The organism is Streptomyces sp. NPDC104381 (genome assembly GCF_055583745.1).
Map to the genome: position 1 here is coordinate 3,519 of NZ_JBVJNK010000003.1, position 113,277 is coordinate 116,795.

The 113,277-nt window shown below is 71.6% G+C and carries 97 protein-coding genes, 3 pseudogenes and 1 riboswitch (1 of these 101 cut by a window edge); of the genes and pseudogenes, 51 read left to right on the forward strand and 49 right to left on the reverse strand.

Annotation, left to right across the window (positions count from 1 at the left end; genetic code table 11):
* The first annotated feature begins 181 nt into the window (after positions 1-181).
* The 8 genes from ACZ607_RS09560 (at position 182) to ACZ607_RS09595 (ending at position 6,967) form a co-directional block, all read left to right on the forward strand.
* Entirely contained in the window at positions 182-1,102 is a 921-nt protein-coding gene (locus ACZ607_RS09560; RefSeq protein WP_469733472.1) for a DUF881 domain-containing protein, read from the forward strand.
* Positions 1,099-1,431 carry a small basic family protein gene (locus ACZ607_RS09565; protein ID WP_003970459.1) on the forward strand — a complete coding sequence of 111 codons (333 nt, stop codon included), beginning with the start codon at positions 1,099-1,101 and terminating at the stop codon, positions 1,429-1,431. The genes ACZ607_RS09560 and ACZ607_RS09565 overlap by 4 nt, the downstream gene beginning before the upstream one ends.
* A gap of 5 nt (positions 1,432-1,436) precedes the next feature.
* On the forward strand, positions 1,437-2,303 hold the full coding sequence (locus tag ACZ607_RS09570) for a DUF881 domain-containing protein (protein ID WP_469733473.1): 867 nt from the start codon (positions 1,437-1,439) through the stop codon (positions 2,301-2,303).
* Between the two features lie 190 nt (positions 2,304-2,493).
* Positions 2,494-3,276 carry an FHA domain-containing protein gene (locus tag ACZ607_RS09575; RefSeq protein WP_469733475.1) on the forward strand — a complete coding sequence of 261 codons (783 nt, stop codon included), beginning with the start codon at positions 2,494-2,496 and terminating at the stop codon, positions 3,274-3,276.
* Positions 3,277-3,320: 44 nt separating this feature from the next.
* On the forward strand, positions 3,321-4,064 hold the full coding sequence (ftsR, locus tag ACZ607_RS09580) for a transcriptional regulator FtsR (RefSeq protein WP_469733477.1): 744 nt from the start codon (positions 3,321-3,323) through the stop codon (positions 4,062-4,064).
* A gap of 53 nt (positions 4,065-4,117) precedes the next feature.
* On the forward strand, positions 4,118-4,591 hold the full coding sequence (locus ACZ607_RS09585) for a bifunctional nuclease family protein (protein ID WP_006123076.1): 474 nt from the start codon (positions 4,118-4,120) through the stop codon (positions 4,589-4,591).
* A gap of 240 nt (positions 4,592-4,831) precedes the next feature.
* Positions 4,832-5,377 carry a MerR family transcriptional regulator gene (locus ACZ607_RS09590; protein ID WP_443294153.1) on the forward strand — a complete coding sequence of 182 codons (546 nt, stop codon included), beginning with the start codon at positions 4,832-4,834 and terminating at the stop codon, positions 5,375-5,377.
* A 72-nt stretch (positions 5,378-5,449) separates the two neighbouring features.
* The gene (locus tag ACZ607_RS09595; RefSeq protein WP_469733478.1) at positions 5,450-6,967 is read left to right on the forward strand and encodes a DNA polymerase IV; all 1,518 of its coding nucleotides are present in this window, start codon (positions 5,450-5,452) and stop codon (positions 6,965-6,967) included.
* Here the strand turns inward: ACZ607_RS09595 and ACZ607_RS09600 are convergent.
* Complete coding sequence (locus tag ACZ607_RS09600) at positions 6,883-7,260, reverse strand: PRC-barrel domain-containing protein (protein ID WP_469733480.1); 378 nt, start codon at positions 7,258-7,260, stop codon at positions 6,883-6,885. The genes ACZ607_RS09595 and ACZ607_RS09600 overlap by 85 nt on opposite strands.
* Before the next feature lie 133 nt (positions 7,261-7,393).
* Positions 7,394-7,489, forward strand: a riboswitch (glycine riboswitch).
* 193 nt (positions 7,490-7,682) lie between these two features.
* On the opposite strand from ACZ607_RS09600, the gene gcvP reads away from it, so the two are divergent.
* On the forward strand, positions 7,683-10,568 hold the full coding sequence (gcvP, locus tag ACZ607_RS09605) for an aminomethyl-transferring glycine dehydrogenase (protein WP_469733482.1): 2,886 nt from the start codon (positions 7,683-7,685) through the stop codon (positions 10,566-10,568).
* A gap of 71 nt (positions 10,569-10,639) precedes the next feature.
* Here the strand turns inward: gcvP and ACZ607_RS09610 are convergent, their stop codons facing one another.
* On the reverse strand, positions 10,640-10,846 hold the full coding sequence (locus ACZ607_RS09610; protein ID WP_099172167.1) for a DUF5999 family protein: 207 nt from the start codon (positions 10,844-10,846) through the stop codon (positions 10,640-10,642).
* Positions 10,847-11,133: 287 nt separating this feature from the next.
* A complete protein-coding gene (locus ACZ607_RS09615) occupies positions 11,134-11,748 on the reverse strand; it encodes a hypothetical protein (protein WP_469733483.1) in 615 nt (204 codons plus the stop codon).
* A gap of 492 nt (positions 11,749-12,240) precedes the next feature.
* On the opposite strand from ACZ607_RS09615, the gene ACZ607_RS09620 reads away from it, so the two are divergent.
* On the forward strand, positions 12,241-13,746 hold the full coding sequence (locus tag ACZ607_RS09620) for a glutamate-cysteine ligase family protein (protein ID WP_469733484.1): 1,506 nt from the start codon (positions 12,241-12,243) through the stop codon (positions 13,744-13,746).
* Between the two features lie 74 nt (positions 13,747-13,820).
* Positions 13,821-14,621, forward strand: a complete 801-nt coding sequence (locus ACZ607_RS09625; protein WP_469733486.1) for a CPBP family intramembrane glutamic endopeptidase — start codon at positions 13,821-13,823, stop codon at positions 14,619-14,621.
* 24 nt (positions 14,622-14,645) lie between these two features.
* Here the strand turns inward: ACZ607_RS09625 and ACZ607_RS09630 are convergent, their stop codons facing one another.
* Both ACZ607_RS09630 and ACZ607_RS09635 read right to left on the reverse strand, forming a co-directional pair.
* On the reverse strand, positions 14,646-15,467 hold the full coding sequence (locus ACZ607_RS09630) for a PhzF family phenazine biosynthesis protein (protein WP_469733488.1): 822 nt from the start codon (positions 15,465-15,467) through the stop codon (positions 14,646-14,648).
* A 96-nt stretch (positions 15,468-15,563) separates the two neighbouring features.
* A complete protein-coding gene (locus tag ACZ607_RS09635) occupies positions 15,564-16,223 on the reverse strand; it encodes a class I SAM-dependent DNA methyltransferase (protein ID WP_469733490.1) in 660 nt (219 codons plus the stop codon).
* A 164-nt stretch (positions 16,224-16,387) separates the two neighbouring features.
* On the opposite strand from ACZ607_RS09635, the gene ACZ607_RS09640 reads away from it, so the two are divergent.
* From ACZ607_RS09640 to ACZ607_RS09655, 4 genes are all read left to right on the forward strand, one after another.
* Positions 16,388-16,987: a PadR family transcriptional regulator gene (locus tag ACZ607_RS09640; protein WP_469733492.1), complete on the forward strand. Its 600-nt coding sequence runs from the start codon at positions 16,388-16,390 to the stop codon at positions 16,985-16,987.
* A 234-nt stretch (positions 16,988-17,221) separates the two neighbouring features.
* Positions 17,222-17,764 carry a peptidase gene (locus tag ACZ607_RS09645; protein WP_469733494.1) on the forward strand — a complete coding sequence of 181 codons (543 nt, stop codon included), beginning with the start codon at positions 17,222-17,224 and terminating at the stop codon, positions 17,762-17,764.
* 67 nt (positions 17,765-17,831) lie between these two features.
* Entirely contained in the window at positions 17,832-18,866 is a 1,035-nt protein-coding gene (locus ACZ607_RS09650) for an EamA family transporter (protein ID WP_469733496.1), read from the forward strand.
* Between the two features lie 154 nt (positions 18,867-19,020).
* Positions 19,021-19,977, forward strand: a complete 957-nt coding sequence (locus tag ACZ607_RS09655) for a DMT family transporter (RefSeq protein WP_469733498.1) — start codon at positions 19,021-19,023, stop codon at positions 19,975-19,977.
* Between the two features lie 15 nt (positions 19,978-19,992).
* Here ACZ607_RS09655 and ACZ607_RS09660 read toward each other — a convergent pair whose 3' ends face one another.
* Positions 19,993-20,688, reverse strand: coding sequence for a pyridoxamine 5'-phosphate oxidase family protein (locus ACZ607_RS09660; RefSeq protein ID WP_469733500.1), 696 nt, complete (start codon positions 20,686-20,688; stop codon positions 19,993-19,995).
* 35 nt (positions 20,689-20,723) lie between these two features.
* Between ACZ607_RS09660 and ACZ607_RS09665 the strand changes: the two genes are divergently transcribed.
* On the forward strand, positions 20,724-22,055 hold the full coding sequence (locus ACZ607_RS09665) for an aminotransferase class I/II-fold pyridoxal phosphate-dependent enzyme (protein ID WP_469733502.1): 1,332 nt from the start codon (positions 20,724-20,726) through the stop codon (positions 22,053-22,055).
* Here the strand turns inward: ACZ607_RS09665 and ACZ607_RS09670 are convergent.
* On the reverse strand, positions 22,042-23,046 hold the full coding sequence (locus ACZ607_RS09670) for a DMT family transporter (RefSeq protein WP_469733504.1): 1,005 nt from the start codon (positions 23,044-23,046) through the stop codon (positions 22,042-22,044). The genes ACZ607_RS09665 and ACZ607_RS09670 overlap by 14 nt on opposite strands.
* A 74-nt stretch (positions 23,047-23,120) precedes the next feature.
* Here ACZ607_RS09670 and ACZ607_RS09675 point away from each other — a divergent pair, with 74 nt between their 5' ends.
* Positions 23,121-24,035, forward strand: a complete 915-nt coding sequence (locus ACZ607_RS09675; RefSeq protein ID WP_469733506.1) for a LysR family transcriptional regulator — start codon at positions 23,121-23,123, stop codon at positions 24,033-24,035.
* Between the two features lie 21 nt (positions 24,036-24,056).
* Here ACZ607_RS09675 and ACZ607_RS09680 read toward each other — a convergent pair whose 3' ends face one another.
* The 8 genes from ACZ607_RS09680 to ACZ607_RS09715 form a co-directional block, all read right to left on the reverse strand.
* Positions 24,057-24,506, reverse strand: a complete 450-nt coding sequence (locus tag ACZ607_RS09680; protein WP_469733508.1) for a Rieske (2Fe-2S) protein — start codon at positions 24,504-24,506, stop codon at positions 24,057-24,059.
* Positions 24,507-24,660: 154 nt separating this feature from the next.
* Positions 24,661-25,866, reverse strand: a complete 1,206-nt coding sequence (locus ACZ607_RS09685) for a cytochrome P450 family protein (RefSeq protein WP_469734899.1) — start codon at positions 25,864-25,866, stop codon at positions 24,661-24,663.
* A gap of 272 nt (positions 25,867-26,138) precedes the next feature.
* Positions 26,139-27,350: a S8 family peptidase gene (locus tag ACZ607_RS09690; RefSeq protein ID WP_469733510.1), complete on the reverse strand. Its 1,212-nt coding sequence runs from the start codon at positions 27,348-27,350 to the stop codon at positions 26,139-26,141.
* 260 nt (positions 27,351-27,610) lie between these two features.
* On the reverse strand, positions 27,611-28,654 hold the full coding sequence (locus ACZ607_RS09695; RefSeq protein WP_469733512.1) for a LacI family DNA-binding transcriptional regulator: 1,044 nt from the start codon (positions 28,652-28,654) through the stop codon (positions 27,611-27,613).
* Positions 28,655-28,730: 76 nt separating this feature from the next.
* Positions 28,731-30,485, reverse strand: a complete 1,755-nt coding sequence (locus tag ACZ607_RS09700) for a glycoside hydrolase family 43 protein (protein ID WP_469733514.1) — start codon at positions 30,483-30,485, stop codon at positions 28,731-28,733.
* A 35-nt stretch (positions 30,486-30,520) separates the two neighbouring features.
* The gene (locus ACZ607_RS09705) at positions 30,521-31,432 is read right to left on the reverse strand and encodes a carbohydrate ABC transporter permease (RefSeq protein WP_469733516.1); all 912 of its coding nucleotides are present in this window, start codon (positions 31,430-31,432) and stop codon (positions 30,521-30,523) included.
* A gap of 30 nt (positions 31,433-31,462) precedes the next feature.
* Positions 31,463-32,413, reverse strand: a complete 951-nt coding sequence (locus ACZ607_RS09710; RefSeq protein WP_469733518.1) for a carbohydrate ABC transporter permease — start codon at positions 32,411-32,413, stop codon at positions 31,463-31,465.
* 148 nt (positions 32,414-32,561) lie between these two features.
* Positions 32,562-33,842 (reverse strand): extracellular solute-binding protein, encoded by a 1,281-nt coding sequence (locus ACZ607_RS09715; protein WP_469733520.1) that lies wholly within the window; start codon positions 33,840-33,842, stop codon positions 32,562-32,564.
* 350 nt (positions 33,843-34,192) lie between these two features.
* On the opposite strand from ACZ607_RS09715, the gene ACZ607_RS09720 reads away from it, so the two are divergent.
* Complete coding sequence (locus ACZ607_RS09720; protein WP_469733522.1) at positions 34,193-35,800, forward strand: glycoside hydrolase family 26 protein; 1,608 nt, start codon at positions 34,193-34,195, stop codon at positions 35,798-35,800.
* Between the two features lie 89 nt (positions 35,801-35,889).
* Positions 35,890-37,164 carry a glycoside hydrolase family 26 protein gene (locus ACZ607_RS09725; protein ID WP_469733524.1) on the forward strand — a complete coding sequence of 425 codons (1,275 nt, stop codon included), beginning with the start codon at positions 35,890-35,892 and terminating at the stop codon, positions 37,162-37,164.
* A gap of 25 nt (positions 37,165-37,189) precedes the next feature.
* On the opposite strand, the gene ACZ607_RS09730 is transcribed toward ACZ607_RS09725, so the two are convergent.
* Complete coding sequence (locus ACZ607_RS09730; protein ID WP_469733526.1) at positions 37,190-37,642, reverse strand: ATP-binding protein; 453 nt, start codon at positions 37,640-37,642, stop codon at positions 37,190-37,192.
* Positions 37,643-38,417: 775 nt separating this feature from the next.
* Here ACZ607_RS09730 and ACZ607_RS09735 point away from each other — a divergent pair.
* The gene (locus ACZ607_RS09735; protein WP_469733528.1) at positions 38,418-39,209 is read left to right on the forward strand and encodes an inositol monophosphatase family protein; all 792 of its coding nucleotides are present in this window, start codon (positions 38,418-38,420) and stop codon (positions 39,207-39,209) included.
* A gap of 121 nt (positions 39,210-39,330) precedes the next feature.
* On the opposite strand, the gene ACZ607_RS09740 is transcribed toward ACZ607_RS09735, so the two are convergent.
* Positions 39,331-40,758: a serine hydrolase domain-containing protein gene (locus ACZ607_RS09740; RefSeq protein ID WP_469733530.1), complete on the reverse strand. Its 1,428-nt coding sequence runs from the start codon at positions 40,756-40,758 to the stop codon at positions 39,331-39,333.
* A 108-nt stretch (positions 40,759-40,866) separates the two neighbouring features.
* On the opposite strand from ACZ607_RS09740, the pseudogene ACZ607_RS09745 reads away from it, so the two are divergent.
* Positions 40,867-40,995, forward strand: a pseudogene (locus ACZ607_RS09745) (hypothetical protein); the annotation flags it as partial.
* Here the strand turns inward: ACZ607_RS09745 and ACZ607_RS09750 are convergent.
* The 6 genes from ACZ607_RS09750 to ACZ607_RS09775 all read right to left on the reverse strand — a co-directional run bounded on the left by ACZ607_RS09750 (position 40,982) and on the right by ACZ607_RS09775 (position 56,457).
* Positions 40,982-41,782: an ABC transporter permease gene (locus tag ACZ607_RS09750; protein WP_469733532.1), complete on the reverse strand. Its 801-nt coding sequence runs from the start codon at positions 41,780-41,782 to the stop codon at positions 40,982-40,984. The pseudogene ACZ607_RS09745 and the gene ACZ607_RS09750 overlap by 14 nt on opposite strands.
* The gene (locus tag ACZ607_RS09755; protein WP_469733534.1) at positions 41,779-42,789 is read right to left on the reverse strand and encodes an ATP-binding cassette domain-containing protein; all 1,011 of its coding nucleotides are present in this window, start codon (positions 42,787-42,789) and stop codon (positions 41,779-41,781) included. The genes ACZ607_RS09750 and ACZ607_RS09755 overlap by 4 nt, the downstream gene beginning before the upstream one ends.
* A 68-nt stretch (positions 42,790-42,857) precedes the next feature.
* Entirely contained in the window at positions 42,858-43,064 is a 207-nt protein-coding gene (locus tag ACZ607_RS09760) for an MbtH family protein (RefSeq protein ID WP_469733536.1), read from the reverse strand.
* Positions 43,061-53,461, reverse strand: a complete 10,401-nt coding sequence (locus ACZ607_RS09765) for an amino acid adenylation domain-containing protein (RefSeq protein ID WP_469733538.1) — start codon at positions 53,459-53,461, stop codon at positions 43,061-43,063. The genes ACZ607_RS09760 and ACZ607_RS09765 overlap by 4 nt, the downstream gene beginning before the upstream one ends.
* Positions 53,462-54,386: 925 nt before the next feature.
* Entirely contained in the window at positions 54,387-55,040 is a 654-nt protein-coding gene (locus ACZ607_RS09770; RefSeq protein ID WP_469733540.1) for a fasciclin domain-containing protein, read from the reverse strand.
* An 841-nt stretch (positions 55,041-55,881) separates the two neighbouring features.
* Positions 55,882-56,457: a TetR/AcrR family transcriptional regulator C-terminal domain-containing protein gene (locus ACZ607_RS09775; RefSeq protein ID WP_469734900.1), complete on the reverse strand. Its 576-nt coding sequence runs from the start codon at positions 56,455-56,457 to the stop codon at positions 55,882-55,884.
* A gap of 82 nt (positions 56,458-56,539) precedes the next feature.
* Between ACZ607_RS09775 and ACZ607_RS09780 the strand changes: the two genes are divergently transcribed.
* Complete coding sequence (locus ACZ607_RS09780; protein ID WP_469733542.1) at positions 56,540-57,787, forward strand: FAD-dependent monooxygenase; 1,248 nt, start codon at positions 56,540-56,542, stop codon at positions 57,785-57,787.
* 192 nt (positions 57,788-57,979) lie between these two features.
* Here ACZ607_RS09780 and ACZ607_RS09785 read toward each other — a convergent pair.
* Positions 57,980-58,282 (reverse strand): annotated as a pseudogene (locus ACZ607_RS09785) (transposase); the annotation flags it as partial.
* Positions 58,283-58,395: 113 nt separating this feature from the next.
* Here ACZ607_RS09785 and ACZ607_RS09790 point away from each other — a divergent pair.
* A complete protein-coding gene (locus ACZ607_RS09790) occupies positions 58,396-59,238 on the forward strand; it encodes a phosphotransferase (protein ID WP_469733544.1) in 843 nt (280 codons plus the stop codon).
* Positions 59,239-59,394: 156 nt separating this feature from the next.
* Here the strand turns inward: ACZ607_RS09790 and ACZ607_RS09795 are convergent, their stop codons facing one another.
* Entirely contained in the window at positions 59,395-59,943 is a 549-nt protein-coding gene (locus ACZ607_RS09795) for a GNAT family N-acetyltransferase (RefSeq protein ID WP_469733546.1), read from the reverse strand.
* 438 nt (positions 59,944-60,381) lie between these two features.
* On the opposite strand from ACZ607_RS09795, the gene ACZ607_RS09800 reads away from it, so the two are divergent.
* Positions 60,382-61,017, forward strand: coding sequence for an SMI1/KNR4 family protein (locus tag ACZ607_RS09800; RefSeq protein ID WP_469733548.1), 636 nt, complete (start codon positions 60,382-60,384; stop codon positions 61,015-61,017).
* Between the two features lie 186 nt (positions 61,018-61,203).
* On the opposite strand, the gene ACZ607_RS09805 is transcribed toward ACZ607_RS09800, so the two are convergent.
* Complete coding sequence (locus ACZ607_RS09805; RefSeq protein ID WP_469733550.1) at positions 61,204-62,076, reverse strand: alpha/beta fold hydrolase; 873 nt, start codon at positions 62,074-62,076, stop codon at positions 61,204-61,206.
* A gap of 105 nt (positions 62,077-62,181) precedes the next feature.
* On the opposite strand from ACZ607_RS09805, the gene ACZ607_RS09810 reads away from it, so the two are divergent.
* Complete coding sequence (locus ACZ607_RS09810; RefSeq protein ID WP_469733552.1) at positions 62,182-62,661, forward strand: CGNR zinc finger domain-containing protein; 480 nt, start codon at positions 62,182-62,184, stop codon at positions 62,659-62,661.
* 96 nt (positions 62,662-62,757) lie between these two features.
* Here ACZ607_RS09810 and ACZ607_RS09815 read toward each other — a convergent pair whose 3' ends face one another.
* On the reverse strand, positions 62,758-63,183 hold the full coding sequence (locus tag ACZ607_RS09815; protein WP_469733554.1) for a DUF4267 domain-containing protein: 426 nt from the start codon (positions 63,181-63,183) through the stop codon (positions 62,758-62,760).
* Positions 63,184-63,234: 51 nt separating this feature from the next.
* Positions 63,235-63,681 carry an anthrone oxygenase family protein gene (locus ACZ607_RS09820; RefSeq protein WP_469733556.1) on the reverse strand — a complete coding sequence of 149 codons (447 nt, stop codon included), beginning with the start codon at positions 63,679-63,681 and terminating at the stop codon, positions 63,235-63,237.
* 90 nt (positions 63,682-63,771) lie between these two features.
* Between ACZ607_RS09820 and ACZ607_RS09825 the strand changes: the two genes are divergently transcribed.
* On the forward strand, positions 63,772-64,350 hold the full coding sequence (locus tag ACZ607_RS09825) for a TetR/AcrR family transcriptional regulator (RefSeq protein WP_469733558.1): 579 nt from the start codon (positions 63,772-63,774) through the stop codon (positions 64,348-64,350).
* A 102-nt stretch (positions 64,351-64,452) separates the two neighbouring features.
* Here ACZ607_RS09825 and ACZ607_RS09830 read toward each other — a convergent pair whose 3' ends face one another.
* Positions 64,453-65,076, reverse strand: coding sequence for a TetR/AcrR family transcriptional regulator (locus ACZ607_RS09830; RefSeq protein WP_469733560.1), 624 nt, complete (start codon positions 65,074-65,076; stop codon positions 64,453-64,455).
* A 122-nt stretch (positions 65,077-65,198) separates the two neighbouring features.
* Here ACZ607_RS09830 and ACZ607_RS09835 point away from each other — a divergent pair, with 122 nt between their 5' ends.
* From ACZ607_RS09835 to ACZ607_RS09870, 8 genes are all read left to right on the forward strand, one after another.
* On the forward strand, positions 65,199-66,650 hold the full coding sequence (locus ACZ607_RS09835; protein WP_469733562.1) for an amidase: 1,452 nt from the start codon (positions 65,199-65,201) through the stop codon (positions 66,648-66,650).
* Positions 66,651-66,960: 310 nt separating this feature from the next.
* Positions 66,961-67,845: a HipA family kinase gene (locus tag ACZ607_RS09840; protein WP_469733564.1), complete on the forward strand. Its 885-nt coding sequence runs from the start codon at positions 66,961-66,963 to the stop codon at positions 67,843-67,845.
* Positions 67,842-68,225 carry a DUF3037 domain-containing protein gene (locus tag ACZ607_RS09845; protein WP_469733566.1) on the forward strand — a complete coding sequence of 128 codons (384 nt, stop codon included), beginning with the start codon at positions 67,842-67,844 and terminating at the stop codon, positions 68,223-68,225. The genes ACZ607_RS09840 and ACZ607_RS09845 overlap by 4 nt, the downstream gene beginning before the upstream one ends.
* Before the next feature lie 202 nt (positions 68,226-68,427).
* Positions 68,428-69,189 carry a 3-oxoacyl-ACP reductase FabG gene (gene fabG, locus ACZ607_RS09850; protein ID WP_014157515.1) on the forward strand — a complete coding sequence of 254 codons (762 nt, stop codon included), beginning with the start codon at positions 68,428-68,430 and terminating at the stop codon, positions 69,187-69,189.
* 22 nt (positions 69,190-69,211) lie between these two features.
* Positions 69,212-69,967: an SDR family oxidoreductase gene (locus ACZ607_RS09855; protein WP_469733568.1), complete on the forward strand. Its 756-nt coding sequence runs from the start codon at positions 69,212-69,214 to the stop codon at positions 69,965-69,967.
* 119 nt (positions 69,968-70,086) lie between these two features.
* Entirely contained in the window at positions 70,087-71,667 is a 1,581-nt protein-coding gene (locus tag ACZ607_RS09860) for an ABC transporter substrate-binding protein (protein WP_469733570.1), read from the forward strand.
* 90 nt (positions 71,668-71,757) lie between these two features.
* Complete coding sequence (locus tag ACZ607_RS09865) at positions 71,758-72,477, forward strand: uracil-DNA glycosylase (protein ID WP_469733572.1); 720 nt, start codon at positions 71,758-71,760, stop codon at positions 72,475-72,477.
* A gap of 74 nt (positions 72,478-72,551) precedes the next feature.
* Positions 72,552-73,040, forward strand: coding sequence for a hypothetical protein (locus ACZ607_RS09870; RefSeq protein ID WP_469733574.1), 489 nt, complete (start codon positions 72,552-72,554; stop codon positions 73,038-73,040).
* A 55-nt stretch (positions 73,041-73,095) separates the two neighbouring features.
* Here ACZ607_RS09870 and ACZ607_RS09875 read toward each other — a convergent pair whose 3' ends face one another.
* A complete protein-coding gene (locus ACZ607_RS09875; protein ID WP_469733576.1) occupies positions 73,096-73,809 on the reverse strand; it encodes a TetR/AcrR family transcriptional regulator in 714 nt (237 codons plus the stop codon).
* A 93-nt stretch (positions 73,810-73,902) separates the two neighbouring features.
* Here ACZ607_RS09875 and ACZ607_RS09880 point away from each other — a divergent pair, with 93 nt between their 5' ends.
* Positions 73,903-75,114 carry an FAD-dependent monooxygenase gene (locus ACZ607_RS09880; RefSeq protein WP_469733578.1) on the forward strand — a complete coding sequence of 404 codons (1,212 nt, stop codon included), beginning with the start codon at positions 73,903-73,905 and terminating at the stop codon, positions 75,112-75,114.
* Positions 75,115-75,147: 33 nt separating this feature from the next.
* Positions 75,148-76,053, forward strand: a complete 906-nt coding sequence (locus tag ACZ607_RS09885; protein WP_469733580.1) for a Gfo/Idh/MocA family protein — start codon at positions 75,148-75,150, stop codon at positions 76,051-76,053.
* On the opposite strand, the gene lnt is transcribed toward ACZ607_RS09885, so the two are convergent.
* The 3 genes and pseudogenes from lnt to ACZ607_RS09900 form a co-directional block, all read right to left on the reverse strand.
* Positions 75,977-77,605, reverse strand: coding sequence for an apolipoprotein N-acyltransferase (lnt, locus tag ACZ607_RS09890; RefSeq protein ID WP_469733582.1), 1,629 nt, complete (start codon positions 77,603-77,605; stop codon positions 75,977-75,979). The two genes, ACZ607_RS09885 and lnt, sit on opposite strands and share 77 nt — an antisense overlap.
* Before the next feature lie 184 nt (positions 77,606-77,789).
* Positions 77,790-78,260: a nuclear transport factor 2 family protein gene (locus ACZ607_RS09895; protein WP_469733584.1), complete on the reverse strand. Its 471-nt coding sequence runs from the start codon at positions 78,258-78,260 to the stop codon at positions 77,790-77,792.
* Positions 78,261-78,335: 75 nt separating this feature from the next.
* A pseudogene (locus tag ACZ607_RS09900) lies at positions 78,336-79,199 on the reverse strand (universal stress protein).
* A gap of 281 nt (positions 79,200-79,480) precedes the next feature.
* Between ACZ607_RS09900 and ACZ607_RS09905 the strand changes: the two are divergent.
* The gene (locus ACZ607_RS09905) at positions 79,481-83,623 is read left to right on the forward strand and encodes a molybdopterin-dependent oxidoreductase (protein ID WP_469733586.1); all 4,143 of its coding nucleotides are present in this window, start codon (positions 79,481-79,483) and stop codon (positions 83,621-83,623) included.
* A 19-nt stretch (positions 83,624-83,642) separates the two neighbouring features.
* Here ACZ607_RS09905 and ACZ607_RS09910 read toward each other — a convergent pair whose 3' ends face one another.
* The 3 genes from ACZ607_RS09910 to ACZ607_RS09920 all read right to left on the reverse strand — a co-directional run bounded on the left by ACZ607_RS09910 (position 83,643) and on the right by ACZ607_RS09920 (position 86,451).
* The gene (locus ACZ607_RS09910) at positions 83,643-84,566 is read right to left on the reverse strand and encodes a TIGR03564 family F420-dependent LLM class oxidoreductase (protein ID WP_469733588.1); all 924 of its coding nucleotides are present in this window, start codon (positions 84,564-84,566) and stop codon (positions 83,643-83,645) included.
* A gap of 106 nt (positions 84,567-84,672) precedes the next feature.
* Positions 84,673-85,545 (reverse strand): undecaprenyl-diphosphate phosphatase, encoded by an 873-nt coding sequence (locus ACZ607_RS09915; RefSeq protein ID WP_469733590.1) that lies wholly within the window; start codon positions 85,543-85,545, stop codon positions 84,673-84,675.
* A 171-nt stretch (positions 85,546-85,716) separates the two neighbouring features.
* On the reverse strand, positions 85,717-86,451 hold the full coding sequence (locus ACZ607_RS09920) for a TVP38/TMEM64 family protein (protein ID WP_469733592.1): 735 nt from the start codon (positions 86,449-86,451) through the stop codon (positions 85,717-85,719).
* A gap of 49 nt (positions 86,452-86,500) precedes the next feature.
* Here ACZ607_RS09920 and ACZ607_RS09925 point away from each other — a divergent pair, with 49 nt between their 5' ends.
* From ACZ607_RS09925 to ACZ607_RS09940, 4 genes are all read left to right on the forward strand, one after another.
* Complete coding sequence (locus ACZ607_RS09925) at positions 86,501-87,217, forward strand: DNA alkylation repair protein (protein WP_469733594.1); 717 nt, start codon at positions 86,501-86,503, stop codon at positions 87,215-87,217.
* 301 nt (positions 87,218-87,518) lie between these two features.
* Positions 87,519-88,688, forward strand: a complete 1,170-nt coding sequence (gene tuf / locus ACZ607_RS09930; protein ID WP_469733596.1) for an elongation factor Tu — start codon at positions 87,519-87,521, stop codon at positions 88,686-88,688.
* A 71-nt stretch (positions 88,689-88,759) separates the two neighbouring features.
* Positions 88,760-89,611 carry a patatin-like phospholipase family protein gene (locus tag ACZ607_RS09935; protein ID WP_469733598.1) on the forward strand — a complete coding sequence of 284 codons (852 nt, stop codon included), beginning with the start codon at positions 88,760-88,762 and terminating at the stop codon, positions 89,609-89,611.
* Positions 89,612-89,651: 40 nt separating this feature from the next.
* Positions 89,652-90,497 carry a spermidine synthase gene (locus ACZ607_RS09940; protein ID WP_469733600.1) on the forward strand — a complete coding sequence of 282 codons (846 nt, stop codon included), beginning with the start codon at positions 89,652-89,654 and terminating at the stop codon, positions 90,495-90,497.
* Here the strand turns inward: ACZ607_RS09940 and ACZ607_RS09945 are convergent.
* Positions 90,459-91,769 carry an MFS transporter gene (locus tag ACZ607_RS09945; protein ID WP_469733602.1) on the reverse strand — a complete coding sequence of 437 codons (1,311 nt, stop codon included), beginning with the start codon at positions 91,767-91,769 and terminating at the stop codon, positions 90,459-90,461. The two genes, ACZ607_RS09940 and ACZ607_RS09945, sit on opposite strands and share 39 nt — an antisense overlap.
* A gap of 67 nt (positions 91,770-91,836) precedes the next feature.
* The gene (locus ACZ607_RS09950; protein WP_469733604.1) at positions 91,837-92,868 is read right to left on the reverse strand and encodes a DUF8017 domain-containing protein; all 1,032 of its coding nucleotides are present in this window, start codon (positions 92,866-92,868) and stop codon (positions 91,837-91,839) included.
* A 109-nt stretch (positions 92,869-92,977) separates the two neighbouring features.
* Between ACZ607_RS09950 and ACZ607_RS09955 the strand changes: the two genes are divergently transcribed.
* Both ACZ607_RS09955 and ACZ607_RS09960 read left to right on the forward strand, forming a co-directional pair.
* On the forward strand, positions 92,978-93,415 hold the full coding sequence (locus tag ACZ607_RS09955; RefSeq protein ID WP_469734901.1) for a DUF4442 domain-containing protein: 438 nt from the start codon (positions 92,978-92,980) through the stop codon (positions 93,413-93,415).
* Positions 93,416-93,543: 128 nt separating this feature from the next.
* Positions 93,544-94,206: a DedA family protein gene (locus tag ACZ607_RS09960; protein ID WP_469733606.1), complete on the forward strand. Its 663-nt coding sequence runs from the start codon at positions 93,544-93,546 to the stop codon at positions 94,204-94,206.
* 90 nt (positions 94,207-94,296) lie between these two features.
* Here the strand turns inward: ACZ607_RS09960 and ACZ607_RS09965 are convergent, their stop codons facing one another.
* Positions 94,297-94,830: a gamma carbonic anhydrase family protein gene (locus ACZ607_RS09965; RefSeq protein WP_469733608.1), complete on the reverse strand. Its 534-nt coding sequence runs from the start codon at positions 94,828-94,830 to the stop codon at positions 94,297-94,299.
* Positions 94,831-94,973: 143 nt separating this feature from the next.
* On the opposite strand from ACZ607_RS09965, the gene ACZ607_RS09970 reads away from it, so the two are divergent.
* A complete protein-coding gene (locus tag ACZ607_RS09970; protein ID WP_469733610.1) occupies positions 94,974-95,726 on the forward strand; it encodes an acyltransferase in 753 nt (250 codons plus the stop codon).
* A 39-nt stretch (positions 95,727-95,765) separates the two neighbouring features.
* Here the strand turns inward: ACZ607_RS09970 and ACZ607_RS09975 are convergent, their stop codons facing one another.
* The gene (locus ACZ607_RS09975; RefSeq protein WP_469733612.1) at positions 95,766-96,632 is read right to left on the reverse strand and encodes an EamA family transporter; all 867 of its coding nucleotides are present in this window, start codon (positions 96,630-96,632) and stop codon (positions 95,766-95,768) included.
* Positions 96,633-96,725: 93 nt separating this feature from the next.
* Between ACZ607_RS09975 and ACZ607_RS09980 the strand changes: the two genes are divergently transcribed.
* Together ACZ607_RS09980 and ACZ607_RS09985 are read left to right on the forward strand one after the other, a co-directional pair.
* Positions 96,726-97,310, forward strand: coding sequence for a helix-turn-helix domain-containing protein (locus ACZ607_RS09980; protein WP_469733614.1), 585 nt, complete (start codon positions 96,726-96,728; stop codon positions 97,308-97,310).
* Positions 97,311-97,341: 31 nt separating this feature from the next.
* On the forward strand, positions 97,342-97,896 hold the full coding sequence (locus ACZ607_RS09985; protein ID WP_469733616.1) for a YbaK/EbsC family protein: 555 nt from the start codon (positions 97,342-97,344) through the stop codon (positions 97,894-97,896).
* 28 nt (positions 97,897-97,924) lie between these two features.
* Here ACZ607_RS09985 and ACZ607_RS09990 read toward each other — a convergent pair whose 3' ends face one another.
* Entirely contained in the window at positions 97,925-98,734 is an 810-nt protein-coding gene (locus tag ACZ607_RS09990; RefSeq protein ID WP_469733618.1) for an AAC(3) family N-acetyltransferase, read from the reverse strand.
* Between the two features lie 50 nt (positions 98,735-98,784).
* Positions 98,785-99,201, reverse strand: coding sequence for a CoA-binding protein (locus tag ACZ607_RS09995; RefSeq protein WP_469733620.1), 417 nt, complete (start codon positions 99,199-99,201; stop codon positions 98,785-98,787).
* 82 nt (positions 99,202-99,283) lie between these two features.
* On the opposite strand from ACZ607_RS09995, the gene ACZ607_RS10000 reads away from it, so the two are divergent.
* The 3 genes from ACZ607_RS10000 (at position 99,284) to ACZ607_RS10010 (ending at position 104,277) form a co-directional block, all read left to right on the forward strand.
* Entirely contained in the window at positions 99,284-99,919 is a 636-nt protein-coding gene (locus tag ACZ607_RS10000; RefSeq protein ID WP_469733622.1) for a YigZ family protein, read from the forward strand.
* 108 nt (positions 99,920-100,027) lie between these two features.
* On the forward strand, positions 100,028-101,194 hold the full coding sequence (locus ACZ607_RS10005) for an exonuclease SbcCD subunit D (protein ID WP_469733624.1): 1,167 nt from the start codon (positions 100,028-100,030) through the stop codon (positions 101,192-101,194).
* The gene (locus ACZ607_RS10010; RefSeq protein ID WP_469733626.1) at positions 101,191-104,277 is read left to right on the forward strand and encodes an AAA family ATPase; all 3,087 of its coding nucleotides are present in this window, start codon (positions 101,191-101,193) and stop codon (positions 104,275-104,277) included. The genes ACZ607_RS10005 and ACZ607_RS10010 overlap by 4 nt, the downstream gene beginning before the upstream one ends.
* Here ACZ607_RS10010 and ACZ607_RS10015 read toward each other — a convergent pair.
* Positions 104,267-104,713 carry an Lrp/AsnC family transcriptional regulator gene (locus ACZ607_RS10015; RefSeq protein ID WP_469733628.1) on the reverse strand — a complete coding sequence of 149 codons (447 nt, stop codon included), beginning with the start codon at positions 104,711-104,713 and terminating at the stop codon, positions 104,267-104,269. The genes ACZ607_RS10010 and ACZ607_RS10015 overlap by 11 nt on opposite strands.
* 93 nt (positions 104,714-104,806) lie before the next feature.
* Here ACZ607_RS10015 and ACZ607_RS10020 point away from each other — a divergent pair, with 93 nt between their 5' ends.
* The gene (locus tag ACZ607_RS10020) at positions 104,807-105,292 is read left to right on the forward strand and encodes a rhodanese-like domain-containing protein (protein WP_469733630.1); all 486 of its coding nucleotides are present in this window, start codon (positions 104,807-104,809) and stop codon (positions 105,290-105,292) included.
* A gap of 53 nt (positions 105,293-105,345) precedes the next feature.
* Here the strand turns inward: ACZ607_RS10020 and ACZ607_RS10025 are convergent, their stop codons facing one another.
* The 3 genes from ACZ607_RS10025 to ACZ607_RS10035 form a co-directional block, all read right to left on the reverse strand.
* Positions 105,346-106,215: an ATP-grasp domain-containing protein gene (locus ACZ607_RS10025; protein ID WP_469733632.1), complete on the reverse strand. Its 870-nt coding sequence runs from the start codon at positions 106,213-106,215 to the stop codon at positions 105,346-105,348.
* A 95-nt stretch (positions 106,216-106,310) separates the two neighbouring features.
* Positions 106,311-107,999, reverse strand: a complete 1,689-nt coding sequence (locus ACZ607_RS10030; protein WP_469733634.1) for a DUF885 domain-containing protein — start codon at positions 107,997-107,999, stop codon at positions 106,311-106,313.
* A gap of 70 nt (positions 108,000-108,069) precedes the next feature.
* The gene (locus ACZ607_RS10035; RefSeq protein WP_469733636.1) at positions 108,070-108,597 is read right to left on the reverse strand and encodes an Lrp/AsnC family transcriptional regulator; all 528 of its coding nucleotides are present in this window, start codon (positions 108,595-108,597) and stop codon (positions 108,070-108,072) included.
* A gap of 59 nt (positions 108,598-108,656) precedes the next feature.
* Between ACZ607_RS10035 and ACZ607_RS10040 the strand changes: the two genes are divergently transcribed.
* Positions 108,657-109,925 (forward strand): trans-sulfuration enzyme family protein, encoded by a 1,269-nt coding sequence (locus tag ACZ607_RS10040; protein WP_469733638.1) that lies wholly within the window; start codon positions 108,657-108,659, stop codon positions 109,923-109,925.
* Here ACZ607_RS10040 and ACZ607_RS10045 read toward each other — a convergent pair.
* The 3 genes from ACZ607_RS10045 to pdxR all read right to left on the reverse strand — a co-directional run.
* Positions 109,843-111,231, reverse strand: a complete 1,389-nt coding sequence (locus ACZ607_RS10045) for a GNAT family N-acetyltransferase (protein ID WP_469734902.1) — start codon at positions 111,229-111,231, stop codon at positions 109,843-109,845. The genes ACZ607_RS10040 and ACZ607_RS10045 overlap by 83 nt on opposite strands.
* 107 nt (positions 111,232-111,338) lie before the next feature.
* The gene (locus tag ACZ607_RS10050) at positions 111,339-112,919 is read right to left on the reverse strand and encodes an alkaline phosphatase D family protein (protein WP_469733640.1); all 1,581 of its coding nucleotides are present in this window, start codon (positions 112,917-112,919) and stop codon (positions 111,339-111,341) included.
* A gap of 202 nt (positions 112,920-113,121) precedes the next feature.
* Positions 113,122-113,277: the 3' portion of a MocR-like pyridoxine biosynthesis transcription factor PdxR gene (gene pdxR / locus ACZ607_RS10055; protein WP_469733642.1), read on the reverse strand. 1,368 nt of this gene lie beyond the right edge of the window; the window shows 156 of its 1,524 coding nt (coding positions 1,369-1,524); the start codon falls outside the window, past its right edge; its stop codon occupies positions 113,122-113,124.

Below are 113,277 nucleotides of genomic sequence, written 5' to 3' on the forward strand. Positions count from 1 at the left end.
GGGGCGCCCCCCCCCCCCCCCCCCCCGCCCCCCCCGCCCGCGCCGGGTGGGCGGGGGGGCGCCCCGCCGCCCGGCGCTCCCCCGCGCCCGCGGTCTCCCCGCCCCGCGCCCCCCCCCGCCGCCCCCCCACGACGGTGGGGCCATTCGGCGGCAGCAGGCATGACGTGCGACGATGTGCGGCATGTCGCAGCCGCCCCCCGATCGGAGTAGCGCCCCTCCGCGTCCTCGCCCCGACGCGTCGATGTCGCTGCTGACCACCGTGATGGAACACAGCCTCGACGAGGGGTACGCCGAAGCGTCGGCGCGTCGGCGGGCAGAGGGCGGCGAGGGGATGCCGCGCACCCTCAAGGCGAAGCTGGGTCTCGCCGCCGGCTTGGTGCTCGCGGCCCTCGTGGTCACGCTCGGTGCCGCCGAGGCCCAGGTCGCGGCTCCGGTGGTGGCCAAGGAGCGCGAGGAGCTCATCGATCGGGTGAACGCCGAGACGTCCACGGCGGACACGCTGGAGGCGGACGTCGACACGCTGCGCAAGGACGTCGGCGAGCGACAGCGCAAGGCACTCCAGGAGCACGGCGGGGACCAGGGCGGCCTGGTGGCGCTGCTGTCCGGTGCCACCGCCGTCGAAGGCCCCGGCATCAAGCTGGTCGTGGACGACGCCGAGGACACCGACCAGGGCGGTGGCGGCCCCCGTGAGTCCACCGGCTTCGCCGACACCGGGCGCGTACGTGACCGGGACATGCAGCGCGTGGTGAACGGCCTGTGGCAGTCGGGCGCCGAGGCGGTCGCCATCAACGGGCAGCGGCTGACGGCCCTCTCGGCGATCCGCGCGGCGGGCGACGCCATACTGGTCGACAACAGGCCGCTCGTGCCGCCGTACACGGTGCTGGCGGTGGGGGACGGCAAGAAGCTCGCCGATGCCTTCCGGGACAGTGCGGACGGCCAGTATCTTCAGGCGCTGCACGAGAGCTTCGACATCCGCACCAGCATCTCCGAGCAGGAGAAGGTGCGCCTTCCGGCCGCGCCCAGCCTGATCGTACGTACAGCAGAGCCTCAGGCCGCAGACACGGGCAGTGGTGCGGCAGACACAGGGAAGGGCACATCGTGATCGCCGTACTGGGCCTCGTCGTGGGAGTCGTGGTCGGACTGTTGGTCCGGCCCGAAGTGCCGGCGGTGGTCGAGCCCTACCTGCCGATCGCCGTGGTGGCCGCGCTCGACGCCGTCTTCGGCGGTCTGCGGGCCATGCTCGACGGAATCTTCGTGGACAAGGTCTTCGTGGTGTCGTTCCTGTCGAACGTCGTCGTGGCCGCGCTGATCGTCTTCCTCGGCGACAAACTGGGCGTCGGCGCCCAGCTCTCCACCGGTGTGGTGGTCGTGCTCGGCATCCGGATCTTCTCCAACGCCGCGGCCATCCGCCGGCACGTCTTCCGGGCGTGAGGCCGATGAACCACGGACGGAATCCGGACGACGCACAGCAGCCGGGCAACGAGCCGGGGCCCGGCGCCGGGCGCTCCTCCGGCCCGCTGCCGGCCGAGACGCCCCCTCCAGGCGCCACGACGCCCCCGCCGGCCCGGCCCGAGGACGAGGAGGTCTCCGGCCGTCAGCGGCTGCGGGCGGGCCTCTGGCCGCCGCGGGTGAGCAGGGCCCAACTGATCGTCGCGCTCCTCCTGTTCGTGCTGGGCCTTGGCCTGGCGATCCAGGTCAGGTCGAACAGCGACAACAGCGCCCTGCGCGGGGCCCGCCAGGAGGACCTGGTCCGCATCCTCGACGAGCTGGACAACCGCACCCAGCGCCTGGAGGACGAGAAGCAGCGCCTCGACGACCAGCGCACGGAACTGGAGAACAGCTCCGACCAGGCGGAGGAGGCCCGTAAGCAGACGCTCGAGAAGGAGCGGCAGCTCGGTATCCTGGCGGGCACCGTCGCCGCGCACGGCCCCGGCATCACCCTGACCATCAGTGACCCGGCGGGTGCGGTCGAGCCGGACATGCTGTTGGACACCATCCAGGAGCTGCGTGCGGCCGGCGCCGAGGCGATCGAGATCGACGGTGTACGGGTCGTGGCGAACACATACTTCTCTGGTGACGGGGGAGAGTTGAGAGTCGACGGCCGGAAGATCGAGGCTCCTTACGAGTTCAAGGTCATCGGCAAGCCGCAGGACCTGGAGCCGGCGCTGAACATCCCCGGGGGCGTGGTGCAGACGCTCGAGAAGGAGCAGGCCACGGCGGAGGTGACGCGTGCCGACGACATCGTCGTGGACGCCTTGCGACCGGCGAAGCAGCCTGATTACGCTCGGTCGTCCTCCCGGTGAGGGGGCGCCGCGTGGGGCTCTCAGGAGAGAGGCGTCAGGTTGCGGGGGGTCGGCGCAACGGATCGGTGACGCGTGGTGGAAACTGTCGGGTGGATACGGACGTTGTGAAGATGTCCGGGTCGGCAGGTGTGTTCATTCAGGGTTCGTCCTGCCCCACGGGCGGGTCTATTTCGGTCAAGGGGAAACGCCCGTGAAGTTGTTTGCGAAGTTGTTCGGAAAGAGCGCCCGCGAGGACAGCAACAGCGCTGCCCGCCACCGCGCTCCACGTCAGGGTGCCGAGGAGCAGGGCTCGGAGCGCCCGCTCTTCCGTGACGAGGTCGAAGGAGCCGCCGGCGGGTCCGGCGCGTCGTCCGTTGACCCCGGTGGTGCGGGACGCATAGGTTTCGGGGAATCACCGACCTCGAGTACGGGTGGAGGGTTCGCCCCCGCTCCGGAGGGCTCCGCCATGCCGGTTTGTACGAGGTGCGGGCATCGCAATGCCGAGGCCAGCCGTTTCTGTTCCAACTGCGGCGCGCCGCTGAGGGGCGGAGTGCCCGAGCGCGCCTCCGAGACGACGTCGACGATCTCGATCTCCGGTATCGAGGCGTACGAGGCCGAGGCGACGGGCCAGACGGCCGTTCCCTCGCTCTCACCGGAGGCCCAGGCGGCGGTCGACGCCCTGCCGGCGGGTTCCGCGCTGCTGGTGGTGCGACGCGGCCCGAACTCGGGCAGCCGCTTCCTGCTCGACGGCGACCTCACGACGGCCGGCCGTCACCCGCAGAGCGACATCTTCCTCGACGACGTGACCGTGTCGCGGCGTCATGTGGAGTTCCGCAGGGGTCCGGACGGTAGTTTCACCGTGGGCGACGTCGGCAGCCTCAACGGCACCTACGTCAACCGCGAGCGCATCGATTCCGTCGCGCTGACCAACGGCGACGAAGTCCAGATCGGGAAGTACCGGCTGGTCTTCTACGCCAGCCAGCGGGGCGTGTGACCCTCCCCCGGACTCCGTCCGGGGGAACACCCCCAGGAAGGCCCATGCTTCGAACACCGACAGGCGGTGCCGGCCACGGCACCGCCGCCGCGGGCGAGCGCGCGATGAGCATCGGCACGGTGCTTCTGCAGCTGCGCGACGAATTTCCCGAGGTCACCATCTCCAAGATCCGTTTCCTGGAGACGGAAGGGCTCATCGAGCCCCAGCGGACCCCGTCGGGCTACCGGAAGTTCGGTCCGGCCGACGTCGAGCGGCTGGCGCAGGTCCTGCGCATGCAGCGGGACCACTACCTGCCGCTCAAGGTCATCCGTGAGCACCTGGAGGCCCTGGCCCGTGGCGAGCAGGTGGCGCTGCCCTCAGGTGGCGGTCAGGGCGACCCCGGCGACCTCCTGCGGGACCAGGACCCGGGGCAGGCCACCGCCACCCGTATCGGACGTGCGGAGCTCCTGGCGGCCACCGAGGCCACCGAGGAGCAGCTCGACGAGTGGGAGTCGTACGGGCTGATCGTGCCCGCCGCGGGCGGGAGCTACGACGCCGAGGCGGTGACCGTGGCGCGGCTGGTGGCGGATCTGGGCAGATTCGGTCTGGAACCCCGGCATCTGAGGGCCGTCAAGGCGGCCGCGGACCGCGAGGCCGGACTCGTCGAACAGGTGGTCGCCCCCCTGCGCCGGCACCGGAATCCGCAGACCAGAGCCCATGCGGAGGCCACCGCGAGGGAGCTCGCGGACCTCTCCGTGCGACTCCACGCCTCCCTCGTGCAGACCGCCCTGAAGGCCACCTTCCACTGAGGTCGGAGGAGCCCGACTATCCAAACATGGCGGGCACGTCCTAGGGTTGCTGTGTGAACGAGCTCGACGTTGTGGGTGTCCGGGTGGAAATGCCCTCCAACCAACCGATCGTGCTCCTGCGTGAAGTGGGAGGCGACCGGTATCTCCCTATCTGGATCGGCCCTGGGGAAGCGACCGCGATCGCCTTCGCCCAGCAGGGCATGGCTCCGGCCAGGCCGCTGACCCATGATCTCTTCAAGGACGTGCTCGAGGCCGTGGGCCAGGAGCTCACCGAGGTCCGCATCACGGACCTCCGGGAAGGGGTCTTCTACGCGGAGCTGGTCTTCGCCAGCGGGGTCGAGGTGAGCGCGCGGCCGTCCGACGCCATAGCGCTCGCCCTGCGCACCGGTACGCCGATCTACGGCAGTGACGGGGTGCTGGACGACGCGGGAATCGCCATCCCCGACGAGCAGGAGGACGAGGTGGAGAAGTTCCGCGAGTTCCTCGACCAGATCTCGCCGGAGGACTTCGGGACCAACAGCCAGTAGACCGTCCGCGGTGGTGGCCTCAGCGCATCCGGCAAGCCGTTCCCGGAAATCAGTCACGGGAAACCACCCTCAGGGTGATTATCACTCGGCGTGCCGAGTGTGGCGATCGTTGACGCACCCCTGGTGACTGCCTACCTTCGAGGTGGCAGGTCAAGGACGGAGGTCGGCGTGAGAAGCAGCGGCGACGGTACGGCTGAGGGTGGGCCGTACCGGCAGCACGGGAGCGCGGCCGACCACTCCATCAGGCAGCCGGTTCAGCCGGCAGTGGTGGCAGCGGACGGTGTGGCAGTGGCAGGGGACATCGGCTATCGGGGGCCCACAGCGTGCGCGGCGGCCGGGATCACCTACCGACAGCTCGACTACTGGGCGCGTACGGGGCTCGTGGAGCCGAGCGTGCGTCCGGCGTACGGGTCGGGGACGCAGCGTCTCTACAGTTTCCGTGACGTGGTCCTCCTCAAGATCGTCAAGCGATTCCTGGACACGGGGGTCGCTCTGCAGAACATCCGGACCACCGTGCAGCACCTCAGAGCCCGTGGATTCACGGATCTGGAGCGGATGACCCTGATGAGTGACGGCGCGACGGTCTATGAGTGCTCCTCGCCCGACGAGGTCGTCAGTCTGCTCCAGGGCGGCCAGGGCGTCTTCGGCATCGCCGTCGGCGTGGTCTGGCGGGACGTGGACGTGGCGCTGTCGCAGCTCCACGGGGAGCGTGTCGACACCGGTGAGACGCTCATCGGCCACAACCCCGCCGACGAGCTGGCACGGCGGCGCAATCGCGCGGGCTGATCCACCGGGGCACGGCGCGACGCGTGTGCGGGGTGGGGCGGTTGTCAGTGGCGTAGGGCAGCATCGGTCCTTGTGAGAGCCGCGCCCACCATCCTGCATCTGGACATGGATGCCTTCTACGCCTCTGCGGAGCAGGCGGCGAAGCCGAGCCTGCGCGGCAAACCGGTGGTGGTGGGCGGCCTGGGGATGCGCGGCGTGGTCGCCACCGCGTCGTACGAGGCGCGGCTTCTCGGCGTGCATTCGGCGATGCCGATGGCACAGGCGCGGCGGCTCGCGCCCAACGCGGCGTATCTCGTCCCGCGGTTCGCGCTCTACCGGTCGGTGAGCGACCAGGTGATGGAGCTGCTGGGACGGCTGTCCCCCCTCGTCGAGCCGCTCAGCCTCGACGAGGCGTTCGTCGACCTCGAGGCCGGCGGCGTCGCCGACGACTCGGTGTCCGCGCGGGCGATCGGCGGGCAGCTGCGCACCGTGATCAGGGCCGTCACCGGACTCAGCGGTTCCGTCGGTCTGGCGGGTTCCAAGATGCTGGCGAAGATCGCCTCCGAGGAGGCGAAACCGGACGGGCTGATGCTGATCGAGCCCGGCACCGAGCGGGAGCTCCTGGCTCCCATGTCCGTGCGGATCCTCCCGGGGGTGGGGCCCGCGACCGGCGACCATCTCCGGCGGGCCGGAATGACCCTCGTCAGTCACCTGGCGGAGGCGGGCGAGGCTGAGCTGGTGCGGCTCCTCGGAAGGGCGCACGGCGTCGCCCTGCACCGCATGGCACAGGGCTTCGACGACCGTCCCGTCGTCGCCGAGCGGGACGCCAAGTCCGTGTCGGTCGAGGACACCTTCGACGTGGACCTGCACGACCGGGTGCGCGTCAGGACGGAGGTGGAGCGGCTCGCGGACCGCTGTGTGCAGCGGCTGAGGGGCGCCGGCCGGTCCGGGCGGACCGTCGTCCTCAAGGTGCGCCGCTACGACTTCTCCACGCTCACCAGGTCCGAGACGCTGCGGGGGCCCACCGACGACCCCACGGTCGTCAGGGAGGCCGCTGCGCGGCTTCTGGAGGCCGTGGACACGACGGGCGGGGTCCGGCTGCTCGGGGTCGGCGTCACGGGGCTGGCGGACTTCACACAGGAGGACCTCTTCGCGCAGGCCGCCGACGCCGAGCAAGCGGCGGCCGAGCTGGCGGCGGCGGAGCACGCGGCTGTGGAGCACGCCGCCGGGGAGGCCGGCGACGGCGCCGGGGGACCGGCGGACGAGCGGGACCGCACCGTGGAGGAGCGGGCCGTGGAGGACGCCCGGGAGAGCGAGGAGCAGTTGGCCGCGCGGCGCTGGCCGGCCGGGCACGACGTACGCCACGACGTCCACGGCCACGGCTGGGTGCAGGGCAGCGGTGTCGGCCGGGTCACCGTGCGCTTCGAGGAGCCCTGGACGCCGCCCGGCCGGGTGCGGACCTTCCGCATCGACGATCCGGAGCTCCAGCCGGCCGAGCCGCTGCGGCTGGTGCGGGATCCCGTGGACTACTCCTCGTGGCCGGCGAGCCTGCCGAAGTCCCTGTCGGCGGCGGGGCCGGGAGAGGGGGAGGGGGAGGCGTCCAGTCCGTAATGCCGGTAGAGCTGCAGTTCCTGTTCGGGGGAGAGGTGGCGGCCCACGCCGAAGTCCGGAGCGTCCTTGATGAGGGCCCGCTCGAAGGGGATGACGAGGGCGCCGTCGACGACCTCGCTCGGCTCCAGCGGGACGAAGGCGTCCCTGGTGAAGAGACCGGTGCGTACGGCGGCCCACTCGGGGACCCCGGTGGCGTCGTCGAGATAGACCTCGTCCACCGTTCCGATCTTGGCACCTTGACGGTCGAAGGCCTTGCGGCCGATCAGGCTGCGCGGATCGATGTCGGTCTGCACGGTGCCTCCCACTGGTCACGACGGCATCAGGTGGTCGCGGCTGCTCCACAGGCTCTACGAAAGGCCAGATCCGGGCAGTCGGCCACTCGAGACGGCCCGCCCCGGCCCCGCTGGTAGGCTGGAACACGGCTGCTGACCCTGTGCGGGAGAGTCCTCCGGAGCGATCCGGAGGCGCCGAAGGAGCAACTCCTCCCCGGAATCTCTCAGGCCCCCGTACCGCACGGACGAGGTCACTCTGGAAAGCAGGGCGGGATCCGTGCGGCACACGCCGTGGCGGGCACCACCCTCACCGACGGTGAAAGCCGGTACGCCCCCGGGCGCCCCGGTGAAGCTCTCAGGTCGAGATGACAGATGGGGAGGCCGTTCGGGCAGCCACGCCGTGGCGCCCCTCGCAGGTCGTCACAGACCAGGAGGCCTCCATCATGACCCCCCGTCGCACTCCGCTCTCCCAGCTGGAGCAGGGCATTCCCTTCGAGCAGCGCCACATCGGGCCCGATGCCGAGGCGCAGGCGAAGATGCTCGCCCAGGTCGGCTACGGCTCCCTCGACGAGCTCACCGCCGCCGCGGTGCCCGACGTGATCAGGAGTGCCGAGGCGCTGAACCTGCCCGAGGCGCGCACCGAGGCCGAGGTGCTTGCCGAGCTGCGCAGCCTCGCCGACCGCAACCAGGTGCTCGCACCGATGATCGGGCTCGGCTACTACGGCACGTTCACCCCGCCGGTGATCCTGCGCAACGTCATGGAGAACCCCGCCTGGTACACGGCCTACACGCCGTACCAGCCGGAGATCTCCCAGGGCCGGCTCGAGGCCCTCCTGAACTTCCAGACGATGGTCGCCGACCTCACCGGCCTGCCCACCTCCGGCGCCTCGCTCCTCGACGAGGGCACGGCCGCCGCCGAGGCCATGGCCCTGGCCCGGCGGGTCGGAAAGGTCAAGGGCGGCGTCTTCCTGGTCGACGCCGACACCCTGCCGCAGACCATCGCCGTCATCGAGACCCGGGCCGAGCCGACCGGTGTGGAGGTCGTCGTCGCCGACCTCACCGACGGCATCCCCGCGGAGATCGCCGAGCGCGGGGTCTTCGGCGTGCTGCTCCAGTACCCGGGCGCCTCCGGCGCCGTGCGCGAGATCAAGCCCGTCATCGAGCAGGCCCACGGACTGGGCGCGATCGTCTCCGTCGCCGCCGACCTGCTGGCCCTGACGCTGCTCACCTCGCCGGGCGAGCTGGGCGCGGACATCGCCGTGGGCACCACCCAGCGCTTCGGCGTCCCGATGGGCTTCGGCGGACCGCACGCCGGCTTCATGGCCGTACGCGAGAAGTTCGCCCGCAGCCTGCCCGGCCGCCTGGTCGGCGTCTCCGTCGACGCGGACGGGGACAAGGCCTACCGGCTGGCGCTGCAGACCCGTGAGCAGCACATCCGCCGCGAGAAGGCCACGAGCAACATCTGCACCGCCCAGGTGCTGCTCGCCGTCATGGCCGGCATGTACGCCGTCTACCACGGCCCCGAGGGGCTGCGGACGATCGCCCGGCGCACCCACCGGTTCGCCGCCATCCTGGCCGAGGGCCTGCGGGCCGGCGGTAGCGAGGTCGTGCACGACGCGTACTTCGACACCCTGACCGTCCGGGTGCCGGGCGGGGCGGCCGGCGTGGTCGCCGACGCGCGTGAGCGCGGGGTGAACCTCCGTCTCGTCGACGCCGACCACGTCTCCGTCGCCTGCGACGAGACCACCACCCGCACCCGCATCGCCTCCGTCTGGGCGGCCTTCGGGACCAGCGGCGACATCGAGGCGCTCGACGCCGGGACGGCCGACGCGCTCCCCGCGGGGCTGCTCCGCAGCGACGCCGTCCTCACCCACCCGGTCTTCCACCAGCACCGTTCCGAGACCGCGATGCTGCGCTACCTCCGCAAGCTCGCGGACAAGGACTACGCGCTGGACCGCGGCATGATCCCGCTCGGCTCCTGCACCATGAAGCTCAACGCGACCGCCGAGATGGAGTCGATCACCTGGCCCGAGTTCGGCGCGCTGCACCCCTTCGCGCCGGCCGAGCAGGCGCAGGGCTTCCTCACGCTCATCCGTGAGCTGGAGGAGCGCCTCGCCGAGGTCACCGGCTACGACGCCGTGTCCATCCAGCCCAACGCCGGCTCCCAGGGTGAGTTCGCGGGCCTGCTGGCCGTGCGGGCGTACCACCGGGCCAACGGGGACGACCAGCGCACCGTCTGCCTGATCCCGTCCTCCGCGCACGGCACCAACGCCGCGAGCGCCGTGATGGCCGGCATGAAGGTCGTCGTGGTGAAGACCGCCGACGACGGCGAGGTCGACATAGAGGATCTCCGGGCCAAGATCGCGGCGCACCGCGAGGAGCTCGCCGTCCTCATGATCACCTACCCGTCCACGCACGGTGTCTTCGAGGAGCACGTCGCCGACATCTGCGGGGAGGTGCACGACGCCGGCGGCCAGGTCTACGTGGACGGCGCCAACCTCAACGCGCTGGTCGGTCTCGCCAAGCCGGGCCACTTCGGCGGCGACGTCTCCCACCTGAACCTGCACAAGACCTTCTGCATCCCGCACGGCGGCGGCGGCCCGGGTGTCGGCCCGGTCGGGGTGCGCGCCCACCTGGCGCCGTACCTCCCCAACCACCCGCTCCAGCCCGCCGCGGGCCCGGAGACGGGCGTCGGTCCGATCTCGGCCGCTCCGTGGGGCTCCGCCGGCATCCTGCCGATCTCATGGGCGTACGTACGTCTCATGGGGGGCGAGGGGCTCAAGCGTGCGACGCAGGTCGCCGTACTCGCGGCCAACTACATCGCCAAGCGCCTCGAACCGCACTTCCCGGTCCTCTACAACGGCCCGGCCGGTCTGGTCGCGCACGAGTGCATCGTGGACCTGCGGCCCATCTCCAAGGCGACCGGGGTGAGCATCGACGACATCGCCAAGCGGCTGATCGACTACGGCTTCCACTCGCCGACCATGTCCTTCCCGGTGGCCGGGACGCTGATGATCGAGCCGACGGAGAGCGAGGACCTGGCCGAGCTCGACCGGTTCTGCGACACGATGATCGCCATTCGCGGCGAGATCGACAAGGTCGCCTCCGGTGAGTGGAGCGCGGACGACAACCCGCTGCGCAACGCCCCGCACACGGCCGCCGCGCTGGGTGGCGAGTGGGCCCACGGCTACACCCGTGAAGAGGCGGTCTTCCCGGCCGGTGTCACGCCGGCGGAGAAGTACTGGCCGCCGGTGCGCCGGATCGACGGTGCGTTCGGTGACCGCAACCTGGTCTGCTCCTGCCCGCCGCTGGACGCGTACGACCAGTAGGCGGCCGGGCACGCGTCGGGGCCGGTGCGGAGACTTCTCCGGGCCGGCCCCCGTGTTTCCCCGCCCCGCGGTCAGGCGGCCTTCATCACCTGGCCGCTCCTCAGCGGGCGGTGCGGAGCGATGATCTGCCCGTCCGGGAGCAGTTCGCCGGTGTCCTCGAAGAGCAGGACGCCGTTGCACAACAGGCTCCAGCCCTGTTCCGGGTGGTGGGCCATCAGGCGCGCGGCCTCCCGGTCGTTGGAGTCGGCGGTCGGGCAGGGTGGCTGATGCTGGCACATGGGTGGGTTCTTTCGCTGCGTCGATTCGAGTGTCCTGCGGCTGGACGAGGTGTTCATGGCCGCCCCCGTATCAAGTCGGTCCGGTCCCAGTGTTGCCCTACGGGCGTCTTCCCGCAGGGATTTCGCGGCAGCTGCTGTTCTCCTCCCATGACGCGTCACCCGGCCGGACGGTTCGATCCAACTGGGCTGTCCGTTCGGATGGTTCGGGGTGACCTGACCGGACTAGTCCGGACGGGTACGGGCGCGCCCCCGCCGAGCGGCTCGGCGGGGGCGCGTGGAGCGAGAGGTCAGGCGGGCGACCCGAGGAGTCCGGGGAGCTCGGGCAGGTTCGGCAGGGGCGCCGGGGTGACACGGAGCGTCATGACCGGGAGCAGGTCCGCGACCCGGTGCGGACGGTGGGCCGTGATCCCCGGGGGAGCGGGCGCCAGGGGCACCAGCACATCGGTCGGGGCGAGTACGCCGCCGCCGGCGTCGTCCTCGGTGTCGTGGTGCAGCCACAGGGTGAACATGTACAGCTCGGGTACCGACAGCAGCCGCGGCTGGTAGTGAGTCGTCGTCGACTCCGCCTGGCGTACGGCGAGTTCGGTGGAGACGATGTACGGGCCCTCGAAGAAGTGCGAGAAGGTCCAGCCGTCGGCGGTGAGCATGGTGTCCGCGGCGGCGACGGCGCGCTCACCGCTGCGGATCAGGAAGCGCCAGCCGGCGAGGCGGGTGCGCGGTGCCGCCTCGGTCGGCACGATCCGGTCCAGCACGTGGACCGGAAGCGGGAGTTCGGGGCTCAGCGATCCCTGGACGGACCGGAGAGCGGGCGTATGGGCCTCGCGGACGGCGGTCGGAGAACCGAGTGCCGCGAGAACGCTGCGCAGGGCGGGCGCGGGAGCCGGGGAAACATGCAGCGGCATGGTGGGTCGCCTCTCACTTCGGAGACACGGTGGTGCGTGGGCGGGTGCAGACGGCGCTGTCGGCGTGCGGGGCCAGAGGAAGGCCGGTGACGGGGCGGACGGGCCGATGCGTCAACTCTCTGCCTCGTCCGCAGAGTTTATACGACAAATGTTCACACGGTGTTTCGGCTACTCGTCCCGCATATTGCCTGCAAGGAGGATTTCGGCCTTTGAATTGTGCCGTTTCTGTGGATTCCGGTCGCCCTCGACCGGTACCGCCAGGTGCTTTCCCGGCGTGGCGGTAGGCTGAAACTCATCGGTGTTTCCACCGTGCAACCCGACCGGGCACCCTGCATATGCCGCATGCCTTCGGAATGTGCCTCCGGCTCCGGTCACCAGACTAGTGGGTGCCGGTCTGCCGTGGGGACGTTACGGATCATCTCGGCGGGGCATTATCGATCGTGATACGAGCGGCCTGTGCCGCGGGCCGCCCACTCGAGGAGGGACCCTTCGATGGGCGAGAAGGTCGTGGCGGGTGCCTTTGCCGCCTCCGATCGGCAGGCGTACCGCGAGAAGCTCACCCGGTGCCTGACGGGACTGGAGAGGCTCCTGTCGGAGCGGAGGTTCGATCGGCCCAGGAATCTCATGGGGCTGGAGATCGAGCTGAATCTCGCGGGGCCGGACGGCATGCCGAGGATGCGGAATGCGGAGGTGCTCCAGCGCATCGCCAGCCGGGATTTCCAGACGGAACTGGGGATGTTCAACCTGGAAGTAAATATTCTTCCCCACCGGCTGAGCGGCCGGGTTTTCGATCAGCTGGCCGAGGAGTTGCGCACGGGGCTCGCCTATGCGCACCGGAAGGCCGCGGAGGTCGATGCCGGGATCGTGATGATCGGCATCCTGCCGACCCTCGGCCGGGACGACGTGGTTTCGGCGAACCTGTCGGACGTCGACCGCTACACGCTTCTGAACGACCAAATGGCGGCGGCGCGCGGCGAGGAATTCGTCCTCGATATCGAGGGCGTCGAGCGATTGGTCTCGACCTCTGCCTCGATCGCCCCCGAATCGGCGTGCACCTCGGTCCAGTTGCACCTGCAGGTGACCCCGGACCGTTTCGCCGACGTCTGGAACGCGGCGCAGGCCATCGCCTCCGTACAGATCGCCCTCGGGGCCAACTCGCCCTTCCTGTTCGGCAAGGAGCTGTGGCGCGAGTCGAGGCCGCCGTTGTTCCAGCAGGCCACGGACGTGCGGCCGCCCGAGCTGCGGAACCAGGGGGTGCGCCCCAGGACGTGGTTCGGGGAGCGCTGGATCGGTTCGGCGTACGAGCTCTTCGAGGAGAACGTGCGCTACTACCCGCCCCTGCTGCCGATCTGCGACGAGGAGGATCCGCTGCGGGTCCTCGACGCGGGGGGCGTGCCGAACCTGGCCGAACTCGTCCTGCACAACGGCACGGTCTACCGGTGGAACCGCCCGGTGTACGGGCTGGCCGACGGCGTGCCCCATCTGAGGGTGGAGAACCGGGTCCTGCCCGCCGGCCCCACGGTCATCGACGTCATCGCCAACGCCGCCTTCTACTACGGGCTGGTGCGCGCGCTCGCCGACGAGTCCCGGCCGGTGTGGACCAGGCTGCCCTTCGACGCGGCGGCCGAGAACTTCGACGCCGCGTGCCGCCACGGGATCGACGCCGAGCTGCTCTGGCCGCGCCCCGGACGCTCCGGCGGTGTGGCGAAGGTGCCCGCCGTCAAGCTCGTACGGGACGAACTGCTGCCGCTCGCGGCCGCCGGGCTGGACGCCTGGAACATCGAGCCCTCGGACCGTGACCGCTACCTCGGCGTCATCGAGGAGCGCTGCCGGCTCCGCGCCAACGGCGCCTCCTGGCAGGTCGACACCTACCACCGCGCCCTGGAGGCGGGGCTCGAACGGGAGGGCGCGCTCGCGGCGACCACCCGGCGCTACGGCGAGCTGATGCAGGTGGGTGAACCGGTGCACACCTGGCCCATCGGATTCCCCGCCCCCTGAGGAGGACGCCGCCCGGTGTCCCGCCGCACCGGCCCCGTCGGGCAAGCTATGACGACGCATGGCTGACGACAGGAGTGCAGGTGGAGGCGGGGCGCGTGGCTGAATCCATTCCTCATGAGCAGGTGTCCCGGCGGATCCTCCGCTCGGAGACGCTGCTCGTGCTGGCCCTCTCGCTCGGGGCCAGCGGGGTCTCCGCCCTGATCAGCTTCATCGGGTCGCTGACGAAGCCGGGCGGCCTCAAGGACCAGGCGGCGACGCTGAACGGTTCGTACGCCCCGGGGCGGCCGTGGCTGGACCTGGCCTGGCAGCTGTTCGGCATCGCCACGGCCCTGGTGCCGGTGGCGCTCGTGGCCCACCTGCTGATCCGGGAGAAGGCCGGTCTGCGGACCCTCGGCCTCGACCGCACCAGGCCCGGGACGGACCTGGGCCGGGGCACGCTGGTCGCGGCGGGGATCGGCAGCGCGGGGCTGGCGTTCTACCTGGTGGCCCGGACCGCGGGATTCAACCTCACGGTGGTCCCGGAGTCGCTGCCCGACGTGTGGTGGAAGTTTCCCGTACTGATCCTCTCCGCGGTGCAGAACTCCCTCGTGGAGGAGGTCATCGTCGTCGGCTATCTGCTGCGACGGCTGGGACAGCTGGGATGGACGCCGATGGCCGCCCTGGTGGCGAGCTCCGTGCTGCGCGGCTCGTACCACCTGTACCAGGGGATCGGCGGCTTCATCGGGAACATGGTGATGGGCGTCGTCTTCGTGCTGCTGTACAGGCGGTGGGGGCGGGTCGGGCCGCTGGTCGTGGCGCACGCCCTGCTCGACATCGGGGCGTTCGTCGGATACGCGCTGCTCGCGGGGAAGGTGGGCTGGCTGCCCACCCCGTGACCCGGCGGCCCGGCCACGCCGCGCTCAGAGTCCGGTGAGCAGCTCCCCGTCGATCACGGTGACGGCACTGCCGGTCAGGAGCGTGCGCTCACCGCGCAGCGACGTGCGCACCAGGCCCGAGCGGGCGGAGGCCTGGAGGCCGACGAGGTCGTCACGGCCGAACCTGGCCGACCAGAAGGGCGCCAGAGCGGTGTGGGCGCTGCCGGTCACCGGGTCCTCGTCGATGCCCACTCCGGGGAAGAACCCGCGCGACACGAAGTCGTACGCGCTCGTGGGGTCCTCGGCCGCGGCCGTGACGATGACGCCTCGCCGGGAGCAGGAGATCAGCGCGCGGAAGTCCGGCTCCAGGGCCCGTACGGTCGCCTCGTCGGCCAGCTCCACCAGAAGGTCCCCGACGTGTTCCCCCGTGTCGTGGAGGGAGAGCGGTGACGCACCGAGCGCCTCGTCCAGTCCGGGCGGGGCGGTCACGGGTGACAGCGGCGCCGTCGGGAAGTCCAGCGTCAGGGTGCCGTCGTCCTGGACGGTGGTGCGCAGGACACCGGAACGGGTCGCGTGGCGCACCGTACCGCTCGCGGCTCCGGACGTGTGCAGCACATGGGCGGTGGCGAGCGTCGCGTGCCCGCAGAGATCGACCTCGGCGGCGGGGGTGAACCAGCGCAGCGCCCAGTCCGCCTCACCGCCCGGTGGCAGCGGATGGGCGAAGGCGGTCTCCGGGAGGTTGACCTCGGAGGCGATCCGCTGGAGGCGGTCCGTCCCGGGGAAGGACCGGGAGTCCAGGAGCACGACTCCGGCGGGGTTGCCGGCGAAGGGCCGGTCGGTGAACGCGTCGACGATGCGGATCTTCATGAGCCGACCGTAGACAGGGCTGTTCCGCGCGGTCCAAGGCCAATTACGGATACGCGGCTCGGCGCCGCCCGGCTCGTACGCCTGCTTCTGCAACGCTCACGGTGCTTCGGGCTTCCGGGCGAAGAAGGTGCCTACCGCCCTCTTCGCTCCTTCGCCGGGTTCCTCCAGGAGGCGTGCGGTGACGACGAGTCCGGCCTCGCCCAGGAGGGCGGCGATCCGGTCGGGCGGCAGCAGATGGGACGCCCAGGACACGGGGTGGCCGCCGTACGCCTGCGTCGGGCGCAGGACCTCGCCGTTCCCCACGTGGCCGGCCAGCATCAGGTGACCACCGGGTGCGAGCGCGCGCGTGAACCGGGTGAACACCGTGGGCAGCATCTCCGGCGGCGTGTGGTGGGTCGAGTAGTAGGCGAGGATCCCGCTGAGCCTGCCGTCCCCGACCGGCGGCGCGGTCATCGAGCCCACGGCGAAGTCCAGGGCCGGGTGGGCCTGCCGGGCCAGCTCGATCATCTTCGGGGACAGGTCGACACCGAGGACGGACAGTCCCAGCCCCGCCAGATGCGCCGTGACCTTGCCGGGCCCGCATCCCATGTCCGCGACCGGCCCGCGCCCCGACGTACGGACCACCTCGGCGAACGTACCGAGCATCGCGCGTGACAGCGGGTCGAGCTCCGCGGGGGACCTGACGAGTGCCGCGTAGTCGGCGGCGACGGTGTCGTACGACGCGCGGATCGCCGCGAGGCAGGAGGGCTCGGTCATGCGGGCGACCCTAAGCCACCGCGCCGCGGCCCCGAGGGCGGGTGGCCCCTCCGTGCGCCCGCTCACCTGGGGTGTTGCCAGGCGATAGCTTCCGATATATCGTTGAGGCATCGCGACCGTTCAAAGAAGAGTCGCGTGACAACGATGCAGAGAGGAGCGCAGTCATGCGTTCACATGGAGACGACCACGGATGCGGCCCCGGGCGCCGAGGCGCCGGCAGGGGAGACTTCGGAGGCGGCCGTGCCGCGTTCGGCCCGTTCGGACCGCCCTTCGGCGGCGGGCCCTTCGGAGGCGGACGCGGCGGCCGCGGAGGCGGCCGGGGGAGGGCCAGGCGCGGCGACGTACGCGCGTCCATCCTCGCCCTGCTCAAGGACCGCCCGATGCACGGTTACGAGATGATCCAGGAGATCGGCGAGCGCAGTGGAGGGGCCTGGAAGCCCAGCCCCGGCTCGGTGTACCCCACCCTCCAGCTGCTGGAGGACGAGGGCCTGATCACCAGCGCCAGTGAGGGTGGCAAGAAGCTCTTCACCCTCACCGACCAGGGGCGCGGCGAGGCCGAGTCCGGCCCCGAGGCGCCCTGGGAGGAAGCGGGGCGCGGTGTCGACTGGGAGGGCGTGAACGAGATCCGGCAGGCCGGCTTCGGTCTGATGGAGGCGTTCGGCCAGGTCTGGAAGACCGGCTCGGCCGACCAGCGGCAGAAGGCCCTCGCGGTGATCAACGACACTCGTAAGAAGCTGTACCTGATCCTCGCCGACGAGGACTGACCGGTGCCGTACGCACAGGCCGAGCCCGTGCCGTACGACAGACGGAGAAGGGCCCCTCGCGGGGCCCTTCTTCTTTCCCCGGTGCGAGCGGCGGCGGCCTCCGCCCTTCCGTGCGTCAGGGTGCGATGTCATCCCCAGGGATGAGGGGCGGCCCGGTGGTCCCCGCCTTTCGCGGGATGGCGGATGGGCCGCGCCGGGGATGTTTTCGCTTTCCGGGACTGATGGGGTGGAGAGGTGCACATCCGGACGTCAGAGATCCCCGAACAAGCCGCACCGGACCATCCGTGGGCCGGTGCCGGGCCGAGTCCCGCGATGACCGCCGTGGTGACGGGTGCGCGCAGGCGCGCGGTGCGGGACGGCGACCGCCACGTCGACACGGCCCACCTCCTGCACTCCCTCGTCGAGTCCGACCCGGAGGTCCGGGACGCCTTCGACGGTGGGCCGCAGCTCGCCCGGGTGCTCGGATACCTCGTGCAGCGCAGCATCGGCTACGGCCTCCGCTGGCAGGGGACGCAGGAGGACTCGGGCGCTTTCCCGGCCGTACGGGAACCGGCGGGCGAAGGGTGGTCGCCGTCGGCGGAGGCGGCCATGGACCGTGCCCTCCACCGCGCGCTCCTGCGCGGTGCGCGCCACGCCGACGGCCTCGATCTGCTGGCGGCGCTGATCGCGGATCCCCGGTGCCGCGCGGTCGAGGTGCTGGAGCGGGCCGGAGTCGCCGTCGACGCGCTGCGCGGCCGCGTGGCGGACCCGAGGGCCACCGGAGACCCGCAGGGGTGATCACGAACACGCGGCGGTCAGGTGTGACAGGGGTGACGCTGCTGACGCCTGCTGCCATGATGTGCCGATGCACGCGACTCAGGGGAGAAGTGCGGGTCTGGGCCTGGCCCTTGCCTCGGCCTTCGCATTCGGTGGTTCAGGGGTGGCGGCCAAGCCGCTGATCGAGGCGGGGCTCGACCCGCTGCACGTGGTGTGGCTGCGGGTGACCGGCGCCGCGCTCATCATGCTGCCGGTCGCCTGGCGGCACCGGCGGCTGGTGCGGGAACGGCCCGTCCTGCTGGCCGGTTTCGGACTCTTCGCCGTGGCCGGGGTGCAGGCCTTCTACTTCGCCTCGCTCTCCCGCATCCCCGTCGGTGTCGCCCTCCTCATCGAGTACCTGGCGCCCGCGCTCGTCCTCGGCTGGGTGCGGTTCGTGCAGCGCAGGCCCGTCACCCGTGCCGCCATGGTCGGGGTCGTGCTGGCGGTCGGCGGACTCGCCTGCGTCGTCGAGGTGTGGGCGGGGCTCAGCTTCGACGCGTTCGGCCTGCTGCTCGCCCTCGGTGCGGCGTGCTGCCAGGTGGGCTACTTCGTCCTGTCGGACCAGGGCTCCGGCCACGGCAACACGGCGGAAGCCGAACCTCCGCACCCCGTGGGCGTGATCGCGTACGGACTGCTGGCGGGCGCTGCCGTACTCACCGTGGTGGCCGGCCCCTGGGCCATGGACTGGGGCGTACTCGGCGGGAGCGCGGAGATGGACGGGCACGACGTCCCCGCCTGGCTGCTGCTCGGCTGGATCGTGCTGCTGGCGACCGTGCTGGCCTATGCCACGGGCGTCGTGTCGGTACGGCTGCTCTCTCCCCAGGTCGCGGGAGTCGTCGCCTGCCTCGAGGCGGTCATCGCGACCGTGCTCGCCTGGGTGCTGCTGGGTGAGCACCTCTCCGCGCCCCAGCTCGTGGGCGGCGGGGTCGTGCTCCTCGGCGCCCTGATCGCGCAGTCGTCCGCGCCCAGGCCGCCGTCGGGTCCCGTGGCGTCCGGCCCGGGTGTGGCGGTCGCGGAGACGGCGGAGGCGCACGGGACGGCGGGCCCCGGAAGCGAGTTGTTCCGGCCGCCGTCCACGCCGTAAGGTGCCGATCATGCCGCAGACCGTACTTCCGCCTCCCGCCGCCTAGCGCGAGGCGGCACTCCGGACGAAGACCGGGCTCGGGTACGCCCCGAGCGGTTCGTCGCTGCCCGCGCGCGGAGCCGAGCGACCACCACCCCTTCTTCTGGAGAGTCACGTGTCCCACCCTGTTTCCGGCCTGCCCGTCGGGCGGAGCCTTGTCTACCTCGTCGTCGCGGGCCTTGCCTGGGGTACGGCGGGCGCCGCCGCCTCCCTGCTCTTCCGCATCAGCGATCTCGGGCCTCTCGCCCTGTCGTTCTGGCGCTGCGCCGGCGGGCTCGTCCTGCTGGCCGGGGCGCTCGCGCTGCGTCCCCGGCGCCCCCGTACCACCGTCGAGCCGCGCCGCCGGCGGCTGTTGCGCGTCCTGGGGACCGGCATCGGACTCACCGTCTTCCAGAGCGCGTACTTCGCGGCGGTCGAAGCGACCGGGCTGGCCGTCGGGACCGTCGTCACGCTGGGCGCGGGGCCCGTCCTCATCGCGGTCGGCGCCCGGCTGACCATGGGGGAGCGGCTGGGGGTCGGCGGGCTCGCGGCCGTGGCCGGTGCGCTCGTCGGCCTCGCCGTGCTGGTGCTCGGCGGCGAGCCGGCCGAAGTGCGGCCCGCCGGACTGTTCCTGGCCGTCCTGTCCGCCGCCGGCTACGCGGCGATCACCCTGCTGACCCGGTGGCTCGGCCGGGACGGCACCGCGGGCGACTCCCTCTCCACCAGCGCGTGGGCCTTCGGGATCGGCGCTCTGGGGCTGCTGCCCATGGCGGCGGCCGAGGGCCTCGTCCCGCACACCGTCGAGACCGGCCACGTGCTGTGGCTGCTCGTCTACGTGGCGGCGGTGCCGACCGCGCTCGCCTACGCGCTGTACTTCGCGGGCGCCGCGGTGGTCCGCTCGGCGACCGTCTCCGTGATCATGCTCCTCGAACCGGTGAGCGCCGCGGTCATCGCGGTGACCGTCCTGCGGGAGCGGCTCACCGCGGCCACGGTCGTCGGCACGCTGATCCTGCTGACCGCCGTGGCGGGGCTGGCGCTCGCCGAGACGCGCGGCGCGGCGGCAGCCCGTCGCCGGGCCGCCGTGCCGGCCTGATCCGAGGGGGCCGCGTCAGAGTGCGGTGAGGTAGTCCGGCACCTGGACCGAGGGGTCCAGGTCGTCGGACGGCACCGGCGGCGCGTAGGCGGGCGCCACCGGCACCACACCCGCCCAGTACGGCAGTGAGAGGTCCTCGGGGTCGTCGTTCGGGCCGCCGGTGCGGATCTTGGCGGAGACCTCGTCCAGGTCCAGGCGGATGACCGCCGTCGCGGCGAGCTCCTTCGCGTCGGCGGGCCGGGAGTCCTTCGACCGGCCCGGCACGACCTGGTCGACGATCGCGTCGAGGGCGATGCGGCGTTCCTCCGGGTCGGTGACCGTCGTGGCGATGCCGTGGACCACCACGGAGCGGTAGTTCATCGAGTGGTGGAAGGCGGAACGGGCGAGCACCAGCCCGTCCACATGCGTCACGGTCAGGCAGACGGCGAGGCCGGGATCCGAGGCGCGCGTGCTGCGCAGCGGGCGCGATCCGGTCGAGCCGTGCACGTACAGCCGCCGGCCGACCCGGCCGAAGAGCGTCGGGAGGACGACCGGTGCGCCGTCACGGACGAAGCCCAGGTGACAGAGGTAGGCGGCGTCGAGTATCGAGTGGACCGTGGCACGGTCGTAGGAGGCGCGGTCCTTGGCGCGGGTCGGGACCGTGCGCTCCGTCGGCGCGTAGGCGGCGGCCTCGGGGAGGCCGGTGCTGTCGGGCGTGGCGGTGTCCGGCATTGCGTACTCCATTGCACTAGTGCATAATCATGTTTGTGCTAGGAGAGTATCGGATCAGTGGGCGGCGTGCATCCGACATCGCCGCGAGCGTGGAGCGGGGTGTCGCCTCGGGCGATCTCGCGCCGGGTCATGTACTGCCGCCCATGCGGGAGTTGGCGGTGTCCCTGGGGGTCAATCCGAATACGGTGGCGGCCGCCTACCGGACCCTTCGCGAGCGCGGAGTCATCGAGACCGCCGGCCGGCGGGGGAGCCGGGTCCGGCCGAGGCCGGCGAGCACGGCGCGTGGGTCGCTCCGGGTGGAGGCCCCGCCCGGCGTGCGGGACCTGGGTGACGGCAACCCGGACCCCGCCCTGCTGCCGGGCCTCGGGGAGGCGCTGGCCTCGGCGGCCGAGGCGTACGCCCGCGAGCCCCGCCTCTACGGGGACGCGGCCGTGGTCCCCCGGCTCGCCGGGCTCGCGCGGGCCGGCCTGGACGGTGACGGTGTTCCCGCGGGACCGGTGGCCGTCGCCTCGGGGTCCCTCGACGCGATCGAGCGTGTCCTCACCGCACACCTCAGGCCCGGTGACGCCGTGGCCGTCGAGGACCCGGGGTGGGGCGCGCTGCTCGACCTCGTCCCGGCGCTCGGGATGCACGTCGTCCCGGTGGCCCTGGACGAGGAGGGGCCGCTGCCGGGAGAGGTGGAGCGCGCCCTGGGGGCGGGCGCCGCCGCCCTGGTGGTCACCGACCGGGCGCAGAACCCGACCGGTGCGACGATCGGCGGCCGACGGGCCGCGGAGCTGCGATCCGTGCTCGCCGGGCACCCCGAGGTGCTCCTGATCGAGGACGACCACGGCCACGCCATCGTCGACCTGCCCGTGCACCCCCTCGCGGGCGTGACGGAGCGCTGGGCCTTCGTGCGGTCCGTCTCCAAGGCGTACGGACCCGACCTGCGGCTCGCCGTGCTCACCGGCGACGGGCTCACCGTGGACCGGGTGACCGGACGCCAGCGGCTGGGCCCCGGCTGGGTCAGCGGGCTGCTCCAGTGGACCGTCGCGCATCTGTGGGAGACGGGCGCCGTCGACACCGCGGCGGTCTCCCGCGCCTACGGGGAGCGCCGGGACGCGCTCGTACGGGCCCTGGGTGAGCGGGGGATCACGGCGTACGGGCGGACCGGGATGAACGTATGGGTGCCCGTGGGCGACGAGACCGGTGCGGTGACCAGGCTGCTGCACTCGGGCTGGGCCGTGGCCCCCGGGGCGCGGTTCCGGATGGCCTCGCCGCAGGGGGTGCGCCTGACCGTGTCGACGCTGTCCGCCGCCGACATCGGGCCGCTGGCCGACGCGGTGGCGGCAGCGGTGCCACCCGCCCGGCCCGTCAGTTACGGCTGAGGGCCCTCGGGCGGACGACGCGACGGGGCCGGGGGCCGGCGGCGGAGCTCCGGGCCCGGCTCTGGGTGAGGGCCGCGCCCGCGAGGACCACCAGTGCGCCCACCGGGGTGTTCCAGCTCAACTCCTCGCCGAGCAGGGTCACTCCGGCCGCCGTCGCGATCACCGGGATGAAGTAGGTGACCATCTGCGCGGTCGTGGGGCCGACTTCCTGGACGAGTCCGTACTGGAGGAGGACGGCGAGTCCCGTACCGAGCGCCCCCAGGGCGACCACGGCGAGTGTGGGCAGCAGCGGGAAGTGCGCCGGAACCGAGGTGAACGCCGGTACCACTACGGCCAGTTGCACGGTCCCCAGGAAGAGCTGGCTGCCGGTCAGCGCGAGGGTGGACGAACCGGTGCCCGCCAGCGTGCGGCGGACGTAGATCCAGCCGACCGGGTAGCTGAGCGAGGCGAGCAGGGCCATCGCCGTGCCGGTCACATCCAGCCCGGAGAAGCCCTGCCGGGCGCCGAGCACCGTCAGCACGCCGAGGAAGCCCAGACCGAGCCCCGCGACACGACGGCGGGTGGGGCGGTCCTCGGACAGCGCGACCAGGGAGAGCGCCATGCCCCACAGGGGTGAGGTCGCGTTGCAGATCCCGGCGAGCGTGGACGGGATCGTCAGCTCGGCGTAGGCGAAGAGCGAGAACGGCAGCGCGTTGAGGAAGAACGCGGCGACGAAGAGGTGGCCCCAGGTCCGGGCGGAGCGCGGCAGCCGGTCGCGGCGCACGGCCATCGCCACGGCGAGGACCGCCGTCCCGGACAGCAGTCTCCCGAAGGTCACCTGGAACGGGGCGTACCCGTCGGTGCCCACCTTGATCAGCAGGAAGCTGAACCCCCAGATGAGCGACAGCGCCGCGAAGCGCACGCGCCAGTCCAGGGCGGGCCGCCGCGTCGGGGGCGCGGGTGCGGGCATGGCGGAGGGAGGCAGGGTTCTCGGTGCGGCGGGTGCGCTCATGCGACCCACCATGCCGAGTGGAACCGCGTAGGACAAGTGAGACTTCGTTGGCCGCTAGGCGTAGCATCGCTTACATGTTGAATCTGGAGCGGCTGCGGACCCTGGACGCCCTGGCACGGCACGGGTCGGTGAGTGGCGCCGCCGACGGCCTGCACGTCACCACCTCCGCCGTCTCCCAGCAGATGGCCAAACTGGAACGCGAGGTGGGGCAGCAGCTCCTGGCCAAGAACGGACGGGGGATCCGGCTCACCGACGCGGGCCGGCTGCTCGCGGACCACGCCGCGAAGATCCTTTCTCAGGTGGAGGTCGCGCAGTCCGACATCGAGGCCCAGCGGGGGCAGGTGGTGGGCGAGGTCCGGCTCGCGGCCTTCCCGACGGCCGCCCGTGGGCTGTTCCCCGCCGCCCTCACCTCGCTCCGCGCGGACCACCCCGAACTCAGGCTGCGTACGACGGAGTTGGAGCCGGAGTGCGGAATCCGCGCGGTGCTCAGGGGCGACGCCGATCTCGCCGTGGTGCTCGACTGGAGCAACAAGCGCCTGCCGGTCCCCGGAGGTCTGGCCAAGGCGGAGCTCCTCGACGACGCGCCGGACATCGCCATGCCCGCCGGGCATCCGCTCGCCGGCCGGACGGAGGTGGACATCGAGGACTTCGCCGACGACGACTGGGTGTCCTGGCCGGAGGGGGAGTTCTGCTACGACTGGCTGATGTTCACCCTGCGGTCCAAGGGCATCGAGCCCCGTATCGCGCACCTGGCCGGTGAGCACCACACCCAACTCGCGCTGATCGCGGCGGGGTTCGGTGTCTGCGTGGCGCCACGGCTCGGGAGGGGGCCGGTGCCGGACGGAGTGAGCCTGGTGCCCGTACGGCAGCCGATGCGCCGCCATGTCCACGCGGTCTGGCGCGCGGACGCGGACCGGAGACCGTCGATCCGCGCCGCCGTGCAGGCACTGCGCGCCGCAGGACGAAGCCTGCACGCACCGGTCTCCTGAGCCCCGCCCCGGTGCGTCCCCTCAGGCCAGCGCGATGGAGCCGCCCTCCACCCGGATCTGCTTCTCCGGGAGCGGTGCGGTCGCCGGCCCGCCGGTCACCTCGCCGGTCGCCGCGTCGAACGTGCTGTTGTGGCACGGGCAGGTGATGACGCCGTCGGCGACGCCCTTCACCGCGCAGCCCTGATGGGTGCACTGCGACGAGAACGCCTTGAACTCGCCGGCCTGCGGCTGGGTCACCACCACGCCCTGGTCCGCGAAGACCACTCCGCCGCCCTCCGGGATCTCGGCCGTCGTGGCGAGGGGCGCGCCGCCGTTCCCGCCGTTCCCCTCCCCGGCCGGTTCGGCCGAGTCCGAACCCCCGGAGCCCTTCGATCCGCCGCACGCGGTGAGAGCGACGGCGATACCCGTCGCACCGGCCGCGACCACCGCGCGGCGCCCCAACCGGACCTGGATCTCCTGCGCTGCGCTCATGCCGCTGTCCCTTCGTCGGAGTACGGGACGCCGGGTGAGGACGACGTCGGATGAGGATACGGATCAGCGCGGCCGTACGTTCACGGGCGGGCCGAGTCCGTCCGTACGTTCACGGGCGGGCCGAGTCCGTCCGTACGGGCGCCCGGGTGGCCTCTCAGCCGTGCAGCCGCACCGGCAGCGCCCGCACGCTGTTGCCCACGAAGGACGCGTGGCGCTGCAGTTCGGCCTCCGGTACGGCGAGGTCGAGCCCGGGGTGACGGGAGAAGAGCTGGGAGAGCGCGATCGTGCTCTCCATCCGGGCCAGCGGCGCTCCCAGGCAGTAGTGCGCGCCGTGGCCGAGAGAGAGGTGCCGGGTGCCGCTGCCCCTGGTGACGTCGAAGCGGCCGGCGTCCGGGCCGTGGGCCTTCTCGTCCCGGCCCGCAGCCGAGTAACCGGCCAGCACCGGCGTCCCCTTGGGGATCACGGTGCCGTCGAGCGTCAGATCACGGGTGGGGTAGCGGAACGGGAAGAAGCTCACGGGGCTGTCCCAGCGCAGCGTCTCCTCCACCACGTCGGCCCAGCTCGCCCGGCCCGACAGGACCAGGGCGAGCTGATCCCGGTGGGCGCACAGGGCGCGTACGGCGTTGGTGATCAGATTGAGCGTGGTCTCGTGCCCGGCGATGACCATGAGCATCAGGGTGCCGATCAGCTCGTGCGGGCCGAGCCGGTCGCCGTCCGCCTCCCTGGCCGCGATCAGCGCACTGATCAGGTCGTCCCCCGGCTCCTCCGTCCGGGCCGCGGCGGCCGCGCTCAGCACCTCCACCATCTCCCGGTTGGCGGCCACGGCCTCGGCGGGGGCGATGTCCGTGGCGACGATGCGGTTGGAGAGGTGGTGCAGCCGGTCGTGGTGCTCCGCGCCGACGCCCAGGAGTTCACAGATGACACCCATCGGCAGCGGCAGCGCGAAGTGCGTACGCAGATCGGCGACACCGTCGCCCGCGTCGGCGGCCCGGTCGAGACCGTCCAGGAGCGAGGCCGTCAACGCCTCGACGCGCGGCCGGAGTTCCTCCACGCGGCGCGCGGTGAACGCCTTGCTCACCAGGGACCGCAGCCGCCGGTGGTCCGCCCCGTCGGCGGTGGTCATCCCCTGGACCGTCGCGAACGTCCTCAGCGGCCAGCCGTCGGCGATCGCACCCTCCTGGAGCGCCGTGAAGTGCCGCGCGTCCTTGGCGACGTCGGGGTGGGCCAGGAACTCTCTGAGGGCGTCGTGCCCCAGCACCGCCATGCCTTCCACCTCGCCGGGCAGGGTCACCGCGGTGACGGCGCCCCGGTCCAGCAGGCGGGCGTTGGACGCGTGGGGGCAGCCGCCGGACGGATCCATGCGGTGCGGGTCGCCGGGTGCCGAAGTGGCCGGGGACGAGTTCAACAGGGCTCCAGACCGAAGGGCGGACGGGTTGCGGAACGCACCGCGCCCGGTGGCATCACGGAAGCCGACCCGCCACGGGTGCGTCCAACTCGTCGCCGGAACAGCGGACATGGAAAGCCTAGGTCAACCGGCCCGGGACGGGGAGGGGTCCCGCCGGGGGCGCGGCACGACGAGACGAAGGGCGCGTACGGGCGGCCTGCCCCGTACGCGCCCCGGCCGTCAGCTCGTCACGGGACGAGCTTGAGGAGCTTGTTGGGGGAGCCGGTTCCGATGCCCGTCAGGACGTTGGATGTCGCGCCGTTCACGAGGGCCGAAGCCACCGCCGCCGGAGACGCGCCGGGGTGACCGGTCAGGTAGACGGCGGCGGCGCCGGAGACGTGCGGGGCCGCGAAGGAGGTGCCGTTACCGGTGTAGGTGGCGCTGTCCGAGGTGTTCCAGCCGGCCGTGATGGCGGAACCCGGAGCGAAGAGATCCACCGTGGGGCCGTAGTTGGAGTACGTGGCGCGGGCGTCGGTGCTGGTGGTGGCGCCGACCGTGATCGCCGTGGCCACCCGGGCGGGCGAGTAGGAGGACGCGAGGGCCCCCGAGTTGCCCGCCGCGATGGAGTAGGTGACTCCCGAGGCGATCGACCGGCTCACCGCGTTGTCCAGCGTGGTGCTGGCGCCACCGCCGAGCGACACGTTGGCGACCGAGGACGCGACGTGGTTGGCCGTGATCCAGTCGACCCCGGCGATGACTCCGGCCGTGGTGCCGGAACCGTCGTTGCCGAGGACGCGCACGGCGACGATCTTCGCCTTCTTCGCCACGCCGTAGGTGGAACCGGCGACGGTGGTGGCGACGTGCGTGCCGTGGCCGGCGCCGTCCTGGGCGGTGGCGTCGTTGTCGACGAAGTCGTAGCCGTACGAGGCCCGGCCGCTGATCTCCTGGTGGGTGATGCGCACGCCGGTGTCGAGGACGTAGACGGTCGTCCCGCTGCCCCCGGAGTCCGGATAGGTGTACGTGCCGCTCAGCGGGAGGTTCGTCTGGTCGATCCGGTCGAGGCCCCAGGGGGCGTTGCTCTGGGTGGCGATCGAGTGGACCTTCCGGTCCTGCTCGACCGAGGCGACCGCCGGGTCGGCGGCGAGCCTCCTGGCCTCGGTGCTGCTGAGGGTGGCCGCGTAGCCGTTCAGCGCCGAGGTGTACGTACGGCTGATCCGGCCGCCGTAGCCGGCTATCAGCTGCTTGCCGTCGGCCGTGGACGCCTTGAACCCGGCGGTCGGCTTCAGCGTGACGAGGTAACTGCCGGGCACCGCATCGGCTGCTCCCGCGTGCAGGACTCTGCCTTCCGGCTGGGCGGCCTGAGCGGGTAAGGCCGCACCCGCGCCGATGGCCAGCGCCAGAGTCGTCGCGGTCGCGAGCGCCGCGGTGATCCGCCGCCTGGTGTGACGCACTGCTGTCATTCGGAGGTCTCCTCGAACAGCGGCGCGCCAGGGTCCGGCGCGCCGAGGGATGTGGCGTACGGGGTTCGTGCGCCGCATCCGACGATGACGCCGGGCGTTCCGGTGGAGCAAGGATCATGAGGATGATGTCATGACCGCGCCACGCAGTTCACCGTGTGTCAACTCACCGCCACAGAAGGCAATGCGGAGTTCGCACGGATGAGGTGTCCGCGAGCCGCGTCCGGTGGTCCCCCGACGGGAATACGCGTCTCCGTGACCGGTCAGGTCTCCGGCCGCGGCGGTGCGGTGCTGCCTCGGACCATGAGCTGGGTGGCCATCTCCAGCCGCAGTGTCTCCACGTGCTCCCCGTCGATCATCCGCAGCAGGGTGGTGGCCGCCATCGAGGCCATCTCCAGCAGCGGCTGGCGCACCGTGGTCAGGGCGGGATGCGTCCAGCGTGCGACGGGCAGATCGTCGAACCCGACCACGCTCACGTCCTGGGGGATGGCGAGGCCACGGTCCCGGAGGACCTCGAACGCGCCGAGTGCCTGGAGGTCGCTCGCGGCGAAGACCGCGGTCGGCGGTGCTTCGCCACGGTCGGCGGTCGCGTCCAGCAGGCGCGCCAGCTCGGTGCGTCCGGAGCGGTCGTTGAACTCCCCGTACGACACCCACGCGTCCGGCACGGGCAGTTCGGCCCGTTCCATCGCGGCGCGGAAACCGTCGGCCCTGGCCCTGCTGCACAGGAGCTGACGGGGGCCGGCCAGATGGGCGATCCGGGTGTGGCCGAGGCCGATGAGGTGCTCGCAGGCGCTCACCGCACCGGCCCAGTTGGTCGCGCCGACCGTGGGCACCAGGGCGTCCACGCTGCCCACCGGGTCGACCAGGACGAACGGTATGTCCATGGCGACGAGCCGCTTGCGCTGCTGAGGGGTGAGTTCGGAGACGACGAGGATCGCTCCGTTGCTGCGACGGGCCGCCAGCTGGTCCAGCCACTCCCGGGTGTCGGAGCTGCGGCCGTGCACCGCGGAGAGGACCATGCTCGCCCCGGCCTCGTCGAGCACCTCGTCGACGCCGCGGATGATCTCCACGGACCAGAGGCTGTCGAGCTCGTTGAGGACCAGGTCGACCACGCTGCCCCGCCGCCGGGCGGGGCGGCGCCGGTAGCCGAGGTCGTCCATGACCGACTCGACGCGCTCCTTGGTCCCGGTGGACACGTCGGAGCGCCCGTTGAGGACCTTGGAGACGGTGGAGACGGAGACCCCGGCGACGGACGCGATGCTGCTGAGAGTGACTCTGCCCTGGGCGTCGGTGGTGTCCGCCGTCATCCTTGCCGTCCGTTTCGCCTCGTGGAACATCGCTGCCGTCCTGCGAAGACTAACGGCCGGGGGCAGGGCATCCGGTTCATCCGGCGCCGGGAAGGCCGCCGGGGCCCGGACGGTACTCGGCCCAGGAGAAGTCGGTCGTGGTGCCCGCTCCCGTGAGGTCCTGGGCGCACAGTCCGACGAAGGCACCGGTGAAGCCCCAGGACGTGAAGTGCCCGGTGGCCGGGTCCCCCAGGGTGGCGCTCTCGTCGGAGAGCCGTGTGGTGTCCAGCCAGGGGCCGATGTCCTGCCGGCGGGGCGGCCCGGTGCGGCTCCCGTCCTGCCAGGAGAACCGGCCGCGGGCTCCCTCGACGGTCAGCCGCAGTTCGAGGGGTCCGTCCCCGACGGGGACGGGGTCGCAGGGTTCGGTGTAGTGGCCGTGGTCGCAGACCCCCACGCGTAGCACCCGGCCCAGCTCCTCGTCCCGGGTGAGATGGAGATAGTGCCAGAGCGTGGAGTTGTAGTAGTGCACCAGGCCGGACATCTGCAACGGTGAGCGGGGGTCGGCGCGCAGCCGGGTCGCGAAGGTGAAGCCGGGGGCCTGCTGGCGCCGGGCCACCAGGCTCTGGCGGTGGGTCGAGCCGAGCGACTGGCCGCCGCGCAGCCGCAGTCGGCCGGGATGCGCGGTGAGGCTGAGCCAGGAAGGGTCGGGGTGCCGGCGCAGGGTCGACCAGACGGGGCCGAGCTCGGGGGCGTCGAAGTCGTCGCGGGCGGGCTCGGTGGGGAAGGGAGCCGGTTCCAGCGCGGGTCCGGTGACGACGGGCCGGGGGAGTGCCGCCCCGCCGGCCGGGACCGGTGGGGCGCCACCGAGCCGGGGCCATCCCTCGTCGGTCCATTCGATGCGCTGGACGGCGGATTCGCGGCCCATGACGCAGGCTCCGAGGGGGCTCAGCGGGCGGGCCGTGAGGTGGGCCAGGAACCACTCGCCGGCGGGTGTGGCGACCAGGCTGCCGTGTCCGGCCTTCTGGAGCGGGAGGTCCTCGTGGCCGTGGGCGGTCAGCAGCGGGCCGGCGGCGTCGGCCTCGTACGGGCCGGTGAGTTCGCGGGAGCGGGCGACGGTGACCGCGTGGGCCCAGGAGGTGCCGCCCTCGGCGGTCAGCAGGTAGTACCAGCCGTCCCGCCGGTAGAGGTGCGGGCCCTCGGTGTGGGCGAGGGACGTGCCGGTGAAGACGCGATGGAGCGGGCCGGTGACGCGACGGGCGGCACGGTCCCACTCCTGGAGCAGGATGCCGCCGAAGGGGTGCCGGCCGGGCCTGTGGTCCCACTCCATCCACAGGGCCCAGCTGCGGCCGTCGCCGCCGGGGCCGTCGTCGTGGAAGAGGGACGGGTCGAAGCCGTGGGAGGGGAAGGGCGCCGGGTCGGACCACGGGCCGGTGATCGCGGGGGCGGTGATCACGTGGTTGCGAACGTCCTTGAACGCGCCGGAGAGATTCGTGACATCGCTGTAGACGAGGTGGAACAGGCCGTCGGTGTACGAGAGACACGGTGCCCAGACCCCGCCGGAGTCCGGCCGTCCGGCCAGGTCGATGAGACGTTCCTCCCGGAGGAGTCCGCCGAGCGGACGCCAGTGGACGAGGTCGCGGGAGTGGTGGAGCGAGACGCCGGGGAGCCACTCGAAGGTGGAGGTGGCGAGGTAGTAGTCGTCGTCGACCCGCAGGATCGAGGGGTCGGGGTGGAATCCGGGCAGTACGGGATTGACGATCGTCCCGTACGCCGAGGGGTCCGCCCCGGCCGCCCCGTCGGGCTTTCGGCGGCGGGGACGTTCCGGATCGAGCAGACGCTGCGCGGCGGTCATGGGTACTCCGTGGGTTGTCGGGTGGGAGGGGCCGGTCAGCCCTTGACCGCGCCGGCCATCACACCGGAGACGATCCGGCGGGCCAGGAGGGTGAAGACGACGAGGACGGGCAGCACCGAGACCACGACACCGGCGAGCATCAGGGTGTAGTCGGTGTAGTAGCCCGCGGCGAGCTGGTTGAGCGCGATCTGCACGGTGCCGTTCTCCGGAGGCAGGGCGATCAGGGGCCAGAAGTAGTCGTTCCAGGCGAACATGAAGGTGAACATCGCCAGGACCGTGGCCGTGGTCCGTACGCCGGGGACGACCACGTGCCAGTAGGTGCGCAGGAGTCCCGCGCCGTCCATCCGTGCCGCTTCGACGAGTTCGTCGGGGATGTTCTCCTCGACCGCCTGCCGCATCCAGAAGACGCCGATGGCGGAGACCAGGGCGGGCACGATGAGCGCGGAGAGCTTTCCGTACAGCCCCATGTCGGTGACCAGCATGTAGAGCGGGATGATGCCGAGCTGGGTGGGGACCATGACGGTGATGACCACGCACACCAGCAGGGCGTTGCGGCCGGGGAACCGGAGCTTGGCGAAGGCGAATCCGGCCAGCGAGGAGAGCAGCACGTTGCTGACGGCGGTGGTGGAGGCCACGATCAGCGAGTTGCCGAGTGCCTGCCAGAACGCCGAGAGTTCGAAGACCCGCTGGATGTTCTCGATCAGATGCCCGCCGGGAACCAGCGGCGGGGTGGAGCCGGCGAGCACGGAGTTGTCGTCGTGGGAGGCGACGACGAAGCTCCAGTAGAGCGGGAAGACGGAGGCCGCGATGACGGCGGCGAGCAGGGAGTAGGCGACCGGCCCCGCCTGGTCAGGGCGCCTGGGGACCTTGCGCAGGACCGCCCGTGTGCGTCCGTTGCGGGAGCGTTGCGGCGCGGGCGGGACCCGGGTGGGTGTGGTGACAGCCATGCGTTTCTCCTGAAGACCCCGGTGACCGGGTCAGTTGCGGCCGGAACGGCGGGCGAGCAGGAAGTTCACCGCGGCGACGAGCGCGATGACGAGGAAGAGCACCCAGGAGACGGCGGAGGCGTATCCGGCGTCGTTGTTGATGAAGCCGTACTTGTAGAGCATCAGCGTCAGCGTCTGGAACTGGTGCTCGGCACCTCCTTCGGCATTGCCCTGCTGGTCGAAGAGGAAGGGCTCGGCGAAGAGCTGCAGCCCTCCGATCGTGGAGATGACCACGGTGAACACGACGGTGGGGCGGATGGCGGGAAGGGTCACCTTGCGGAAGGTCAGGAACCGTCCGGCCCCGTCCAGCTGGGCCGATTCGTACAGCTCGCGTGGGACGGCCTGCATCGCCGCGAGATAGATCAGCGCGTTGTAGCCGGTCCAGCGCCACATCACCATGAAGCTGATCGCGAGGTGCGAACTCCAGGTGTCGGCGGTCCAGTCGACGGGGTCGTGGATGATCCCGAGTCCTTCGAGGGCCCAGTTGACGATGCCGAAGTCCCGGCCGAAGAGCTGGGAGAAGACGAGGGCGACGGCGACGACGGAGACGTACTGGGGCACCAGGACGAGGGCGCGCCAGACGCTCGGAGAGCGCAGGTGCCGGTCGAGCAGCCAGGCGAGGCCGAGGGCCGCCAGGAGCTGGGGCGCGGTGGACAGGACGAAGATGCTGAGCGTGTTGAACGTCGCGGTGTAGAAGTCGGAGTCCTCCAGGAGGCGGGTGAAGTTCTCGGCTCCGACCCACTGCCCGGGCCCGGCGAGCCGGTCCCAGTCGTGCAGGGACACCCAGAAGGTCTGGAGCAGCGGGTAGAGCCCGAAGATCCCGAAGACGACGAAGAAGGGGGCGATGAACAGGTAGGGAAGCAGATGCCGTTCCGGACGGAGCCGGCCGGTGAGGTGTCCGGATCCCGTCCGGCCCGGAGTGGTGCGGACCTGGAGCGCCATGCGCGTACTCCGTTGGGGGTCGAGTGAGGGTGGGGCAGGGCAGACGTGGTGCGCCGGGTGCCCGGGGCGGTGCCGGACCTGCGGGGAGGCCGGTCCGGCGCCACCACGGGCCGCGCGGTGATCCCGCGACGCGGTGGGGGAGCGGCGGTCAGCGGAGGTTCTTGTCCGCTTCGTCCAGCGCCTTGTCCCATGCCTGCCGGGGATCGGCCTTGCCCTGTTCGACGAGCTGGAGCGCGTTGCCGAAGGGGATACGGGCCTGCTGGTCCTTCGTGCCCCGGTAGTTGGGCTGCAGGCTCTTGGCCGAGGAGGCGAAGATCTTCCCCGTGGGCGCGTCGTTGAAGTAGGGCTGCCGGGTGCCCTGGACCTCGGGGTCGTCGAGTACGGAGGCGAGGGAGGGCAGCGCTCCGACGGGGCCGGTGAAGATCTTCTTCTGGGACTCCGCGGAGGTCAGGAAGTCGGCGAGCTCGGCGGCCTCCTCGGCGTGCTTGCTCTGCTTGGGCACGGTGAGGAAGGAGCCGCCCCAGTTGCCACCGCCGCCGGGGACGGCCGCGATGTCCCACGTGCCGGCGGCGGCCTCGCCCGCGGCGGTCTTGATCTGTCCGGTCATCCACGCGGGGCACGTCATGGTGGCCATCCGGCCCTGCTTGATGCCCGCGTTCCACTGCTGGCTGAAGGGCTGGAGGTTGGCCGACTGCTTGTCCGCGGTCGCTTCGGCGGTGGCGAGGAAGAAGTCGCGCACCTTGGGATTGGTCTTCCCGATGTAGGCGTCGTCCGCGTCGAAGAACCCGAATTCCGTCTGGTTCATCATCGCGGTGAAGATGTTGCCCGAGCTGTCGAACCAGGCCTTGTCCTTGACCTTGCTCCGGAACGTCCTGCCGGTGGCGAAGTAGTCGTCCCAGGTGGGCCAGAGCTTGCCGACCTCGTCACGGTCGGTCGGCAGGCCGGCCCGGGCGAACAGGTCCTTGCGGTAGCAGATGGCGAGGCTGCCGACATCGGTGCCGTAGCCCATCACGAAATCGTCCGAGCCCAGGGTGCCCTGCTCCCACTTCCAGCCGAGGTACTCGCTCTTCCGCCTGTCCGCCCCGTGGTCGGCGAGATTGGTGAACTTGTCCCTGACCGAACGGAACTTGGGCAGGTAGCCCTCCTCGATCGCGACGACGTCGGCGGCCCCGCTGCCGGACGCTATCTGGGTGGAGAGCTGGTTGTGGTGCTGGTCGAACTGCGAGATCCGTTCCTTGATGACGATGTCGGGGTGGCCGGCCTCGTACTCCTTGATGAGCGGCTTGTAGCCGAAGTCGCTGAACGTGGCGACGGTCAGCGTGATCTTTCCCTCCGCCTCCCCCGCGTCCGAGCCGCAGGCGGACAGGGCGACGAGCGAGGCGGCGGCGGCCAGCGCCGCGACGGTTCTGCGGGCACGCGTACGGCCCATGGTGGTCCTCCGGGAGAGGTGCGGGATGAGTGGGCACCAAGGTCGCGGGCCACGAAACGTGTGTCAATAGTTTCGCGAAAACACGCGATAGATTCCCGCTAGCGCGCTGACGCAGGCAGCGTGAAACCGGTAGAAGAGCGACTATTCTGCGAGCTTGAACAAGACATAAGGTGCAATTCACTTGTTCATGGTGTCGACCGCCGGAAGTTTTCGGAAGGTCACCACGGCTGACCTGCGCAACGTTACGAAACTTTCGGCGACTGTTGCCCTGGCCTCCGCTCCGCCCCATCATTCGAGCGCTCACCCACCTCGCGTCGAGCCACAGCGCCGTAGAAGAATCCGGAGCCGCCATGACCGTCCGCTGGCACCAACGACCACTCCACAGAAGTCTCGCGGCGGGGGCGGTGGCCCTCGGGGCCCTCGTCGCCCTCGCCGCACCGAACCACCCCGCCGATGCCGCCTCGCCCTCCGGCCGCGGCGTACCGGCCGACGGCAAGGTCATGCTGGTGATGGGGCAGGACAGCGACACCCTGTCGGACTACCGCGCCGACGTGCTGGACGAGCCGTCGCTGAACGCCCCGGCGCCCGGTGGAGTCACCCTCTACACCAACCTCGTCCTCGGCGGCACGCCGTCACCCCTGGCCGGCATGACCGGCCCGGCCGACTGGGGCGCGGGCACGGTCGACTTCGGCCGCACCCTGCGGGAGTACCCGGACTCCAGCCTCGCCGTGGGCCTCTACCTCTCGGACGCGACCGGCGGCTGCGGCAACCAGCCGCTGCGGGCGATCATCGGCCGCGACGACTCCGATGTCACCTCCGGCAGCCCGAACCTGATCGCGCAGTACAGAGCCAAGGTCGACGAGATGGTCAACCGGCTCAAGGGCTACGACCGGGACGTCCTGCTGCGCATCGGCTACGAGTTCGACGGCCCGTGGAACTGCTACAACGCCGACTTCTACAAGGAGGCGTTCCGCTACATCAAGGGCCGCATCGACGCCCTGGGCGCCACCCGGGTCGCCACCGTCTGGCAGAGCGCCGCCTGGCCGGTCGACGCCAACGCCGACCACCCCGAGTACAAGTACATCGTCACCGACCCGAAGCACTACGACGACTGGTACCCCGGCGACAGCTACGTCGACTGGGTGGGGCTGTCGTCCTTCTACAACTCCCGCTCCGTGCAGTCCCAGTGGGGCTGTGGCAGCTACGACACCGACCCGGTGGGCCTGCAGGACCGACTGCTCGACTTCGCCCGCGCCCACGCCAAGCCGGTCATGGTGTCCGAGGCGGCGCCGCAGGGATCGCGCACCGGGGCGGGGACACGGAGCTGCATCTTCCGCAACAGCCCCGCAGGCTCCAGCGGCCAGGCCATCTGGGACGGCTGGCACGCCGGTTACTTCGACTGGATCGACCGCAACAAGGACGTGATCCGGTCCGCCGCCTACATCAACACCGACTGGGACGCCCAGACGCAGTGGCAGTGCCGGCCCGACGCCCAGGCGGGCGGACCCGGTTGCGCGAACGGCAACTGGGGCGACTCCCGTGTCCAGGCCGACCCGACGGTCCTGAACAACTTCCTCACCGAGATCAGGAAGCCCCTGTGGACGAACGGGGCGAGCGGTCCGGCCCCGACCCCCACTCCGACCCCGACCCCCACTCCGACCCCGACTCCGACCGACCCTGGATCAGGTGACTACATCCAGGGGGTGACCGGTGGTGGTCCGGCAGCCACCGTCTGGTTCGCGCCGAAGGGCTTCACCGCCACCTTCGTCACCGTCCAGTACCGCATCGACGGCGGCTCCCCCCAGAACTACTTCCTCACCTACGACAGCGGTGACAGGCGGTGGGAGCTCCCGGTCACCGTCCCGGCCGGGGCCACCCTCTCGTACTCCTTCAACTACCAGCCCACCGGCGTGACCCACCAGACGACCACTCCCGTCCACACCTGGGTCTCCCGCTGACCCCTGCGTCTCCCGGGTCGCCGTACGGACCGTTCCGGACGTACGGCGACCCGCCCCCCTCTCCCCTCACACCGCCCCCAGGAGGCACCGTGTCCACCGACCGACGCCATCAGCGGCCCCCCGGCCGGACGTCCCGACGCCGCGTACGGGCCGTCATCCACTCCCTGGCCACGGCTCTCGCTGCCGGACTGCTGCTGATGACCCCCACCACCGCAACCGCCGCGGGCACCGCCCCCCACACCACGGCCGCCGCCGCTCCGGAGCTGCTGCTGGGGCAGTCCACCCGGGGCGCCCTCGACGACTTCAACACCTTCGCCGACGGCGCCGACGGCGGCTCCGTCTACTACGAGCTCCGCAAGGGCGACTGGGTGAACCCGGCGCACCGCGCGTTCGCCGAGCAGGTGGCGGACCGGGGCGGGACCGTGCAGGTGGGCATCAGCTGGAAGGACAACCCGCCCGGCTTCGACGGAGGCGACGAGAACGCCAAGGCGGCCCGGTCCCGCGCGGTCACCGCGGAGATCGCGGCCGGTGGCCACACGGCGTCGCTGGAGCGGCTCGTGGCCTTCGCCAACGCCTATCCCCGGGCCACGTTCAAGCTGCGACTCGACTACGAGGTCAGCAGCTTCTACCACTGCACCGACGCGAGCTGCTCCTCCTACAAGAACGCCTTCAACCGGCTGGCCGGCTACCTGGACGGCCGCTCGACGCCGCACAACCTCCAGTTCGTCTTCCATCCGGTGCGAGGCGAGTTCGAGTCGATGTACCCGGGCGACGCGGCGGTGGACTGGGTGGGCGTGTCCGTGTTCGCCCACGAGCTGTGCCTGCCGATCTACGACCGGGGCTACCTCTACAACGGGACGCCACCACAGAATTACGACGTCGGGGCGAGCCAGTGCCGCAACGCCTACATCGGAACCGACACACACGGCAATCCCGCCGCGGTCTGGCGCAACTTCGACCATGACGCGAACGTGCTCAAGCTGGTCAAGTTCGCCAAGGACCACAGTAAGCCGGTCGTGCTCTCCGAGGCGGGAATGATGAACTTCACGGCCGACAACGGCTCCACGGAAGGCGTGGAGCAGGAACGCGGAGACCTGTGGGTGAAGCGGCTCTTCTCCCTCATGAACTACCGGGGCCCCATCCCCAACCTGCCGGGCGAGCACGACCTGCGCGGCGTGATCAAGTCCGTCGTCTACATCAACCTGGACTTCCGGTACGGCTGGGACGGCATCGACGACGGCAGCTTCGACTTCGCTCCCGACACCACGTGGTTCGTCGACGGCAGGCTGTCCCGCTACGCGGCCGCCAAGGCCTCGTTCTGCCAGGGCCTCGCCGAGAACGGCTTCACCGCGCGCTGCCGCTGACCTGGAGCCGCGCGGCCTGAAGGCCCTACGCGCCGGCCCGCTGGTCCAGGGTTGCTTCCTCCTGGCGGGGGAGCTGGGCGTGGATCGTCTTCCCGGGCCCCGGTCCGGGGGTGATCGTGAGGCGGGTCGTGAGGTGGCGCACCATGGGCCAGCCGAAGCCGCCCGCACCGCCGTCGAGATCCGGGGCGCGCTCGCGCGGGGCCGACGGATCGGGGTCGGTGACCGCCGCGGTCACCGTCTCCGGCCCGGCGGACAGCCTGAGGAGGTACCGGCCGCCGCCGTGGCGCAGGGCATTGGTGGCGAGCTCGGAGACCACCAGGACCAGGCTGTCCGCCAGGGCGGGCCCGGGTGCCGGAGTCAGCGATTCCACGAAGTCCCGGGCGGCCTCACGGGCCCGGTGGAGGCTGTCCGTACCGGTGCCTCGCACCTCGGTGCGTGTGGGGGGCATCGAGGTGACGGCGATAGTCGTGCTGTTCATATGCTTACACCTCACCTGTGATTGGTTGCGCCGCTCTGGTGTGACAGCCTTTTGCCCGCCCAAAAGGTGTTCACGCCCCGACCGGTCCCCGCCACCGCATTTTCACTCGATGGTCACCGCGAAACCCGCGTATTTCCCGATCGGGAAATGCACGAGGGCATCGGACTTCGCATTTCCGGGTATCCGTGTCTTCTACGTACGTCTTCTCGGTGACCCGGGGGAGGGGGAGAGGTCGGTGAATCGAAGCCCTGTACGCAGGGGAAATGAGGTGGTGGGGGCCTGCTCGGCCAGATCGAACAACCGTGCATTGCGGGACGACCTTCAGGCCGGTTCCTGGTTCTCGGAATAGATCACCAGCGTTTGCTCCGGCTGTTCGGCCAGATGGAACGGTGCAGGCGAAATCGAGCGCACCGTGCCCCGCTACGAGTTCAGGGCCTCACTCGGCGGCCGCACCGACAGCGGGCCGGGACAGGGGACCCATACCGCGGTGAGCCTGTCCCACAGCCGATCCCCGTAACCTTCGCCCGTGCTGCCCTCGACCCAGGTGATCAAGTTCCCCTCACCATCCCGTCGCCAGGCTCCTGAGGAACGGGGCAAGCCGTTCGGCGATCACCCGGTCATCGTGAGCCGAGGTGTGCCCGTCACATCCGAGGAAGTCCAGGCCCGACTGATCGAGGAACCAGTAGCGGACCCCGCTGTCGCCGGGCCGATCGGGAGAAGTGGATCACCACGGGGCGCAGCCTGCCGTATGTGCTGATGCTGCATCATTCACGCCATGACTGATGACCTTGTCCTGGCCCAACGGGCTGCTCTTGCCGGCGCCTCCGTGGGGCTGCGCTACTTCGCCCGCGTACGTTCCCTCGCTCAGCAGCAGAAGGTGGACGGGTCGGTTGTGACCGAGGCGGATCTCGCCGTCGAAGAGGAGGTGCGCCGCGTCCTGCTCGCCGAGCGGCCTGAGGACGCCTTCTTGGGGGAGGAAACCGGAGAGCATGGAGAGGGCAGGCGTCGATGGATACTCGACGGCATCGACGGGACGCTGGTGTTCGTCCAGGGAGACGATCGCTGGCAGTCCCTGATCGCCCTGGAGGAGGACGGCCGCGTGGTCGTCGGAGTCGCGATCGTCCCCGCCCAGCGGCGGATCTGGTACGCCGTACGCGGCCAGGGCGCGTTCGTTGCCGACGTCGAGGACGGTCAACTGGTCCGTGAGCGGCCGTTGCGGGTCGGTGGGTCGCCGTCCACGCCGGCGGAGTGCACCGTGGGGGTTCTTCCTCCGCTTGAGATGATCCCCGTGGAATACCGGGCTCAGGTCGACAGGCTGGCGGACAAGGTGGTCGTGGCCGACTGGTCGGCACATGCGGCTCTGTTGGTCGCCTCGGGGGAACTGGACGTGGCAGTGCAGGTGGGCGGGAAGATCTGGGACTACGCCCCGCTGTCGCTGATCGTGGAGGAAGCGGGGGGTGCGTTCAGCGGAGACCGCGGACAATCCCACCCGGTCACCGGGACCGCCATCTTCGCCTGCAACAACGCCACTCGGAAGGCCGCTCGCGCCGCACTCGACGGGAGGTGAGGAACTCCGGCCCCGTGTCGACGCTCTCGGCACCACGTAGCGGACCCCGCAACCCTCGAAGGAAGGCGTCCGGCTCCTCGAACTGGCTCGCACCCGGCGCCGACGGACACGGACAGCGCTCCTATGCGACGTCTGGCCGTGTCATAAGCGGCGACCGCACATGCAACTCCAGGCTGGGGCCGGTCAGGGGCAGGGTGCTCCAGGTTGCCGTAGCGGTACCCGCGTCGGCGTCGACGGCCAGCCGAACGCGGTGCGGGGTGGTGATGACGTACAGATCGGCGACGTAGGTGCTGCCCTGCCAGGCGCCGGCCGCGACGATCGGCCGGCCGAGCGGGGTGCTCTCCCGCCAGTCGCCGTGGCCGACCTCGATATCGAGGAGCGACTCGAATCGTACGAGCCATCCGCCGTCGGTGGGATCGACGGTGACCGTCGTTCCGTCGGGCAGGGCCGACCCCTCGGCCGAGGCGTCGAGTTTCGCGCCGACCGCACGCCCCGGGTCGGCCGTACCGGGCACCGGCGGCAAGGAAAGCTGCCGCAGCCGATCGGCGAGGATCTCGTCGTCCCGGGTGCTTCCCGCGTGACCCACGCCGGGCAGCAGGCACTCCCAGACTGCGTCGAGCACGTCCTGTGACTCTCCCTGGGCGGTCACGGCGACGACGAGGTCATGGGACGGGACGACCACGCACTGCTGCGCATAGGAGCCATGGCCGTGGTAGCCGTGACGCGACCTCCAGAACTGGTAGCCGTAGCCGTAGGAGAAGTCCGCCTGGTCCGATCCGTCCAGGATCCACTCGCTGTCGATGTGCCGTCCGGTCGCGAGCTCCACCCAACCGCGTGGGACGAGTTGTCGGTCGCCCCACATGCCTCCGCGTCGCAGCAGTTCGCCGAAGGCGGCGACGCTCTCGGTCGTGAGGTGCAGTCCGTGGAATCCGAAGGCGGCGCCACTGGCCACCCGGTCCCATTCGGCGTGGGCGATTCCCATCGGCGTGAACAGACGCTCGTCGAGAAACTCCGGGAGACCGCGGCCCGTGACTCGTTCCACCATCCGGGCCAGGATGTAGGTGGTCGAGTTGTCGTAGACGTGCCGCGTTCCCTCGGCCGCGGCGAACGGCAGGCTCAGGAAGCCTTTCACCAAGTCGTCGGGTTCGAGCTCCCATGCTTCGGCGAGGCTGTCGGTGGGATGCCCGGCCGTCATGGACAGCAGGTGGTGAACGGTGATGCGGCGCCCCTGCTCCGAGACGTCGACCGGGACGCGGTCGGGCAGCACGTCCACCACGCGGTCGTCCAGCGCGAGCAGCCCGTCGCCGATCGCGAGCCCCACGGCGATCGACGTGAACGACTTGGTCAGTGAGTAGAGCAGATGCGGGCGGTCGGCCGAATACGGCGCCCACCAGCCTTCGGCGACGACGTGACCATGGTGCACGACCATGAGGGAGTGGCTCTCACCTGATCGTGCTTCGAGCCGGTCCAGCAGCGCGCCGATCGAGCGGGACGACAGCCCCGAGGCGGCCGGTGTCGAGCGCGGCAGAAGGGTACGCTGAGAAGCCATCCGGGCACCGTACACAGAATCCCTTTTCGGGCCCCAGCGAATTAAGGGCGACGGTGGTGGACGCCGAAATCCCACTCCGATTCCGGATGGTGTTCCTGCGAAGACGCCGGCTTCGCCGGGTTGTGGGCCGTCCTGGTCACCGCACCGGCCTCGATGCTGTTCCTCGTCGCCGGGCCCGTAGGACCAAGGCTGTCCGAGGCTCACGGCGTGATGCCTGCTTGCATCATCCGAGAGTGATGCGTCGGAAGCGGATCAACGCGAGGAGCATGAACACGCCTGTGATGAGCAAGGCGCACGTCGCGGCGTAGGGGAGTGCGTGCACGACGGGCCAGGCGCTGCTCGTGGGCAGGCCTGCCGGGGGCGGGTTGCCGAAGAGCCGGCGGACAGCGGTGGCCGTGGCGGAGACGGGGTTCCACTCCGCCACGGTGCGCAGGGGGCCGGGCATGGTGTGCGGGGAGACGAACGCCGCCGATACGAAGGTGACCGGGAACAGCCAGATCAGTCCGGCGCTCTGGGCCACCTCGACGCTGCGGGCCATCAGCCCGATGGCCGCCCCTACCCAGGACATGGCGAAGGCGAAGAGCAGGATCAACAGGTAGGCCGCGAGCGCCTCACCCGTCGAGGTGCTGATGCGCCAGCCGACCAGCAGGCCGCACAGGGAGGTGACGACGAGGGTCACCGCACTCATGGTCAGGTCGGAAAGGGTCCGTCCCAGGAGCACGGCCATGGCGGGCATGGGCAGGGAGCGGAATCGGTCGACGATGCCCTTGTCCATGTCGTTGGCGAGCCCCAAGGCGGTGAAGGCGGAGTTGAAGGTGACGGCCTGGGCGAAGATCCCGCCCATGAGGAACGTCCGGTACTCGGCCCCGCCGAGACTGCCGCCGAAGACGTAGGCGAGCAGGAGGACGAACATCACCGGCTGTACGAGCGCCGCGATGATCGATCCGGGAGTCCGGCGCAGGTTCAGCAGGTTGCGCCAGGCGACGATGGAGGAGTCGCGGCCCAGCCTCCGGACGGCGATCATCGCGCACTTCCGCCGACGGTCGCGATGCCGGCAGGGGGTGCTGCCCCGTCCGGCGCGAGGGCACGGCCCGTGAGGGAGAGGAATACGTCGTCCAGCGTCGGTGGGGCCAACTCCACGTCCTGGACACCGATCCCCGCCAGTCGCAGGCAGCCCAGGGCGTACTCCAGGCTCCGTGCGCCGTGGTCGGTGGCGACGGTCAGGCGTCCGGTGCGCTGGTCGAGATCGGGGAGGTGGTCGCCGAGTGTGGCCAGGATCTCCGTGGCGGTGCTGCGGTGCTGCGGGTCCGCGACGGTGAGCGAGAGACGCTCGCCGCCCACCCGTGTCTTGAGCTGAGCGGCGGAGCCGCGGGCCACCACGGTGCCGCTCTCGATGACGACGATGGCGTCGGCCAACTGGTCCGCCTCCTCCAGGTACTGGGTGGTCAGCAGCACGGTCGTGCCCTCGGCGACGAGGTTCCGCACCGCCTGCCAGGTGTCGGCCCGCCCTCGGGGGTCGAGCCCGGTCGTGGGCTCGTCCAGCACCACCACCGACGGCCGGGCCACCAGTGCTCCGGCCAGGTCGAGCCGTCTGCGCATCCCCCCGGAGTACGTTCCGCTCGGAAGGTCGGCGGCGGCCTCCAGGTCGAAGTCGCTCAGCAGTTGACCGGCCCTGCGGCGGGCGGCGTGGCGGCCGAAGCCGTAGAGTCGCGCGACCAGATAGAGGTTCTCCTGCCCCGAGAGCTTCTCGTCGACGGCGGCGTACTGTCCGGACAGCCCGAGGTTGCGGCGTACGGCCTCCGGCTCGGCGAGGACGTCGTGACCGGCCATCCAGGCACGGCCGCTGTCCGGGCGCAGCAGCGTCGACAGGACCCGAACCGTGGTGGTCTTGCCCGCGCCGTTCGGGCCGAGGACCCCCAGCACGGTGCCGGGGGCCGCTTCGAGGTCCACACCGGCCAGCGCCTGCTTCGTCCCGAAGCGTTTGGTGAGTCCCTCGGCGCGTATGGCCGGGCAGGTCGGAGGGGAGGTCATGGATGCCTCTCGTCGTATGTGGAGCGGGCGGGTCCTGAGCGTTGTGCGTCCGTGGAAGCGGGGGCAGGTCACGCCACCCGTACGCGGGCGCTCCTGGGCGTGATGTCGGTCCAGTTGACCTCCACGTACTCCAGACAGGCGGCGTGCTCGGCCGGGCCGAAGACCTCGTCCCAGCCGGCGGGAACCGACGCGAACGACGGCCACAGGGCGTGCTGCCCCTCGTCGTTGACCAGGACGCGGTGCTGGGTGCGCGGGTCGTCGAAGGGGTTCGTCATGAGCGTTCTCCTCGTTCGGTGCGGTGGCCGGCGTCGAGCACGGCCGAGACAGTGGTGCCGATCTGTTCCCGCGCGGCGGGCTGCATCATCTGGGCGTGTGCGCAGGCCACGTCGTGGTTCTCGATGGGGCCGTCGATGTACGGGTCCCACAGGGACAGGGCGAAGGCGTCCCGGGGGCGTCCCTCGGTGGCGGTGAAGAACAGCACAGGTCCGTGGAACACCCGGGGGGTGTACTTCCGCATCAGCCGGGCCTGGCCGGCGAAGTTGTCGACCATCGCGTCGATCGTGGCCGGTTCCAGCGCTCCGAGCGGACTTCCGTTCGCCAGGAACTGATCGCGTACAGCGGCGGCTTCCACCGGCCCGTCGCCGTCCAGGGCTTCCTGGCCGACTCCCATGTTGGAGAGCAGGGCCCGGAAGACGGTGTCCCGGCTCGCGCTGTCCAGGTCGTCCAGTGGGGCCAGCGGGAAGGCATCCAGGATCGTCAGCAGGGCCACCTCCTCGCCCGCCTCCTGGAGTTGGACGGCGACCTCCTGGACGACGTTGCCGCCGAAGGACCAGCCGAACAGGTGGTACGGGCCCTGCGGCTGGACGGCTCGCAGCTCCGCCACGTATACGGCGGCCATCGCCTCGATGCTGTCCGGGAAGGGCGCCGTGCCGTCCAGGTTCGGGGTCTGGAGCCCGTAGACCGGCCGGTCACCGCCCAGGTGGGGGAGCAGCCCCGCGTACGACCAGGCCAGGCCGCCGGCCGGATGGACGCAGAACAGCGGCGGCAGGCTGCCCCTGGTCCGCAGGGGCAGCAGTGTGGCCAGCGGGTTGTCCTGGACGCCGGCGCCGATCCGCTCCGAGAGCGCGGCGACGGTGGGCGCCTCGAAAAGGCTGCGGATGCTGACGTCCGCCCCCAGGGCGTCACGGATACGGCGCATCAGGCCCGCCGCCAGCAGGGAGTGGCCGCCCAGGGCGAAGAAGTCCTCGTCGATGAGGACCTGTTCGCGCTCCAGCACCTCGGCGAACAGGGTGCACAGCACGTCTTCCCGGGGGTTACGGGGGCTGCGCCCCGTGCCTGCCGACGCCGCCTGCGGGGCGGGTTCGGGCAGCGCCTTCCGGTCCAGCTTGCCGTTCCGCGTCAGGGGAATGCTGTCCACGGCGACCCAGCCCGAGGGGACCATGTATCCGGGCAGCCGGGCGGCCGCGTGTTCCCGCAGCTCGTCGAACCGTTCGGCGGGCGGCCGTGCGAGGCCGGCGGGGTGCGCGGCGAGCACCACGTACGCGGCCAGGCGGGAGCCTGCGGAATCCTCACCGTGCGCCACCACCACCGCCTGAACGACGTCGGCGTGCTCCGCCAGCACGGCGGCGATCCCTTCCGGCTCCACCCGGAACCCGCGCACCTTGACCTGTCCGTCGGCACGCCCGGTGAACTCCAGGGCGTCGTCATGCCTCCGCACGGCTCGGTCTCCCGTGCGGTACATGCGCGTCCCGGCGGGACCGTAGGGGTCGGGCACGAAACGGGACGAGGTGACCGCGGACTGTCCGTGGTAGCCGAGGGCCAGACTGTCCCCGGCCAGGTAGAGGTCGCCGGTCACTCCGGCCGGTACGGGCCGGAGGCGGTCGTCCAGGAGTCGTACGGCCGTCCCCTCGACGGGGGCGCCGAGCACCGGCCTTCCGGTCGCCCGGACGTCGGCGGTGAGGGTGTCCACCGTCGCCTCGGTGGGGCCGTAGAAGTTCCAGGCCGTCAGGCCCGGCCGGGCCCGCAGGTCGTCCCAGAGCGCGGGTGGGACGGCTTCGCCCCCGAGAATCACCACGGAGGGAGCCCGGCGGGCCCCGGCGCACAGCCCGGCGTCCAGCAACTGCCGGACATGCGTGGGCGTGGACTCCAGAACGTCCAGACCCAGGACGTCCGCCGCCTCGACCAGGGCCTCCGGGTCCCGCCGCGTCAGGTCGTCCAGCACGTGGAGCCGGTGCCCGTCGAGCATCCAGAGCACCGGGTCCCACGCGGCGTCGAAGGACAGGGCGGCGGTCAGTGCGACGTCGAGCCGGGGCTTTCCGGCCGCCCGTACCGAGGGCCCGAAGAGATGGCGCCGGTGGTGTTCCAGCAGCCGGGCGAGGGAGCCGTGGCCGACCAGGACTCCCTTGGGGCGGCCGGTCGAGCCCGAGGTGTGCAGGAGATAGGCGGGATCGGTGGGACCCGGCCGGGCCTGCTCCCGCAGGGGGACGGTCGCGGTGGCGGAGTCCGGGGAGTCCAGGTTCAAGCGATGCCACCGGGCCGTTGCCCGGGTGTGTGTGACGTCCGCGGTGAGCACGGTGTGCGGGCGGGCGTCGGCCAGCACCGCGTCGATCCTGCCCTGCGGAAGGGAATCGTCGACCGGGACGTAGACGGCCCCTGCCTTGAGGACGGCGAGGAGGCAGGCGATCGAGTCGGTGCCGCGTGGCAGCAGGACGGCCACCCGGTCTCCGGTGACCGCACCGGCCCGGGCGAGCAGCGAGGCGATCCGGTCGGAGCGGGCGTCCAGCTCCGCGAAGGAGAGGCTGCCGTCCGGGCCGGTCACCGCGATGTCGCGGCTGCGGGCCGAGGCCACCGTGGCCGCGAACCGGTCCAGCACCGTCCCGGGAGGTGTGGTGGCGCGGCGGGGCACGCGTGCGCTCTCGCCCAGGCGCAGCAGCCGTCGTTGTTCTTCGGTGCTGGTCAGCGGCAGGTCGCCCACGACCGTGGCGGGCTCGCGTACCGCGTGTGCGAGGAGGAGGGTGAACCGGTCGGCGATCTGTACGGCGGTCTCGGTGTCGAACAGGTCGTGGCTGAACTCCAGGGTTCCGTCGAGGTGGGCCCCGTCGGCCCCGGCGGCTGTCCGCTCGGTGAAGGAGAAGGAGAGGTCGAACTTGGCTCCTCCGGTGGTGACGCCCTCCAGCCGGGCCTCCAGGCCGGGCAGGTCCAGGCGGGGCGGCCGGTGGTTGTTGAGGGTGAGCATCACCTGGAAGAGCGGGTGGCGAGAGAGCGAGCGCTCCGGACGGAGGGCCTCCACCAGCCGTTCGAAGGGCAGTTCCTGGTGGGCGTAGGCGGCCAGGTCCGTCTCCCTCACGCGGGAGATCAGCTCGGTGAAATCGGGGTCGCCGGCGAGGTCGGTCCGCAGGGCGAGGGTGTTGACGAAGAAGCCGACCAAGGGGTCGAGTGCCTCGTCGGTCCGCCCGGCCACCGGCGTGCCGATGGTGATGTCGCTGTCGGCGCCCATCCGGTGCAGCAGCGCGGCCAGGGCGGCGTGCAGCACCATGAAGGTGCTGCCGGCCGTGGACCTGGCCAGCCGGACCACCGCCGCCAGGGTCTCCTCCGGCACGTGTACCGGGACGGTGCTCCCGCGACCGCCCGGTGAGGCGGGCCGGGGACGGTCGCTGGGCAGGGAGGTCTCCTCCGGGGCGCCGGCCAGGCGGTCCTTCCAGAACGCCAGCTGGGCCGAGGCCGCGGAGACGGGGTCCTCGAAACTGCCGAGCAGGTCGCGCTGCCAGAGGGTGTAGTCCGCGTACTGGACCGGCAAGGGGGTCCAGCTCGGCGCCCGCCCGGCGGACCGCGCGGCGTAGGCGCCGGCCAGGTCCTGCGCCAGAGGCCCCATGGACCAGCCGTCCGCCGCGATGTGGTGGACGGTGACCAGCAGGGTGTGCCGGTCCTCCCCGCTCCGGAACAGGACCGGACGCAGGGGCACGTCGTGCGTCAGGTCGAAGGGTACGGCCGCGGCCTGACGCAGTGCTTCGTCCAGCCGCGCCTCTTCGACCGGCACCACCGGGAGTTCCGGCAGCGCGTCGCCGGGGGCGAGCACATGCTGACGGGGGTGGCCGTCGCCCGGCTCGACCACCGTGCGCAGGCTCTCGTGGCGGGTCAGCACATCACCCAGCGCACGCCGCAGGGCGTGCCGGTCCAGGCTGCCGTCGAGGCGTACCGCGAACGCCATGTGGTACGCCGCCGCTCGCGGGTCCAGCTGGTGCAGGAACCACAAGCGTTCCTGTGCGGCGGACAGCGGTGCCCGTTCCGTGCGGGGAGCCCGCCGGAGCGCGGGCCGCGCCGCGCCCGCTTCCTCCAGCCGATCGGCCAGCCCGGCCGGAGTGGTGGACTCGAACAGCGCCCGTACCGGCAGTTCGACGCCGAACGCCGAGCGGATCCGCCCGATGAGCCGGGTCGCCAGGAGCGAGTGGCCCCCCAGTTCGAAGAAGTCGTCGTCAGGGGCGACCTGCTCCTGCTCCAGGCTCTCCGCGAACAGGGCGCAGAGGATCTCCTCCTGGGCGGTCCGCGGGGCCCGGCCCGGCGCCTCCGTACTCGCCGCGGCGGCGGTCTGCGGCAGCGCCGCGAAGTCCACCTTCCCGTGCGGGGTCAGCGGGAGGGCGGCGACCGGCACGATCAGTGAGGGCACCATGTGGGCCGGCAGCCGCCGCGCGACGAAGGCTCGCAACTCCTGGGGCGCCGGTTCCCTGTGACCGGACGGAACGACCCAGGCGATCAGCTGGGCTTCCCTTGAGCCCGAGCCGGAGCCGGAGCGGACCGCTACCGCCGAGCGGGCGATGTCGCTGTGGGCGTCCAGGGCCGATGCGACCTCACCCGTCTCGACCCGGAAGCCACGGATCTTGATCTGCCCGTCGGCACGGCCCAGGTACTCCAGACGCCCTTCGACCCGGCGCACCAGATCGCCGGTGCGGTACATCCGTGAGCCCGGTGCCCCGTACGGATCGGGCAGGAAACGCTCCGCCGTCGCGCCGGGGCGGTTCTCGTAGCCGCGGGCGACGCCCGGGCCCGACAGATACAGCTCTCCCGTCACCCCGGTGGCGACCGGCTCCAGCCGCCGGTCCAGGACCCGGGCCCGCGCACCGGCCACCGGATGCCCGAGGTGGGGCCGCACCCCGGGCAGGACACGGCCCATCACGCTGTCCACGGTGGTCTCGGTGGGTCCGTACAGGTTCCACACCGCAACGTCCGACAGGGTGGCCAGCTCCTGCCACAGCGGTCCGGGCAGCGCTTCCCCGCCCAGTGCCAGCACGCGTGGCCGGGGGCGGCCGGGGGCGAACAGGCCGCAGGAGCGCAGCTGTTCCACGAACGAGGGGGTGGTCTCCACGACATCGATCGCCCGTTCGTGGAACAGGGCGGTGAGCGCCTCGGGGTCGCGGCGAGTCGTGTCGTCCACGAGGTGCAGTTCATGGCCCGCGATCATCCAGAGCAGCGGGTCGAGAGAGGCATCGAACGTCATCGCGGCGGTGTGGGCCACCCGCAGCGGCAGCCCGTTGTTGTCCGCCTCGGCGGGGCCCATCAGCCGGTCGCGGTGATGGGCGAGCAGCGAGGCCAGGGACCGGTGCTCGACCACGACCCCCTTGGGCAGCCCGGTGGATCCGGAGGTGTACAGCACGTACGCGGCGTCACGGCCCCGGGGCGGCGTGGGCAGGAGCGCCGCATCGGAGCCCACCTGCTCGGATCCGTCGAGCAGGAGCACATCGGCCGTGTCCGGAAGAGCCACCCGGGTGGCGGAGGTGGCCAGCACCAGGCGCGGGGCGGCGGTGTCGAGGATCAGCGAGGTGCGGGCCGCGGGCTGCATGGGGTCGAGCGGGACGTACACCGCTCCGGCGCGCAGGATGCCCAGCACGGCGACGACGGCGAGGGAGGTGCGGGGCATCGCCACGGCGACCCGGTCACCGGTGCCGACACCCCGATCCCTGAGCGCGACGGCCAGTCCGTCGGCAGCCAGGCGGAGTTCACCGAAGGTCAGGCGCCTGTCGCCTGCCACGACCGCCGTGCGGTCCGGCTGCACGGCCGCGCGGGTCGCCAGGACGTCCAGCACCGTCCAGTCGTCGTCGGCGGATTCCGTCCCCGCTGTCGCTCCGAGCGCCTGGGGCGCGGTGTGCGGCGGCTCGTCCAGTGCCGCCGCGCGCTGCGACGGGGTCAGGAAGCCGACATCCGTCACCGGCCGGTCCGGCGCGGCGAGCAGGGCGCTCAGGAGGCGGGTGAAGTGCTCGGCGAATCGTTCCGCCGTCGTAGGGTCGAAGAGGTCCTCGTCGTACTCCAGCTCACCGGTGATCCCGTGCGGGCGGCCCTGATCGTCGTGGTGCTCGGACAGGTCCCAACTGAGGTCGAACTTGGAGCCGGACCGCCCCACGGCGGACTCGTGGCTGACCGCGAGACCGTCGAGATGCGGGCGGGGCGCGGGAGTGTTGTTCAGGCTCAGCATCACCTGGAACAGCGGGTGGCGCGCGAGTGAGCGCGGCGGCGCCAGCTCTTCGACCACTCGCTCGAACGGGATGTCCTGGTGGGCGTAGGCCGCAAGGTCCGTACGGGCCACCCGCGCCACGAGCGTACGGAACGCCGGGGAGCCGGAGGTGTCCGCCCGCAGGACCAGCGTGTTGACGAAGAAGCCGACCAGCTCGGTGAGCGCCTCGTCGCCGCGCCCGGCCACCGGGGTGCCGACGGCGAGATCCTCGCCCGCGCCCAGGCGTGACATCAGTGCGGCCAGCGCCGCGTGCAGCACCATGAAGGAGCTCGCACCGCAGTCCACGGCCAGCTTCACCAGGGCCCGGTGCTCCTGTGCCCCGACCCGCACCGGGACGCTGCCACCCTTCCCCGACGAGCGGGCCGGGCGGGGCCGGTCCGTCGGGAACGACGACTCCTCCGGCAGCCCTGCCAGAGACGCGGCCCAGAAGGAGAGCTGGCGGTGCGCGAGACTGCCCGGCGCGTCCGGATCTCCGAGCAGTTCACGCTGCCACAACGCGAAATCGGCGTACTGCACCGGCAGTCGGTCCCACTGGGGCGCGCTGCCCGAGCGGCGCGCGCCGTAGGCGGTCGACAGGTCCCGCATGAGCGGCCCCATCGACCATCCGTCGGCGGCGATGTGGTGCAACGTCACGAGCAGGACGTTCTCCCCGGGGTCCGAGGGGAACAGCCGGGCGCGCAACGGGATCTCGCGCGTCAGGTCGAAGGGGGAGGAATCCTGGCCCAACGGCTCATCGGGCGTCATCACCCGCAGAAGCGGACGCGGCAGCCGCGAGAGCGGCAGGATCTTCTGGCACGGGCCGTCCGGGGTCTCCACCACGATCGTCCGCAGCGCCTCGTGCCGCTCCACGACATCGCGGAGGGCCAGCTCCAGGGCGTCGCGGTCCAGCGCGCCACGCAGGCGCAGCGCCACCGGCAGATGGTACGAGGCACCCGCGTCGCCCAGCGTCTCCAGAAGCCACAGCCGCTGCTGCCCGAACGAGAGCGGCAGCCGCCGCGGACGAGGAACGGCCGCCGTCACCGGCTGCCGGGCCGGGGCGACTTCGCCCAGCGCCGCCACCAGGCCGGCCGGGGTGGGCGTGGAGAACAGGGTGCTGATCGGCACCTCGGCGCCGAACTCGCCGCGGATCCGGCCGATCAGCCGCATCGCCAGCAAGGAGTGGCCGCCCAGGGCGAAGAAGTCGTCGTCCCGGCCGACGCGCGGCACATCCAGGCACGCGGCGAAGACCGCGCACATCCGGGCCTCCTCAGCGGTACGCGGGACACCGCCGTCGGACGCGACCGGCAGAGCCGGAGGCAGGGCCGCCACATCGAGCTTCCCGTTGGGGGTGAGCGGCAGCCGCTCCACCGTCGCCCAGGCCGTCGGCACCAACGGGCCGGGCAGCAGGGCCGCGACCGCGTCGCGCGCCTCCGCGTGAGCGGGCGCACCGGATCCGGTCACCAGGAAGGCTGCCAGCCGCTCGGGGCCGTCCGGCGCCCCGGTCAGGGCGACAGCGGCGTCCTCGACACCGGGCAGAGAACGCAACGCGGCCTCGACCTCACCGGTCTCCACCCGCACCCCGCGCACCTTGATCTGCCGGTCGCTGCGCCCCACGAACTCCAGCGAACCGTCCTCGCCCCACCGGGCGAGGTCACCGGTGCGGTACATCCGGGCACCCGGGAGGCCGAAGGGGTCGGGCATGAAGCGCTCCGCCGTGAGCCCCGGCCGGCCCGCGTATCCGCGTGCCACACCCTCGCCCGACAGGTACAGCTCGCCCACGGCTCCCTGGGGGAGCGGATGCAGGGACGGGTCCAGCACATAGGCCCCGGCTCCCGCGACGGGGCGCCCGATCACGGGGGAGGCACCGGTGATCCGGGCGGTCACGGCGTTGACGGTGGTCTCGGTCGGACCGTAGAAGTTGAAGACCAGCAGTCCGGGATCGGCGGCCAGCTCCTCCCACAGCCCGTCGTCGACGGCCTCCCCGCCCAGGGCGATGACACGGGGCCGGTGCCTCTCCGAGGTGAGCAGACCCGCCGCCAGCATCTGCCGCAGGTACGTGGGAGTCGTCTCGACCGCGTCGACGCGATGGTCGATCACATAGCGCACGAGGGCCTGGGGATCGCGGCGGACATCGTCCGCGATGATGTGCAACTCGTGCCCGGCGACCATCCAGAGCACCGGGTCCCAGGCCGCGTCGAAGGAGGTCGCGGCACTCAGCGCCACCCGCAGCGGCCGCCCCAGAGCCTCCTCGGCGAGAGCATGGGCCTCCTGACGGTGGTGCTCCAGGAGGTTGCTCAGGGAACGGTGCTCGACGACGACACCCTTCGGGCGGCCGGTGGACCCGGAGGTGTAGATGACGTACGCGGCATCCTGCGGCTCCGGCCCGGTCGGCACCGCGCCCGCGACGGGCGGAGCCGTCGAGGGGTCGATGAGCGGGACCGCACCCCGCGGGTCGACCGTACCCGCCGAGGCCGGAGTCGCCACCAGGGCGACGGGCCGCGAGTCCTCGATCATGAAGGCGAGCCGGTCCGCCGGGTAGGAGGGGTCGAGGGGCAGATAGGCGGCTCCCGTACGCATCACCGCGAGCATCGCCACCACGAGATCCGTGGAGCGTGGCAGTCCCACCGCGACACGGGTACCGGGTCGGGCACCGCGTCCGGCGAGCACGCCCGCCAGGCCGTCCACCCGGCGGCCGAGCTCTTCGAAGGTGAGTGTGACGCCGTCGCAGACCACGGCGGTGTCGTGAGGAGTGGTCCGGGCCTGCCCGGCGAACTGCTCGGTCACGGAAAGCGGCTCCTGGGCCTCGCTTCCCGACGGCCGGGCGGCGCCCAGGCCGAGTACCCGCCGCTGTTCGTTCTCGTCGACGGGGCTCACCGCTCCGACGGTCCGCTCCGGGTCCGCCACGAACGCGTCGAGCACCCGGCAGAGGCGCTCATGCGGTCCCACGAGGTCCTGCTCACCGTAGCGTTGGGCGTTGCCCAACAGGTCGACGTGCATGCCGCCGTCGCCGAACGAGGCGTGCACGGCCACGGCCAGGTCCTCCACCGGGCCGATCGACAGGTTGTGCAGCGTGGCCGGGTGAGGGCCGAACCGCAAGGCGTCGTCGAAGGCGAGGATATTGACGGACGGCCCGGTCGGCGCCGTCGTCGTCCCGGTCAGCCCCAGCTGATGACGCAGCGCTTCGGCCGGCCTGCGCTGGTGACGGAGTACGGAGCGGGCTTCGGCGGAGGCCCGGCGGGCCAGATCGGCCACGCTGTCGGCGGGGGAGACGGCGAGCCGCATCGGCAGGATGGAGCTGAGCATGGCCGGCGTCGCACGCGCTGCCGGAGTGCGCCGACCCGTGACAGGCAGGCCGAGCACGACCTCGTCGAGTCCCTTCTCCCGGTGCAGACACAGCGCCAGCGCCGCCATGACGAACGTCGGCCAGCCGGTTCCGGCCCGCTTGGCGGCGGCCTTCAGCCTGGCCGTATCGGCCGGGCCGTACACCCGGCGCACGGCCGCCGTCCCGTACTTCCCTCTCCCACCGGAGGGCGCGGGTACCTCGGGAGGGAGAGCGCCGACGAGGTGCTCCGCCCAGAACTTCGCGTCCGTGGAGCCTTGTTCGGAAGCGAGATAGGCGTCCTCCTCCTCGATGAGCGTGGCGAGAGAACCTGCCGGACGCAGTTCGGGCAGAACATCCGGGGCGAGGACGAGAGCGGTGTAGACCTCGGCGATCCGGGAGAGAGCCAGGACCGCCGCGTATCCGTCGAGGGCCAGGTGGTGCACCTGCTGGTGGAAGAGATGGTGCGAGGGGGAGAGGCGGTAGAGAGTGACACGGACCAGGGGCCCCGCCGATACGTCCGCGGGTTCCGCCAGGCACAGCCGCATCCGCCGCAGAGCCTCCGTCAGTGGATCCTCCTCGTCGGAAAGGTCCACCAACGGCACCGATATGGACGTGCTTTCCTGCACCCTCTGGAAAGGGACCCCGCCCCGCTCACCGAAGGTGGTGCGCAGAGCCTCCATCTCGGCCGCGGTGTGGTCGACGGCACGGCGCAGCAGGTCCGGATCCACAGGCCCCCGGATGTCGGCGTACTCCGCGATGTTGTACGCCGGATCCGCCGGGTCGAGCCGCTGCGCGAACCAGACCCCCTGCTGAGCAGTGGTCAGGCGCAGTGTGCCCGCCGGGATTTCGGTGTGCGGTACGTCGGTCACGCGAATTCACCTCGGTGGGGGAGACCTGCGACGGCATGGGCCGGGGCGAGCATGTGCGGCAGGACGGAGTGGGACGGGGTGGGGCTGACCGCGGGGTTCGCCGGCTCGACACAAGCGCGTGCGGATCGCGATCGCGAAGCATCTACTTCTGTGGCCCGGTGCACGTTGACAGCCTCCGTTGCGCTGATGTCACCCCAACGGGGCCTTCACACCAGTCGTTCGGAGTCGCATCGGCCTTGGATTGCCGATGTGGCGTACGACACATCGACGTGTCGGGCCTTTTGCAGTTCGCTGGCGCATATCAGCCATTCATGGGGCGGCTTTACGCCAGGCACCCATCCGTGGAGGTCTCCGCACCGAAGAGGTGACATCCGGGCGTTCGTTCGGGCACTGCGTTCCCGCGTCCCGGAACTCGAAAGGGAGTACACGATGAAGATCCCAGTTCCCGCTCTGCGGTGGCAGGCCGTCGGAGCCCTGGTCGGCGCTGTGCTGCTGGCGTCCGCTTCCGCTGCCTCGGCCGCCACCTCCTCCGAGATGGCACCCGGCCGGCCATCTGCCGCGCGTGAGAGCGGAACCTCTTCCGGCCCGCTCGCCTCCTATCGGGGCATACAGGGCGGGAACCTCTGCCTGTTGGCCCAGTGCACAGTGGGTGAATCCGGACCCGGTGGCCACACGGGCCCCAGCAACACCCAGGGGTTCAACCTCTGCCTCCTCGCCCTGTGCACCGTGCGGCCCTGAACTCGGCTGGACCTGGAAGCACGACGCTCCCCCGCGCCGATCGGCGCGGGGGAGCGTCGTGCTTCGGGGTCAGTCATGCCCCGCAACATCTGTTGCCAGTAGGGCCGCTTGCCGTCAACGTTGGCGGTGGGAAGAGGCCCCGAGCCGGTGGAGGTGACTCGGGGCTCAACCCAGGGCGCGGGAATGGTCAGCTCTCGGGCATGAGGACGGTGTCGACGATGTAGACGGTGGCGTTGGCGGTGGGGACGTTGCCGCAGACGACCTTGGAGGTGTCGTTGACGGTGTAGTTCTCTCCGGAGCCCTTGGTGGTGAGGGGGGACTTCTGGAGGGTGTCGTAGGTGCCGCTCTCCAGCTGCATGGGGGAGAGCTTCTCGCCGACGACGTGGTAGGTCAGGATGTTGGTGAGCATCTCCTTGTCGGCCAGGACCTTGTCCAGGTCGGCCTTCGGGATCTTGGCGAAGGCGTCGTTGGTCGGGGCGAACACCGTGATGTTCTCGGCGCTGTTGAGGGTGTCGACGAGGCCGGCCTTCTTCACCGCCGTGACCAGGGTCGACAGGGCCGGGTTGTTCGAGGCAGCGGTGGCGACCGGGTCCTGGGCCATGCCGTCGAAGGACCCCGCACCGTCCTTCGGGACGGACGCGCAGGCCGGACCGAACGGGCCGTCCGCAGGGGTCGCGTCTTCGGCGGGCGCGCTCGACTTCTCCTGCGCGGGAGCGGAGCTCGATGCCTTGCCGGCGGCGTCGGAAGAGCTGTCGTCCCCGCCGCAGGCGGTCAGCGTGAGGGGCAGGACAGCGGCGGCGGTGAGGGCCAGGGCCGCGCGGCGGTAGCGAAAGTCGGTCACGGGATTCTCCTGCGTGTTCGGTTGGTGGCGCTGCGTGTTCATCGATGGGTAGGGACCGTCGAGGCGTTCGATGTCCCGCAGTGCTGAGGTCGGGTCAGGTGCCACCCCCGGGTGCGGGGCGGCACGGTTCAGAGCGCTTGTCCGTGGAGCGGGTCGGGGGCGACGTCCGCTCTGTGGCGGATCGGTTGTGCCGCTCTGATCGTCATGTCTGCTATCCGGAGCCGCCGCGCACTCGGATTGGGCGGCGGGGGAAAAATCTTCATCCGGTCGTCCAAGGCGTCCGGTGACCTGCCCGGGGTTAGCCCGACCGGGTGTCGTGCCGGGGCCGACCAATCCGGCGTCCTGGCGGTGGCGAATACCCGATGTGAGCGGCTGTCAGGAGGAGGCGCCGCGCACGACGAGGTCCCGGCGGCTGCGGGGATCCTCACCTCCCTCCCCGCGGTGGAAGGCCGCGGAGGGCGGCTGTTGTGGGGCGCCACTCTCCTGGGCGCCCCACAACGGATCGGCCGTTCGCGCGGCATCCCGTGAGTTCTTCTGGGCCCGCAGAATCCGCAGGCGTAAGGCCGGGGGCTTTGCCCTCCCTCCGGTGACCCTTCGCGCCCGACGCAACCGAGATCGTGCGCGCGTCAGCGCCACCGCCGATCGTGCTGCTCCTGCGGAGAGCATCGGTCCGACGAACTGTCAGTGAGCGTGCACCGGCCGCTGTGCGAGCTTCGCGGTGTACGTGTTCGTCGCAGGCCGCGCAGGCTGCCTCTGGTGCGGGGCTGTGCGACGGCTGGGACGTTCCTCCCGCGACGAGACGAGCCCCGAGGCGTGGAGTCCTGACCTCACCCGTCGGCGGTCAGTGGGCGGCGTCGGGAGCAGGGGTCTGCCGTTCGAGGCCGCCGAGGATGAGCGCGAGGCCGGCCTCGAACGCTGCCTCGTGATCGAGCGCGGGGACGTCGTCCGGCAGGTCCTCCGGGTTCGGCGCATCGGCATCGGCCTGCTCTTCCAGGACGCATCCGACGGTGAAGCGGCTGGCCGCCAGCATTGCCATCTGCGCCTGCCGTTCGGGCACGCCGGAGGTGACCAGGAAGGTCATCTTCCGACGGATCCTTTCCAGATCGCCCGTCGGCGTGCTGCCGGCGTGCAGGCGGGCGCCGTCGCGACGTAGCAACAGGGTGCGGCGGAAGCTGCGCGAGTTGTCCAGGAACCAGCTGCGCCAGTCGTCCTCGGGCTCAGGCAGGGCGGCGTCGGCGTGCGGGGCCATGGCCGCCTCCGCCATCGCGGCCAGCAGGTCCTTCTTGGTCTTGAAGTGGTAGTAGAGCGACGGCTGCTCCACGCCCAGGCGTTTGGCCAGTCGCCGGGTGCTGACGGCTTCCAGGCCCACGTCGTCCAGCAGGCCCAGCGCCTCAGCGACGACAGTCCCACGGTTCATCTTCGTCACGTTGACAATCTATCGCTGATAGAAGAACCTGCAAAGACAGAATCAATCACCGATAGATTTTGGAGTGCGGATCATGACGAACAAGATCGCGAAACATTCCCTGCGGATCCTGGTGGCCGGGGGCGGTGTAGCGGGGCAGGCGCTGGCCTTCTGGCTCACGCGCGGTGGGCACGCGGTGACGGTCGTCGAGCGGTCCCCGGCGCTCCGAGCCTCGGGGGCGCAGGTGGATCTGCGAGGGCAAGGCATTGAGGCGGTGGAGCGGATGGGGCTGCTTCAGGAGGTGCGCAAGCGGCTGGTGGACGAGGCGGGCGTGGCATTCGTCGACTCCCGCGGGAAGCCGAAGGCAACGATCATGGCCAACACCTCCGGCAAGGGCCGCCAGACCCTGACCTCGGAATACGAGATCATGCGCGGTGACCTCGTGCACATCCTGCACGAGGCGACGAAGGACGACGCCGAGTACGTCTTCGGTAAGAGCGTTGACGGATTCGACCAGCACGCCGGCCGAGTCACCGCGCACTTTTCTGACGGGACCTCGGGCGAGTACGACCTGCTGATCGGCGCAGACGGGCAGGGCTCACGAACCCGCCGTACGCTGCTGCCGCGCGGCGTCGATCCGTACTGGCGCGTGGGTATCCACATGGCGTACTGGTTCGTGCCGCGGATCGACTCCGACACCAACATTCGCGACACCTATATGGTCCCGGGCGGCCGCCAGATCATGCGGCGCAGCCACAACGCGACCGAGACCCAGGTGTACTTCGTGATGCGGGAGGAGTCGGCGGAAGCCTCCGCGATCCACCGAGCTCCCGTCGAGCAGCAGCAGACCTTCTGGGCCGAGCGGTTCAAGGACGCCGGCTGGCAGACCGAGCGGTTCGTCACGGGGATGAAGGACAGCCCGTTCTTCTACTCCCAGGAGATCGCCCAGGTCCGCATCGACAGCTGGTCCAAGGGCCGGGTGGTCCTGGCCGGGGACGCCGCGCACTGCGCCTCCCCGTACAGCGGCATGGGCATCTCCGGAGGCTTGGTCGGTGCCTACGTCCTGGCCGGGGAGATCAACCGGAACCCGGCCGACCTGCCGGCCGCGCTGGCGAACTACGAGCAGATACTGCGGCCCTTCGTCGAGGAGATCCAGGGAGAGGTCAACCCCCGCATCCTGCGCACGGGCATGCCCCTCAGCAAGCACTCCGTCAGCGCCTTCCAGAGCGTCACCGCGCTGGCCTGCTTCCTGCACATTCCCGACCTGGTCGCCCGCATGTCCACGAAGGACCGAGGCGGCGACTGGCGGCTCCCCGCCTTTTCCGACGCGCTCGCGGCCTGACCGCCGGCCGGGGATGCGCCGCGAACAGGGGAGGGCGAGCCTCGGTCCTCTGCGCGTACGGCGCCAGCGGGATGGCCGGTGTACCGCCATGCTCAGCCCCCTTGGCCTTCCCACGACTACGAGTGGCAGTGACAGCCGACGGCAAGGAACGTGGATCCCGCCGTGCAGCCGAGGCTCACAGCCACGCGCCGATGGCCGGCCACCGCGGGCGCCGAGCTTTCGGCGGTGGCGCGCCTGATCAGCCTTGTTCGGGACAGTGCACCGGATCCCGCGACGCCTTAGGTAGTCGCGATTCTTCCGAGAGGCGTACGCCGTGTCCGCCCGCACCCGGTCGGGACGAACGCGTGGTCGGCCCGGCCCGATGCGACGCACACGCACCTTCTCCAGCACGGCTTCGAACTGAGGTGAGTCTCCCCACCGCCCGGCCGTCACCACGATCGCCATGCGCTTCTGCCGCTGTTCGACGGCCAGGTGCAGCTTGGTGGCCCCATGACCCGTGATCATTCACAACCCAAGATCTACTTTCGATACACGGCCTGGGAGAACCGTGACCAGCCGCCCATGTGTCCCCATGCGTGTATGTGTACTCAACGATAAGGGAGGGCGATATGGAGCCGTTGGAACTCCGTCGCGCAGTTGACGCAGGACGGGCGACCGCTTCGGAGCTGGGCCTTCAGGTCGACGATGTGGTCGTCATCCACCATTCGGACCGCCTCGCGCTGCGCCTGGTCCCTTGCGATGTTCTGGCTCGGGTCGCCCCTCCCGGGCATCTGGCTGATTCCGAGTTCGAAGTAGAGGTCGCTCACCGACTCGTCGACGTCGGCGCCCCGGTCGCTGAACTCGATCCTCGGGTCGAGCCTCGAGTCCATGTGCGTGACGGCTTCGCCATCTCGCTCTGGACCTACTACGAACCTGTGGGATCAGAGATCGCGCCGGCCGACTACGCGGATGTGTTCCTGCGGCACCATGCCGCCCTGCGCCAGATCGATCTCGACGCACCGCATGTCACCGACCGAGTCGCTGTGGCACTGCGAGAGGTGAACGACCGGGAGCAGTCCCCCGAACTGCCCGATGCCGACCGGGAACTCCTCAGCGACACGCTCAGTGGTCTGAGCGCCTCTATCAGTATCGACCAAGCCCGCGACCAGTTGCTGCACGGCGAGCCGCATCCGGGCAACCTCCTGAACACAAGGAGAGGGCCGCTTTTCGTAGACCTCGGCACGTGCTGCCGTGGGCCGATCGAGTTCGACCTGGCCCATGCGCCCGAAGAAGTGGGAAAGCACTACGCGGGCGCTGACCACGACCTGATTCATCGGTGCCGCGCCCTGAACTGGGCGATGTTCTCGGCCTGGCGTTGGCGCCGGGACGACCACATGCCTGACCGGGACCGTTGGAGAGCGGAGGGACTCAACCTGGTTCGTGCCGCACGTGACCGCTGCGGACTGGGCTGAAATCACGGCAGAGACCTGCTGGGCCGGTCCCGATCCGTTGCGCCGTGCGCGGACATCCCGACATGGTGCAGCGGCCGAACTCGACCAGCTGGAGAGGACCTCTCGTCCCCTCGCCGCGTGCTCACAGCAAGGGCCCGGACGCGGAGAACTCCTCGCTCAAGCGGATGGCGTGACCGACGACCACACGCCGAACCACTGCTCGGCGCCGAACTCCTCGAACCGCTCCACCTCGGCGAACCCCAGCTTCGTCGCGAGCCGCATCGAGCGGTCGTTGGCGGTCCGGGTGCACAGCACCACCGGCTCGCCGGGGATTGTGCCGGCGAACCAGTCGAGTGCCGCCGCGCAGGCCTCAGCGGCGTACCCGCATCCCCACGCCCTGGGCAGGAACATGTAGCCGAGCTCGGCCTCGCCGGCATCCGGACGGACGTGGCCCGGACGCTCCGCGTCGCGCCGATCGAGCGAGACCGTGCCGATCATCGCTCCGTCGAGATCGATCACGAAGAGGCCAGGGCGCCGCCCGGGCACCTCGGGCACCGCGCGTTCGAGTTCGTCCCGGGGTCGAGGGCCTCCGAGGTAAGTGCCCACTTCCGGCGATGCGAACAGCTCGATGAACGCCGCACGGTCTCCGGCCTCGGACTCGCGGAGCACGAGCCGTTCGGTCTTTATCGGGACAGGTGGCCAGGCGACAGGTCCGAGTCCGGTCATGGCGGGCAACCTATCGCACGCCCGTGAGAGTGATCTGAAGGAGAAGGCATGGGCGGACGCCTCGACCTGGTGCAGAGAAGCACGGAGCGGTAGCTCGGGCTGTTCCTGGAGGGCCGGCTCGCGGTGCCGTGGCCGACGGTCGGGCGCCCGGCCGCGCAGCCGTCCTGGACAGCCCTCAGTCGGACACGTGAACCGCTTCGGGGGCCGTCGGCTGCTTCGGCGGGCTCAGCTTGTTGGGTCCTTCGGGCACACGCGTGGGTCCGACCGGTAATCGGTAATGCTCGGGCACCCAGCTCCAGCGGATCGGTGGCATGTCCTGTCATCACGGCGCCGGAATCGTGCGTCCCCCGCAAACCCATGTCTCCCGAGCGTCCCGGCCCCAGCCGGCCTCCGGCTTCGGAGGCCGGCTCGGCCGCGATGTCAGAGCCACCTGGCACCATGATCGGTGTGATGGAGACAACTGGTCCTGAAGAGAACGAAGTTGCCGATGCTCCGACCACGCCGGAGGAGTGGCGTGTCTTCCTGGAGCGATACGGCGCGTTGTATGTGAAGGCCTGTGCCGACGAGGAAGAGTTGGTCGACCTGCTGGACGAGGATCAGCTGGAGGCTCTGGATAGGGGCGAGCGGGTTGAGCCGTGGCTGGGTGAAGCCTCTGCCCGTGAGGAGGCACTGACGGCATCCGAGGAGCGGCTCGGCGTGCGGTTCCCGCCCAGCCTGCGGGGATTCTTCCTGGCGAGCGACGGATGGACGCACCTCGACGGCTGGGTGGACGGTGTCCATCCGTGCGACCGCGTCGTGTGGATGCGGGACAGTGCCGCCGGAGAACGCGTGATCGAGATCTACGCCTCGATACCCGACAACGAGGACATAGTCGAGCTGTTCCGCCGTTCCATCGAGGTAGCCCGGGGAGAGGACTTCTGGCTGCTCGATCCGACCGACGTCGGGCCGGACGGCGAGTGGGCGGCCCATGAGTTCGCACCGAAGTACGGCGACACCACGGAATACCCCAGCTTCGCGGCGCTGTTCCACTCCGGTTACGAGAGCATGGCGGATGACCAGGAGGACATGGACTGAGGTGGTCCGTCAGCTTTCACGCCCACATCAGGAGTCACGCGAGGGGGGCTGCCGCAGGAATGGGTGACGCCTGACCTGGACGGTGCCGCGGGGGCCAGGGCCCGGAAGAACGCACCCTCGCGCACCGTGCCCTCTGTGCGGGGACCCGCAGGAAGCCGGTGGCTCCCTGCGGGTCCTCCCCCTCGGTCATCCTTGTGTCAGCACCCGACCGAGGAAACCCCGCAGGTAACCCGCGACGACGTCCAGGTGGCTCTCCAGCAGGAAGTGGCCGCCGTTGACCAGGTGCACCTCCGCGTCCTCGGCGTCGCGGGCGAAAGCTCGCGCGCCGTCCGGGCCGAAGATCTCGTCGTTGCGGCCCCAGACGGCGAGCACGGGGATCTCGCCGGTGCGGAGGAGTTCGTGCAGCCGCGGGTAGAGCGTGCGGTTGTTCGGGTAGTCGCGGAACAGTGCCAGCTGGACCTCGTCGTTGCCCTCGCGGGAGACCAGGGCGAAGTCGTGCTCCCAGGTGTCCGGGTCGACCAGGCTCGGGTCGGGAACGCCGTGCACGTACTGCCAGCGGATGGCGTCGACACTCAGCGCGGCGCGGACGGCGGGTTCGGTGTCGGGGCCGGGGTTCGCTCCGTACGCCCAGACGTCGGCCCAGAACGACTCGACGAAGCCGTCTTCGTAGCCGTTGCCGTTCTGGGTGACGAGGGCGGAGATCCGTTCGGGATGCTTGAGCGCGAGGCGCCATCCGACGGGGGCGCCGTAGTCCTGCACGTAGAGGGCGTAGCGGTCCAGGCCCAGTTGGTCGAGCAGTCCGCAGGTGAGTTCGGCGAGGGCCTCGAAGGTGTAGGCGAACTCCCCTGCGAGGGGGGCGTCGGAGCGGCCGAAGCCGAGGTGGTCCGGCGCGATGACGTGATAGCGGTCGGCCAGCAGGGGGATGAGGTTGCGGAACATGAACGAGCTGGTCGGGTAGCCGTGCAGCAGGACGATCGTGGGGGCGTGGGCGGGGCCGGCTTCGCGGTAGAAGATCTCATGGCCGTCGACGGTGGCGGTCCGGTGGTGCACCGTACTCATGTCTAACCCCTTCGCTGTTCTGATCCGGTTAGTACTTCACCATGCGAGCACGGAATGGGCTAACCTGTCAAGCGACGCAATCCGGTTAGGAGGGAGTGAGGTCCGATGGATGCGCTGCTGGACCTGCTCAACAGCAGGCCGCTGGTCGACGGTGAGGAACGGGACGCGCTCGGTGACCCGGCCGGAGGTATGCGCTGGGCGCGGGAGCGCGGTGGTGAAGGCAGCCTTGCGGAACTGGCGCTGCTGCTGGAGACGCGGGACGTCCTGCGGGACGTGGTGTGCGGAGACGCCTCGCCCGCCGCGTTGAGTCCGCTGCTCGAAGGGGTCCACCGGATCCCGGAGATCACTTCGGACGGTCTTCGGTGGGTGACCGAGACGCCTCCGAGCGCCCGGTTGGCCGTCGAGGTGGTTCTCGGCTGGGCCGACATCGAGAAGCACATGCCCGGTCGGCTGCGCCCCTGCGCCAACGACGCGTGCCGACTGTTCCTGCTCGACCGCAGCCGGGCCAACCGTGCCCGCTGGTGCTCGATGGCCGTCTGCGGCAACCGGGAGAAGGCCCGTCGCCACTACGAACGCAGCCGCTGACCCGTCGCACGCGCCGAGGCGGCGATCCGGGCCGGCGGGCTTGCGTCATTCGCGGCGCGCTCCGGGAGGCGGACACCGAACGCGCGAGGGGCGGCGTCAAGCGGGCTGCGGGGCGCGTACTGCCGGCTCGGCCGCGACCTTGCGGGTCTCCCGCATGAGCAGCAGGCCGCTGACCACCATCAGTGTCGCGGTCAGGCCGTGGACGCCGAACGCGGCGGCCGCGGAGCCGTGGTGGGCGAGCACGTTGGCCATGTCCCCGTACGCGGCGAGGGCCTCCACCAGCATGACCGCTCCCAGCGCCCGGCGGTGGCCCGTCACCAGCAGGACACCCAGCACCAGGGCCATGACGACGTCGCGCGTTCCCTTGACGATCAGGAAGCCGCCGCCGTCGCCGGACGGCCAGGTCGGCAGGCCGAAGCTCGGCGCCACCGTCTCCGGGCGCAGGATGAACTCCGATCCGAACCAGAGGATGAAGAGGATGAAGGCGGCGACCAGGAAGGTGTTGAGCTTCTTCAGCGACATGGTTCTCCCCTTATGGGTGTCGGGATGGGTGTCGGGTCGGCGGTATCGGGCTCAGACGAGGGCGGTGACCATGAAGGCGAAGGCGGCGACGATGACGGCGACGCGGGCGTAGTGGTAGCGGTCCCAGCGGTTCATCTGCTCCTTCCAGTCGGCCGGCCGGTTCTCGGGGGTCCACGTCTTGCCCTGGTTGTTGATCGGGACGAGCAGCAGGACCGACATGATCACGCTGACGATGAGCAGTGCGGCGGCGGTGACCACGAGTCCGGCACCGGAGCTGTCCCATGCGGCGAAGGCCCAGATGGCGCTGAGGACGAGCGACCCGATGTACCAGAACGGCATGAGGGCGCCGAGCATCCGGCCTCCGTGGGCGCGGGCGAGCTGGTCGCTGTCCTCGGGAAGGGCGTTGAAGATCCGGTTCATGACGAAGGCGACGGAGAACTCCACCCCCACCATCACGCCGACGATCACGGTGGTGAACACCTGAAGTGCGTTGAGCATGATGATCCTCCTGGGATCTAGCGTCGCTAGCTGATGAGGCAACGCTAGCGCTTGTGCCGCTCTCTTGTCTAGCGGTGCTAGAATCGAGTCATGTCGGTACAGGAACGCAAGCAGCGCGAACGGGCCGAGCGCGAACGCCTCATCGTGGCGACCGCCCGTGAACTCGCCGAGCAGCAGGGCTGGGACGCGGTCACCACCCGCCGGCTCGCCGAGCGCATCGAATACAGCCAGCCCGTCCTCTACAGCCACTTCCGGGGCAAACGCGAGATCATCGGCGCCGTCGCCCTCCAGGGCTCCACGGAGTTGGCCACGGCGGTGCGTGCCGCGACCGCCGCCGCGGACGGCCCACGCGGGCGGGTCGCCGCACTCGCCCGCGCCTACCTCGACTTCGCCGCACGCAACCCGGCGGTCTACGACGCCATCTTCCAGCTCGACGGCGGCCTGGCGTACGCGCAGGAGGACACCCCGGAGCCTCTCAAGGACGCCTTTGCCGCACTGTTGGAGTGTCTGGGCGAGGTCGCCGGGGACGGTGTCCACCCGGGGCTGTTCACCGAGGTGTTCTGGGCTTCCCTGCACGGCCTCGTGACCCTGACCCGGGCGGGGCGTTTGCTGCCGGAGGATGCCGAGCAGAGGGTGGAACTGCTCGTGGACCGGCTCCCGGTGGCCTGACGCACCGTCCTCTCGCCCTGGCACGCCGCAGTCCGGCCTGACACCGCCAGTCAGAGCCACTCGTCGAGCGGTGGTCGGGCGGGGGTGCGGGGTGCGGGGCGGTCAGTCAGCCGCCCTGGACGCGCCGAGGGGGGAGCGGTGCCGGTCCACGATCCCCCTGACGATCTTCATCAGGCGGTCTCCCGTCCGGTCGATGCTTCCGTTCTGCGTGCTGACCTGCGCCCCTTCGAGTACGAAGGTGATCTCGGCCGCGGCCTGCTCGGGGTCGGACATCCGGGCTTCGGTGCACATGCCGATCAGCCTGCGGGCCTGGTGGGCCTTGTGGTCCTCGATCACTTGCCGTGCCGGATGGAGGCGGTCGGGCAGCTCGGCGAGGGAGTTGATGAACGGGCAGCCCCTGTACGAGATCGACGGCAGCCCCTCGGCGATGAAGCGGGCGAGGCCCAGAATCTGCTCCTCGGGCTGGTCCGGGTACTCGGCTTCCACGCGGTCGAAGGCCGCCTGGTAGTCCGCTGCGACGATCCGCAGCCACTCCGCGACCAGCGCGTCCTTGGTGTCGAAGTGCCGGTAGATCGCCATCTTGGTGGTCTCGGCCTGGTCGGCGATCGCCTGGACCCCCACCTGCCGGATCCCTTCCCTCTGGAAGAGCTCTTCGGCCGCATCGAGAATGCGCTCACGAGGTGGCAGCTTCGCCACTCTGCTTGGCCTGCTGAGGGCCGATGCCATGACTACTCCGTCCCCCGGTCGATCGTGCGGTTCACAAGTTCTCCCACGGTACCAGTCCGACCCATACGATACCGTCGGGTATCGTCCGGTACTCAAAGGTATTGCTCGTGTGGGGAGTGGCAGTGAAAGTTTCTGAGTACGTGAGCTTCGACGCCGTCGGGCTCGCGGAACTGGTGGCCAAGGGCGAGGTGCTCCCGGCCGAGCTGGAGGCAGCCGCGCGCGAGGCCGTGCAGGCAGTCGATCCGCAGATCAACGCCGTCGTGGAGACCTGGCCGACCGACGACAGGCCTGTCCCCGCCAGCACGCCACTGGCCGGCGTCCCTTTTCTGATCAAGGACATCGCGGTGGCCATGGCCGGGAGGCGGATGGAGCTGGGAAGCCGCCTGGCGGCCGGTAACGTCGCCGGCGCCGACTCCTCGCTGATGCGGCGCTTCCGGCACGCGGGCCTCGTGACCTTCGGGCGCACCGCGACACCGGAAATGGCCTACGGCATCTCGACGGAATCAGCGTTGTACGGCGCGACCCGCAACCCGTGGGATCCGGAGCGCAGCGCGGGCGGATCCAGTGGAGGCGCGGCCGCCGCTGTCGCCGCCGGGGTGGTTCCGGTCGCCCATGGCACCGACGCGGCCGGATCGCTCCGTATCCCCGCCGCCTACAACGGCCTCTTCGGGATCAAGCCCACCCGTGGCCGGGTGTCCATGGGGCCCGACGCCGACGAGGTCTTCAGCGGCCTGGCCGTGCACGGCAGCGTCAGCCGCACCGTACGGGACAGTGCGGTACTGCTCGACCAGATACGCGGCCCGGAACCGGGCGACCCCTACTTCGCCCCGCAACCGTCACGGCCGTACGCGGAGGAAGTCGCCCGTCATCCGGGCTCGTTGCGGATCGGTGTCCTTGCCCAGGCGTGGGGCGGACGCCGTACCTCCGCGCCGGTGACCGACGCACTCTCCCGCACCGCGCGGTTGCTCGAATCCCTCGGTCACCAGGTGGAGGAGGCCGAGGTCGACCTCGGCGCCGACTGGGAGGAATTCGTCCAGGCCACCGCCCGACTCATGACGGTGAACCTCACCACCCTGGTCGACGGGCTGGCCGCCGCCTTCGGCCGTCCCGTCGACTCCTCGACCCTGGAACCGACGACCCTCGCCGGCTACCACTACGGGCGGCGGGTCGGCGGCGCGCAGTTCCTCACCGCTCTCGCGATGCGGAACCGGGTGGCCCGAAGCCTGGGGCGGTACTTCGACGCGTACGACATCCTCCTCACGCCGACCCTGCCGGAGCCCCCCGTGCTTCTGGGCACTCATACGGAGGGTGCGGAGGAACTGGACGGCCTCGGCTGGATCGAGCGCATCAACGACCTGTCGCCGTTGACCCTGCCGTTCAACATGGCGGGCACGCCCGCCATGTCCGTACCCGTGACGGCCGACGCCGGGACCGGGCTCCCGGTCGGTATGCAGTTCGCCGCCGGATACGGCCTCGAAAGCCAGCTCTTCCGCCTCGCCGGACAACTCGAACAGGCACGTCCGTGGTCAGGCCGAATCCCCACGGTATGGGCGGGGAACCACCCCGCCCGCTGAAGAACGCTCCTGGTACGCCGCCGCGAGACATCGACGGATTCTTGCTGGTCCCAGGACCGTCGTGACCTTGGCGCGGTGGACGGACACTCCTCACCGGCGATCACTCCTGGTTACTATGCTCACTTCATGCCGGAGGCCGGCAGCAAGGGGCGCGGCACCATCGACGGTCTGGTGGGACGGGCGGGGCATCGGCTTGCCGGCCGGAACTCCCCGGATTCTCCCCAGTGCCGTCGACCGGCGATTCCCGCCTCTACGCCCCGAAGGAGCCCTCCGTTGATTGCAAGGCTGAAAAGATGGGTGGCCTGGGAAAGTGTTGGATGAGGTAGTAGCGACTCGCTATGTCACGCCTTTGCGTGAAGGCGGCTCGCTCCCCGGCATCGTCGAGGCCGACGACCTGGGTACGTACGTCATGAAGTTCACCGGGGCCGGGCAGGGCCGTAAAACCCTGGTCGCGGAGGTCATCTGCGGGGAGCTCGGCAGGAGGCTGGGGCTGCGGGTGCCGGAGCTGGTGACCATCCAGCTCGACCCCGTCATCGGCCTCGCCGAGCCGGACCAGGAGGTCCAGGAGCTCCTCAAGGCCAGCGCGGGGCTCAACCTCGGGATGGACTTCCTGCCCGGGTCGCTCGGGTTCGACCCGCTCGCGTACGAGGTCGGGGCGGCGGAGGCCGGCAAGGTCGTCTGGTTCGACGCGCTGATCAACAACGTGGACCGGTCGTGGCGGAACCCCAACATGCTCGTCTGGCACGGCGAACCGTGGCTGATCGACCATGGGGCCACCATGATCTGGCACCACAACTGGCCCGGCGCGCAGGCCTCGGCGGCGAAGCCGTACAACGCCTCCGACCACGTCCTCGCGCCGTTCGGCCCGGACATCGCCTCGGCGGCCGCCGAGCTCGCCCCGCTCGTCACCGAGGAACTGCTGACCGAGGTCGCCGCCGAGGTGCCGGACGAGTGGCTGGCCGGTGAACCCGGCTTCGACACCACGGACCAGCTCCGCCGGGCGTACGTGGAGCCGCTGCTCGCGCGTGCCGGGAGCATCCATGAGCGCATCCTGATGGACGAGCCCACCAGGACCCGGCCCTCCCAGGCGCCCGGCTGGCTCACCGACCACCTGACCCCCTGGCCGCACCCCACCAAGAAGGACCGGGACGCGCCGACGGCCGCCGGACCGAACAGCAAGGACGGCGGCCGATGAGCACGCGCGATGTCTTCGAATACGCCGTTCTGCGCGTCGTCCCCCGTGTGGAGCGGGGTGAGTGCTTCAACGCGGGCGTACTCGTCTACTGCCGTGCCAAGTCCTTCGTGGCGGCGCGGACACACCTGGACGAGCACAAGCTCAAGGCGCTGGACCCCGGTGCCGACGTCGTCGGCGTACGGGCCGCCCTGCGTGCGGTCGAGGGGGTCTGCGGTGGTGGCGAGGCCGCAGGCCAGGCGTCCGGCGACGACGCGGGGCGACGCTTCCGCTGGCTGATCGCGCCGCGCTCCACGGTCGTCCAGCCCGGGGTCGTGCACAGCGGCCTGACCACGGATCCGGCTGCCGAGGTCGAGCGGCTGCTCGACCTGCTGGTGCGCTGATTCCGGGGGCGGTGCCGGCGCCCGGGACGTACGGGGCGGCGGCGCCGTCCGGTGTGACATGCGCCCACGCCCCCGTGTGCCGTTGACACCGGGTGCCAGGGCTTCTAGCGTCTCGTCTGCTGAAGGTACTAAGCGGTTGCTCAGTTATCGGGAACTTCCTGACGTCCGCTGAGCCGCGATCCAAGGGCGAGGAGAACCAAGCATGTCCACCACCGAGCAGCGCGTCGCCATCGTGACGGGAGCGGCACGGGGCATCGGCGCCGCCACCGCCGTACGCCTGGCGGCCGAGGGCCGCGCCGTCGCCGTACTCGACCTCGACGAGGCGGCGTGCAAGGACACGGTCGAGAAGATCACCGCCGCCGGGGGCAAGGCCCTCGCCGTCGGCTGCGATGTGTCGGACAGCGCCCAGGTGGAAGCCGCCGTCGCGCGCGTGGCCGCCGAGCTGGGCGCGCCGACGATCCTCGTCAACAACGCGGGTGTGCTCCGCGACAACCTGCTCTTCAAGATGAGCGAGTCCGACTGGGACCTCGTGATGAACGTCCACCTCAAGGGCGCCTTCCTGATGGCCAAGGCCGTCCAGTCGCACATGGTGGAGGCCAAGTTCGGCCGCATCGTCTCGCTCTCGTCCTCCTCGGCGCTGGGCAACCGGGGGCAGGCCAACTACTCCGCCGTCAAGGCGGGCCTCCAGGGCTTCACCAAGACGCTCGCCAAGGAGCTCGGCAAGTTCGGCGTGACCGCCAACGCCGTCGCCCCGGGCTTCATCGTCACCGAGATGACCGCCCAGACGGCCGCGCGGGTCGGCATGGGCTTCGAGGAGTTCCAGGCCGCCGCCGCCACGCAGATCCCGGTGCAGCGCGTGGGGCACCCCGAGGACATCGCCAACGCCATCGCCTTCTTCACCGGCGACGACGCGGGCTTCGTGTCCGGACAGGTCATGTACGTCGCCGGCGGACCGCTCAACTGACCCCGGAAGGGCAACGGACACCATGACTGCGCAGGACAGTGGCAAGGTCGCGCTCATCACGGGCGCGAGCAGGGGCATCGGCTACGGCATCGCCGAGGCGCTCGTCGCCCGGGGCGACCGGGTCGTCATCACCGGCCGTGGCGAGGACGCGCTGAAGGAGGCCGTCGAGAGGCTCGGCGCCGACCGGGCGACCGGCGTCGCGGGCAAGGCGCACGACGAGGCGCACCAGGCCGCGGCCGTCGAGCGCGCCATGGAGGTGTACGGGCGGGTCGACTACCTGGTCAACAACGCGGGGACGAACCCCGTCTTCGGGCCGATGGCCGAACTCGACCTCAACGTGGCCCGCAAGGTCTACGAGACCAATGTGATCTCGGCGCTCGGCTTCGCCCAGCAGACCTGGAAGGCGTGGCAGCGGGAGAACGGCGGTGCGATCGTCAACATCGCCTCGGTCGCGGGCGTTTCCGCGTCCCCGTTCATCGGTGCCTACGGCATGAGCAAGGCCGCCATGGTCAACCTGACCCTCCAGCTGGCGCACGAGTTCGCGCCGGTCGTGCGGGTCAACGCGATCGCCCCCGCCGTGGTGAAGACCAAGTTCGCGGAGGCGCTGTACGAAGGCCGTGAGGCCGAGGCGGCCGCGGCCTACCCGCTGGGCCGGCTCGGTGTCCCGCAGGACATCGGCGGGGCGGCGGCGTTCCTCACGTCGGAGCAGTCCGACTGGGTCACGGGGCAGACACTCGTGGTCGACGGCGGTATTTTCCTGAATGCGGGTGTGGGCTGAGAGAGGCCTGCGCCAATTTGGCCCTGATTGACTCAAGTGCCCCGCCGGGCCAGCGGATTGATCCGGTGGGGCACTGCGGTATGGTCTGCCGACCCCAAGGCTGATCGAGGAGCGTGCACGTGTTCTACCGGGCCAGTCTGCAGGCCGCTGCAGCCCTTGCTTCCCTTTCTCTGCTGGCCGGTTGCGGTCTGCTGTCCGACAGCAGCTCCGAGGCGGACCAGAAGATATCGGTCGGAACGACGAGCTCGCCCTCGACCCTTGATCCTGCGGCGGCGTGGGACGGTTCCTGGGAGTTGATGAGGAACGTCTTCCAGACCCTGGTCAGCTTCCCGACCGGCAGCACCAGCCCTGAGCCGGACGCGGCGAAGGAATGCAGGTTCACCGACGCCACGAGCATGGCCTACCGGTGCACTCTCCGTTCGGGTCTGAAGTTCTCCAACGGCGAGAAGATCGACGCCGAGGCCGTGAAGTACTCCATCGACCGGATCACGAAGATCAAGGTCAAGGGTGGCCCGGCCGGCCTCCTCGGATCGCTCGACCGGGTGGAGACCAAGGGGGACGACACGGTCGTCTTCCACCTCAGCAAGGCGGACGCGACCTTCCCCTTCATCCTGGCCACGCCCGCGATGTCGATCGTCGCTCCCGGCGACTATCCGGCGGACAGCATCCGCGACGACGGCAAGGTCACCGGTTCGGGGCCGTACGTCATGGACTCGTACGAGCCGGGCAAGCAGGCCGAGCTGACCAAGAACCCCAGCTACAAGGGGTTCGCCGACCGGAAGAACGACGCGGTCACCATCCGCTACTTCGACGACTCCACCCCCATGGTGAAGGCGCTGAAGGACAAGGAGATCGACGCCACCTACCGCGGTCTGACCGCCGAGGAGGTCGTCGCTCTCGAGGACAACCAGGAGGACAACAACGGCCTCCAGATCGTCGAGTCGGTCGGCGCGGACATCCGCTTCCTCGTCTTCAACCCCAAGGACCCGGCCGCGGGCAAGCTCCCCGTCCGGCGCGCCATCGCCCAGCTGGTGGACCGCGACGCGCTGGTCGCCAAGGTCTACCGCGGCACCGCCGAACCCCTCTACTCCATGATCCCGAAGGGCATCGCCGGCCACGCCACCAGCTTCTTCGACACCTACGGCGACCCGGACGTGGCCAAGGCCCGGCAGATCCTCACCCGGGCGGGCATCACCGAGCCGGTCGACATGACCTTCTGGTACACCACGGACCGCTACGGTTCCTCCACCGCCCCCGAGTTCGCCGAGCTGAAGCGCCAGCTGGAGGCATCAGGCCTGTTCCGGATCACCGTGAAGAGCGCGCCCTGGAAGTCCTTCCAGGAAGGTTTCACCAAGGGCGAGTACCCGGTCTTCGGACGTGGCTGGTTCCCCGACTTCCCGGACCCGGACAACTTCGTCGCTCCCTTCGTCGGCCAGGACAGCGTCACCGGCACCCCGTACCTGACCAGCGAGATCACCCAGGAGCTGCTGCCGTCCGCGCGTAAGGAGAGCGACCGGGGCGCGGTCTCGGACCAGTTCAAGCGGGCCCAGGAGATCCTCGTCAAGGACGTGCGGCTGCTGCCCATGTGGCAGGGCAAGCTCTACGTGGCCGCGGGCGAGGACATCGGCGGCGGCGAGCGCGCCCTCGACCCGCAGACGGTCATGCAGATGTGGGAGCTGTACCGCAAGACCAGCTGGTAGCAGGGCGGTGAAGGGCTCGGCAGGTCCGTTGTCAGTGGTCCCCGGTAGGTTCTGTGGTCAAGAACCGATTGCTTACCGGAGGTTGTGCACGTGACCGACACCGACCTGCTGCCCGAGTCCTGGCGCGGCGTCCTCGGCGAAGAGCTGCAGAAGCCCTACTTCAAGGAGCTCATGGACTTCGTCGAGGAGGAGCGGGCCCGGGGGCCGGTGTATCCGCCGCGCGACGAGGTCTTCGCCGCGCTGGAGGCCACACCGTACGACCGGGTGAAGGTGCTCGTCCTCGGTCAGGACCCGTACCACGGCGAGGGACAGGGGCACGGCCTGTGCTTCTCGGTCCGGCCCGGTGTGAAGACGCCTCCCTCGCTGCGCAACATCTACAAGGAGATGAACGAGGAGCTCGGCCTGCCCGTCCCGGACAACGGGTATCTGATGCCGTGGGCCGAGCAGGGCGTCCTGCTGCTCAACGCGGTGCTGACGGTCCGCGGCGGCGAGGCGAACTCCCACAAGGGCAAGGGCTGGGAGAAGGTCACCGACGCGGTGATCCGCGCCGTGGCCGAGCGGCCCGACCCGGCCGTCTTCGTCCTGTGGGGCAACTACGCCCAGAAGAAGATCCCGCTGATCGACCAGGACCGCCATGTGGTGGTCAAGGGCGCGCACCCCTCGCCGCTCTCCGCCAAGAAGTGGTTCGGATCCCGCCCCTTCACCCAGATCGATGAGGCCGTCGCCGCGCAGGGCCACGAGCCCATCGACTGGCGGATCCCCGACCTGGGCCTCGGCACGACCCGGCCGGCGGCCTCGGCCCGCGCCTGAGCGCGATTGCCGGTGGCTGCGGCTAGCGTCTGAGCCACCGGAACAGGCCGGCGGTGATCAGGGAGACCTCTGTAGTGGAGCAGCGGGAAGTGCTGGGGGACGCCGTCATGACCAGGATCGGCCAGGCGGTCATGCTGCTCCACGCGGGGGACCGGGAGGAGGCCCGCAACCGGCTCGGTGCCATCTGGTCGGAGATCGGCGAGCGCGGTGCCGCCCTGCACCGCTGCACCCTCGCCCACTACATGGCCGACACCCAGGACGATCCCGGGGACGAGCTCGCCTGGGACCTCCGCGCGCTCACGGCCGCGGAGGGGCTGACCGGGGCGGGCGACACGGACCCGGGTGGCGGGGACGCGACCGCCGTGCGGGTCCTCGTGCCCTCGCTGCACCTCAACCTGGCGGCGGACTATCTGAAGCTCCAGCGCTTCGCGTCCGCCCGGATCCACCTGGACCGGGCCTGGGACGCCGTCGGGGTCCTGGAGAACGACGGCTACGGCGGCGGGATCCGGGCCGCCATCGGTCGTATGGAGCAGCGCATGCGGGGGAGCGCGGCGGGGGAGTGAGCCCGGCCGGCTCGCCGTAGGGGATCCGGCGGCACCTGCCGGCTCACGGCGCGGCTCACGTGGTGCGGCCCGGCTCGCCGGAGGGCTCCGCCCGGGCCGTGCCGAGCATCCCCCGCAGCAGTTCCGCGCACCCCTGGCGCAGCTCCCGCTCGGTCGGTACGGCCCGGTGGTACGAGCCCACGGCGCAGGCGAACATCATGCCCTCCGCCCAGGCCACGACGGACAGCGCGTGGCGTTCCGGCTCGGCCGACCCCGCCGCGGTCATCAGGGCGACCAGCGGTTCGCGGAACCTGCGGCCCGCCTCGTCGTAGAACGTCCGGAGGGCGGGGCGGCGGGTGGCCTCCAGGGCGAGTTCGTAGCGGCACACCAGGAGTTCGGTGGAGCCGGTCAGATAGCGGTGCAGGGCGTGTGCCAGTGCTGCGGCGGCCTCCTCCGGGCCGCTGCTCGTGAGCATCTCCCCGGGTGCGAGGACCCGTGCCTCCAGCTCGGCGAGCCGGCGGACCGCGGCCTCCAGCAGGGCCTCCCGGGTGCGGGCGTGGTTGGACGTCGACCCCTGGGGGAGCCCGGCCCGCTCGTCCACCGCCCGATGGGTGAGGCCCCTCATCCCGCGCTCGGCGAGCAGGGCGAGCGCGGCGTCGGAGATCAGCTCGGCGCGCGAGGGAGCCGCCGGAGGCCGGGCGTCGGGGGCGCTCCGCGCGGGCTCGGGGCCGGAACGGTCAGGGCCGGAACGGGTGGGCGCGGAACGGCCGGGTGTGGAACGAGTGGGCATGAAACCAATCTACCGCCGCCACTACACCTGTAGTAGCGTGGAGCGTGCGTACTACAGATGTAGTTCCGAGGGTGTTCCGAGGAGGAGTCGGTCATGACGACGTCCCGAGCGGTGGTCATCGGCAGCGGCATCGGCGGCCTCACAGCCGCAGCCGCCCTCCACCGCAGCGGCTGGCAGGTCACCGTGCTCGAACGGGCCGCCTCGCTGGAGCCCGTCGGCGCGGGCATCAGCCTCGCCCCCAACTCCCAGCGCGCCCTCGACGTCATCGGGCTCGGCGACGAGGTCAGGGCCCTCGCCGCCTGGCAGGGCGACGGTGGCATGCGGACACCCTCCGGGCGCTGGCTCGCCCGCACGGACAGCACCGCCGCCGCCGAGCGGTTCGGCGGTCCGCTCGTCCTGCTGCACCGCTCGGCGCTCGTCGACCTGCTCCGCTCCCGGCTCCCCGAGGACGCCGTGCGCACCGGCACACCCGCCCGGCTCGTGGACCGGGGCCGGGTAGGAGGGAGCCCCGCCCTCGTCAGGACGGACACGGGCGACATCGAGGCCGACCTGGTGATCGGCGCCGACGGCATCGGATCGGCCGTACGCACCGCGCTGTTCCCGGACCACCCCGGCCCCTCGTACAGCGGCTTCACCACCTGGCGCGTCCTCGCACCCGGCGTGGGCCACCCCTTCAGCTCGCACGAGACCTGGGGCCGCAGCGCGCTCTGGGGCAGCCACCCGCTGAAGGACGGCGGGATCTACGCCTACGCCGCGGCGCTCGCCCCCGCCGGAGCCAGGGCCGCCGACGACGAGAAGGCGGAGCTGATGCGCCGGTACGGCGACTGGCACGACCCGATACCCGCGATCATCGCCGCCGTCGAGCCGCACCAGGTCCTGCGCCACGACGTCCACCACCTGACCGACCCGCTGCCGGCGTTCCACCGGGGCCGCACGGTGCTCGTCGGTGACTCCGCGCACGCCATGGTGCCGTTCCTCGGCCAGGGCGGGAACCAGGCCATCGAGGACGCCGTCGTGCTCGCCCACCACGTCACGCCGGGCGGCGACCTGGGAGCGGGCGTGGCCGCCTACAGCGCGGCCAGGCACCCCCGTACGACCGCCATGGTCCGCAAGGCGGCCCAGGTCTCGCGGTTGACCGGCCTGACCGGCGCCCCGGCCGTCGCCCTCCGGAACGGCCTGATGTCCGCGGTCTCCCGCCTCGGCCCCGGGCTCGTCCTGCGCACCTTCGACGGCATCTGCGACTGGCGGCCTCCGCAGCGCACGTATGCTGCCGGGACCAGGGGAGGACAGAGGACGCGACCGTGACCCGCCCCTGGTCAAGGCGACAGGGAGAACCTCGTGAAGGTCGGCTGCATCGGGCTCGGCGACATCGCGCAGAAGGCGTATCTGCCGGTACTGACGACTCTGCCCGGCGTCGAACTGCATCTGCAGACCCGCACCCCGGCCACCCTGGAGGCCGTCGCCGGGACCCACCACATCCCCGCCCGGCAGTGCCACGAGGATCTCGACGGGCTGCTCGCGCGGGGACTGGACGCCGCCTTCGTGCACGCGCCGACCGCGGCGCACGCGGAGATCGTGGGCCGGCTGCTCGAAGCGGGCGTGCCCACCTACGTCGACAAGCCCCTCGCGTACGAACTCGCCGAGTCCGAGCGGCTGGTGGCCCTGGCCGAGGAACGCGGCGTCGCGCTCACGGTCGGATTCAACCGCAGGCTCGCCCCGTCGTACGCGCAGTGCGTCGAGCACCCCCGCGAGCTGATCCTCCTCCAGAAGAACCGGGTGGGACTGCCCGAGGACCCGCGCACCATGGTGCTGGACGACTTCATCCACGTCGTCGACACCCTGCGCTTCCTGGTCCCCGGCCCCGTGTCCGGCGTCGTCGTACGGGCGCGGATCGTCGACGGCCTCATGCACCACGTGGTGCTCCAGCTGTCCGGCGACGGGTTCACCGCCATCGGCATGATGAACCGGCTCAACGGATCGACCGAGGAGATCCTCGAGGTGTCGGGCCAGGACACCAAGCGCCAGGTCCTCAACCTCGCGGACGTCGTCGACCACAAGGGACAGCCGACCCTGCGACGGCGCGGCGACTGGGTGCCCGTCGCCCGTCAGCGCGGCATCGAGCAGAGCGTGCTGTCGTTCCTGGACGCGGTACGGGCCGGAGAGGTGCTCAGCGCCCGGGACGCCCTGGAGACCCACCGGCTGTGCGAGCGGGTGGTGCAGGAGGCTTCGGAGCAGGCGACCTGAGGGACCGCAGCCCCGCCGCCCCCAGGAAGACGGCCAGCACCGCCAGCGCGCCGTACACCGGCCAGGCCCCCAGCCGGACGTAGAGAGTGGTGCCCCGGGCCAGCGGTACGTCGTACACGGCGGCCTCGCTCGCGTCCGTACCGAGGGGTGCTCCCACCCGCTCGCCGCGCGGGCCGTACACCGCGCTCACGCCGGTGAGCGTGGCGTGCACCATCGGGCGGCCCGTCTCGGCCGCCCGCAGCGCCGCGAGCGAGGCGTGCTGGGCGGGCGCCCAGCTGTGCTGGAACGTCGAGGTGGACGACTGGGCGACCAGCACCTGGGCGCCGTCCTTCACCAACTGCCGGCTCATGTCGGGGAACGCCGTCTCGAAGCACACCAGCGGGCCCACCCGCAGCCCGTCCGCCAGCTCCATCACCACGGGGCCGCTGCCGCGCAGCCGGTCCTCGCCCGCCGCCTTGCCCACCGAGGTCGCCCAGCCGAGCAGCGCGCGGGCGGGGACGTACTCCCCGAACGGAACCAGGCGCATCTTGTCGTAGCGGTCCCCGGTCGGGCCGTCCGGGCCCACCAGCACCGCGGACTTGAAGATCCCCGTACGGTCGGGGCCGTCGGTGCGCCGGGCGTCCATGTTGACCAGCACCTCGGCTCCGGTCAGCCGCGACAGCGCCGCGACGCGATCCGTCATCTCCGGGTCCTTGTTCAGGTTGACGCCCACACTGCTCTCGCCCCACACCACGAGGTCCACGTCCCGGCCCGCCAGACCGCGGGTCAGTTCCTCGCCGCGCGCGAAGCGGCGCTCGACGCTGCCGGGGCCCTCGACGACACCCGGCTGCACCACGGCGATCCGGGCCGTGCCGGTCTCCTCGGGGCGTGGCGCCCAGAGCGCCGTCGCCCCCACACCCAGCGCACCCGCCACCAGACACGTGGCCCCCGCCGTGCGGGCCGCGGGGACGGCGATCAGCACCGTGACGGCCGTGTTCGCGGCCACCACGGCCAGACTGACCAGCCAGACACCCCCCACCGAGGCGACGCGCAGCGCCGGTGGGACGTCCCACTGGCTGGCGCCCAGCAGCCCCCACGGCCCGCCGAGCCCCTCCCAGGAGCGGACCAGCTCGATCATCAGCCACCCGGAGGGCACCACGACCACCGCGGCCACCGCACGGCGTACGGACGGCGGGCCACCGAGCAGCCGGGCCACGAGGAGACCCCAGGGAGCCCACAGCAGCCCCAGCAGGGCCGCCAGCACCAGGATGAACACGTGGAGGCTCGGCATCAGCCAGTGGTGCACGGCGAGCATGAAGCCCGTACCGCCGAGCCAGCCGTCGACCGCCGCGCGGCGCCCCGTGCCCGCCGTCCGGATCAGCAGCAGCCAGGGCACCAGGGCGACATAGGCGAACCACCAGAGCGAGGGCGCGGGAAACGCCAGGGCGGGAAGCGCACCGGCGCACAGGGCCGCCGCGCCGCGCCCCGTGCGGGAACCGAGCAGCCACCCGTACGGTTGCGCCCCGTCCTCACCTGCCGGCCTCGCGGGATGCCGCCCGCGCCACATCGGCATGCGTGCCCTCCTCGCCGGTCGTGCGCTCGATCCCCGCGCATGATCGCTGCTCCTGATCCGTGCTCCTGACCCCAGTGTGGTGCAGAAGATCAGCAGCGCACAGGGGGCATGCCGCTGCCACCGGGCGTACGTGCGCTCCCGACGGCCGTACCGCCGCGCGGACGCGCGCCTCGGCGGCCGATGATCAGCCGGCCGTCCCTCCGGGCGTGTACCGCCATTTCCGGTGGGCCGTGACGGTCCGGATCCGCCAGCCCGGTTCCGTACGCCGCAGTTCGAAGACGTACCGGCCGCCGGTGAACAGGGCCGGAGCGCTCTCCCCGTCCCAGGGCTCCGGCCCGGCCGGGCCGAGGTAGTCGGCCCGCACCTGTGCCCGGTCCCCGGGATAGCCGCCCAGATCCTGGAGATCCAGCCGCCGGTTGACGATCAGGTGCTGGCGGGCGGGGAAGGGCCGCAGGCTCTCGGCCAGCCACCGCGCGGCCTCGGCGGCCGGCCCCTCGGAGCCTCCCGCGTCGCGGTAGTCGGCGCGCCCGTCCGAGGTGAACAGGGCGCCGTAGTCGTCCCAGGCCCCGTCCGCCACCGCCACGGCGTAATCGGTGATCACTGCGTCGATGGAGAGCCGGTCCATCACCGTCGCGAGAGCCACGCGCTGTGTCATCGCCCAAGTCTCGGCCGTCGGGAGCCGCACGCCAAGGGGCGCGTACGGCCCGGGGCCGGGCATGGGGGACCGGTGTCAGGTGGGGACGACGGCCACGGGGCCGAGGGCGTGCGTCACCGTCGTCTGCGCGACGGGAGACAGGCCGAGCCCGAGGGCCTCACCGCCCCTGCGCCGCCCGACCACGGTCAGCGCGGCGGTGGCCGATGCCGTGACGAGGGTGCGGGAAGCCGAGCCCCGGACGGGTTCGCGCACGACCTCCACCTGCGGGTACTCCTCCTGCCGCCCCGCGGTGAGCTCGGCGAGCGCACGGGCCGCCGAGGCGGCCGCCGCCTCGCTGTCGAACACCGGGCCGCCGGACAGCATCGACGAGAACATCGTCCAGCCGTGCACGAGCCGCAGCCGTGCGCCCGGCCTGGACGCGGCGGCCTCGAAGGCGAAATCCAGGACCGCACCGCTGCTCTCGTCGGCGGCGACGCCCGCGACGACGTCCGGAAAGGCGTCCTGCGGCTCCGCCCCGCCCTCGTCCGCCCCACCGGTGTGGGCGACGACGACCGGGCACCGGGCCATCGAGGCGGTGGCCAGACTGTTGGATCCGATCATCAGCGAACGGAACCCGCCGAGACCACGGGATCCGACGACCACCATCGAGGCGTCACGGCTGAGGGAGGTCAGCGCCGCCGAAGGGAAGTCCAGCGGGGTCAGCGTCGAGGTGGGCAGCTCCGGAGCGAGCCGGGAGGTCCGCAGCACGGCCTGCGCGAGCAGTTCCTCGGCCTCCCGCAGCGCTCTCTCCTCCTCCGCACGCCGGGCGGGCGTCCGGACATGCACGATCAGCAGCGGCAGACCCGTGCGCACCGCTTCGGCGGCGGCCTAGTCCAGCGCCTCCCAGCCGTGCTCGGAACCGTCCACCGCGGCGATGACGGGAAGGTCGTCGGCGGTCATACAAGCCTCCATCGCGGTCGGAGAGCTCCGGGCCGGGTCGGGACAGCCCCAGAACCGTGATTATCACCCGGTCGTGCGCCCGGGGCCCGGCGGGGCTCGTCGGCATACCAGCGGAGGCGGGCGCCCGTCGGCGTACGGCGGCCTCACCGGCGTAGGGGCCTCACGGGCGTACGGAGGCGACTGTGCAGCGGACGTAACCACGCCTGATCGCCCGGCGTGACACCCGGGAAACGGACGTTTCGTACGGTCGCGGGGTCCGCGTCCCCCATGAAAGGCCGTCCATGACCGTGCCGAACCCGCAGCCGGACACCCCCGCCCAGGTGCGGACGGTCTGCTCGTACTGCGGTGTCGGATGCGGGATGGTGCTCGACATCGGCAGGGGCCCCGACGGCCGGCGCACCGTCCTGAAGGCCACGGGCGACAAGGCGCACCCCACCAACCGCGGGCGGCTCTGCACCAAGGGGGCGACGAGCGCGGAGATGCTGGCCGCCCCCGGCCGGCTGACGACGGCCCTGGTGCGGGCGGACCGCAGCGAGGAGCCCGCGCCGCTGTCCATGGAGGCCGCCGTCGCGGAGACCGCGCGGCGGCTGCGCGCGGTGGTCGACGAACACGGGCCCGACGCGCTGGCCCTCTACGTCTCCGGGCAGATGACGCTGGAGGCGCAGTACCTCGCCAACAAGCTGGCCAAGGGCTTCGTCCGCACCAGCTGGATCGAGTCCAACTCCCGTCTCTGCATGGCCAGCGCGGGCAGCGGCTACAAGCTCTCGCTGGGCGCCGACGGCCCGCCCGGCTCGTACGAGGACTTCGAGCACGCCGACACCTTCCTCGTCATCGGCTCGAACATGGCGGACTGCCACCCCATCCTCTTCCTCCGCCTCATGGAGCGGGTGAAGGCCGGCGCGAAACTCATCGTCGTCGACCCCCGGCGCAACGCCACCGCCGACAAGGCCGACCTGTTCCTCCAGATACGCCCCGGCACGGACCTGGCCCTGCTCAACGGTGTTCTGCACCTCCTCGTCGAGAACGGCCACACCGACCCGGAGTTCATCGCCGCGTACACCGAGGGCTGGGAGGCGATGCCCGGCTTCCTCCGGGACTACCCGCCCGCCGCCGTGGCCGCGATCACCGGCATCCCGGAGGCGGACATCCGCCTCGCCGCCCGCTGGATCGGCGAGGCCGGTGAGTGGATGAGCTGCTGGACCATGGGCCTCAACCAGAGCACCCACGGCACCTGGAACACCAACGCCCTGATCAATCTGCACCTCGCCACCGGAGCGCTCTGCCGCCCCGGGAGCGGCCCCTTCTCACTCACCGGCCAGCCCAACGCGATGGGCGGCCGCGAGATGGGCTACATGGGCCCGGGCCTGCCCGGCCAGCGCGTCCTCCAGTCCGACGAGGACCGTACCTTCGTCGAGGAGCTGTGGGGGATCGCGCCGGGGACCCTCCGTACGGAGGCCGCGGGCACCGGGACGATCGACATGTTCCGGCGCATGGCCGAGGGCGAGATCAAGGCCTGCTGGATCATCTGCACCAACCCGGTGGCCTCCGTGGCCAACCGCCGGACCGTCATCGAGGGGCTGGAGGCGGCGGAGTTCGTCGTCACCCAGGACGTGTTCGCCGAGACCGAGACCAACGCCTACGCCGATGTCGCCCTGCCCGCCGCGCTGTGGGGCGAGGCCGAAGGCGTCATGGTCAACTCGGAGCGGAACCTCACGCTCGCCCGGCAGGCCGCCGATCCGCCCGGGGAGGCCTGGCCGGACTGGCGGATCATCGCGCGGATCGCCTGCGAGATGGGGTACGAGGAAGCGTTCTCCTACAGCGGCGCCGAGGAGGTTTTCGAGGAGATCAAGCAGGCCCACAACCCGAAGACCGGGTACGACCTGCGCGGAGTCAGCTACGAACGGCTGCGCCGGACGCCCGTCCAGTGGCCCAGTTCCGCCCCGGACGGCCCGGAGCGCAACCCGGTCCGCTACCTCAACGACGGGACCGTCCGGCCCCGGTCCGTACGCCCCGACGGGAGCGTGCCACGGCTGGAGTTCCCCACCGCGAGCGGCCGCGCGGTGTTCTTCGCCCGCCCGCACCTGCCGGCGGCCGAGATGCCCGACGACGACTTCCCCTTCGTGCTCAACACCGGCCGCCTGCAACACCAGTGGCACACCCTCACGAAGACCGGAAAGGTCACCAAGCTCAACAAGCTGAACCCGGGGCCCTTCGTGGAGATCAACCCCCAGGACGCTGCGGCCCTCTCGATCGCGGAGGGCGACTCGGTCGAGGTCGCCTCGCGGCGCGGCCGGGCCGTGCTGCCGGCCGTCGTGACCGACCGGGTGCGGCCCGGGGACTGCTTCGCGCCGTTCCACTGGAACGACCTCTTCGGCGAGTACCTCAGCGTCAACGCCGTCACCCACGACGCCGTCGACCCGGTGTCCTTCCAGCCGGAGTTCAAGGTCTGCGCCGTGACACTGGCGAAGGTCGCCGCCGTCGCACCGGCCGCCGCGGAGCTCCCCGCCCCGGCATCGGCGGACGCCGGAGTGGCGGCTCTCGCGGGGGTGTTCGGCATCGCCGGCACCGCACCGCCCGCGTTGGCCGAGCACGAACGGCGCTATCTGTCCGGATTCCTCGCGGGCCTGGGCCCGGGGGCCGCGGGCACGCCCGTACTGCCGGAGCACGCGCCGTTCGCACCGGACCACGCCCTCTGGGTCAACGGGGTGCTGGCCGGCATGTTCTCCCGAGTGCCCGGCGGCGTCTCCCCGCAGCCGAAGCCGGAGCCCGTCGGGACGGCGCGGGAAGCCGGCGCCGCGCCCGGCCGGCAGATCGTGGTCCTGTGGGCCTCGCAGACCGGGAACGCCGAGGAGGTCGCCGCCGCGGCGGCCCGGCGTCTCACCGCCGAAGGACGGACGGCGACGCTCCTCGGGATGGACGACCGCCCCCTGGACAGCCTTCCGCGCCCGGCCGATCTGCTGGTCGTCACCAGCACGTTCGGCGACGGCGACGCGCCGGACAACGGCTCCGGGTTCTGGGAATCGCTCAACGCACCCGACACGCCCCGGCTGGAGGGGGTGCGCTACGCCGTACTCGCCCTCGGGGACTCCTCGTACGACGACTTCTGCGGGCACGGCAGACGGCTCGACGAACGGTTCGGGGAGCTGGGCGCCGTGCGGCTCGTCCCCCGCACGGACTGCGAACCGGATTACGAGGAGCCGGCCGGGCGGTGGCTCGACGACGTGTTCGCGGCACTGGGCGCCCAGGCCGCCACCGCTGCTGATCCCCGTGCTGCCGGCCCCGCCTCTCCGGCCCGCTCCACCCGGGCGGCGACGGCGGCGACCGGGCGGCTCGTGGGCAACGAACTGCTCAGCCTGCCCGGCGCCACCAAGGAAGTGCGCCGGTTCACCTTCGACACGCAGGACAGCCCCGTCCCGCTCACCTACGAGGCGGGAGACGCGCTGGGCGTGGAGGCGCTCAACTGCCCCGGCCTCGTGGCGGAATGGCTCGCCGTCACCGGACTCGACCCCGCCGCCCCCGTCGATGTGTCAGGCGTCGGATCCGTACCCCTGGGCGAGGCGCTCCACCGCCACCTGGACATCGCCCGGATCACCCCGGGGCTGCTGCGCCTGGTCGCCGAACGCACCCACGACCGCACCCTCAAGAAGCTCCTGCGCCCCGACAACAAGGGCGAACTCGCCCAGTGGACCTGGGGCCGGCAGGCCGTGGACGTCATCGCCGAGCACTCCGCCCGCGCCACCGCGGCCGAGTGGACCGGGGCCCTCACACGCCTCCGGCCGAGGCTCTACTCCATATCCTCCAGCCCGCTCACCGACCCCGCCCGCGTGAGCCTCACCGTCTCCGTCGTCCGCTACGAGAACCGGCACGGCGCCGTCCGCAAGGGCGTGGCCTCCACCTTCCTCGCCGACGCGGAGGAGGGCAGCTCCGTCCCCGTCTTCGTCCAGCGCGCCCCGCACTTCCGCCCGCCGGCCGACCCCGCCACCCCGATGGTGATGGTCGGCCCCGGGACCGGGGTGGCCCCCTTCCTCGGATTCCTCGACGAGCGCCGCGCGCTCGGCCACCGTGCCGCCAACTGGCTGTTCTTCGGCGAGCAGCGCCGCGCCACCGACTTCTACTACCGCGACGAACTCGACGCCCTGCGCCGCGACGGCACCCTCACCCGGCTGGACACCGCCTTCTCCCGCGACCAGCGGGCCAAGATCTACGTCCAGGACCGGATGCGCGAGCACGGCGCCCAGCTGTGGTCGTGGCTCCAGGAGGGCGCCCACTTCTACGTCTGCGGAGACGCCTCCCGGATGGCGAAGGACGTGGACCGGGCCCTGCGGGAGATCGCCGTGGCCCACGGAGGACTCCAGGAGGACGCGGCCGGCGCGTACGTGAAGCAACTGGCCGCCGACAAACGGTACGTGCGCGACGTGTACTGAGCGGGGTCCGCGCCTCCGCTCAGCCCGCGAGCGAACCCAGGACCTCCCAGGTCCGGAGGCGGTCGGCGTCCCCGGCGATCTCCGTGCCCGAGAACACCACCTCCGTCGCCCCGGCGTCCCGGTAGCGCCGTACCTCCTCGGCGATCCGCCGCTCGTCCCCGATCACCGCCACATCGGCGGCCCGTCGGCCGCCCGAGAGCTCGATCACGCGGGCGTAGGAGGGGATCTGCTCGTAGAAGGCGAGCTTCTCGGTCACCTTCTCGTGTACGGCGTCGACGTCGTCGGTGACCACCCCGTTCACCAGGGCGACGATGCGGGGCACCGGGCGGCCGGCGGCCCGGGCGGCCGCGGTGACCGCCGGAACGATGTGCTCGGCGAGGGCGCGCGGGCCGGCGAGGTAGGGCAGGATCCCGTCGGCCAGTTCACCACTGGCACGCAGGGCCTGAGGCCCCATCGCCGCGACGAGCAGCGGCACGCCCGCGTCCGCACCGGGCACCCGGGCCGGCACGGGCGTGCCGACGGTGAGCAGCTCGCCGTGGAAGTCGGCGGCGCCCGTCGTGGTCAACTGCCGCAACGCGGTGAGGAACTCCCGCAGACGGGCGACGGGCCGCTCGAAGGGAATACCGAACCCGCCCTCCGTCAGCAGCTTCGTCCCGAGGGCCAGCCCGAGGTGGTAGCGGCCGTGCGTGGCCGCCTGAGCCGTCTGGGCCTGGCTGGAGACCACCAGGGGGTGCCGGCCGAACACCGGGATGGCGGACGTACCCACCTGAAGGCCGGGTACCTCCCGCCCGACGATCGCCGCGAGCTGCGGTGAGTCCGCCCCGAAGGTCTGCCCGAACCAGGCCGACCGCAGCCCGGCCTCCGAGGCCTCACGCGCGAGCCGCACGCTCGCGTCGACCTGGTTCTCCGTGTCGTTCGCCTGAAGCGTCACGCCTGTAGTCATGTCATCGAGAACGGACCGTGGCCATCGGCGCATTCCGTTCCCACGTGACAGTCGTCTGTCAGACGTGTGAACGGACAGGGGCCCGGCGGCCGGGCCCCTGTCCCCGTCATCCGGCGGATTCACCCGCGTGAGGGCTCAGCACCCCGGCCCCGATCAGGACGAACAGCAGGATGCCCAGGAGTACGCGGTAGATCACGAACGGCATGAAGCTCTTGGTGGTGATGAACTTCATGAACCAGGCGATGACGGCATATCCGACAGCGAACGCGATGATCGTCGCGAAGATCGTCGGACCCCAGGAGACATGGCCCTCGCCCGCGTCCTTCAGCTCGAAGACGCCCGACGCCAGCACCGCCGGGATCGCCAGCAGGAAGGAGTAGCGGGCGGCCGCCTCGCGGGTGTAGCCCATGAGCAGACCGCCGCTGATCGTCGCGCCCGAGCGGGAGACGCCCGGGACCAGGGCCATCGCCTGGCAGAAGCCGAAGATCAGGCCGTCCCTGACGCCCAGCTCCTTCAGCGACTTGCGCTCCTTGATGGCCCGGTGCTTGCCGCCGGTCTCGTCGCGGGCGGCGAGCCGGTCCGCGATGCCGAGGATGATGCCCAGCACGATCAGCGTCGTCGCGATCAGACGCAGGTCGCGGAAGGGGCCCTCGATCTGGTCCTTGAACGTCAGGCCGAGCACCCCGATGGGGAGGGAGCCGATGATGACCAGCCACCCCATCTGGGCGTCGTGGTCACTGCGCATCGAGGAGTTGGTCAGGGACCTGAACCAGGCCGAGATGATCCGGACGATGTCCTTGCGGAAGTAGATGAGGACCGCGGCCTCCGTGCCGATCTGCGTGATCGCGGTGAACGCGGCTCCCGGGTCGTGCCAGCCCGCGAAGGCCGCGGTCAGCCGCAGGTGCGCGCTGGAGGAGATCGGCAGGAACTCGGTCAGTCCCTGAACGAGGCCCAGGACGAATGATTCGAACCAGCTCATGGGGCTTAGGCCATCCCGGAGGTACTCATGCAACGGCCGACGGGCGCGAGGGCCGTCGGCGGCGTGCGGATGCGGTCAGAAAAGGGGACGGGACGCCACGGCCCCGGACATCCTCTGTCGGTTGCGCGCAGCGTATCGCCTACAGGTGAACAGACTGCCGCCTGCCCCTGGCTACGCCGCGCCCGCCTCCGGTGCCGCCCCGGCGCCGAGCCGGTGCCGCCTGCGCCAGGCCACCAGAGCCGCACCCGCTCCGGACACCACGATGAAACCCATCGCCGCCAGGAACACCGGTGAGGTCGGGGAGGACGCCGTGCTGCCCGCGATGACGTACGCGGCCGTGTTCGGGATGGAGCCGAGCCCGGTGGCCAGCAGGAACGGCGGATAGCCCATACGGGAGGTCGCCGCACAGTAGTTGGCCGCGGCGAACGGCACCCCGGGGAAGAGCCGCAGCGCCAGCATGGACCTGAACCCGTGCCGGCTCAGCAGACCGTCCGCCGCCTTCAGGTACTTGCCGCGCAGCAGCGTACGGAGCGCGTCCTGGCCCAGCACCCTGCCGAGCAGGAAGGAGACGCCCGCGCCGAGGACCGTTCCGGCCAGCGCGGCCGCGAGTCCGGCCTGCGCACCGAAGAGCGCTCCGGCGGCCAGGTTGAGCAGCGGGCGTGGCACGAAGGCCACGGTGCACACGCCGTACGCGAGCCCGAACAGCATCGCGGCGGCGGAACCCGTGAGTTGGGGTGGCCAGCCGGAGGCCAGCAACCGCTGTGGTTCGAACAGCAGCATCGTGGTGGCCGCGGCCAGGAGCATGGCAACGAGCAGGGAGAACCGGGACCAGGGGGAGAGCAGCGCCCTCGTACAGCGCACTGCGAGGCCACCGGAGGGCCGTGTTGCGGAGACGGGGTCGAACATCTGGGGAGCGTAACCGAAACATGTGTGTGATCGCCGTAATGTGCACCCCATGAGTCCCTCGGCACCCTCCGCCCCCGTGGCCCCGGAGAGCGCGCTCGCCGACACCGTGCTCGACCGCCTCACCAGGCTGTATCCCCGGGCCGCGGACCCCGGACGGGCGGCCGGGGCGGCGGCGTACATGAAGAACGTCACTCCCTTCCTGGGCATCCCGACGCCGCGGCGACGGGTGCTCTCCCGGGAGGTCCTCGCGGGTACCGGGCGGCCGGACGAGAGCGACTGCACCGCGATCGCCCTGCGCTGCTGGGAGTTGCCGGAGCGCGAGTACCAGTACTTCGCGACCGACTACCTGCGCCGCCACGTGGCCCGCTGCTCGTCCGGATTCGTGCCGGTCCTGCGCCATCTCGTCACCACCGTGCCCTGGTGGGACACCGTCGACCTGCTCGCCGCCCATGTCGCGGGGCCGCTCGTGAGCGCAGACCCCACGCTCGGGGCGGTGATGGACCGGTGGATCGAGGACGACAGCATCTGGGTCGCCCGTACGGCGCTGCTCCACCAACTGCGGTACAAGGAGCACACGGACGCGGAACGGCTCTTCCGCTCCTGCCTGCTCCGCGCGGACCACCCCGACTTCTTCCTCCGCAAGGCGATCGGCTGGGCCCTGCGGGAGTACGCGAAGACCGACCCGGAAGCCGTACGCGACTTCGTCGACGGAGCCCGGGACCGCCTGTCCCCGCTCTCCGTGCGCGAGGCGCTCAAGAACATCTGAACCCGGGCCCGCGGCACCGGAAAACCATTCGACGGCCCCGCCCCGCTCCGCCATGATCAGAGGCATGTTCCGGTACGCCTTCCTCGCAGCGCGGTCCGCAGTCGCGGACACGCCGAAGGCTGCCGTGAGCCCTGCGGCCGCGGCCGCAGCAGCAACTGACGCAGCGTTCACCGCTGCGGCGGCGCCCTTCGGCGGCGCCCGAAGCTGACCCTCCCCCGACAGTCCGGCGGACCCCGTGAGGGGAGGGTCGGCGGGGCCTTGGGGTCTTCTCTTCTCAGCTTCGAATTCCGAGGAACGAGCCATGCCCAAGACGGCATACGTACGCACCAAGCCACACCTCAACATCGGCACCATGGGCCACGTCGACCACGGCAAGACCACCCTGACCGCCGCCATCACCAAGGTGCTCAGCGACCGCGGCACCGGCACCTTCGTGCCGTTCGACCGGATCGACCGGGCCCCCGAGGAGGCGCAGCGCGGCATCACCATCAACATCGCGCACGTCGAGTACGAGACCGACACCCGGCACTACGCCCACGTCGACATGCCCGGCCACGCCGACTACATCAAGAACATGGTCACCGGCGCGGCGCAGCTGGACGGGGCGATCCTCGTCGTCTCCGCGCTCGACGGGATCATGCCGCAGACCGCGGAGCACGTCCTGCTGGCCCGTCAGGTCGGCGTCGACCACATCGTCGTCGCCCTGAACAAGGCCGACGCGGGCGACCCCGAGCTGACCGACCTGGTCGAGCTGGAGGTCCGCGAGCTGCTGACCGCGCACGGCTACGGCGGGGACACCGTGCCCGTCGTACGGGTGTCGGGGCTCGGCGCGCTCCAGGGCGACCCGCGCTGGACCGCGTCGATCGAGGGACTGCTGGACGCGGTCGACACGTACGTGCCGATGCCGGTGCGCTACACCGACGCGCCGTTCCTGCTGTCCGTCGAGAACGTGCTCACCATCACGGGCCGCGGCACCGTCGTCACCGGCGCCGTGGAGCGCGGCACGGTGCGTGTGGGGGACCGCGTGTCGGTCCTCGGGGCGGACGTCGAGACGGTCGTCACCGGTCTGGAGACCTTCGGGAAGCCGATGGAGTCCGCGGAGGCCGGGGACAACGTCGCGCTGCTGCTGCGCGGGGTCGAGCGCGACCGCGTCCGCCGGGGCCATGTGGTCGCGGCGCCCGGCAGCGTCACCCCGAGCAGGCGTTTCACCGCGCAGGTGTACGTCCTGTCGGGCCGGGAAGGAGGCCGGACCACGCCGGTCACCACGGGCTACCGGCCGCAGTTCTACATCCGTACGGCGGACGTCGTCGGCGACGTCGACCTGGGCGAGGCGGCCGTGGCGCGGCCCGGTGAGACGGTCACCATGACCGTCGAGCTCGGCCGTGACGTGCCTCTGGAGTCCGGCCTCGGCTTCGCGATCCGCGAGGGCGGCCGCACGGTCGGCGCCGGTACGGTCACCGCCCTGCTCTGACGGACCAGGTGCGGCCCGTCTCCTCCACCCCGGGGGAGGCGGGCCGCGCTCCGTGCACCAGACTGGGTTTCATGGCAGACACAGCTCTTGTACTGGGTGCCGGAGGCGTCACCGGCACCGCCTGGGAAACGGGCATCCTGCACGGCCTCGCCAAGGCGGGTGTCGACCTCTCCACCGCCGATCTGATCGTCGGGAGCTCGGCGGGGGCCATCGTGGGGGCGCAGCTCGCCTCCGGACTCGTCGCCGTGGGCGACCTCTACGAGCGCCAGCTCGCCGAGCCGGAGAGCGAGAAGAGCGCGGCGGGCCGGCTCGGCCCCGTCACCGTGCTGCGCTACGCGCGAGCGATGCTCTCTTCCCGTACGCCCGACGAGTACGGACGCAAGCTGGGCGCCCTGGCCCGTGACAGCGGGCCCGGCGCGGACGCCGCCGGACGGCGCGCGTCGATCACGAGCCGGCTGCCGTCACCCGAGTGGCCCGAACGCCACCTGCTGATCACCGCCGTCGACGCGACGACCGGCGCCCTGCACACCTTCGACCGGACCGGCACGGTCGCGCTCGCCGACGCGGTCACCGCCAGCTGCGCGGTCCCCATGGTCTGGCCCGTGGTCAGCGCGGGGGGCGGGAGCTGGATCGACGGGGGAGTGCACTCCCCGGCCAACGCCCAGCTCGCCTCCGGCTACGAGCGCGTCGTCGTGATCGCCCCCACCGCCGGCGGCGGCAAGGTGGTCGCCTCACCCCGCGCGCAGGCCGCCGAACTGGAGGCAGCCGGCGCCCGCGTCGAGGTCATCACCCCCGACGCCGGGACCCGTAAGGCCATCGGCCGCAACTCCCTGGACCCCGCACGGCGGGCCGCGGCGGCCAGGGCCGGACTCGCCCAGTCCGCCGCCCACACCGAGGCGGTCGCCGCCGTGTGGAACGGCTGATCCGGCGGGGCGCGGGTCCGGCTGCCGTCACAATGGGGGAGTGAACGAGCCGATACCCGTCATCCGCGACACCGACTGCGGCACCGCCAGGCTGCTGCCCGACGTCGACCGTGACCGGGCCTGGCTGCTCACGGTCGACGGCGCCCCGCAGTCCTACGTCGATCTCGACGAGCCGGAGCACCTGGAATTCGAGTACGTACGGAGGCTCGGCCATGTGGTGGACCGGGCCGCCGCGCCGGGAACACCGCTGGACGTGGTGCATCTCGGCGGCGGCGCCCTCACCCTGCCCCGCTACGTCGTGGCCACCCGCCCCGGCTCGCGGCAGGACGTGGCGGAGGCGGACCGGGGGCTCGTCGACCTGGTTCGCGAGCATCTGCCGCTGCCCGGGGGAGCCGGTGTCACCGTGCACGCCGGTGATGCCCGCGGCTGGCTCGAAGAGGCACCGGAGAGCTCGGCGGACCTCCTGATCGCCGACGTCTTCGGTGGCGCACGGGTGCCCGCCCACCTGACCTCGCTGGAGTACGCGCGGGCCGCCGGACGCGTCCTGCGGACGGGAGGCGTCTACGCGGCCAACCTGGCCGACAGTGCCCCCTTCACCTTCCTGCGCTCCCAACTGGCCAACTTCGCGGAGGTGTTCGACGAGCTGGCCCTGATCGCCGAGCCGGCCGTCCTGCGCGGCCGTCGCTTCGGCAACGCCGTGCTGCTCGCCTCCCGCGCCCCGCTCGACATCGGACCGCTCACCCGGCTGTGCGCCGCCGACGCGTTCCCCGCGCGGGTCGAGCACGGTGCCGGGCTGACCCGGTTCATCCGTGGCGCGAAGCCCGTGCGGGACAGCGAGGCCGTGGCCTCACCCGAGCCCCCCGAGGGAGCCTTCAGCATCGGCTGAGGCCCGGGGCCGCTCCGGGACGCTGACCTTCGCCACCGTGCCCCGGCGCGTCAGATTCCGTACGTCCGGGACGAACAGCACCCCCGCCGTCACGAGCACGATCAGGCCGGCACAGCCCCACAGGGCCGCGCCGCGCCCGACGAGCGTCTCCACCGGGCCGGCCACGGCCGTGGCCAGCGGCACCATCGCCACCGAGCCGAACCAGTCGTACGCCGCCACCCGGGACAGCTTCTCCTCGGGGATCTCCTGGTGCAGGGCCGTCATCCAGGACACCCCGAACACCTCGATGGAGACACCCGTCACGAACATCACCGCGCAGAGGCCGGCCACCGGCAGCGGGATCGCGAGGCCGGCGGACGGGAGGGCCAGCGGGAAGACGCAGAGCGTCCCGGCCAGCAGCAGCCGCCGGGGCTTCCACCGCATCATCAGCAGCGCCCCGCCCAGCGTGCCGACCCCGAACGCCGCGAGGGCGAATCCCCAGGGCCGGGCGCCCCCGAGCTCGTCCCGCGCCACCAGCGGTCCGTACACCGCCTCGGCGGCCCCGACGACGGCCACGACCACGGAGAACTGCAGCACGACGGCCCAGAGCCAGGGGCGCCCGACGACCTCGTGCCAGCCGTCCCGGAGATCGGCGAGCAGCCCGCCGCCCGGTGTGCGCGCGGGGATGTGGCTGACGTCCAGGAAGGCCCGGAGCACACCGGCGACGGCGAACGCGGCGGCGTCGACCGCCAGCACCCAGCCCGGGTCCATGGCCGCGATCATGGCGCCGCCGAGCGCCGCGCCGCCGATGGCCGCGCCGTGCATCGACATCCGGAAGAAGGCGAAGGCGCGGGCCGCCTGTTCACCGCTGACGCTGGACATCAGCATGCCCTCGGCGGCCGGGCCGAAGAAGGCCTGCCCGGTGCCGCAGAGCGCCGTCAGTAGCATCATGTGCCACAGCTCGGCGCCGTCCGTGAGCACCAGCCAGGCGAAGGCCGCCTGGGAGACGCAGTTCAGCGTGTTCGCGGCCACCATCACCCGGTGACGCGGCAGCCGGTCCGCGACCGCGCCGCCGATCAGCAGGAAGAGCACCAGCGGCGCCGTACGCGCTGCGGCGACCAGGCCGACGTCCCCCGCGTCGCCGCCCGACTCCAGCACGGCGAACGCCGCCGCGATCAGCGCGCCGTTGGTGCCCAGGCTCGTGATGATCGCGGCGGCGGTCAGCAGGCCGAAATTGCGGCCCGCCGGGAGGGAGCGGAGGTCCGGCGAGGGGGAGGAGGCGGCGGAAGTCACCAAGGGACTATCCCCGCCCCGGCCCCCTCCCGCCAAATGGGCGGTCCCGGCCGGACGCCCCGGAGGCTCAGGACGTGGCGTCCGCGCTCTCCGCCAGACGTACCGTGCTGAGGATCTTCTGGATGGTGGCGTCCGGGAGTTCGTCGTCGACCCCGGCGTTGGCGTAGAGGATCCAGGACGAGAACTCGTCCTTGCCGTTCTTGAAGGTGAACGCGATCGACTTGCCGTCGGTGTCGCACTTGTTCTTGTTGGCCAGTCCGGTCGCGGTGGCCGTGACGACGCTGCCGGACAGGCCCGACTCGGTCGTGTACGGCTTGGGCTTGCCGATCTTGACCTTGTCCTTCGGGTCCTCCTGGGCGTAGGCCGCCCAGACCCAGTTGGCGGCCTCGTTCGTCGCCGCCTGGTCCGCCGTCTTGGCGCCCTGCGCGCCCTTGGTCCCGACACCGGCGAGGCTGGTGTCCTCCTGCTTGCCGTCCTTGTCCGAGTCGTCGCTGCACCATTTGGTCTTGAGGTGCGCGGGAGCGGAGAAGCCGACCGCCGGCGGGCCCGTGGGGTCCTTCACGTCCTCGAAGCCCGAGATCACGCCGGTGCCCGAGACCTCCCAGTCGCCGGGCACGTCGAACTGCGTGCCCCACTTGGGGTTGGTCACGACCTTCCAGCCCGGGACGGTCGGCGCGGCGTCCTCACCGCCCCGCGGGTTCGCCGCCGGGGCGGACGAGGACTCGGAGGCCTTCGCCGACGGGGACGAGGATCCCTTGCCCTCGGCGACGTCCGAGCCGCCCTTGCCGTCGTCCTTGTTCATGACGACGACGCCGGTGACGACCGCCGCCACGACGACCACCGCGGCCGCGACGACGGCGACGATGGTCGTCTTCTTCTTGTCGTCCGGCTGCGGACCGCCGGGCCCGCCCGGTACGGCGTACTGCGGCACGGTGGGCTGCTGGTACGGGTTGGGCTGCGGGTAGCCCGGCTGACCCTGCTGCTGATATCCCGGCTGCTGATAGGGATTCGGCTGTTGGTACCCCGGCTGCTGGTACGGGTTCTGGTTCTGGTCCTGCGGGTTCTGCTCGCCCCCGGGCGGCTGCTGTCCTGGCCACATGGCCAGTAACCATAGAGGGGCGCGGGGTGTGCTGCTACGGGCACCCCTGTGAGGGGATGGTCAAAGACTGCTACCCGCTAGTAACATCGCCGCCATGAGCACTGAAGAGATGACAGTCGGCGAGATCCTGTCCGCGAGCGTCCCGATGGTCCGGACCCTCGGCATCACCTACCTCGAGACGACCGCGGAGCGCGCCGTCCTCTCGCTCCCCGACCACGCCGACTACCACAACCACCTCGGCGGACCCCACGCCGGAGCGATGTTCACGCTCGCCGAGTCGGCGAGCGGCGCGATCGTCGTCGCCGCGTTCGGCGACCAGATGGCCCGCGCCGTGCCGCTGCCCGTCACCACGGAGATGTCCTTCAAGAAGGTGGCCATGGGCGAACTCACCGCGACGGCGGTGCTGGGCCGCCCGGTGGCCGAGGTGGTCGCCGAGCTGGACGAGGGGAAGCGCCCGGAGTTCCCCGTGGCCGTCGAGATCCGCCGCGCCGACGGCGCCGTCACCAGTGAGATGAGCGTCGTCTGGACGCTGCGTCCGAACCGCTGACCCGCACCGGCCCCGCGCGCCCCGGTCCGGGGGCCGCGGCGGCCGCTCCGGTCGTCCGGCCCGGTAGGCTGCCCGCCGTGCACCCCCCGTGGTGCGCGGCCGCCAGATCTCTTCGGGAAGGACCCGCCTTGCACGTCCAGGAGTGGCTCGAGACCGTCCCCGCGGTCAGCATTTACCTCCTGGTGGGGGTCGTCATCGGACTCGAGAGTCTGGGTATCCCCCTGCCGGGCGAGATCATCCTCGTGAGTTCGGCGCTCCTCGCCTCCCAGCACGGCGACATCGACCCCGTGGTGCTCGGCGCCTGTGCGTCGGCCGGTGCGATCATCGGTGACTCCATCGGCTACGCCATCGGCCGCAAGGGCGGACGCCCCCTGCTCGCCTGGCTCGGCGGGAAGTTCCCCAAGCACTTCGGGGCACCCCAGATCGCCCTGGCGGAGCGGTCGTTCGAGAAGTGGGGCATGTGGGCGGTCTTCTTCGGCCGCTTCGTCGCGCTGCTGCGGATCTTCGCGGGGCCGCTGGCCGGTGTCCTGCGCATGCCGTACTGGAAGTTCCTCATCGCGAACGTGCTCGGCGGGATCGTCTGGGCCGGCGGCACCACGGCCGTCATCTACTCGGTGGGCGTCGTCGCCGAGGCGTGGCTCAAGCGCTTCTCGTGGCTGGGGCTGCTCGCCGCCGTACTGATCGGCGTGGTCTCGATGCTGGTGCTGAAGAGCCGGGCCAAGAAGGCCGCGGAACAGGCCGGGAGCACGGCGCCGGCGTCCGAGCCCGACGTGGTCCCCGCGGCCGACTGAACCGGCGCGGCCCCGCCTTCGGACGGGTCCGCCTGATCACGAGGGCCCCGTGCGGCAGTGTCCGCCCGGGGCCCGTTCCGTACGGGGACGTCAGTCCTCCTGGTGCGTCTCGCGGTGGGCCTTCGCCAGCTCCACGTAACCGGCCGCGTTGAGGGCGATGCCCTCACGCTCCTCGGCGGTCAGCTCCCGCTTCACCTTGGCGGGCACTCCGGCGACGAGCGACCCGGGCGGCACCCGCATCCCCTGCGGCACGAGCGCCTGCGCCGCGATCAGGGAGCCCGCCCCGATGTGCGCGCCGTTGAGCACGGTGGCGCCCATGCCGACCAGGACGTCGTCCTCGATCACGCAGCCGTGCAGCACGGCGTTGTGGCCGACCGAGACCCTGGCCCCCACCGTCAGCGGGAAGCCCGGATCGGTGTGCACGCTGCAGTTGTCCTGGATGTTGCTGTCGGGGCCGAGGGAGATCGGACCGCAGTCGGCGCGCAGCACGGCGTGGTACCAGAGGCTGGAGCCCGCGGCCATCGAGACCTCGCCGACGACGACGGAGGTCGGTGCGAGGAAGGCGTCCGGATCGATGTCCGGCTCCTTGCCGCCGATACCGGTGACCAATGCCTGCTGTGCCATCGCCTGTTCCTCCGGTGGGGTGTGCTCGGGGCTCCTCGTTCCGCACGAACCGTAGTGGACGGTCCCCGAGCTCCGGGCAGGTGGGGTGAACATCACAGCTCGCCGCGGGGACCCGCTCCGGCCGGTCCGACTACCGTGAGCGGGTGCCGAAGAACCGCAACTCGTTCTCCTCCCTGGCCCTCCGGCGGCGCGGTGTCATGTCCCGCGTCGTCCACCGCGCCTGGGCCTGGGTGCAGGAGACCGGCGCGGTCACCGCGCAGCACCCCGGCCGGCTCCGCTTCCGCCGCATCGGCACGGGCACCCGGCTCGCCTTCCCGCAGGGCACCGTCTTCGGGGAGCCGTGGATCGAGCTCGGCGACCACTGCATCATCGGGGAACAGGTCACCCTCACGGCAGGCCTGATGCCCGATCTGGACCTGGGTTCCGAGACCGTTCTGACCCTGGGCGACGGGGTGGTGCTGGGCCGGGGCAGCCATGTCATCGCCGATACGACGGTGTCCATCGGCTCGGACACGTACTGCGGCCCGTACGTCTACATCACCTCCACCAACCACAGTTACGACGATCCCCGCGAGCCCGTCGGCAAGCAGTGGCCGCGCATGGAGCCGGTCGAGATCGGGCCGGGCTGCTGGATCGGCACCGGGGCGGTGATCCTCCCGGGAGCCAGGCTCGGCCGCAACGTCGTGGTCGCGGCGGGAGCGGTCGTACGCGGCGAGGTCCCCGACCACGCGGTGGTGGCGGGTGCCCCGGCGAAGGTGGTGCGCAGCTGGGATCCGGAGAAGGGCTGGCAGCCGCCGCTGCGTACCCCCGCGCCCGTCCCGATCCCCGAGGGGGTCACGCCCGAGCAGCTGGCCGCCGTGGCGCTGCTGCTGGAGGACGCGGCCGAAGGGGCCTGACCCCACCCGGGCGTTCAGGCGCCCTTGCGAGCAGGTCTCTCAGCCCGTCGCCAGCAGAAGCGTTCCGAGGAGGGCCAGGCCGGCGCCCGCCGCCTGGACCCCGCGCAGCCGCTCGCCCAGCACGCCCCGGGCCGCCAGCGCCGTCACCACCGGGTAGGTCGAGGCGAGGACGGCGGCCACGGTGACCGGGCCGTGCTGGGCGGCGAGCGCGTACGTACCGTTGGCGGCGACATCGGCGAGACCGACGAAGGCCAGTGAGGGCAGCGCGGCGCGTACGACGCCGATGCCGGCCTCCTCGGGAAGTGCCCGGCCGCCCCGGCGCACCGAGACGTACAGGGCCGCCCCTCCGACGGCGATATTGGTGACCCGCTGGACGAAGAGGGCGAGGAAGAGGCCGGTCACCGTGGTGGACGCCTCCGAGATCAGTGCCATCACGGCCCCGAAGCCGAAGGCGGCCAGCAGGGTCAGCACGACCGCCCGGCGCTGCACCGGCGCGCCGCGCAGCTGCGGTCCGCCGGCCAGGACGATCCCCACGACGGCGACCGCGACCCCGGCGAACTGCGGCAGCCCAGGCCGTTCGCCGACGAGCAGGCCCACGCCCACCGGGACCGCCACACCGAGGGAGCCCAGCGGGGAGACCACGCCCATCGGGCCCAGCGCCAGGGCCTTGTAGAAGCTCAGCATCGCGACCGGCCCGACCACCCCCGCCGCGACCGCGAACCAGAGGCGGGCGCCGGCCTCGCTCCAGCCGCCGGTCGCGATCACCACGGCCCCGAGGACCACGGCGGCGATGCACTGCGACGCGACCACCACCGTGAGAGCGGGCATGCGCCGGGTCAGCAGCCCGCCGCCGAAGTCCGCCAGCCCCCACATCAGGCTCGTGGCCAGGGCGAACAGTGCTGTCATCGGGCGCCTCGCAGTACAGTGCGGTGGTCGGGTGGGTGCACCACACCGTAGTGCAGTATTTTTGACTCTGTCATCCAGAATATTGGACGGAATGTGTCTGACCTCGATCAGCTCACCCAGTCGCTCGCCCGCAACCTCAAACGCTGGCGGGGCGAGCGCGGCTTCACCCTGGACGCCCTCGCGGCCCGAGCGGGGGTCAGCCGCGGCATGATCATCCAGATCGAGCAGGCCCGTACGAACCCGAGCGTCGGCACCACCGTGAAGCTCGCCGACGCGCTGGGCATCAGCATCACCACGCTGCTCGACTACGAGCAGGGCTCCCAGGTGCGGCTGGTTCCGGAGAGCCAGGCGGTGCGCATGTGGTCGACGGAGGCGGGGAGCTCGACCACGCTGCTGGTGGGTACCGAGGCCAGGGGGCCGATCGAGCTCTGGTCCTGGCATCTGATGCCCGGCGACAGCAGTGCCTCGGACCCGCACCCCGAGGGAACGGTGGAGCTCCTCCACGTCACGGCGGGTGAACTGACCCTGATCGTCGACGGCGAGGCCCACACGGTGCCCGCCGGCACCTCGGCGACGTTCGAGGCCCACGTACCGCACACCTACCGCAACGACGGATCCGAGCCCGCGGACCTGACCATGGCGGTCTCGATCCCGCCGGTCCGCCGTGAGGGCAAATGAGCCGCTCCCGGGGGCTGTTAGCGTGACCGGTATGCGAGCTCTCCTGGACATCTTCAGCGATGCCTCTCCCGCCGCCGGCCGGCTGGATCTGCTCACCCCGCCCGTCGCGAAGGCGGTCGAAGCCGGCTGGGGCGGCATCCCCGCCGAGTCGGTCGTGCACGTCGACACCGACCCCGAGATCGCCGACACGGCGGTCTTCACCGAGCACTACGGCCCCGAGCTGCTCGATGCCTCGGCCAACTGCGTGGTCGTCGCCGGCAAGCGCGGCGGGGAGACCACCCTGGCGGCGTGCGTGGTCCTGTCACGCTCCCGCGTCGACGTGAACGGGGTGGTGCGCAGGCACCTCGGGACCCGCAAGGCGTCCTTCGCCCCGATGGACACGGCCGTCAGCGAGACGGGCATGGAGTACGGAGGGATCACCCCGATCGGCCTCCCGGCGTCCTGGCCGCTCCTGATCGACCCCGCCGTGGTGGACCAGGACTGGGTCCTCATCGGCAGCGGCAGCCGGCGCGGCAAGCTGATCGTCCCGGGCAAGGCACTGGCGGCGCTGCCGGGAGCGACCGTGCTGGAGGGACTCGGCGTCTGAGGAAGACGCTCCGTAGGGGGCGGAGCGCTCAACAGCCGCCCGGCCGGTGCTCCCCGAGCCACTCCGTGGCGAAGTCCACGGCCGTACGGAGGCGGAACAGACGGCTCGGCGCGGCGGCCACCCGGCCGGCGCTGACCGCGCCGGTCCGCGCACGGCCGAAGTCCGCCCCGAGGGCGGCGAAGTCGCTGTCGTCGAGGGCGATGTCCTCGTACTCCCACCAGCGCCGCCCGAGCCCCGAGGCCACCACACAGCGGTAGCGGCGGCGGGGCGGCGCGGGGCGGCGGTACTCACCGAGGTGGAAGGCGGTGCACCTGTCGTAGCCCGTGCCCAGCAACAGGACCTGGGCATCGGCCTCGTAGAGCCGGGCGAGGGGGGAGTCCTCGCCCAGGTGGCAGTCCTGCCGGTGGCCCGAAAGCAGCGAGGTGGCTGCCGGGCCGAGCGCGGCGAACGAGGTCTGGGGATGGCCGCTGCGCAGCGCGCCCGGACTCAGCCGCACCGTCTCGGCGAGCGTGCCCATGGCCGGAGCGGGAGACGTCGCCGGGTCGAAGGCGGGCATCGACGCACGCACCTCGGCACGGGCCTCGTCGCTCAGGCCCCGGACACGGTCCAGGTAGGCGCGCGAGGTGTCCGAATTCTCCGGGGTGAAGGCGGGGACGACCAGCGTCCCCGCCGGGCCCACGGCCTGGCGCAGCGCGTCGGCCATGCTTCCGGCGTCGCCGCCCGCCGAGCGCATCGAGGCGTGCACCAGCAGGACGCCGCCCCGCCGCACGCCCAGCTCGCGCAGCTGGCTGGCGACGCGTCCGCCTCGGAGGAGGAGATGCTGTGTCACACCGGGCATTGTCCCCGCCGCAGGCCGTCCGCGACACCACGCCTTCGAGCCGGCGACCGTCAGCGGCGGGCGTCCAGGCGGGGTATCTCGATCGCGGGGCAGCGGTCCATGACCATGTCGAGACCGGCCTCGCGCGTGCGCCCGTACGCCTCCTCGTCGATCACGCCCAGCTGGAACCAGACGGCCTTCGCGCCGATCGCCACCGCCTCGTCGGCCACAGAGCCCGCCAGATCACTGTTGACGAAGACGTCCACCACGTCGACGGGGAAGGGTATGTCCGCCAGTGAGGCGTACCCCTGTTCGCCGTGGACGGGCTCCGCCTTGGGGTGGACGGGCACCACGCGCTTGCCGAAGCGCTGGAGGACCTCCGCCACCCCGTAGGCCGCGCGGGAACGGTTGGTGGACAGGCCGACCACCGCCCAGGTGTCACCCGTGTCCTGGAGGATCCTGCGAACCGTCTCATCGTCTGCGTACATGCCCGGACAACGGACGGTCCGCCCGCACCATTCCCCACGGGAGGGTGAAAGTGGGGGACGGAGCGGCGCATAAGGTGGACCGATGCAGGAGCAGTACCGGACAGTCGCCCGCGCGGGTGTGCACGAGACGGAGATCAGCCGATCGCGTTTCCTCTGCGCGCTCGCCCCCGCCGCCACCGAGCAGGAGGCGCAGGAGTTCGTCGCGCGCGTCCGCAAGGAGCACCCCACCGCCAACCACAACTGCTTCGCCTATGTCATCGGCGCCGACGCCTCCGTGCAGAAGGCCAGTGACGACGGGGAACCCGGCGGGACGGCCGGCGTCCCCATGCTCCAGATGCTCATGCGCAGAGAGGTGCGGTACGCCGTCGCCGTCGTCACCCGCTACTTCGGCGGCGTCAAGCTCGGCGCGGGCGGACTGATCCGGGCGTACGGAGGCGCGGTCGGCGAGGCGCTCGACGCGCTCGGCACGACCATCCGCCGCCGGTTCCGCCTCGCGACCGTCACCGTGGACCACCAGCGCGCGGGCAAGCTGGAGAACGATCTGCGGGCCACCGGACACGCGGTCCACGACGTGACCTACGCCGAGGCGGTCACCTTCGCGATCGGGCTGCCGGACGCCGATGTCGAGAGCTTCAGGGCCTGGCTGGCCGATGCCACGGCGGGCTCCGCGACGCTCGAACTGGGCGGCGAGGCGTACGGGGACGTACGGGGCGGATGAGGGGTCCGGGGCCGCGCGGCACTAGCGTGGGCGGGCCGGACAGGTCGGGTCACGGGGGCGGAGGAAGTGGGACATGCAGGTCGGAGCGAGGTCGGGCGGAGTGATGTCATGAGGATCCTGCACACCTCGGACTGGCATCTGGGACGGTCGTTCCACCGCGTCTCCCTGCTCGACGCCCAGGCCGCCTACCTCGACCACCTCGCCAGGACCGTGCGCGAACACGCCGTCGACGTCGTCGTCGTGGCCGGCGACGTCTACGACCGGGCCGTTCCGCCGCTGTCGGCCGTCCAGCTCTTCGACGACGCGCTGCACCGGCTCGCCGCCGCCGGGGTGCCGACCGTCATGATCTCCGGAAACCACGACTCGGCCCGCAGGCTCGGCGTGGGCGCCGGACTGATCGCACGGGCCGGCATCCATCTGCGTACCGACCCGGGCGCGTGCGCGACCCCGGTCGTCCTGCACGACACACACGGCGATGTGGCGTTCTACGGGCTCCCCTATCTGGAACCGGCGCTCGTCAGGGACAGTCTCGGCGCCCCCAGGACGAGCCATGAAGCGGTGCTCACCGCCGCCATGGACCAGGTGCGGGCCGACCTCGCCGGCCGCCCGGACGGCACCCGCTCCGTGGTCCTCGCCCATGCCTTCGTGGCGGGAGGCGAACCCAGCGACAGCGAGCGCGACATCACCGTCGGCGGGGTCGCCGCCGTCCCCGCGGGAGTCTTCGACGGCGTCGACTACGTGGCGCTCGGTCATCTGCACGGCTGCCAGACGGTCACCGAGCGCGTGCGCTACTCGGGCTCCCCGCTCGCGTACTCCTTCTCCGAGCACACGCACCGCAAGACGATGTGGCTGATCGACCTGGGGCCCGGGGGCGAGGTGGCCGCCGAGCGCGTCGACTGCCCGGCACCGCGCCCGCTCGCCCGGCTCCGCGGGCGCCTCGGCACGCTCCTGGAGGACCCGGCCCTGGAGCGGCACCGCGATTCCTGGGTGGAGGCCACCCTCACCGATCCCGCGCGGCCGGACGAGCCGATGGCCCGTCTCACCGAGCGCTTCCCGCACACCCTCAGCCTGGTCTTCGACCCGGAGCGCTCCCCGCAGGACCCCTCCGCTTCGTACGCCCAGCGGCTGGAGGGCCGTGACGACCATCAGGTGGCGGAGGACTTCGTGTCCCATGTACGCGGCGGAAACGGGCCCAGCGCACAGGAGCGGACGGTACTGCGCGCCGTCTTCGACGACGTACGGGTGAGTGACGGGGTCGACGAGGTGTCCCGGTGAGACTGCACAAGCTGACCCTGACCGCGTTCGGTCCCTTCGGCGCCGCGCAGGAGGTCGACTTCGACGCGCTGTCGTCGGCGGGCATCTTCCTGTTGCACGGTCCCACCGGCGCGGGCAAGACCTCCGTGCTCGACGCCGTCTGCTACGGCCTGTACGGGGCGGTGCCCGGTGCCCGGCAGAGCCCCGGCACCTCCCTGCGCAGTGACCACGCCCCCGTGGACCGGCCGACCGAGGTGCGCCTGGAACTGACCGTCGGGGGGCGCCGCCTGGAGGTCACCAGACGGCCCGCCCAGCCCCGCCCCAAGAAGCGCGGCGGCGGCTTCACGACCGAGAAGGCGCAGAGCTGGCTGCGCGAGTACGACCCGGAGCACGGCTGGAAGGCGCTCAGCCGCTCCCACCAGGAGATCGGGGAGGAGATCGGCGGGCTCGTCGGGATGAGCCGCGACCAGTTCTGCCAGGTGGTCCTGCTGCCGCAGGGTGACTTCGCGCGGTTCCTGCGCGCCGACGCGGAGGCGCGCGGAAAGCTGCTCGGCCGGCTCTTCGACACCCGCCGGTTCGCGGCCGTCGAGGAGCGACTGGCCGAACTGCGCCGGTCCGCCGAGGCCCGGGTCAAGGCGGGGGACGAGCAGATCCTCGCCCTGGCCCAGCGCATCGCCCAGGCGGCCGGCCCCGCCGCGGACGAGGTGGCCCCGCCCGAGGAGCGCCCGGGCGAGCCCGGGCTCGCCGAGGGGGTCCTGCGGTGGGCCGCCGTCGCGCGCGGCGGAGCCCGTGAACGGCTCGACATCGCCCGGTGCGTCCTGGCCGGGGCCGAGGAGCGGAACACCGCCGCACGCCGGGCACTCGAAGCCGAGCGTGAACTCGCCCGACTCCAGCAGCGGTACGAGGAGACCCGACGTCGCGCCGAGGGCCTGGAGGAGCGCCGCGCCGAACGCGACCGCTGCCACGAGCAGCTGGCCCGGGCGCGCAAGGCGGACCTCGTCGCCCCGGCGCTCGACCTGCGCGACGAGGCCGAGCGGGCCCATCGCACGGCCGTCGACGCCCGCGAACGGTCCCGCGCCGGGCTGCCCGCCGAGCTGGCCGACGCGGGCTACGAGCAGCTGGCCGGCGAGGAGCGCGGCCTGCGGGCGGAGCTGGGCGCGCTCGACGCCGCGCGCCGGGCCGAGCGGCGCAGCCGTGAGATCGACGACGAACGGTCGGGCCTTGAGCGGCAGTCCCGTACGGACGACGAACTGATCCAGGAGGCGACGGAGTGGCTGGCCGGCTGGGACACCGGCCACCGCGCCCTCAAGGAGCGCGTCGAGACGGCCCAGGACGCCGCGACCCTCGCGGAGCAGCTGGCCGGCCGACTGGGACCCGCGCGCAGGAGGCTGGAGGCGGCACGCCGCCGCGACGCCCTCGGCGCGGAGGAGGCGACCGCGTCCGCCGCACTGACCGCCGCCCGTGAGCGTGCGATGGACGCGCGCGAGACATGGCTGACGCTACGGGAACAGCGACTGCGCGGAATCGCGGCGGAACTCGCGGGGCAGCTCGCCGACGGCGTGCCGTGCGCGGTGTGCGGCTCGGCGGAGCACCCCGAGCCGGCGCGTGCGGAGGCCGGCCATGTGGACCGGGCCACCGAGGAGGCCGCGCTCGCCGCCCACCAGCGGGCCGACCTGGCCCGCGCGGAGGCGGAGAGCGCGCTCGGGGTCCTGCGCGAACGTCTCGCCGCGGCGCGGGCGGAGGCGGCTGACCCGCACGAGGCGACCGGCGGCCCGGAAGCGGCGGACGCGACGGGCACCCGTGAAGCGACGGAGGTGGACCGCGATTCCGCCTCCGTGCCCGCACTGCGGGCGGTCGTCGACCGCCTGTCCAGGGAGCACCAGGACGCGCACCGCCTGGCCGCGGGAACGCACGCCGCCAGGGAGGCCCTGGCCGCCGCCGAGCGTGAGCACCTCGGCCGCCTCGACGACCGGCAGCAGGCCGAACGGCGGGTCGCCGCCCGCACCTCGCAGCGGGAAGCGCTCGACCGGGAACAGCTCGGGCTGGAAGCGGAGTTGGTGCAGGCCCGGGGCGGCTGCACCTCCGTGGCCGAGCGTGCCGGGCTGCTCGAGCGCCGAGCCGGGAGGCTGGCCGAGGCCGCCGAGGCGCTCCGCGCCGAGCAGGACGCCGCCGTGCGACTCAAGGACGCCGACGGCAGGCTGGCCGACGCCGCCTTCCGCGCCGGGTTCGCCACCCCGCAGGCCGCTGCGGCGAAGCTCCTCGACGACGTCGCCCAGCGGGAGCTCCAGCACCGGATCGACGCCTGGCAGACGGAGTCCGCGACGGTCGCCGACCGGCTCGCCGAGGAGGACGCCCGGGCCGCCGCCGACCGTCCCGCCGCGACACCGGAGGCCGCCCAGGAGGCGTACGACCGGTCCGTGCGGGCCCTGCGCGACAGCTCCGCCGGGCACGCCGCCGCGCAGGAGCGCGTCGCGGAGCTCGGCAGGCTCTCCCGCCGCGCCGAGGAAGAGGTGCGTGCCCTGGGCCCGCTGCGCGAGGAGTACGAGAGGGTGGCCCGTCTCGCCGGCCTGACCGCGGGCATCTCGGCGGACAACGAGCGCAGGATGCGCCTGGAGTCGTACGTGCTGGCGGCGCGTCTCGAACAGGTGGCCGCCGCCGCGACGGTCCGGCTCCAGCGGATGTCGGCGGGCCGCTACACGCTGGTCCACTCCGACGAGCGCAGCGGGGGCCGCAGGGCCGGGCTCGGGCTGCACGTCGTCGACTCCTGGACCGGCCGGGAGCGCGACACGGCCACCCTGTCCGGCGGGGAGACCTTCTTCGCCTCGCTCGCGCTGGCCCTCGGCCTCGCCGACGTGGTGACGGACGAGGCGGGCGGCGTCCGCCTGGACACGCTCTTCATCGACGAGGGCTTCGGCAGCCTGGACGACCAGACGCTGGACGAGGTGCTCGACGTCCTGGACTCGTTGCGCGAACGCGACCGCAGCGTCGGCATCGTCAGCCACGTGGCCGACCTGCGCCGCCGCATCCCGGCCCAGCTCGAGGTGGTCAAGGAGCGGCACGGATCGGCGGTCGTCCACCGCGCGGCCGACGCGCTCAGCGGCTGATCGCCCGCCGGGGGAGGGGCGAGGAGTACACGACGCTGGTGGTCACCGAGCCGAGGGCGCCGATCCGACCTGTGACCTCCTCCAGGTGACGCATCGACCTCGCGGTCACCTTCAGGACGAAGCAGTCGTCCCCGGTCACGTGGTGCGCCTCCACGATCTCCGGCGTGGTCTCCGTCAGATCGTGGAACGGCTTGTAGTTGCCGTTCGGATAGCGCAGCCGTACGAGGGCGAGGATCGACAGGCCCAGTCGCTCCGGGTCCACCACCGCGGCGTATCCGCTGATCACCCCGAGCTCCTCCAGGCGGCGTACGCGCTCCGTGACGGCGCTCGGCGACATCGCCACGGCGCGGGCCAGTTCGGCGAACGTCGCGCGTCCGTCGCGTTGCAGGACATCGAGGATGCGCCAGTCCGTGGCATCCGGGGAATAGTCGGCCATGGGAGCAGGTAACAGGGGAATCCCCTGCCGATCAAGCGATGTGCCGTGGATCACCGGTTCCGGTGCGGGCGGGCCGACCGTAGATTTCAGGCCATGACCTCACAGCATCTCCTCACCGGTAACCCCGTCCTGCGTGTGCCGCCGGCCTCTCCGGCAGCGGCAGCCGCCTACTTCGGCGCGTCGCTCGCGTTCCACACCGACGTGTCCGATGTGGCCACCGCCCTGGCGTCCGGCGACGACCCGGGGTTCGTCGTACTGGACTCCCGGTCCACCGCGTCCTGGGACCAGGGCCACGTCCCGGGTGCGGTGCACCTGCCGACCGCCCAGATCGCGGCGCATGCCGCCGGACTTCTCGACCCGGCGGTTCCCGTGGTCACGTACTGCTGGGGGCCCGGCTGCGACGGTGCGACCCGGGCCGCCCTGGCGCTCGCCGGACTCGGCTACCGGGTCAAGGAGATGCTCGGCGGATTCGAGTACTGGGTGCGGGAGGGATTCGCCTTCGAGACCTGGGAGGGGGCGCGGCGACGCCCCGCCGACCCGCTCACCGCGCCGGCGGACGCCGCCGACTGCGGCTGCTGAAAAGGGGCTGCCCTAGGTCCAGGCGCGCACCGGGCAGGGAAGCGCCGGAGCGCTCACCGGCCGAGGAGCGCGCCGAACAGGTCCTCGCCGTCGTCGCCCTCGGGCAGTCCGCTGACCTGTCCGTCACCGACCTCCACCACCCGCCACACCCCGTCCTCCCGCAGGGCCATGTCCGTGGTCACCCACCGGCAGCCGAGAGAGCGCACCGCCTCGCCGACGGCGTCGAGGGCGGGCTCAGGGGCCAGGCGGGGCGTGTCGGGATGTGCCGTCACCCGCACCGGTTCGCCGTCCACCCACCACACCCGTGCCTCACCGCCCGGCACGAACGGCTCGTACGCGCGCAGCACCACCCCGCCGGCCAGGAACTCCCCCTGAAGTGCGAGGAACCGGCCGACGACGCCCGCGAGCCGTACCGGGTTGCTCAGCTCCGGCACGAAGCACGCCTCATGCCACTCGTGCTTACGGGACTTCACGAAGTCCTTCACGATGCCCGGGCCCGGGCCGAGGCCCCCGGCGAGCTCCGACCACACCGAAGGGTCCGGCAGGGGCTCACCCGGGGTGAGGGAACGCCAGACGCTGTGCGGGGTGAGCCGTTCGAACGCCTCGTACCAGCCGGGGAGTTCATGTGCGGTGCGGTACGCGGAGGAACCGGTCAGCAGCGAGCAGCCACGGGCGAGAAGGGCACGCTCCAGGTCCGCGTAACGGTCGGGCGGAATCATCCAGCCCCGGTACCAGTACGGCCCGGAGTCCCTCCGGACCCGGCCGACGGCCGTCTCCGCGTCCCCGGCGAGCAGCGCGTCGTGGTCGATCAGCCCCGTCCGCGCACCCGCGCGCCGTGCCGCGGCCGCCTCCTCGGCGAACCCGGGGTCGGTGCGGCGCGCCCCCAGAGGATCGGAGCAGAAGAGGAAGCCGGGCGGAACCATGCGGAGACCGTCCTTCGGTTCATCGGCGGGGGAGAAGCGGGGCGCGGGAGCGTGCGGGGGCCGGTGGCCGCGCCCCGGCCCCCGCACCGCCTGGATCAGAGCCTGGACAGCTCGTCCACCAGGTCGTCCAGGCCGAGCGATCCCTGCGACAGGGCCGCCATGTGCCAGGCCTTGAGGTCGAACGCGTCGCCGTGGGCCTTCCGGGCGTTCTCCCGGCCCAGCAGCCAGGCGCGCTCGCCCAGCTTGTAGCCGATGGCCTGGCCCGGCATCGACAGATAGCGGGTCAGCTCGCTCTCCACGAAGTCGGCGGGCCGCCCGCTGTGGCTGCCGAAGAACTCCTCGGCCAGGGCGGGCGTCCACCGCTCACCGGGGTGGAACGGGGAGTCGCCGGGGATCTCCAGCTCCAGGTGCATGCCGATGTCGACGATCACCCGGCAGGCGCGCATCATCTGCGCGTCGAGATAGCCGAGGCGGCGCTCCGCGTCGGGCAGGAATCCCAGCTCGTCCATGAGCCGCTCGGCGTACAGCGCCCAGCCCTCCGCGTTGGCGCTGACCTGGCCGACCGACGCCTGGTAGCGGGAGAGGCTCTCGGCGACGTGCGTCCACTGCGCGATCTGCAGGTGGTGGCCCGGAACGCCCTCGTGGTACCAGGTCGACACCAGGTCGTAGACGGGGAAGCGGGTCTCGCCCATGGTGGGCAGCCAGGTGCGGCCCGGCCGCGAGAAGTCCTCCGACGGCCCGGTGTAGTACGGAGCGGCGGCACCGCCCGCCGGTGCGATCCGGGACTCCACCTTCCGTACCCGCTCGGCGAGTTCGAAGTGGGTGCCGTCGAGCGCCTCGATGGCCTCGTCCATCAGGCCCTGCAGCCAGACCCGGACCTCGTCCACGCCCTCGATGTGCTTCCCGTGCACATCGAGGTGGGCGAGCGCCTCCCAGGGACCCGCGCCCGGAAGGATCTTGTCCGCCTCGGTCCTCATCTCGGCCAGCAGCCGGTGGTATTCGGACCAGCCGTACGCGTACGCCTCGTCGAGATCCAGGTCCGTACCGTTGAACTGGCGTGCCCAGCGGGCGTAACGCTCCCGGCCCACCGTGTCGGGGGCTCCCGCGACGGCGGGGGCGTACACGTCCCTCATCCAGTCCCGAAGCGCGACCAGGGCCGCGGCGGCCCGGCCGGCCGCCTCGTCCAGCTCCGGGCGCAGCGACGCGGGTCCCTCGGCCACGAAGTCCTGGAAGAAGCCGGGGCCGTCCGCCTCCCCGGCCCAGGTGCCCAGCTGGCCGATGAACGTAGCCGTCGGGCGGGGGCCCCCGTACAGCTTGCGCTCCAGACCGAGGGCGAGCGAGGCGCGGTAGCCCTCCAGGGCCGCGGGCACCGCCCGCAGCCGGTCCGCGACCGCGGCCCAGTCCTCGTCGGTGGCCGTCGGCGTCGCCGAGAAGACGTCACGGAGGCTGTGCGCCGGGGAGTGGATGTTGGAGACGGCCCGCAGCCCCTCCTCGGCCTCATGGACGGCGAGTTCCGCGGTCAGGCGCTCCCTCAGGAGCCGGGCGCAGCGCCTCTCCTCGTCGGCGTCCGCTCCGGGCACCTGCTCGGCGGCGTCGAGTTCCACGAGGGTGCTGCGGATGAGCCCGGCCATGGCCTCCTGACCGGCGGGCGAGAAATCGGGCAGCCGGCGGGAGCTTTCAGCGACACCGAGATAGGTACCTGTGATCGGGTCGAGTTCGATGTACGCGTCGACGTAGGCGTCGGCGACCTGGCGCGGCAGTGCGCTGCTCGATGTGTCTGACATGGGGGACATCCTCGTACGGCGAGGGGCTCCCCGTCACGGGGGAACGGGACTTCGGCCGGAGGAAGATCCTTTATGGCGCGGAGCTGCCGGGGCACTCCGGGGCGGCGACGGGACCGCCCCCGCCCGATCCCGGCGGCATCAGCGGGCCGCATTCCCACTGCTGGAAGATGAGCCGGGTCTCCACCCTTGCCACCTCGCGGCGTGAGGTGAACTCGTCCAGCACCAGGCGCTGAAGATCCGCCGGGTCGGCGACGGCCACATGCACCAGATAGTCGTCGGGGCCCGTGAGGTGGAAGAACGCCCGGGACTCCGGCAGGGCCCTGATCCGCTCGACGAACGGGCCGATCAGTTCCCTGCGGTGCGGCCGGACCTGGACCAGCAGCAACGCCTCCAGACCACGGCCGAGCCGCGCGGGATCGAGCCGCAGCCGATGCCCGAGGATCACACCCGACCGCCGCAGCCGCGCCACACGGTCCAGACAGGTGGACGGAGCCACTCCGACCTCCGCGGCGAGCTCCCGGTACGTCGTCCGCGCATCGTTCTGCAGGAGACGCAGAATGTGCAGATCAACCGGATCGAGAGCGACGGATTCAGGCATCGGGCGAACGTAGCACGGCGTTCCGGCACCCTGGGCCGGTTCCTGTTCAGGCTGGTGACATGGACACCGAAGCCTCTTCGCTGACATCCCAGCCCTCCTTCCGGTCCAGGGCGCTCGCCACCGAAGCCGTGCACGCCGGACGCGACGATCTCGCCTCCCTCGGTCTGCACGCCGCGCCCATCGATCTCTCCACCACCTATCCCTCGTACGACTCACGGGGTGAAGCCGCGCGCATCGACGCCTTCGCCACCACCGGGGCCAGGCCCGACGGCCCGCCCGTGTACGCACGGCTCGACAATCCGACGACGAGCCGCTTCGAGACGGCGCTGGCCCGGCTGGAGGGCACCGACGACGCGGTCGCCTTCGCCAGCGGGATGGCGGCGCTGACCGCCGTGCTGCTGGCCCGCGCGAGCCTGGGGCTGCGCCATGTCGTCGCGGTGCGCCCGCTCTACGGCTGCAGCGACCACCTCCTGGGCGCCGGACTGCTGGGCACCGAGGTGACCTGGACGGATCCGGCGGGCATCGCCGACGCGATCCGCCCGGACACCGGTCTGGTGATGGTCGAGACGCCCGCCAACCCCACCCTCGCCGAGATCGACATCCGGGCCGTGGCGCACTCCTGCGGCTCGGTGCCGCTCCTCGTCGACAACACCTTCGCGACACCGGTGCTGCAACGGCCCGTCGAGGAGGGGGCGCGGATCGTGCTGCACAGCGCCACCAAGTACCTCGGCGGTCACGGCGACGTCATGGGCGGTGTCGTGGCCTGCGACGAGGAGTTCGCCGCGACCCTGCGGCAGGTGCGCTTCGCCACCGGAGGCGTGCTGCACCCGATGGCCGGCTATCTGCTGCTGCGCGGCCTCTCCACCCTGCCGGTACGCGTACGGGCCGCCTCGGCCTCCGCGGCCGAACTGGCCCGCAGGCTCTCGGCCGACCCCCGCGTGGCGCGCGTGCACTACCCGGAGGTGGGCGGCGCGATGGTGTCCTTCGAGGTGTTCGGGGACCCCCACGGCATCATCGCGGGGGTCCGGCTGATCACGCCCGCCGTGAGTCTCGGCAGCGTGGACACCCTCATCCAGCATCCGGCCTCCATCAGCCACCGCATCGTGGGTGAGGGAGACCGGAGGGCCGCCGGTGTCGGTGACCGTCTGCTGCGGATGTCGGTCGGCCTCGAGGACGTCGAGGACCTCTGGGCGGATCTCTGCCAGGCGCTCGGCGACGGAGGCGCTGCCGCGCCCGAGGCGCGGCCTACTGCTCGGCCCGAGGCACGAGCCGCGGTTCCGTCCGGGACGCGAGCTGCTGCGCGGGAGCCGCGGCCAGCCGCGCGGTGATGACCAGGGTGCCTTCCTCGATCTGGTAGTCGAGCGGCAGCGAGAGCGCCCGCATGGCGGCCACCATCCCCGTGTTGTGGGCCTGGGTCACCGCGTAGACGCTCTCGCAGCCCGCCTCGACGGCCAGGGCCACCAGCCGGGCGAGGAGTTCGGAACCGATCCCCCGACGCTGCCAGTCGTCCTCGACGAGGAGGGCGACCTCGGTCTCGTCCCCGTCCCAGAGCAGGTGCCCGAGCGCCACCAGCCGCCCGGAGGCCGTCTGCACGGCCAGCGTGCGGCCGAAGCGGGGACTCAGCAGGTGGTCCAGATACCGGTCGGCGTCGCGCACCGGGCCGTGGTAGCGCAGGCCGAGGGTCTGCTCGGAGCAGCGGTCGTGCATGGCGAGGGCCGCGGCGCGGTCGCCGCCGTCCGCGCGGCGCACGGTGATCTCGTTGCCCTCGGGCAGGGTGAGGACGTCCTCGCTGCGCGGCACGCGCGGGCCGAGCCGCGCGTCGAGCTCGACGAGGGCCCGGGCGCGGGCGAACTCGGTCGGGGTGAACGGGAGGTAGGGGCGCTCGACGGTGATGACACCGCCCGACGGATCCCGCAGCCGCATCACGGTGTCCTCCAGGACGCCCTCGACCGGTGCGCTCTCCCCGGTGGGACGGCCCGTGATCGACAGGGCGGGCAGCGAGTGGATGGTGCACCGGCCCAGGAGCTGACGCAGGGCCAGCGGGAGCTCGGCCGCGTCCAGGGCCGTGCGGGTGGCGAGACCGAGGACCCGGGTGGGCGCGTCCACCAGGTCATGGGCGTCCGCGCGCTCGATCCAGGTGGCGGAACCGCCGGCGGCGGCGATCTCCCGTGTGAGCTCCTGGGCCGGCAGCGACGCGGGCGCCCGCAGCAGGAACTCGTCGACGGTTCCTTCGGCCAGCGGATGGGTCTGCAGGGTCAGGATGTCGATCCGGTGCCGCGCCAGGGCGATGCAGAGGGCGGCCAGGGTGCCGGGGGCGTCCCGTACGGTCGTCCGCATCCGCCACAGCACGGTGCCGGCGGCCTCCTCGGTCGTGACCGAGGACGCCTCCGGACCGGTGCCGGTATCGGTGCCCGGCGGCGGTGCGTGGCTGTGGCGTCGTGCCCACCATGTGTGGAAGGCGGCCGTGGCCACCAGGGCCACGGCCGAGGCCATGAGCAGATAAGGGCCGTCGGGCTGGTGCCCGATCAGATTCGCGATCGCGTCCGCCACGGCCACGGCCGTGAACAGGGCGGCAAGCTCGATCAGGTCCCGCCGCCAGTGGTGCGGACGGCGGGCACTCTTCGCGGATGTCACATCAGTCATGGATCCACTGTGACCGAACGGTGTTGCCTGATCACGAACACATTGTGACTGATGGGTTACGTGTGGATCTGGTCGCGTTCAGGGCGTTATCCCATGGATCACTGGCCGGTGCGCCCCGGCTGCAGCACCTTGCTGAACAGGACCGTGCCGCCCTGCGCCCGGAGCCGTACGGTCAGCTCGCCGCTGTCCCCGTCGATGTCGACCTCTCCGAAGAACTGCGGCTGTTCCATGGGGGACACGTTCTGCCGGTCCGGTGCCCGGACGAAGACCCGGTCCGGGCCGAACGTGCCGTCCAGCGCGTTGGCGGGGAAGCTGCCCGCGGCCAGCGGACCCGACACGAACTCCCAGAACGGCGCGAAGTCCTTGAAGGCCGCGCGCTCGGGGGCGTAGTGCTGGGCGGAGGTGTAGTGCACGTCCGCCGTCAGCCAGACGGTACCGGTGATCCCCCGGTGCTTGATGTGGCGCAGCAGCTCGGCGATCTGCAGCTCACGGCCCAGCGGCGCGCCCGGGTCGCCCTGGGCCACCGCCTCGAAGTCCGTGGCGCCGTCCGGAACGACCAGCCCCAGCGGCATGTCGGCGGCGATCACCTTCCACACGGCACGCGACCGCGACAGTTCCCGCTTGAGCCAGCTCAGCTGCTCGGCGCCGAGGATGCCCGTGGTGTCGTCGGGCTGCCGTCCGGGGGAGTTGGCGTTGCGGAAGGACCTCATGTCCAGCACGAACAGATCGAGCAGCGGACCATGACGCACGACGCGGTGCATGCGCCGCTCGGCCGGCGACGCCTGCAGCGTCGGTACGGGGAAGTACTCGCGGAACGCCCGCATCGAACGCGCCGCGAGCAGGTCCACGTTCTTCTCGGTGTAGCGGACGTCGTCGAGGATCTGCCCCGGGTACCAGTTGTTGCGCACCTCGTGGTCGTCCCACTGGATGACGGAGGGGACCTGCGCGTTGAACGCCCGCAGGTTCTCGTCGAGCAGGTTGTACCGGAAGTTCCCCCGGTACTCGTCCAGCGTCTCGGCGACCTTCGACTTCTCCACGGTCGTGATGTTGCGCCAGACCCGTCCGTCGGGGAGCGTCACGCTGGGCTCCAGCACCCCGTCCGCGTAGATGTTGTCGCCGCTGCACAGGAAGAAGTCGGGGTCCAGGCGGCGCATCTCGTCGTACACCCGGTAGCCGCCGATGTCGGGGTTGATGCCCCAGCCCTGCCCCGCGATGTCCCCGGACCAGAGGAACCGCACCCCGTCACGGCGGCGGGCCGGAGCCGTGCGGAAGGTCCCGTACACCGGCTTGCCGGTGCGGCGGGGGTCGTGCGGGTCCGCGAGCGTGACCCGGTAGTGCACCTGCTCGCCGGCCGGCAGCCCGTACAGCGGGGTCGTCCCGGTGAAGTCCGTACGGGCGCCGATCAGCGGGCCGTGCCAGGTGCGGGCCCGGCGGAAGGACTCCGTCGCGGAGGTCTCCACCACCATCCGGGCCGGGCGGTCCGAACGTACCCACACCAGGGCCGACGACGCCGTGACATCGCCGACCTGCACGCCCCACGACGCGCTCGGCCGGCCCGACAGGGCGAACGCGGGGGCGGCGGTGACCGCAGCGGGCACGGCGACCGAGGCCGAGACCAGGAGCGAGCCGCGCAGGACGGTGCGGCGGCCGGGGGCCGGGACGGGCGGGCGGTTCGACATCGATGCGCCTCCAGGGGCGGGAGCGGCTGCCGGGACAGCGGGGCGTACGGCTGACTGCGGACGGCCGGCACGTACGGGCCCGACCGCAGACCCATGCCTAGTCCCCGGCGGCGGCGGGCACCCCAACCGCAGATGAACAACCGGTCGGTCCGCCCTCGCGTGCCCCCGGCCCGCAGGACGCTCCCGGGGCCCTCCCGGGCCCTCAGCCGGCGTGCCCCGGGCTGTCACGGACCGCCTCGGCGAGCAGCCGGACGCCGTCGTCGATGGCGGCGGGCGCCAGATGCGCGTAACCGAGCACCAGCCTGACCGTGCCGTCCCCCGCCCCGTCCACCGTGCAGTCGCTCAGCGGGCGCAGCGC

Bases quoted from the DNA above. Each gene is read 5' to 3' on its own strand.
- ACZ607_RS09560 (WP_469733472.1), top strand. From the start codon at position 182: ATGTCGCAGCCGCCCCCCGATCGGAGTAGCGCCCCTCCGCGTCCTCGC.
- ACZ607_RS09570 (WP_469733473.1), top strand. From the start codon at position 1,437: ATGAACCACGGACGGAATCCGGACGACGCACAGCAGCCGGGCAACGAG.
- ftsR (WP_469733477.1), top strand. From the start codon at position 3,321: ATGCTTCGAACACCGACAGGCGGTGCCGGCCACGGCACCGCCGCCGCG.
- gcvP (WP_469733482.1), top strand. From the start codon at position 7,683: ATGACCCCCCGTCGCACTCCGCTCTCCCAGCTGGAGCAGGGCATTCCC.
- ACZ607_RS09610 (WP_099172167.1), bottom strand. From the start codon at position 10,846: ATGTGCCAGCATCAGCCACCCTGCCCGACCGCCGACTCCAACGACCGG.
- ACZ607_RS09615 (WP_469733483.1), bottom strand. From the start codon at position 11,748: ATGCCGCTGCATGTTTCCCCGGCTCCCGCGCCCGCCCTGCGCAGCGTT.
- ACZ607_RS09620 (WP_469733484.1), top strand. From the start codon at position 12,241: ATGGGCGAGAAGGTCGTGGCGGGTGCCTTTGCCGCCTCCGATCGGCAG.
- ACZ607_RS09630 (WP_469733488.1), bottom strand. From the start codon at position 15,467: ATGAAGATCCGCATCGTCGACGCGTTCACCGACCGGCCCTTCGCCGGC.
- ACZ607_RS09635 (WP_469733490.1), bottom strand. From the start codon at position 16,223: ATGACCGAGCCCTCCTGCCTCGCGGCGATCCGCGCGTCGTACGACACC.
- ACZ607_RS09640 (WP_469733492.1), top strand. From the start codon at position 16,388: ATGCGTTCACATGGAGACGACCACGGATGCGGCCCCGGGCGCCGAGGC.
- ACZ607_RS09650 (WP_469733496.1), top strand. From the start codon at position 17,832: ATGCACGCGACTCAGGGGAGAAGTGCGGGTCTGGGCCTGGCCCTTGCC.
- ACZ607_RS09660 (WP_469733500.1), bottom strand. From the start codon at position 20,688: ATGCCGGACACCGCCACGCCCGACAGCACCGGCCTCCCCGAGGCCGCC.
- ACZ607_RS09670 (WP_469733504.1), bottom strand. From the start codon at position 23,046: ATGAGCGCACCCGCCGCACCGAGAACCCTGCCTCCCTCCGCCATGCCC.
- ACZ607_RS09675 (WP_469733506.1), top strand. From the start codon at position 23,121: ATGTTGAATCTGGAGCGGCTGCGGACCCTGGACGCCCTGGCACGGCAC.
- ACZ607_RS09680 (WP_469733508.1), bottom strand. From the start codon at position 24,506: ATGAGCGCAGCGCAGGAGATCCAGGTCCGGTTGGGGCGCCGCGCGGTG.
- ACZ607_RS09685 (WP_469734899.1), bottom strand. From the start codon at position 25,866: ATGGATCCGTCCGGCGGCTGCCCCCACGCGTCCAACGCCCGCCTGCTG.
- ACZ607_RS09690 (WP_469733510.1), bottom strand. From the start codon at position 27,350: ATGACAGCAGTGCGTCACACCAGGCGGCGGATCACCGCGGCGCTCGCG.
- ACZ607_RS09695 (WP_469733512.1), bottom strand. From the start codon at position 28,654: ATGACGGCGGACACCACCGACGCCCAGGGCAGAGTCACTCTCAGCAGC.
- ACZ607_RS09700 (WP_469733514.1), bottom strand. From the start codon at position 30,485: ATGACCGCCGCGCAGCGTCTGCTCGATCCGGAACGTCCCCGCCGCCGA.
- ACZ607_RS09705 (WP_469733516.1), bottom strand. From the start codon at position 31,432: ATGGCTGTCACCACACCCACCCGGGTCCCGCCCGCGCCGCAACGCTCC.
- ACZ607_RS09710 (WP_469733518.1), bottom strand. From the start codon at position 32,413: ATGGCGCTCCAGGTCCGCACCACTCCGGGCCGGACGGGATCCGGACAC.
- ACZ607_RS09715 (WP_469733520.1), bottom strand. From the start codon at position 33,842: ATGGGCCGTACGCGTGCCCGCAGAACCGTCGCGGCGCTGGCCGCCGCC.
- ACZ607_RS09720 (WP_469733522.1), top strand. From the start codon at position 34,193: ATGACCGTCCGCTGGCACCAACGACCACTCCACAGAAGTCTCGCGGCG.
- ACZ607_RS09730 (WP_469733526.1), bottom strand. From the start codon at position 37,642: ATGAACAGCACGACTATCGCCGTCACCTCGATGCCCCCCACACGCACC.
- ACZ607_RS09735 (WP_469733528.1), top strand. From the start codon at position 38,418: ATGACTGATGACCTTGTCCTGGCCCAACGGGCTGCTCTTGCCGGCGCC.
- ACZ607_RS09740 (WP_469733530.1), bottom strand. From the start codon at position 40,758: ATGGCTTCTCAGCGTACCCTTCTGCCGCGCTCGACACCGGCCGCCTCG.
- ACZ607_RS09750 (WP_469733532.1), bottom strand. From the start codon at position 41,782: ATGATCGCCGTCCGGAGGCTGGGCCGCGACTCCTCCATCGTCGCCTGG.
- ACZ607_RS09755 (WP_469733534.1), bottom strand. From the start codon at position 42,789: ATGACCTCCCCTCCGACCTGCCCGGCCATACGCGCCGAGGGACTCACC.
- ACZ607_RS09760 (WP_469733536.1), bottom strand. From the start codon at position 43,064: ATGACGAACCCCTTCGACGACCCGCGCACCCAGCACCGCGTCCTGGTC.
- ACZ607_RS09775 (WP_469734900.1), bottom strand. From the start codon at position 56,457: ATGAACCGTGGGACTGTCGTCGCTGAGGCGCTGGGCCTGCTGGACGAC.
- ACZ607_RS09780 (WP_469733542.1), top strand. From the start codon at position 56,540: ATGACGAACAAGATCGCGAAACATTCCCTGCGGATCCTGGTGGCCGGG.
- ACZ607_RS09790 (WP_469733544.1), top strand. From the start codon at position 58,396: ATGGAGCCGTTGGAACTCCGTCGCGCAGTTGACGCAGGACGGGCGACC.
- ACZ607_RS09795 (WP_469733546.1), bottom strand. From the start codon at position 59,943: ATGACCGGACTCGGACCTGTCGCCTGGCCACCTGTCCCGATAAAGACC.
- ACZ607_RS09800 (WP_469733548.1), top strand. From the start codon at position 60,382: ATGATCGGTGTGATGGAGACAACTGGTCCTGAAGAGAACGAAGTTGCC.
- ACZ607_RS09805 (WP_469733550.1), bottom strand. From the start codon at position 62,076: ATGAGTACGGTGCACCACCGGACCGCCACCGTCGACGGCCATGAGATC.
- ACZ607_RS09810 (WP_469733552.1), top strand. From the start codon at position 62,182: ATGGATGCGCTGCTGGACCTGCTCAACAGCAGGCCGCTGGTCGACGGT.
- ACZ607_RS09815 (WP_469733554.1), bottom strand. From the start codon at position 63,183: ATGTCGCTGAAGAAGCTCAACACCTTCCTGGTCGCCGCCTTCATCCTC.
- ACZ607_RS09820 (WP_469733556.1), bottom strand. From the start codon at position 63,681: ATGCTCAACGCACTTCAGGTGTTCACCACCGTGATCGTCGGCGTGATG.
- ACZ607_RS09825 (WP_469733558.1), top strand. From the start codon at position 63,772: ATGTCGGTACAGGAACGCAAGCAGCGCGAACGGGCCGAGCGCGAACGC.
- ACZ607_RS09830 (WP_469733560.1), bottom strand. From the start codon at position 65,076: ATGGCATCGGCCCTCAGCAGGCCAAGCAGAGTGGCGAAGCTGCCACCT.
- ACZ607_RS09845 (WP_469733566.1), top strand. From the start codon at position 67,842: ATGAGCACGCGCGATGTCTTCGAATACGCCGTTCTGCGCGTCGTCCCC.
- fabG (WP_014157515.1), top strand. From the start codon at position 68,428: ATGTCCACCACCGAGCAGCGCGTCGCCATCGTGACGGGAGCGGCACGG.
- ACZ607_RS09855 (WP_469733568.1), top strand. From the start codon at position 69,212: ATGACTGCGCAGGACAGTGGCAAGGTCGCGCTCATCACGGGCGCGAGC.
- ACZ607_RS09875 (WP_469733576.1), bottom strand. From the start codon at position 73,809: ATGCCCACTCGTTCCACACCCGGCCGTTCCGCGCCCACCCGTTCCGGC.
- ACZ607_RS09880 (WP_469733578.1), top strand. From the start codon at position 73,903: ATGACGACGTCCCGAGCGGTGGTCATCGGCAGCGGCATCGGCGGCCTC.
- lnt (WP_469733582.1), bottom strand. From the start codon at position 77,605: ATGCCGATGTGGCGCGGGCGGCATCCCGCGAGGCCGGCAGGTGAGGAC.
- ACZ607_RS09895 (WP_469733584.1), bottom strand. From the start codon at position 78,260: ATGACACAGCGCGTGGCTCTCGCGACGGTGATGGACCGGCTCTCCATC.
- ACZ607_RS09905 (WP_469733586.1), top strand. From the start codon at position 79,481: ATGACCGTGCCGAACCCGCAGCCGGACACCCCCGCCCAGGTGCGGACG.
- ACZ607_RS09910 (WP_469733588.1), bottom strand. From the start codon at position 84,566: ATGACTACAGGCGTGACGCTTCAGGCGAACGACACGGAGAACCAGGTC.
- ACZ607_RS09915 (WP_469733590.1), bottom strand. From the start codon at position 85,545: ATGAGCTGGTTCGAATCATTCGTCCTGGGCCTCGTTCAGGGACTGACC.
- ACZ607_RS09920 (WP_469733592.1), bottom strand. From the start codon at position 86,451: ATGTTCGACCCCGTCTCCGCAACACGGCCCTCCGGTGGCCTCGCAGTG.
- ACZ607_RS09925 (WP_469733594.1), top strand. From the start codon at position 86,501: ATGAGTCCCTCGGCACCCTCCGCCCCCGTGGCCCCGGAGAGCGCGCTC.
- tuf (WP_469733596.1), top strand. From the start codon at position 87,519: ATGCCCAAGACGGCATACGTACGCACCAAGCCACACCTCAACATCGGC.
- ACZ607_RS09935 (WP_469733598.1), top strand. From the start codon at position 88,760: ATGGCAGACACAGCTCTTGTACTGGGTGCCGGAGGCGTCACCGGCACC.
- ACZ607_RS09950 (WP_469733604.1), bottom strand. From the start codon at position 92,868: ATGTGGCCAGGACAGCAGCCGCCCGGGGGCGAGCAGAACCCGCAGGAC.
- ACZ607_RS09955 (WP_469734901.1), top strand. From the start codon at position 92,978: ATGACAGTCGGCGAGATCCTGTCCGCGAGCGTCCCGATGGTCCGGACC.
- ACZ607_RS09965 (WP_469733608.1), bottom strand. From the start codon at position 94,830: ATGGCACAGCAGGCATTGGTCACCGGTATCGGCGGCAAGGAGCCGGAC.
- ACZ607_RS09975 (WP_469733612.1), bottom strand. From the start codon at position 96,632: ATGACAGCACTGTTCGCCCTGGCCACGAGCCTGATGTGGGGGCTGGCG.
- ACZ607_RS09985 (WP_469733616.1), top strand. From the start codon at position 97,342: ATGCGAGCTCTCCTGGACATCTTCAGCGATGCCTCTCCCGCCGCCGGC.
- ACZ607_RS09990 (WP_469733618.1), bottom strand. From the start codon at position 98,734: ATGCCCGGTGTGACACAGCATCTCCTCCTCCGAGGCGGACGCGTCGCC.
- ACZ607_RS09995 (WP_469733620.1), bottom strand. From the start codon at position 99,201: ATGTACGCAGACGATGAGACGGTTCGCAGGATCCTCCAGGACACGGGT.
- ACZ607_RS10000 (WP_469733622.1), top strand. From the start codon at position 99,284: ATGCAGGAGCAGTACCGGACAGTCGCCCGCGCGGGTGTGCACGAGACG.
- ACZ607_RS10005 (WP_469733624.1), top strand. From the start codon at position 100,028: ATGAGGATCCTGCACACCTCGGACTGGCATCTGGGACGGTCGTTCCAC.
- ACZ607_RS10015 (WP_469733628.1), bottom strand. From the start codon at position 104,713: ATGGCCGACTATTCCCCGGATGCCACGGACTGGCGCATCCTCGATGTC.
- ACZ607_RS10020 (WP_469733630.1), top strand. From the start codon at position 104,807: ATGACCTCACAGCATCTCCTCACCGGTAACCCCGTCCTGCGTGTGCCG.
- ACZ607_RS10025 (WP_469733632.1), bottom strand. From the start codon at position 106,215: ATGGTTCCGCCCGGCTTCCTCTTCTGCTCCGATCCTCTGGGGGCGCGC.
- ACZ607_RS10030 (WP_469733634.1), bottom strand. From the start codon at position 107,999: ATGTCAGACACATCGAGCAGCGCACTGCCGCGCCAGGTCGCCGACGCC.
- ACZ607_RS10035 (WP_469733636.1), bottom strand. From the start codon at position 108,597: ATGCCTGAATCCGTCGCTCTCGATCCGGTTGATCTGCACATTCTGCGT.
- ACZ607_RS10040 (WP_469733638.1), top strand. From the start codon at position 108,657: ATGGACACCGAAGCCTCTTCGCTGACATCCCAGCCCTCCTTCCGGTCC.
- ACZ607_RS10050 (WP_469733640.1), bottom strand. From the start codon at position 112,919: ATGTCGAACCGCCCGCCCGTCCCGGCCCCCGGCCGCCGCACCGTCCTG.